This is a genomic window from Methylomonas sp. LL1, assembly GCF_015711015.1.
GTDB lineage: Bacteria > Pseudomonadota > Gammaproteobacteria > Methylococcales > Methylomonadaceae > Methylomonas.
The window spans coordinates 460,710-576,052 of record NZ_CP064653.1; the positions used below are offsets into that span (position 1 = coordinate 460,710).

The window sequence follows — 115,343 nt, forward strand, 5'->3', positions numbered from 1 at the left end:
GCCCAGAATGCCGTTTAACGGCGTGCGAATCTCATGCGACATCGTGGCCAGGAAACTACTTTTGGCCTGGTTGGCGGTTTCGGCAATACGGGTCTTGATTTGATTGTTAAAAATCAAGGCCATATGTGAAAAAAACGGTGACAGGTATTCGCGCATCTGAGCTGTTCCGACCAAGTCGGTCATTTTGATGACGCCGATCAGTTCCTTGCCCACCAGCAGCGGCATGACCCAGGTACAGGCCACCGCCGCTCTATTGTTTCGTAACAAGGTATGGCTTAAATCACTTTGTAGTTCGATGAACTGGTGATGTTGAAAAACCTCCTCAACCAGCGGGTCGTCGATATTCTCGAGAATTTTGCGTTCGCCCAGCAGATTGGCAAAGTGAATCGAGCCTTCGTCCAGATAATAAATTTCGACGTTACTGCCGCCCAGATTGGCGCACAAGGCGTGCATCAGGCTGTCTAAAAAACTGTCGACGCCGGCCACCGGATTGAGTTGTTCCACCAAATGCAACACCAGAAACAGGTTGGCTTTTTCTTCCGATAGTTTACGCACGCGACTTTCCAGGTTGGCAACACGAGTCTCCAATTCCTGATAAGAAGGTGGCTGATTCATTCGTCTTGGCTTAGCCGTTGTTGAATCGCATCCGCCAATACCTGCTCCAGATGGTCGAGCGTGACATCCATCCATTGCAAGGGTAGATCGACAAAGTTGGCGGCAATTTCGGCTGCCTCGGTAAAGTCGCCGTTACATGGGGTGCGCAAGGCTAAAATATACTTGTGGCCGCTATGGAATATCTCGCGGACGACCGCCGGATTGTCGCCAAAACAGGCGGTAATCATCGGTTTCCAGGATAACGCCCAATCTTCCAATAGAAAATAGGCACCCTTTTCCAGTTCCTGCATGAATTTTTCGTAACCCAGCAATTGCACGATGCAATTTTGGCCTTGGGTGCGGCAGGTATGGTGTTCCTCGATAAAATGTTCCATCAACGGGTGGCAACTGCCATACAGCACCACAGTCTTTTCGCCGCGCTTTTCCCGTTCCGTCAGCGCCGTGTTCAATTCGGTCGATAAGCGGTTGAAGTAATTGTGCAGGGCCGAGTCCAGAAATTGAGTGTGTACATTCCAGTGGTTTTTTTCGATTAAGCGGTCGACTTCCTTGCGTAGGATGCCGCAGCCTACCATGGTGAGCGGCGGTTGATTTTCCGGATGCAGGATAAAGTTTTTCATATCAAACTCCCATACTCAAAAGCGGCTTCCAGCATCGCGCGGATGTTGGCCTCCGGTATCGCCAACGGCATTACGCCTGTACCGAACAGAAAATGGCCGCCGGGTTTGCCGATGTCGATGATGCGTTTGACTTCGGCGCGGGTTTGCGCTTCGCTCCAGTGGATCATTTTAATGTCGTCGATCACGCCACAGGTCAGGCCGCGGGTGTTGATCAGGCGTTTGGCTTCGGCCAGATCGGCCAGCGGGCTGATATAGTGAGTCCTGATGTTCAGTTCGGCAAACACCATATCGATGACTTCGTTGAATGGCGCCGTACCACAATAATAGACCAGGTCGGCCGAGGTTCCCGGTTGCAAATCCTGTTTCATCCAGGGCAGCACGGTTTGTTCTATCATTTTTTTGTTGATGAAGTAGGGCGAGCCGAACGGCGTCGAATAAACCAACACATTGGCGCCGGCGGCCCGCAAGGCGGCGATGTGTTGCCGGACGAAATCGGCGCATTTGCGTAATAATTCATCCCGCAAATCGAACGGCCCCAGTAGGAATAATTCCATCCATTTGTCCATCCCCATCAGGATAGCCGGCAAGGTGGTCGATGCGGTGACATAGGCGCAGATAGGATGGGTCTGGCCGATTTCGCTACGCAAGAGTTTCAGGCAGTCGGCAACCGGTTGCCAGGCAGGATGTTGAGTGATGTCGGCCGGAATTTCCAGTTTAGCGATGTCGTCCGGGCTTTTGATTACAAAATCCGCCACGTTCGGCGCGCCGTCGTCGGCAAACAATACCTCGTTGCAGCCCAGCAGTTCGGCTTCCTTGCCGACGTAATGTAAACTCCAGACATTATCGTGGCCGTAGCGCCGCAGTAGTTTCAATTGCGCATCGGCGACATAGGTGCCGTTACTAAAAAAATCCTTGGCGTGCATATTGAGCAGACCCGGCCCCTGATCCAGCAGATTGCAAAAAACCGGAATGCGGGGGGCGGGCGTGCCGTTGACGGCGGCCGCCAAAATTTGCAGGGGCGTCATGCCTTCACCTCGCGAATCAATTGAGTGATGACTTTAGCCGCGGTAACGCCGTCCGGCGCCCAGGCATCGGCGCCGACTTTGGCATATAATTCGGGATCGAATCGGTAAGGCGCGCCACCCACCACCAATTTTATTCTGTGTTCCAGGCCGCGCTCCTTCAATAATGCGCGTACCTTCAAACTGCCGTTTTCGCCGGTGGCGGTATGCACCATCATGGCCGAAATTGCAATCACTTGGGCATCGTTTTCAACCGCGCAATCGACGAATTGTTCCGCCCGAATATTGATGCCCAAATCGATCACATCGATCATCAACGACTTCAGACAACCCATCACGATACGCTTACCGAGCGAATGTAAGTCGCCATAGGCGGCGCCAATCACGACACGGCCGATGATTTCGGGGGGGGCGCTGAATTTTTCCAACATTCTTTCGGTGACATCGGCGGCAATTTGGGCGGTCATGAAGTGTTGGGCCAAATTCGAATCGGGATCCTGTTCGATCCGCACCATCATCGCTTCAACCGCCGGAATGACCAGTTTGAATACTACTTCTTCCGGCGTGTAACCGTCGGTCAATGCTTGGTTGACCACCGCCAACGCAGCATGTTTATCGGTCTCGAAAACCGCTTCGTTGTAGGCTTCGATGTAAGTAGTCAGCATGTTTAGGGCTCCGGGAGCGGTATGGGTTGCAGGCGTAAGTGGTCTATAAAACGGTCTTCGTAGTCGAATAGGCTGCCGAGGTTGATGACTTTAGCATGATCGGCGATGGCAGTTAATAAGGCATCGGCATTGGGGTCTAGCAAAAGTTTTTCGCAACCGGCCAAACTGGCGTTAGCCATGATCCTGACCTTGGCCAAATCCAAGCTAGGCAGTAAGCCGACCCGCATGGCACTGTTCAAGTCAAGATGACGGCCGAAACTGCCGCAAATCCAGACGGTTCTCAGCTCATGCAGGCTCAAACCGACCAATTCCAGCAATTGGGCCATGGCCGCCGCCGTCGATGCCTTGGCCCGTTGAAAAATATCGATATCGCTGGCGAAAATGACCGAGTACGGATTAGCACGGTCCAGCCAATAACCGCCCGTGGCTTGCGCTTCGGCAAAGCGTCCCGAGGCTTTTAGCAGTTTTTGGTCCAACATCAGCGCAATGGCGTCGATAAAGCCGCTGGCGCAATAGCCGCGCGCCGGCGCCTCGGCGATGGTATGCAGGCGCCATCCATCACCGTTTTTGGTCACTTTGCAAATGGCGCCGGCCTCGGCCGTTAACCCGTTGCGCATGCCGACCCCTTCGAATGCCGGCCCGCCCGGTACCGAGGTGGCCCACAAGGCCTGGCCATCCCAAACGGCAATTTCGGTATTGGTGCCGAAATCGGCTAGCAGCATGGGCTGTGTTTGTTCGGTGATGCCGGTGGCCAACAAGTCGGCCAATAAATCCGAGCCGACGAAACCGGCCAAGGGCTGCGTGATGCTGATGTCCGCATGTGGCATGCGCCAGGCATGGCGCCAGGCTTCGATGTCGCGCGGATGGCAACTTATGCTTTGTTGCCAGTTTTCCAGTTGGTATAGCGTGTCGCCGCTGTTGCCGCAAACCAGGGTCAGCATCGCGGTGTTGCCGACGATAATGACCTTGCCGATCCGGTTCAAAATCGAGCTGATTTCCCCTACATCGCGGCTCAATATGTCGCGGACGCCTTCGATGATGGCTTTGCGGGCTTCCTGGCATATCACTTGATTGTCTTGCTCGCTGAGCCGCTCGGCATCCAGCCGGGTCAAAATATCGGCACCGTGAGCGACTTGCGGGTTGATACTGAAGCGGCTGGCGATGCGCCGGCCGGTTTGCCGGTTCCATAGCGATAGGCGAATGTGGGTAGTGCCCAAATCGACCGCAACCCCGTAGACATCGGTATCGATGGCGGAATTTCCGCAAGTCGGATGATAGAGTTGATCGTCTTCCAGGCTTTTCCATTGCGAGTGCGGCGCCGGATTCTCCAGGTACAGCACGGCGTCGGTTTTTGCCCGTAATTGGCAAGCCAGACGCATGCCGTTGGCCAGGTCTTCGGGCAGCAGTTTTTGCCGTTCGGCTAGGGTTGGCGGATTGAAGTCGCCGCTGACAACCTGTATCAGGCAAGCACCGCAGCTGCCCAAGCCGCCGCAGGCCGCGCGGACTCTCAAATCCGTGCTGTCAAGAGCCAGGCGGATCGAGCCGCTGTCGTTCGTCTGATTCAGGGTTACAGTTTGTTCCTTGCTGCTTACCTTGACGATACAGCGCTGGTTATCCGTCGATGCTGGAGGGTTTGACATAACGATCCGATAAGTGGTTAACCGGCCCGCGTAACATAAACGGGGTTTTGTTTGAGAACATGGCCTATTTTAGCCGGCATGGTTCAAAGCGCCGCAAGAGGACAATTACAAGCAAAGTTTGTTGTTGGCTTGCTCTGATAATAAACTATCTTACTAACGCGCTGTAAATTGCAACGGTACCAGTAATCAGGGCAACTCGCGGGCTTAGTCTTTTTAGCAATAAATCAGGAAAGCGCATGGAGTCTGAAACCCCGAAAACCGACAGTAAAGCCACGATACTGTTAGTGGACGACGACAGCATCAACCTCTCGGTTTTTGGGCAATGCCTGATGGTTCATTATGCCGTTTTAGTGGCAACCTCGGGTACTCGAGCCCTGGAAATTGTGCAGGGAGCTCTTAAACCGGATCTGATCCTGCTGGATGTGATGATGCCCGGCATGGATGGTTACGAGGTGATGGCGCAGCTGAAGGCCAATCCCGCAACACGCGACATTCCAGTGATCTTCGTGACGGCTCTGACATCCGATCAGGATGAAGAACGCGGGTTGGCGCTGGGCGCGGTCGATTACATTTACAAGCCCTGTCATTTGTCGATTCTATTGGCGCGGGTGCGCACCCATATCGAACTCAAAAAAGCCCGCGACCGGTTGACGGATCAAAACCTCTATCTCGAGGCCGAGGTGGAGAGACGCCACCTGGAAAACCAGCGTATGCATTTGCAATTGCTGCAATCGGAAAAGTTGGCGGCTATTGGTCAGCTCGCGGCGGGCGTCGCGCATGAAATCAATAATCCGCTCGGCTTCGTCTATTCCAATCTGAGTTCGCTGAATAATTATTTCCAAGATTTATTTGTGCTGCTGGGAGCCTGCGAGCGTTTGCTCGGGCAACATCCGGTTGCCCCGGACGCGTTGCAAAAAATGCGGGAACTGAAACAACAAGTGGACCTCGATTTTCTGCGCCAAGATATCCCGGATTTGATAGCCGAATCCAAGCAGGGGCTCTCGCGGGTCCGCGACATTATCCAAAATCTGAATAAATACGCGCAGGTCGATAGTGCTGATTGGCAATTGGTAGACTTGCACGAATGCCTGGATTCGACCCTTAACATTTTTTACAACGAATCGAATAAACATTGCACCGTTCGTAAGGAGTATGGAACTCTGCCGGAAATCGCCTGTTTGCCGTCCCAGCTGAATCAAGTCTTCATGAGTTTGTTGATGAATGCGGCGCAGGCCATCGAAACCGAAGGCAACATTATCATTCGTACCGGTTGCAATGATAGCCGGGTGTGGGTGGACATTGCCGACAATGGGCAGGGAATCGCGCCCGAGCATTTGACCCGGCTGTTCGAGCCTTTTTTTACTACCCGAGCAGTGGGCCAGGGCATCGGTTTGGGTTTGTCGGCGGCTGAAAGCATCGTCCGTAGCCATCACGGCAATATTGAAGTTAGCAGCAAACTTGGCGAAGGCTCCACCTTCAGGGTATGGCTACCGATTAGCCAGAACTAGGGTTTCGGCAAAAAACCAACAAACTGGTTCAGCCCTTCAAAAATTTGGCCCGGTTGGGGGCATGGATGATCAAGTCCGGAATGGCCGACAAGGACAGTTCAGCATCGGTGCCACCCATTTTTACCGCTTCCTTGGGCATGCCATAGACCACGCAACTGGCTTCGTCCTGGGCCACGGTCAGCGCGCCGGTATCGTGTAATTCGGTCAAGCCGCGCGCGCCGTCATCGCCCATCCCGGTCATGATGATGCCCAGCGCGTTTTTGCCGGCGGCCTGAGCGGTCGAGCGAAACAATACGTCGACCGAGGGCCGGTGCCTACTGACTAACGGGCCTTCCTTGATTTCCACCCGATATTGCGCGCCGCTGCGGCGCAGCAGCATGTGTTTGCCGCCCGGCGCTATCAAAGCCAGGCCGGGGATGACCCTGTCGTTTTGTTCGGCTTCCTTGACCGTGATTTGCGACAGGCTATCAAGGCGTTTGGCAAATGCGGCGGTAAAGGCCTCCGGCATGTGTTGGACGATCACGATACCCGGAACGGTGCGCGGTAAACGGGTAAGCACGTATTCCAGGGCTTGGGTGCCGCCGGTCGATGTGCCGATCGCAATCACGCGGTCGGTGGTTTCCGACATCGGCGCCAAACCGCCCGGTGAAATCACCGAATCGGCGGTTAATTTGGGTTGGACCTCTAATGCCGGTTTGCCGGCCATCAAGGGTACTTTTTTCAAACGGGCATGCGAGGCGGCCTTGATGGCGTCGGCCAACAGGGTTTTGGAATCCTGTAAAAAGCCTTTTAGGTTGACGGTGGGCTTGGTGATGATGTCAACTGCGCCGGCACTCATGGCCTGCATGGTCACTTCGGCGCCCTTGGCGGTGAGTGTCGAGCAGATCACGACCGGGGTAGGGTGTTCATGCATCAGTTTTTTCAGGAAAGTAATGCCGTCCATGCGCGGCATTTCGATGTCCAGCACAATCACGTCCGGCCATTCGATTTCCATGCGCTTTAGCGCAAAAATGGGGTCGGGAGCGGCGCCTATGACCCGGATTCCGGGTAAGTCGTCCAGCAATCCGGTTAAAACCTGTCTGACTACCGCGGAGTCATCGACAATGAATACTTTTGTGTCTGTCATAGGCTGTAAAATCTTGGCTTAGTGCTCTGCTGTTGGTTACCAGAAATCGGTTTTGCTCGTGCTTTGTTCGTGTTCCTCGATATTCTTTTTCCAAAAATGGCGTTCTGTTTTTTCCAACTGCTGTTGCAGAGTATCGCCGATTCTTTTGATAAATACCGAATAATCCGTGCCGACAAAATGCACGCTTCTGCCGTGATTGCCGCCCAGGCAGGAAGCTACCATCGGAATGTTTTCGTTTATCAGAAACTCCCGGATGAACGCGACATTCAGATCGCCCACGGTTTGCTTATTTTCGCGGTCTTCACGCAATTTAAGGACATTTCCGCCGCCAAAGCATTTCGCCTTCAGATTACGCCTGTCCGCGCCTTTTTTCATCATGGCGTTGATTAATAATTCCATTGCATAGATACCGTAGCGGCCTTCATCCGATTGAATAATAGGCACCCCATGCGCCTGGTGGCGATTGGCCAGCAAAAAATGATTCATGCCGAATACTCGATTGACCGGGTCGAACAGGCAGGCGGCCACGCAAGAACCCAATAATGTCGAGATAATTTCCGCTTCGCGACTGGCATAATATTCGCCGGGATCGATGACGATACGCCGGATATTTTTATACGGCAACGTTATCATGCTTTACGATAAATCGAAGGTTCGATTATTTGCAGTTGATCGGTGACGCGATGCAGGCTTTCCGAATGGCTGATAAAAAAATAACCGTCGGGTTTCAAGGCCGTGGCCAGACGTTCCACGACCTGCTTTTTGGTGTCCTGATCGAAATAGATCAATACATTGCGTAGAAATATCACCTCGAATTTGCCTAAATTAGGCGGTAACGGCGATTTCAGATTGACTTGGTCAAACTTGACCCGGTTGCGGATTTTGGCGTCGATCCGAAAAAAACCTTCGTGCGCGCGAACGCCTTTCAGGCAGTATTTTTCCAATAAACGCGGCTCCATATGCTCCAGCCTGTCCAACAAATACACGCCGTTGCGGGCGATATCCAATACCCGCGTGCTTAAATCGGAAGCGAAGACTTCCCAAGCGCGCATGCCGAGATTTTCCGCCGCCACCATCGCCAGGCTATAGGCTTCCTCACCGGTTGAGCTGGCGGCACTCCAAACTCTGAAGTGATCGCCGCGCCAGGGTTTTAGAATCTGTTCCCGGAAAAAATCAAAATGCTTGGGCTCGCGAAAAAAATAGGTTTCATTGGTGGTCAGAATGTTGACCAGAATTTGAAACTCATCCGGATAGTCGGGGTTATTGATCAATTGGAAATATTCTCCGTAGCGGGATAGACCATAATAATCCAATCGTTTTGCCAGGCGGCTGGCAACCATGACTTTCTTTTCCGGGGACAGGGCGATTCCGGCATGGTCGTATATCAAGCGGCGAAAATGTTCAAATTCGTCGGTTGTAATAGGAGAAATGCTCAAAAAGCCCTCACAATGAACCGATGGGCTGAATGTTTTGATCGGCGGCTAAATTGCGAAACGGCGGTTGGAGTGGCATATTTTAAATTCCTAGTGTGTTAGCAGGTTGAATAGCTGGAAAAAACCATCTAGTATCAGGCCAATATTCTTGTAATCTTAATGGAATTTTCATGTCTCGCACAGCTAATTACCCCGCAGCGGAAGCCGGTTCTGGCAAACTCAGTTTTTATATTCTCCCGGCCGGCCTGGGCCTGTTGTCGGGCTTGGTGTTGATGTTGTCGGCCGGCTTTAGTGTGATCAATATCGGCGCGACGGTTTTTTTGATGCTGGTCGGCTGTCTGCTGGGTTATGTGTTGTTGAATAAACAGATCAACCAGATTCAGGCCAATAATCAGTATTGGCAACAGGACGAAACCGGCAAGCTGGACGACGTGCATGGCTATGTCGCCGAATTGGAGCGCCTGTTTATCCAGGTCGTGCCCATCCTGTTGAGACAGGTGCAAACTTCCCGCAATCACACCGAACAGGAAATTACCGTGTTGACTCAGCGCTTCGCCGCGATGGCCGATTCGCTAAGCAACATCATCAAGGGTACCGGGCACGCCGAGGATGGGCGAAACGTCGACGTCTTGTTCGCCGAAAGCCGCGCCGCGCTGACCGCCGTATTGGGCGCGTTATTACAAATCCAGAATGTCGAACACCAGGTGGTCGAAGAAGTACGCAAACTGTCTTCGCATACACATCAACTCGATGCGATGGCGAAAGAAGTGCGTAAAGTGGCCGAGCAAATCAACCTGTTGGCGCTGAACGCGGCGATCGAAGCCGCCCGCGCCGGCGAAAACGGCCGCGGATTTGCCGTGGTGGCCGACGAAGTGCGCAAACTGGCCGGATTCTCGTCTTCCACCGGTGAAAAAATTAGCGCGGCTATCGAAGATATTAACAAGGCAATGGCGACTACTTTAAGGATGTCGGAAGCCTCCGGCAGTAACGACGACAAAACCATACACGATGCCGAGAAAGCCATCCAGACCGCTTTGACCGATTTGCAGGCGGCCTTGAATGTATTCAAAAACGATGCGAGCCAGTTGCGCGATAACAGTTCGCGGATTCGCGATGAGATTTTTTCGGTGCTGACCGCCTTTCAATTTCAGGATAGGGTCAGCCAAATGCTGTCGCATGTCGAAAACAATCTGCGGGGGTTACAAAATGTGGTTGAAAATGCCCGTAAGGACGGCCGTGAACGCCATGCCGATACCCTCAATGTCGGTAAGGCGCTATCCACCATGGAGTTGGAATACACGATGCCGGAAGAGTTGCTGAACCATATGGGAACGCCGATGACTGACCGTCAAGATGCGGTCAAGGACAACGATTTAACCTTTTTCTAAAATCGCTACAGGATAAAACGACATGGCAAAAACTATCATGATTGTTGATGATTCGGCTTCGATTCGTCAGGTTGTCACGATTGCGTTGAAGGGAGCCGGATACGACGTGATTGAAGCTTGCGACGGCAAGGACGCCTTGAGCAAACTGAAGGGTCAAAAAATTAACTTGATCATCACGGATGTCAATATGCCGGTTATGGATGGTATTGCTTTCGTGCAGGAAGCCAAAAAACTGGACGCCTACAAATTCACGCCGATGATGATGTTGACTACCGAATCGGCCGACGACAAAAAGCAGGCCGGCAAAGCCGCCGGCGCCAAAGCCTGGCTGACCAAGCCTTTCCAGGCCCCGACTCTGCTGGATGCGGTGTCTAAGCTGGTTTTGCCCTAAACCTACAAATTAAATTGGGAGTTGACGGTGAGCATCGAAGTGAAACAACAAAAAAAAGGTGTCACCCATCTGGCGATTCAGGGCGAGATGACCATCTACACGGCGAGGGAGCAAAAAGATTCCTTGTTGGGCTTTCTTAAAACCAGCAAGGAACTGCAGCTCGATTTGAGCGGGGTCAGCGAAATCGACAGTGCCGGCTTGCAAATCCTGCTATTCGTCAAACGCGAGACCGTCAATCGCGATATCAAACTCAGTCTAGTTCAGCATAGCCAGGCGGTGGTCGAAGTGCTGGAATTGCTTAATCTCAACAAATATTTCGGTGATCCTATCGTTTTGTCCGCAAACTGGAAAACATCATGAGTGAATTTGACTCAGCCCTGGGTATCTTTGCCCAGGAAGCGGAACAACTCCTGGCCGATATGGAGAATGCGCTGTTGACGCTGGAGTCCAGCCCGGATGACAGTGAAACCATCAATGGCCTATTCCGGGCCATGCATACCATCAAGGGCTCTTCGGGCCTGTTCGGTTTTAACCCCATTGTCACCTTTACCCACGAAGCCGAATCGGTACTCGACAAAGTGCGTAATGGCGAGCGCGCCATTGATCAGAATCTGATTTCGGTTTTGCTCGACAGCAAGGACCACACGGCTCGTTTGGTCGAACATTGTTTGACTAACCCCGATGTACCGCTGCCTAAGGAACTGGCATTAGCCAGCGAAGACTTGATCAGGCGATTGACCGGCAAGCAGGAAACCGGCATGCAGCCGAGTAATAGCGACAACGCCAAAGTGGAAAGCGAAGGCGGCGGTGAAGTCTCGGTGGACGATAGCTGGCTTATTTCGCTGGAGTTCCAACACAACGCCTTGCGCGATGGCATGGACCCATTGTCGTTTATCCGCTATTTGAAAACCCTGGGTGAAATCAAGGAAATCCTGACGCTGACGCCAGCCATGCCCGGCGGCCAACAGATGGACCCGGAAAACTGTTATTTGCATTTCAAAATCGCCTTTCAAAGCGATGCCAGTAAACAAACCATCGAAGGGGTGTTCGAATATGCCGCCGACGATTGCGAAATCAAGATTTTGCCGCCTAACGCCAAGGTTGAAGAATATCTGAAGTTGCTGGATGCCCAGGACGAAAGCCATGTCGAGCGCCTGGGCGACATGCTGGTTCAAGTAGGGGCGCTGACGCAGAACGATGTTCGGCATGCCTTGCAAGCCCAGAAATTGACTCAAACCGCAACCGACGAAACAGTCAAGCCTATCGGTGAAATCTTAATCGAACAGCAGGTGGTGCAAAAGCCGGTTGTCGAGCAGGCCTTGAAAAAGCAGGAACTGACCAAGCAAAAAGTCGCTGCGGAATCCAATTACATCCGGGTCGATGCCACCAAGTTGGGGCATTTGATCAACTTGGTCGGTGAATTGGTCATTTCCAGCGCGGCGATGAATCTGATCGTCGAACGCCACGGCCTGAGCGACGCCGATGACGTGGCCGCGACGATGAATTCGTTGGTAGGCGGCATCCGCGACACGGCATTGGAACTGCGCATGGTGCAGATAGGCGAAACCTTTTCCCGCTTTCGCCGCATAGTCCGCGATGTCAGTAATGAACTGGGCAAGGATATCGAATTAATCATCAGCGGCGGTGAAACCGAGCTGGATAAAACCGTCGTCGAAAAAATCAACGACCCACTGACGCATCTGATCCGCAATTCGCTGGATCACGGCATCGAAAGTCCCGAACTGCGCCTGGCGGCCGGCAAGCCCGCGCAAGGCACCGTCCAGCTAAATGCCTATCATGAATCCGGCCATATCGTGATTCAGATCGCCGACGACGGGGCTGGATTGAATTCGGAAAAAATCGTGGCCAAGGCCATTGCCAATGGCCTGATCAAACCGGATCACGGTTTGTCGCAACAGGAAATCCACAATCTGATTTTCGCCGCCGGCTTGAGCACTAAGGAGCAGGCTACCAATTTGTCCGGCCGGGGCGTGGGCATGGACGTGGTCAAAAAAAATATCGAAGCGTTGCGTGGGTCGGTCTCGATCGATTCCATCGAAGGGCAGGGGACGACCATCACGATACATCTGCCATTGACCCTGGCGATCATCGACGGCTTCATGGTCGGTGCCGAACAGGACCGTTACATCATTCCCCTGAGTTTGGTGGATGAATGCATAGAGATGGATCCGAAAGAATGTGAAGTCAATGAAGTTGAGCATTACATCAATCTGCGCGGCGAAGTGCTGCCCTATTTAAGGTTGGGCGATTATTTTAATTGCCGTAAGGCTGATGCGGTCAAACGCCGAGAGAGCGTCGTGGTGGTCAAATCCGGCCAATCCAAGGCCGGTTTTGTGGTCGATGAATTACACGGTGAACATCAGACCGTCATCAAGCCATTAGGCAAAGTTTTTGAAAAGCTAAAAGGCATTACCGGTGCTACCGTGCTGGGAGACGGTAATGTGGCCTTGATACTGGACGTGCAGGGCTTGATTCAGGCGGCGATCAAAAAAAGATCTAGGCCTGGACAGTTGCCGAACACGCAGCGCGCACAATAATTTCATTTTGATAGATTGCAAATTTCAATACAAGGACAGCACAGATGAACCTTAACGACCTCAAAATAAAAACAAAAATCCTGACGGGGGCGATGTTGTTGGTGGCGATCACCATAGGTTTTGGCTTGTTGGCCAGAATTTATATCGGCGATGTTTCCGGCGCTTTATTCGGGATTACCGATAATAACGGCAAGTCGGTGGAATATGCGACCGGCGTGGAACGGATGGCGCTAAAGACCATCATGGAGCAAAGGTCATATCGGTTAACCGAGAAAGATGAAGAGGCTAAAGATACCGAAGATGCCATGAAGGAGGTATTCGAGTATCTCGACAAAGTCGATAAACTGGCGAAGGAATACAGCAATACCGAACTACTCAATCAGTCCAAAAGTGCCCGGGAAAGCACATTACAGTTTGGCGAAAAATTTCGCGCCGTGGTTGCCGCTACCAAAGCTAATAAGCAAGCTGTCGCGATAATGGTGGAAAAAGGCAATGCCGTGGCCAAGGCAGTCGATGCCGATCTGCAAAGACAGGTGGATAAATATCAGGCCGCCATGGCGAAAGGGGCTACCCAGCAGGAATTGGACCATTACGTGCAGCGCTACATCGGTTCGACTCAGGCTTATATCACGGCGATGGAAATCATGCGGGCCGAGAAGGAAGAGGTCAATTACAAGGATAGGGTGGCTTGGAAAAAAATGCAGGTTTGGTTGCCGGAGTTGATCAGCATATTCGACGGGCAGGAAAAAGCCGCTAACAGCGAAGACAGCAAAAAAATCATTGCCGATGCACGTGGCCTGGTGCGGGAATATCAGCAAGCCGCACAATCCTGGATCGATAACGATGACAAGTTAAATCTGATTCGCAAGGACATGCTGGAAGCTGGCGACAATGTCATCAAACAGGCGCAAACCGCCGAAGAATCCGGTTATGCACAGCTGGACGTCGCTCGCGAGCAGGCCCAACAATTGGTCAGCGATGCCAATAAAATCATCGTCGGCACCATTATCGCGGCGCTAATTTTAGGCATTATTATCGCGATGTTCCTGGCCAACCTGATTACCGCGCCGATTACCCTGGGCGTCAAATTTGCACAATCGTTAGCCGACGGCGACCTGACTGCCAAGCTGGACGTCGACAGCAAGGACGAAATCGGCCAATTGGCCAAGGCCTTGATCAACATGCGTGATCAATTGAGTCAAGTGGTGGCGCAAGTCCGCGCCAACTCCGATACCTTGTCCAGTGCTTCGCAAGAAGTCAGTTCGACCGCTCAAGCCATGAGCCAGATGGCCACCGAGCAAGCCGCCAGCGTCGAGGAAACCACTTCGTCGATCGAACAGTTGAATGCCTCGGTGCAACAAAACACCGAAAACGCTCATGTCACCGAGCAAATGGCGACCAAATCGGCCGGCGAAGCCCGTGAAGGTGGCGATGCGGTCAACGAAACCGTCACCGCGATGAAACATATCGCCAAGAAAATCGGCCAAATCGAGGATATTGCCTACAAAACCAATCTGTTGTCGCTGAATGCGGCGATTGAGGCGGCGTCGGCTGGCGAGCACGGCAAGGGCTTCGCGGTGGTGGCGGCCGAGGTGCGCAAACTGGCGGAAAGCAGCCGCGTGACCGCCGAGGAAATCAACGAACTGGCGACCAATAGCGTGGCGATCGCCGAAAAAGCCGGCAACCTGATTGCCACCGTGGTGCCCAATATCGTCAAAACCGCCGATCTGGTGCAGGAGATCAATGCCGCCTCGATGGAGCAATCCAGCGGCATCAATCAAATCAACGACGCGATGCGGCAACTGGATAAAGCCACCCAGCAGAACGCCGCCAGCGCCGAAGAGTTGGCCGCCACTTCCGAGGAATTAAACGGCCAGGCCGCCCAATTACAACAGGCGGTAGCCTTCTTCAAGCTGGATGCCAACAGCGTTAAAGCTGGAGCCGGCGCCGGTGGCGGGGCGGCGACCGGCGGCTACCGTAAGCCGTCGCGTCCGGCCGCAAAAACCGGCTTCAATAAATCCGTGGTCAAAACCGCTGTCGACAAGTCGCTGGATTTTAATGATTCAGATTTTGAGCGCTTCTAGTCGCCGGAGAACAGGCCATGAGTAATCTGATTCGAAAAGAGGCCGGCGGCAACGCGTTGGCGGTTCAGGAGCAGGTTGGGCAATATCTGACCTTTCTGGTGGGAAGCGAAAGTTTCGCGATCAGCATTTTGGACGTCAAGGAAATCATTGAAATCGCCAACGTAACGCCGGTGCCGTTAACCCCGGATTATATTCATGGCGTCATCAATCTGCGCGGCAATGTGGTGCCGGTGATCGATCTGTCCGCCCGTTTGAAGCATCGTTGCGCCGAAGTCAGTAAACGCAGTTGCATCGTGTTGGTGGAAGTCGATGCGCTGGAGGGGACGCAATTGATCGGCATGCTGGTGGACGAAGTGCGTGAAATTCTGGAAATTCCCCCAGCCAATATCCAGCCGGCGCCGGATTTCGGCAGCGATATTCGCACGGATTTTATCCAGGCGATGGCGCGGGTAAACGATGTGTTTATTATCCTGCTCGCCATCAATCGGGTGTTATCGCTGGAAGAGTTGTCGCAATTGAACCGGATCGCGCAAGATTCGGAATAGGTTAACGGATAAACCATTAGCGTTGTCGTGGCCCGCCCGCAACAAAACGCCTAGAAACTTCAGCGATGCCGGGAGTCGGCTTTGCTTTTTTTCTCGCACAAATGACTATCGCCCCGTTTAGGAGCCGAAAATGAATTGGTTTATGAATCTCAAAATTAGCCGCAAAATCATGCTGTCCACCAGTTTGTTGATGGCCTTGATCGTATTGACCGGCGGTGTTGCCTTGTATGGTTACAATAGCTTGCGCGCATCGTTGCAGACCATTTATGCCGATCGGATGGTGCCGTCAATCGACCTGGCTGAAATCAGAAATCTGATGAACACCAATCTCCGGGAAGTATTGCTCGCCGTGCAACACGACCCCGTATTCCCGATTGCCAAGGTGCACGAGAGCACTCATCAGATCAGCAAGCACACCGATGCAGTCAAAACCAACATCGGTAAAATCGATCAAATCTGGCAAGCGTATATGGCGACTTATCTGACCCCCGAGGAAAAGAGATTGGCGGGTGATTTCGAAACCAAGCGCAAGACCTTCGTGCGGGAGGGTTTGTTGGTTGCCATTAGTCATTTGGAAGCCGGGGACTACGAAAACGCCGCATTGCATACCGTCAAAAATACCTTGCCGTTGTTCCATGCGGCGACGGAAGCTCAGGATAAACTGATCGAATTGCAGAAGGACGTGGCCCAGGCGGAAATGGCCAATGCCGATGCGATGAACCAACAGTTTATCCAGTTGATGATTGTCGTAGCTATTTTGACCGTCTTGGGCTTGCTCAGCGTGATCTGGATCGCGCGCCGCATTACGCTGCCGCTCCAGGAGTTGGTCGAAGTGGTTGGTAGGATTGCCGAGGGTGATTTGAGCGTCGCCGTTGATGCCCAAAGCCAGGATGAGGTTGGCCAGCTCAGCCACTCGCTGCATGATATGTTGGAGCGCCTGAATTACGTTGTACACCAGGTGCGGGCCAATTCCGACAACCTGTCCAGTGCTTCGCAGCAAGTCAGCGCCACCGCGCAATCGATGAGCCAAATGGCTACCGAGCAAGCCGCCAGCGTCGAGGAAACCACCGCGTCGATCGAACAACTGAATGCCTCGGTGCAACAAAACACCGAGAACGCGCATGTCACTGAGAAGATGGCGACCAAATCGGCCGGCGAAGCCCGCGATGGCGGTACCGCGGTTAATGAGACCGTGGTCGCGATGAAACATATCGCCAAGAAAATCGGCCAGATCGAGGATATTGCTTACAAGACCAATCTGTTGTCGCTGAATGCGGCGATCGAGGCGGCGTCGGCCGGCGAGCACGGCAAGGGCTTCGCGGTGGTTGCGGCCGAGGTGCGTAAGTTGGCGGAAAGCAGCCGCGTGACCGCCGAGGAAATCAATGAACTGGCGACCAATAGCGTGGCTATCGCCGAAAAAGCCGGTAGCCTGATTGCTACCGTGGTGCCCAATATCGTCAAAACCGCCGATCTGGTGCAGGAGATCAACGCCGCCTCAATGGAGCAATCCAGCGGCATCAATCAAATCAACGACGCGATGCGGCAACTGGATAAAGCCACCCAGCAAAACGCCGCCAGCGCGGAAGAGTTGGCCGCCACTTCGGAGGAATTAAGCGGCCAGGCCATTCAATTACAACAGGCGGTAGCCTTCTTTAAGTTGGATGCCAATAGCGTTGAAGCACGAACCGGCACGGCTGGCCAACATCGTCAACCACGCAAGGTAGGTACTCAGGCAGGCGCCAAAAAGCCCGCTAGTAAACCGGTTGCGGATCGCTCCAAGGGTTTTAATGATTCGGATTTTGAGCGCTTCTAGTCGCCGGAGAACAGGCCATGAGTAATCTGATTCGAAAAGAGGCCGGCGGCAACGCATTGGCGGTTCAGGAGCAGGTTGGGCAATATCTGACCTTTCTGGTGGGAAGCGAAAGTTTTGCGATCAGTATCCTGGACGTCAAGGAAATCATCGAAATTGCCAACGTAACGCCGGTGCCGTTAACCCCGGACTATATCCATGGCGTCATCAATCTGCGCGGCAATGTGGTGCCGGTGATCGACTTATCCGCTCGCCTGAAGCATCGTTGCGCCGAAGTCAGTAAACGCAGTTGCATCGTGCTGGTGGAAGTCGATGCGCTGGAGGGGGCGCAATTGATCGGCATGCTGGTGGACGAGGTGCGCGAAATTCTGGAAATTCCCCCGGCCAATATCCAGCCGGCGCCGGATTTCGGCAGCGATATTCGCACGGATTTCATCCGGGCGATGGCGCGAGTGGGCGATGTGTTCATCATTCTGTTGGCGATTGACCGGGTATTGTCCTTGGCCGAACTCTCGCAATTGCATAGTCTGGCGCATGAACAGGAATCGTTGACTTCCTAGCCGCCCCGTGTTGCAGGGGAACTGTTGATGCTTGTCTCTGGCATTGGTCAGAAAGGGCATACATTTTTGCCGTTCGTCTGTCGCAGGTGTAGGAGGGGTTCTAGCCGCGACGAGAAGTCTTTGGTTACGCCATAAACCCTTGGGTTAAACGATGATGCTGTCATCAAAACCCTTTGGGCAGTTTTGAAGGACCTCGGCAAACGCCATAATAAAATCGGGAGGAAGGAGAGCCAATGCAAAAAAAAGTTCTTATTTTACTGATCGTTATTCTAGCCTTACCTTCCTGCGTTCAGGCCAAAGCCGCCGATGACGAACATATACGGCAAATCGTTGGCGAGATGTTGCGCGAAAAAGATCAGAAAATTGAACAGCTTGAAGCCAGAATTCGCCAGCTTGAAACGGAACGCCAAATCGCGCCTTCGGCGGTGACGGCGAGTGACGAGACGGGAAAATCAGTTTCCGCGACTGCTTCGCCGCCGCCGGCCATCGCCGCCGGACCCAAAGCCAATGGATCGACTGGCAACGATTCCACGGTTACCAGCAAGCTGCAGGAATTGAGTAAAAAAGTCGACGAATTGAAAGCGTCGGCGGAGGAAAATGGTTTGCTGATCAGCGGTTTTTTTGACATCAACGCTAAAACCAGTAACTCGACCGATCAAACCTTTAATGTGGGTTCGGTGGAACTGGATCTGGATTATGTCTATGGCGATCATTTTGGTGCCAGTACGGCCCTTGTTCTTTGCGGTAACTCATCCCATGCCGATTTTGGCGCTCCGGCGCATATCTTTTGTGGTAACAGCGGTGCCGGAGGACTCAGCGGTGGGGATACCATGGCGGGGATTGCGGTGGCTTTGGTCGACTATCATTTATTCAACGACCGTATCCCCCCGCGTGGACGGATCTTTAACAACCAGGGCCTGCATATTCAAGCAGGACGTTTTGACTTGCCATTCGGTAGCGATTATCAGTATTTTGCCAACAAGGACCGGGTAACCATTACCGCGCCGCTCACCACATCCCGAATTCAGCAGGGTGGTTATAACAGCGATGGCGTGCGCTCCTACGGTTCCTGGGATATGTTCAACTATTCGGCATTCTGGACCAATGCACTCTACGCGGATGATGGCTCTGCCGTTGGTGGCCGGTTGGGGATAGCCTTAGCGCATAATCCCTATACGGTACATCACAACAAGCTGGATGATATTCTGGAAGGCATCGAGTTCGGTATCTCTCATCTGAGCGAATTCGATGGCGGCAACAATATTCGAAATACCGTTTATGGCGCCGACTTTAGCATCGGCTACGGTATGCTGCGCCTGCAGAATGAGTTTATGCTGTTGCAGGCGCATCAAGATGTATTTTTGGATGCCGATGGCAATATCGTGCCTGATTCGGATCAGAATCCTTTCGGCAAGGGGCATCAGCTTGCTTATCATTCGACCTTGATTGCCGATCTGGAAAGTTTCATTAAATATCCGGTTAAAGCCTTTGTCCGCTATAGCCGCTGGCAACCGTCCCAACAACTAGGATTGGATTATGACGGGAGCACGGTTGCCATCAATGATGTTTCGATGCTGAGTCTGGGATTAAATTACCAATTCAGCGACAATCTGCGCTTCAAGCTTGAATACGACGATTCGCTCGGTACCTGGACGGCGGAACATTACTTCGATAAAAGACTGGGTATCGCCCAAATCGTGATGTCATTTTAATATGAACAAGCTATCCGTTAAATCCTTATTGAGCCTTGGTTTATTGCCCATGCTGGTGTTTGTGGCGATGGCGCAAGCAGCCGATAACCCGCATGCCATAACCAAACATGACAATCCATCCACCTGCAGCGGTTGCCACATCAGTACGCCGCTACTCAAGGATGACAACATCTTAGTCAGCAAAAATCTACCGGACGATCTGGCGCAATTCAGACTGGATGGGGTGGCTATGTGCGCGTCCTGCCATAGTCCGGATGCGTTCCATAAGGTGGGATTGAATGTCGATTTTCCGGTGCCGGCTGATTTGCCTTTAAACTCGGACAACCAGATCATCTGCCTGACCTGTCATTACGTTCACGGCCGGCTGGACAGCGATCGACCCCAAGCGAGTTTTAGCTTCATGGACCGCTTATTGAATGCCGAACGTTTGAGTAAAAGTTTTTTACTGCGCCGTAACAACAGCGATGGCGAACTTTGTTTAACTTGCCACAATCCTAGTCAAGGTTTGAACTAATGAATAATTACCAGCCAAAGCGCCGTAGCGTTTTTATCCAAAAGGGTTTTCAGGGCCGTTTTATTCTCACAGCCTTCGCCATTATCTTGTTATCCGGTTTGTTTTCCGCGCTGCTGATCTACTGGATTGCCGGGGACGATCTCAGGGCGCAGTCGCAATCGGTGCATGTCAATATCGTCAATACCTGGGAGCGGTTGGGTATTTCGATCATGATCGGCAATCTGGTTTCGGTCGTGCTGGCCGGCGCCGTTGCCGTGGTTTCGGTGTTATACGCCTCGCATAAAATCGCCGGCCCGCTGTACCGCTTTGAAACCTTATGCCGAGAAGTTGGCGACGGTAATCTCGATGCCGCGACTCACTTACGCGCCAACGACGAATTACAACAACTGGCGAAATCGTTCTCGGACATGGTGGATAAACTGCGCGATAACCGGGAAGGGCAAGCAAGACAATTAGCCGATATTAACCAGAGTCTGAGTGCGTTAGCCGTCAGCGATAACCTGACAACCGAGCAGCGCAATATCCTGGCCGAAGTGAGCGAGCGGCTTGCTGGATTGAATCGAGGCGAGGCGGACACCTCCGCTGGCAATCGCGGAAAGGGAGCTTGATCGATACGACTGGTATGGCCGGCGCCTAGGGCCAATTCAGAAAGGCTGGTATAAAACCCAGTTTCAGATTGCTCCAGGATAAACCGTTTCATGACTCACGCGCTGGGTAAATGGAGAATGGCATTATCCGCCGAACCTTTTCTCCTAACTGGCCCAACAATCTAATTGTCATAAAACCTTCAAATGTGAGCGTTAAGACCGGCGGGGTTTGCTCTTTTACGATTTGATACGCGGCAAAAATTTAACACTCCGATGATACTGCCTTAGTCTGTTTGCGAGTAGTCATTGATTCTAAATCAATATTTAACCCCTATTCTGATTTCGCCGCTTAGGCTAGCAGCTTCAAGCAAAAAATGGCCCATATCTTGAATGTTGCCTTATTCAAACAACGTTTAGGTCTTTAATGCATAATCCACCGGGCAACGCTACGTACCAAACTCGAGGCGTTTCGAAGGCGATTTATGGCAATAAATGTACCCAATCCAAGCAATTTGCCGTTGACTGAGCGGAGTCGAAGTCAACCGTTCGCTTCGGCTCCGCTCAGCGAACGACACTATTTGACATTTGCAATGGGTACAAACTTTTTCAAAAATCACTTAAGGTCCATGCAATCGGCGTGGCTGCCGTTTCCGAATAGGTTCATGCGGCATTGAGAAATCATGATTGGATTATGCCGAAGAGTTATCGCCGACACGGATTGATGCGGAAAAGGTGGTCATGACCCTTGCTTTACGATCAAATCAAGACTAAACCCGGCCTGTTGCCAACCGACGACGAAAGCAACTGAAAGAGGCCGCAAAAAACAAAGTGGTGCCTTGGCATGAGTTAAAAACCTTCGGAAGCGGTTTTTAGGCTTGAATGCGCACCACTTGCGGGATGGATTGCTATACGTCCAAGAATAAATAACGAGGAGATGAAAACCGTGCCAGGATTATTACCCAATGTCGACCCGGATGGCCTGCTGGAATATTCGGTGGTCTATACCGACCGTGCAACCAACCACATGTCGGAAGTTTTTCAGGAAACCATGCGCGACATCTCGCGCATCCTGAAAAACGTGTACAACGCCCACGCCGCCATTGTCGTGCCCGGCTCCGGCACCTTCGGCATGGAAGCCGTGGCGCGCCAATTTGCCACGGGCAAAAAATGTTTGGTCATTCGTAACGGCTGGTTCAGTTACCGCTGGACGCAAATTTTCGAAATGGGCGCCATTCCATCGGAAGCTATCGCCTTGAAAGCGCGCCCAATCGAAGCAGGGCCTCGGCCGGCCTACGCGCCGGCTCCGATCGAAGAAGTGGTGGCCACTATCGGCCGAGAGAAACCGGACCTTGTATTCGCCCCCCACGTTGAAACCTCGGCCGGCATGATTCTGCCCGATGATTACCTGCGTGCCATGGCCGATGCGGTACATGCCGTTGGCGGCATGCTAGTACTCGACTGTATCGCATCCGGCACAGTCTGGGTCGACATGCGGCAGACCGGGGTTGATATTTTGATCAGCGCGCCGCAGAAAGATTGGAGCGCTTCACCTTGTTGCGGGCTGGTGATGTTAAACCCAGTGGCGCGCGAGCGCATCGAAAGTACCACTAGCACCAGTTTTGCCGCGGACCTGAAGAAGTGGCTGCAAATCATGGAAGCCTATGAACAGGGCGGGCACGCCTACCATGCTACCCTGCCGACCGATGCCTTGCGTTCGCTTCGAGACGTGATGCGCGAAACAGAAGCCTATGGGTTTGCCAAGGTACGGGATGAGCAACTGCAGCTCGGCCTCGGTGTTCGCGCGTTGTTGGCTGAACGCGGCATCAAATCGGTTGCCGCCTCCGGCTTTGCCGCGCCTGGCGTGGTGGTGTGCTACACCCATGACGACGACATCAAGACCGGCAAGAAATTCGCGGAACTCGGCTTGCAGATCGCCGCCGGCGTGCCGTTGCAATGCGACGAAGGAACAGACTTCAAGACCTTCCGTCTTGGTTTGTTCGGCCTCGACAAGCTGCGGAACATCGAACGAACGGTTGCTACCCTGGCGCGGGCGCTGGATCGGATTTCAACGTTCTGAGCAATGACCTATACGTCAGGTCGTCGACGAAACACGGGTCGTAAATCCACGCCCGAAATAGTGAGCCGTCTCCAGCCGCCCATCGATTTTCAAATCTCAAAGACCCATTAAAAAGGGCGATGCGTTTGCCGCATCGCCCTTGGTAGTGCGCCGATTTTGACGGCTTAAGCTTGCAAGGCTTTTAACAAGGCTTGCAACCTGTCGTTGGCGTCGCCGAACAGCATGCGGGTGTTTTCCAGCACGAACAGCGGGTTGCCGACGCCGGCGTAACCGGAGGCCATGCTGCGTTTCATGACGATGGTGGTTTCGCCCTTCCAGCATTCCAGTACCGGCATGCCGGCAATCGGGCTGTTGGGGTCGTTCAAGGCCGACGGATTGACGATGTCGTTGGCGCCGATCACGATCGATACGTCGACATTGGGAAAATCCTCGTTGATTTCGTCCATTTCGAACACGATGTCATACGGAACTTTGGCTTCGGCCAGTAACACGTTCATGTGGCCCGGCATGCGGCCGGCGACCGGGTGGATGGCGAAACGGACCTTTTTTCCCTGGGCGGTCAGCAACTTGGTGATCTCGTTGACGGTATGTTGGGCTTGCGCCACGGCCATGCCGTAACCGGGAATGATGACGATGTTTTTGGAATCGCGCAGCAGTTGCGCGGTTTCCTCGGCTTCGATCGGTTGCACTTCGCCCTCGATTTCGGCCGCCTCGCCGCCGCCGGCACTGCCGAAGCCACCGGCGATGACGCTGAGGAAGTGGCGATTCATCGCCCGGCACATGATGTAGCTCAAGATCGCGCCGCTGGAGCCGACCAAGGCGCCGGTGACGATCAACAAGTCATTGCTGAGCATGAAGCCGGTGGCCGCTGCCGCCCATCCCGAATAGCTGTTCAGCATCGATACTACCACCGGCATGTCGGCGCCGCCGATCGCCATCACCATGTGAATGCCGAACACCAGCGCAATGCCGGTCATGATCAGCAATGGAATCAATGCATCCCCGAATTGGGCGCCGCTCAAGAAGCAGTAGCCCAGAAACAGCGTGGCAATCAGCAGGATCAGGTTCAACCAATGGCGGGCCGGCAGCAGCACCGGTTTGCCGGTGATCTTGCCGCACAGTTTGCCAAAGGCGATAACCGAACCGGAGAAGGTCACCGCGCCGATGAAGATGCCGATATAGATCTCCACTTCATGGATGGTTTTTTCGACGCCGGCCAGTGTCGAGCTATGATCCATGAAGCTGGCGTAACCGACCAGTACCGCCGCCATACCGACCAAGCTGTGCATCAGCGCGACCAGTTCCGGCATTTGGGTCATTTCCACCCGCGCGGCGGCGATGGCGCCTATCATGCCGCCGATCAGCAGCGCGCCGGCCAGTATCGGGTATGCCGTGACATGGCCGCCGAGTATGGTGGCGAGAATGGCGATTGCCATCCCCAGCATGCCGTAGTAATTGCCTCGGCGGGAAGTTTCCTGTTGGCTGAGGCCGCTCAGGCTCAAAATGAACAGAATCGATGCCGCGATATACGACATGGTGACTAAACCTTGTGACATGTGAAGTTCTCCTTATTTTCTGAACATTTCAAGCATGCGGCGGGTGACCAGAAAGCCACCGCAGATGTTGATGGCGGCTATCAATATCGCCACCCCGGATAGGATGGTGATGATCAGGTTGTCCGGGGTCGACACTTGCAGCAGGGCGCCGATGACGATGATGCCGCTGATGGCGTTAGTGACGCTCATCAACGGCGTGTGCAACGAGGCCGATACGTTCCAGATCACCTGATAACCGACGAAGCAGGCCAGCACGAATACGGTGAAATGTTCCAGGAACGAATGCGGGGCGACGGCGCCCATGCCGAACAATATGCTGCCGACCAGCAGTATGGGTAGCAGTTGGGACAAGGCGGATTTGGGTTTTTCCGGTTTGGCCGTTACCGCCGGCGCTTCGGTCAGCGGTTTGTGGGAGCCGGTCAGTTTGGGCGGGGGCGGTGGCCAGGTGATGGCGCCTTCCTTGATTACCGTCGCGCCGCGTATTACTTCATCATCGAAGTTGACGTTCAGCGTACCGTCCTTGTTGGGGCATAGGTCAGTCAGCAAATGCCGTAGGTTGGTGGCGTACAGTTGGCTGGATTGGCTGGCCATTCGGCTGGGTAAATTGGTGTAGCCGATGATGGTGACGTCGTGTCTGACCACGACTTGATTCTTTTCGGTCAACGCGCAGTTACCGCCTTGTTCGGCGGCCAGGTCGACGATGACACTACCGGGCTTCATCGATTTCACCATGCCGGCGGTAATCAGTTCCGGGGCGGGTTTGCCCGGAATCAGCGCGGTGGTGATGATGATGTCGACTTCCATGGCTTGCCGGCCGAACAAAGCCATCTCGGCCTCGATGAATTCCTTGGACATGGTCTTGGCATAACCACCGCTGCCGGAACCGTCTTCCTGAAAGTCCAGCATCAGGAATTCGGCGTCCATGCTCTCGATTTGCTCTTTCACTTCCGGGCGGGTATCGAAGGCGCGGACGATGGCGCCCATGCTTTTGGCCGCCCCGATCGCCGCGAGACCGGCGACGCCTGCGCCTATCACCAGTACCTTGGCCGGCGGAACTTTGCCGGCGGCGGTAATTTGGCCGGTGAAAAAACGGCCGAAATGCTGGGCGGCTTCCACCACCGCGCGATAACCGGCGATATTGGCCATGGAACTGAGCGCGTCCATTTTTTGGGCTCGCGACATGCGCGGTACGCTGTCCATTGCCAGTACAGTGACTTTTTTATCGGCCAACTGTTTCATTAATTCTTCGTTTTGCGCCGGCCAGATGAAGCTGATCAAATGTTGGCCTTCTCTTAACATCTCCACTTCGTCGATAGCTAACTCGGGATGGCGTTCCGGGGCTCTGATTTTCATGATGATGTCGCATTCTTGCCAGACCGCCTTGGCATTCGGCAGCACTTTGACGCCAAATTCCCGATAGAAGTCATCGCTGAAATTAGCCGCCAGTCCGGCGCCCGATTCCACGCAAACCTCGAAACCGAGTTTGATGAGTTTTTCGGCGGCTTCCGGCGTGGTGGCGACGCGTTTTTCACCCTCGTGAATTTCTTTGGGTACGCCAATTTTCATAATCTCTCCTTGGGTTGTAAGGGATGGATTGAAGAGTTTTCCGCGCAACACAGGCGCTAAAATGCGAGGTCGAGAATAGGGGATAGTGTGGGTTTAATCAATTGTTTTCTGTGGGTTCAAGAAATTGGGCTAGAATCGGGCGGTAGTTATTTCTAGTTGGGCATAAAGCGGAGTATATGAAGATTCTGGTTGTCGATGATAGTCGGTTGATGAGGCAGATCGTGACCGAATGCCTGAAAGACTTCGGTCACGAAGTGGCCTATGCCGAAAACGGTTTTGAGTGCTTGCAGTACGTCGCGGACCATAATGTCGACTTGATCCTGATGGATGTGGAAATGCCGAATTTGAACGGCATCGAAGCGACCAAGGCCATCCGGGAGCTGAAGAAGGCCGACTGGTTTCCGATCATTTTCCTGACCACCAAGGACGACGACGCGACTTTCTCCAAAGGCATCATGGCCGGTGGAGATGCCTATTTGCTCAAACCGATCAATCCGTTACGGCTGCAACATACGGTTGTGGCGATGGAGCGCATTTATTTGATGCGGCAAAAGCTGAAACAGGCCCAGCAAGAGATGCTGGTGCTGAATCAGGAATTGGAGCGTCTGTCGTTGTATGATCAATTGACCGGCCTGGCGAACCGGCGGAATTTCGATAATACTCTGGAGCGGCAGTTTGCTTGGGCCAGACGGAATAAATCGCCGCTGTCGTTGATTATCTGCGATGTGGATTTTTTTAAAATCTATAACGATAGTTATGGGCATCAGCAAGGCGACGACTGTCTGGCCAAGGTCGGCAAGGTGTTGGCCGAGCAGACCAGGCGGCCGACCGATCTGGCTTGCCGTTATGGCGGCGAGGAGTTCACCGTGATTCTGCCCGAAACCAACTTGCAAGGCGGACGCGAAGTGGCGGAAAATTTGCGCCAGGCTATTTTTTCCCAAGCTATCCCGCATTCCGGCTCCAAGGTGGCCGATCGGATCAGTTTGAGTCTTGGGGTTGCCACCTATAACGGCCAATTTCATCAGGCGCCGGAACTGACCAAGGCAGCCGATGGCGCATTGTATAAAGCCAAGCAACAGGGGCGTAATCGAGTGGAAGTCGCGTAAATGTTATATAGAGCCAAGGAATTTATCGATACCGGGCAGGGCTTGTTGTTTGCCGTAGTGGCGGACGGTGTCGAGCAAGGCAAGGTATTGTGTTTTTTGCGTTATCTGCATTTTGGCGGCCAATGGCAAAAAGTCACGACCGATCATGCCAATGAGTTTTTGGATCGGTATTATCCCGAGTACCTGCATTATTCGCCCGTGCTGGATGCACATTTGCATGCGGTCGATCAAGAACGGGTGGTAGGCCACTACCGGCCGCGAGTCGTTCTACGGGAAATCCTGCAACAAGAAAGCCGGGATCCGGTGGTCAACGATTTGCGGGCTTTATCCGAATTGCTGCGCAGCAATCAGCTCGACCTGGATCAATTCGGCGTCACGGGTTCTATCTTGGTGGGCATGCAAAATCATGGTTCGGATATCGATCTGGTTTGCTACGATCGCGACCAGTTCCATCGGGCCAGAAACGTCATACAAGCCTTGATCGCCAAGGATCATTGCCAAACCCTGAATGATGACGACTGGCTGAGCGCTTATCAACGCCGGGCCTGTGATTTCGCGCTGGACGAATATATCTGGCATGAACAGCGCAAATACAACAAGGCGATTTTTAATCAGCGTAAATTCGATTTGTCCCTGCTGGCGCCGAGGCCGGTCGGCGATCAGCGGTCTTTTCGGAAAGCCGGATTTGTTCGTGTTCAATCGGAGGTGATTGACGATAACCTGGGCTTCGATTATCCGGCCGAATTTGTACTGAATCATCCTGAAATTGAAGCGGTGGTCTGCTTTACCGCGACTTATGTCGGCCAAGCCAAGGTTGGCGAGCGGGTGGAAGTGGCCGGACAGCTGGAAATAGACGATCAAGGCCGGCGCCGGGTCGTGGTCGGCTCCAGTCGCGAAGCCATTGGCGAATATATCAGGGTGTTGCGTTGAGGCCAGGCCTCCGTTTCGCTGCCGTCATCTTCGATATGGATGGGCTGGTGCTGGATAGTGAAGCCGGTTATTTCGCCGCCTGGCAACAGGCAGCGGCGGAAATGGGATACGGCTTAAGCCGCGAGTTTTGCCTGTCGTTATCCGGTTCACACGGATCGGCCATCAGTCAACGATTACTTACCCATTGCGGGACAGAATTCGATCTGGACAATTTTTATCAGTTGAGCAACCGGCTTTGGCGCGAACGTGTCCGGCAACAGGGCATACCGGTCAAGGCTGGTTTTTTTAGATTGTTGCAATTGATACGCCAGTTGCAACTGCCGTTTTGTCTGGCAACCAATAGCCGGCGTAGCGATGCCGAACAATGCCTGGCCTGGGCCGGATTGGATGCTGTGTTTCCTAAACTGATTTCCCGCGAGGATGTGCCGAATCCAAAGCCGGCGGCCGATATTTTTATCAAGGCTTCGGCCGAATTGGGCATGCACCATAGCGATTGCCTGGTGCTGGAAGATTCGCCGATCGGTATCGAAGCCGCGACGGCGGCGGCTTGCCCCTGTATTTTCGTGCCTTCCGTTCAGCCACCCGATGCTCGGGCTTCGATGCAGGCGGATCTGGTTTTGCCGGATCTGGCCGAAGTGGCGGATTTTATCTCGGCGGCTTTTGATCATCCGTTATAATGCCGCCTGGTTATTATTAGGGAATCGAGGTTGTGAAACCGCACTGCGAACAAGTCACAGTTATAGCGCCGGCACGCTTGCACATGGGATTTATCGACTTAAGCGGCGCGCTTGGCCGGCATTTCGGCAGTATCGGCGTGGCGCTGAACGGCATCGATACCCATTTGATCTTGACCGAGGGCGAGGATTTGTCCGTCACCGGCCCATGCGCCGAACGGGCCTTGAAATCCGCCCGTCTGTTATGCCGGTTGCTGAATCTTCCCGAACAGATACAGATCAATATTCTGTCCGCCATCCCGGAACATATCGGCTTGGGTTCCGGTACCCAAATGTCGCTGGCGATTGGGGCGGCGCTGAATGCGTTTTACGGTCTGGGCTTGGATACGCGCGACATCGCCAAGCTGACCGACCGCGGCGCCCGTTCCGGCATCGGTATCGGCGTATTCGAGCAGGGCGGTTTGGTGGTTGATGGCGGACGCGGACCAGATACCGAAACTCCACCGTTGTTGGCGCACATGTCGGTGCCGGACGACTGGCGGTTTATTTTGGCGTTCGACAGGCGAGGGCAGGGCTTACATGGCGAACAGGAAGTCAGCGCTTTTAAACAATTGCCGCCCTTTCCGCGATCCGAGGCCGAGCGCTTATGTTATTTGCTTTTGATGCAGGCCTTGCCGGCCTTGGCCGAACGGAATCTAGCCTTATTCGGCGAGGTGATTACCCAGTTACAAACGGCGGTCGGCCAGCATTTCGCTCCGGTGCAGGGCGGAATCTTCACCAGTCCGGAAGTGGCGGCGGCGATGGATTGGTTGCAACGGCAGGGTGCCGTGGCGATCGGTCAAACATCCTGGGGGCCAACCGGCTTTTGTGCGGTCGGTAGCCCGCAATTGGCGGAGGCTCTGCTGGCCGAGCTGTGCCGTCAATTTACCTCCGAGCATTTGGATTTTAGGGTGGTGGCGGCCCGCAATTGCGCCGCCGAGGTCGTTCGCGGCTAAGCCTCAATCCAGGTTATGTTCCGCGCTATCAGTCTGATCGAGATTATCCACCCAACTGACCCTTAAACTATCGCCGCCACGGCTGTTTTTCAAGCGGAAGCTGAAAAACGGGTTTTTGGACATGCTGCCGCCCAGATCGGCCCTGATGATGCTGGCACCGTTCAGTTGAAGGAGCAGTTCTCGAATGAAATGCGCCGGAATCAATTCATTCGTCAGCGGGTCGCGGTTACGGCCATTTTCCATCGGATGGCTGATCAATAATTTGATCTCGGTGTAATCGTCCAGCCGTTGGCTTCTGATTTTAATGCTCGATGCCATCATCCCGTCCCGCATCCGCCCTGCATGACTTTCACCCATTGTTGATTGCGTAACAAGCGCTGGCCTTGCCGCGCTATCACCACGACATTGCAGCTTTCCGCCATTTTAATTCTGGCCGTCAGGAAAACCGCGATCTCCGGAGAAAGTTCAAACTCGGCGGCCAGTGGCGTCGGGTTCTTTTCCACCCAAATATACAGGCGTTCGATCCGTTCCAGTTCGCTGTCAATGGTAATCGGTACCACGGCGCCGTTTTCGGCAATATCCGGCAGAGTAATATTGATTTCAGGGCTGTCGATGATGGTTTGACCGCCAAACAGCTGTTCAAAACGGGAAGCGAAGTCGCCGCCGGCAAAATGCTCGGACGGCCAAGCCGCATGGGCCAGTCTTGGCTGTAAAAAGGGGGGTATGAGCGTCAGGCTGATGAGGTGTCGAATGAAATTGCGGCGCTGCATGGGCTGTAAAAACCTGATATTTGTTGATGTATATCAAAAATTTTCATTTTTCGTTTGATATTGTAACCACCGTTGAATCATCAACGCCATTTTAAAAACATCAACAGGAAGGTACAAAATGAGTGAAGTACAAGAAAAAGACAATTTCTGGCTCTATATCGTCTTGGCCGTAGTTTTAGCCGCCGGAGCCGTTCTGATGGTTAAGAATGCCGAACACGACAAATATGCCACGGCCGCAAAAAACATTGCGGAAGATTCCAGCAATTCCGCTTACCGCAATGATGTACTTCACAGCGGCGGCAACAAAAAATAATTTGATCTAAGGGTTAGGGAACGGTAGCGATTTTTCCCTGACTTCTGATTTTGGCGATGCCTTACAGGATCGGCAAAGTAGATTAATGACATGATCGATCTTCTCTTCCCTTGCCAAGCCCCAGGCAAGGGAAGTGTCTTTTTCCCTCCCGATTGAGTTAAAAGCTGGTTTTAGTCCGGCAGCAAACTGACCGCTTTCAGCAAGCCTATTGCTTTACTCATACCCACTTCCAGATTTTTCTCGATTTCCGCCATGGTAATCTCGCCGGCCACGATGCCAGCACCCCAGTTGGCGACCACCGAAATATTGGCATAAGCCATTTCCAGTTCCCTGGCCAATGCGGCTTCCGGCATGCCGGTCATGCCCACCAGATCACAGCCGTCTTGTGCCATGCGTTTGATTTCGGCCACGGTTTCCAGGCGAGGGCCTTGGGTGCAGCCGTAAGTAGCGGTCGGACTGATTTCGATACCGGCATTCCGGGCGGCCTGCATGATGCGCTGGCGTAATGCAGGTGAATACGGTTCGGTAAAGTCGATATGAGTCACATGCTCAAGATCGTCGGCGAAAAATGTATGCTCGCGGCCGTAGCTGTAATCGATGATTTGGTCCGGAACGGCAATGTGGCCGGGCGCCATGTCCGATCCGATGCCGCCGACTGCGGCGACGGCGATGATGTCGGTCACGTCCAGCTGTTTCAAGCCCCAGATATTGGCCCGGTAGTTGATTTTGTGCGGTGGAATACGATGCGGATTGCCGTGCCGAGCCAGGAAAATTAGCTGCTTACCGTTGATTTCGCCGAATACATAATCGGCGGATGGCGCGCCAAAGGGTGTGTCCAGGGTTTGTTGGCCGGTGATGGTCAACTCGCTGATTTGGGTTAAGCCGGTGCCGCCTATGATTGCCAGTGTCATAAAATTTCCTTGCAAGCGTATATGCCCGCCGCGTTTCTGAGATAGCCCTTGTAATCCATGCCGTAACCGAACAAATAGTGATTGGCGACCCGCAGACCGATGAAGTCAGCTTCGATCGGTTTGTCGCAGCCTAAATCCTTGTCCAACAAGGCGGCGGTAAAAACTTGTGTTGCCCCTCGTTGTTGGCACCAATCGACGATGGCTTTTAAGGTATGGCCTTCGTCCAGAATGTCGTCCACAATCAATACATTACGATCTTGCAGTGGCGTGGTCGGTTTGAACAGCCAATGAATCTCGCTACCCGAGGTGGTATTTCGGTAGCGGCTGGCGTGGATGCTGTCCAGCGTCAGTGGAAAATCCAGACGGGGCAACAGTTTGCCGGTGGCGATGATGCCGCCGTTGATGACGCATAAAACCAGCGGGTTCTTGTCGGCCAATTCCGCCGTGATGTCGGCGGCCATCTGGTCCAGTGCGGCCTCTACTTGTTGCTGATCGTGCAATAACAGCGCGTGTTGTTTGACCTGGTTGATTTCGTTAAGCATGAGTTTCGGATAGCTGTTTGATTTGGGCGGAAACTTGCCGCCACTTGTCGGATTTGAATAATTGCTTGCGGTCGAATTGCCGGCGGCCGCGCATGGCTTGCAAGCGGCGTTCGCGTTCGCTGCATCGAGTAATAGGTAATTTATCCAGCACCTGCTCGGCGGCCTCGGGATTGTTGCACACCAGCAGCATGTCGCAGCCTGCTTGTTGGGCAAGGCGGGCTCGATCCATGAAATCGCCGGCTCCGGCCGCGCCTTCCATGCTCAAATCGTCGCTGAAAATGGCGCCGTCAAAACCCAGTTCGCCACGTAAAATCCGTTGCAGCCAAATAGTAGAAAATCCCGCCGGTAAATCATCGACTTGCGGATAGACAACATGGGCCGGCATGACGGCCTCCAGGCCTTGTGCTATCAATCGTTGAAACGGCAACAAGTCGCGTGCCCGAATTTCTTCCAGCGAGCGGGAGTCGACCGGCAGGGTCAGATGCGAATCCAAGGCCACGGCGCCGTGGCCCGGAAAGTGCTTGCCGGTTGCGGCCATCCCCGCCTCGCGCATGCCTCGGCGAAAGGCGGCGGCCAGTTGGGCGGCTTGATCGCAGTCCATTGCAAAGGAACGGTTGCCGATGATGGAACTAACCCCGGAATCGACATCCAGCACCGGCGCGAAGCTGAAGTCCACATCCACCGCCAATACTTCGGCCGCCATCAACCAGCCGGCCGCCTCGGCCAGTTCGGGCTGGTGGGCATAACAAGCGGCGGGTGGCAGGCGGGTAAAGCCGTTTTGAAAGCGTTGCACCCGGCCGCCTTCCTGATCGACGGCGATTAAGATGTCGCCGTTGCGGGCGGCGCGTATGGCTTTAATCAATGCCTGGATTTGCTCGGGGTTGTCGTAATTTCTGGCAAACAGAATCAAGGCACCGGTATTGGGATGGTTGATTTTCTCTTGGTCCAGCGAGGATAGTTCGTGGCCCGCCAAATCTATCATGACTGGGCCGATAGGGTGTGGTCTCATGGTGATAATCGGTAAAAATGGAATATACTGCCAGGCAGTCAACTTTTACATTATATGAGGAAACCCTATGCGGAAAGTTATTTTATTGGCCGCCATGTTGCTGATGCCCGCTATCGCTATCAGTTCCGAACAAAAAGCGGATGAGGCGGCCGGACCGGTGGTGGAGTATGTGGAAATGACGCCAAAATTTACCGTGAATCTGGCCGAACCGAAGAAATATCTGCTGGTAAACATTCAATTGCTGGTGGAGGGCGCCGAGCATGTCGAAAAGGTGAAAAAGAATATGCCGATGCTGCGTCATCAAATCATCATGATGTTTAGCGGCATGCAGGTGGCCGACTTGCAAACCATGGAACAACGCGAAGCCTTACGGATAAAAACCAAGGAAATGCTGACCGAATCACTGACCAAGATTCACGGCAACGAAGGTTTCCAGGATGTTTTCTTCTCCGAGTTTCTAGTCAATTAGGCTATAGCGCAAGGTGTCTCGCAGTTGGGTGATCTGCGTTTGGGCTTCTTGCTCGCTGTACGCACAGCTGTCAAACTTTCCCCAAATCGGTGCCGGCCAAGCCTTGTCGGTTTTGTATCGGGCTACATGATGAAGATGCAATTGCGGTACCAGATTACCGATCGCGGCGATATTCAGCTTATCCGGTTGATAGAGCGCCGTCAGGCTTTCCGCCAGCAGGCACGATTCGGTTAATAGTTGGTGGCGGTCGGCTTCCTGTAATTGGTGGATTTCCGTGATCCCTGGGCGACGTGGTACCAAGATGAACCACGGATACTGATTGTCGTTCATCAGTAAAATCTTGGACAAGGCCAAGTCTGCGACGATGAAGCAATCCTGTTGCAGGCGGGGGTGAAGTAGAAAGTTGCTCATGTCATTAAATCGGGGCAAATAATGATAATTTTACTCTGAAAGTAAAAAATTGGGAGAGCGCGGTTGCTTGTTGGGCAGGCGTCGGCGGCAAGGGCCAACATGGATGTATTCACGGCGTCCTATCCGGTAAGCAAATGTGCCCTGGGACGCTACTTTCATGGGTCGGGGGTCATGCCTAGCCTTCTGGGCGTTACTGGAAACATGGGCTGGCCGCCAAGCAATGGCTCGGTGGCTAGAAGAAACCGATAGACCACCCCGCTATGGCCGAAAACTCAGCGGAAACAACTCCAACCCAACTTGCCGGCTAAACATATGCTCCTGCCGGAATGAAGCGCGCTCTTGTTTTATGCTGATCAACAGCTTATTCAAAGCCTCGGCCAGTTTCTCTTGCTCGGATAACCGTTCCAAATAAGCCAGCGCCGCGCTTTGCAGATTGAATCCCTCGCGGTTGGCTAGCGGGCTTTGCAGACAGGTACTCCAAGCCACTTGTTCCGGGCCCAGCCAGTAATTAACGTGGGGCATGGTTAACGCGATTTCCAGGCCCTTGGGGTCCATGTCGCTGAAGACAATGACGGTTTTATCGACGCCGAAACGGTCGACAAAGTCGCGGCAGGCCTGAGCCTTGGCGCCGCTCCTGTGATCGCCGCGATAGACCCACAGGGCTTGCCGGTCGAGACAAGGCATTTGCCAGCCATGACACAGCGGCATGATGGCCAGGTTTTCGACCACCACTATGGTTTGGTGCTGTATCGTCTCGATACTCGAATTCAGGCAAAGCAGGCCGGCCGACCTGATACTTTTCGGATGCAGCTGGATTTGTTCGCCGTTGAGGCGAATGATGCCGTCAACACTATTCAATAACAGCTGGTCGCCGCCGGCCGGCTTGGCCGCCAGTTTTTCGTCGGGGTGATATTGAGCCATCTCCAAGCGGTCACTCGGCAACTGTTCGATGGTGAACGGGTCCCGACCCACTTCAGCCAAAACTTGCCGGCGCAGGTGGCGCTTATCCTCGGCGCTGAAGATCAAGCGATTGTTGCCAATATAGCCGCAGCCATAATGAGTTCGCACTTGCTGGCCCATTTGGCTAAGTGGGCGGCTGCTGGCTTGGTTCGGCTTGTCTCTGACCAGTTGGCTGATCCATTGGAACATTTGCCGGTTCATATCACGCCACCCGCTGCAACTGGATTTCCTCTATGACCTGGTTGCCGTTGTAGCCTTGTAGGTTTTTGCCTTGCATGTCCAGTGTTATGGCTTGACGCATGCGTTGCGGTAGGCAGCAATATTGCGCGAACACTATGTCCAGCCATAGCGCCGCGTGGATTTCCAAACCATGCTCGCCCCAATATGTGAGTGCCGAAACCTTACGGCCTTGTTGTTCCAGGGCTAACGCAAACAGATTTTCGATATGGCTTTGGTACAGGTCTTGAGCATATTTGATCTGGTCCGGAATTCGGGTGTCCAGCGGTGATGTGGCGCTGTCCCTGGCCAGCGGCGCGACGGGTTTAGCCTGGCGCCGCAGTTCCTGGACGATGGTGGCCAGATCGGCCTGCAAAACCGGATTGGCGGTGTTGATGCCGGGTTGCAGCCTCAGGCCGGCGCTACGCCGCAGCAATTCCGGTATGCCGGCATCCGCGCTCCAGTCCAAGGGCTCCCATTCCGGATGCTGCCGCAGAAACTGCGCCATGGCTCGGCAGCGGTTGGCGGTTTGCTCCTGCAGCCGCAATTTAAACAGCAACTCCTTCATCCGGCCGACGATGCCGGTCAGGCGTTCGACGATGTTTTTGTATTGGTCGATGAAGCGGATGATCTTGCGGCTCAGTTCCGGCGGTATAGCGCTCCAGCTCAGCCACTCGTAGCAATCGTCGATTCTGATTTGGTTGAGTTCCCGCACCAGTTGTTGCGCATAGGCCAGCGCGCGCTGGTTTTGCCTGATTTTGCCGTTTAGCGAGCTGACGAAGCCGAATTGGCTGGTGATGGCCGCGAACATCACACTCAAGCTGTTTTCCAGCGCCTCTATCGCTTCGTACAGCGTATCGTCGATTTGTTCCAGATGATATTGGGCCTCGTCCTGATTGTTCTGTCCCAGCGCGCGGCGGTAGTCATCGATGCCTTCCTCGACGCTCAAAATCATCTTGGCCATGTTGATGTTTTGCTGGTAGCGCTGGTTGCGCAGCAGCAGGCGGTCGATCAGGCGCTTGATGTCGTAGGTCAAACGGTATTCGCCCGAGGCATCGGCGGTACGCAAGATGCCGGATTTTTTCAAGCCGTCGATGGCATTGCGGTTTTCTTCGTCGGCAAACACGCTGCCGTTGACGTAGGTTTGCGCCAACAATTGATCGGCGGAGGCCAGCTTGCGTATCAGCCCGGCGATCTGTTCGTGGTCGAAACTCATAAAAACAGTTCCTGCTGTTCGCCATCCTCGCCGCCGGCGGTGTGCCGGTCCAGTTCCAGGCTTTCGGCGTCGTTCAAGAAGGCGATGACCTGATGCAGATAATTGATCTTGCCGGTGGCGATATAAACCGAGGCCTGCGGATTGGGTCGGGCCAGGAACGCGGTTTGTTCCAGTTTTTGCAACACCCAGGATAATTGTTCGTTGAGGCCGGTTTTGTTGGTTTTGAACAGGGTCAACTGGGTTAGCCGATTCAGTTGCTCCGACAGCGACGGTTCGTGTTCGATGGCCTGCAACAGTCGGTGCAGGCGGATTTCGTCGCGAGCCCTGATCGGCATGTCCTGGCCCAGAGCCGTCATGACCATATCCATCCATTCGACCACCGGCCTAAGTTGCGAACGTATCTCCGAAAAGGCTTCCTTGATCGCGCCGCGATTGCTGTCGTCGATCACGGTGTAGGCGGCGTAAAACAATTCGCCGTCCAGACTTAGCAATTCCCGGTCCAAGGGTTTGAGAAACGCGTTGATCTTGTCGGCGTTGGTCGCCCGCGACAAGTACTCGAAGGCATCGGGGTAGGCGGTCGGGCAAATGAAATGACCGCTGAGCAGGCTTTCCGCGACATGTTTAAACATGGGCCGCCTCCTTGGATGATGCATTCAACAACTGTTCCAGCTTGCTTGGCGGCAGCTCGACTTCGTGCAGTTTTTGTTGGGTCAGCAGATAGCGGCGCTCGAACAGGCTCAGCACGTGGCGGTCGGCGGTCGGGGTGGCCGACAGGATCTGGATATTTTGCTTGGCCAGCAGGTTCATCATGGCCTCGATGTTTTCCGGTGCCAAGTCGCCCAGTTCGTCGATGGGCCAACAGACCACGGTGGGGTTGTTCTTGCGCAGCATGGACGTGACGCCGGTGAAGAAGGTGATCAAGGCCAGATAAGACAAACCGGTGGAACTGACATCCTTCAGTTCCCTGGCGTTACGGGCATGTTTGAGCTGGCCGTTTTCGTGGATGCTGAATTCGATATCGAACAGCGACAAGTGCTTGATCTTGACGCCGGTGGCCGGCAGCAGCGCGGTCAGTTCACCCATGGCTTGCACCAAGGTTTCGGGGATGTCGTGATTTCCGTTCAATTCGGCGTTGTCGCGGTATTGACCGTAATGGTCGCCGAATTTCTTCAGGGCTTGCCAGTATTCCAGGTCGCTCATTTTGGATCGGATATTGACCGTGATCTCACCCAGCGCGGCGAAATAGCGTTCCTCGCTGATGTATTTGGATAGCTCGGCGCCCGTGCCTTTGATTGCGCGGTCGAAGTTATGCAAATGCAGATAAAAAGTGTTGACGCTGGAGGCGTGCAGTTCGATCTCTTGGGCCGTGGCCTGTTTGACATGACCGACCATCTGCAGCACATCGATCAGAGGTTGCTCGATCTCCAGCGCTTCGGCCTGAAAAAACTCGCTGCTATTGGCCGCAGCGTTCAGGGCTTGAGACCAGGCTTCGGACAACTGGCTGCTTTTGTGTTTATTCAAGAGCCGCTCCAGGGTTTGCTTGCCGTTTTGAATATCTCGCACCTGGCACTTGCGATCCTTGAGGCTTTCTTGAGTCAGATGTGGCAGCGTGAGCGTCGCGTATTCGGGCAGATCTTCCGCGCAGACAGGCGGGCTGCCCCGCAACAGGTCCATGCATTGCTCGAGCTGCGCCAGCAGGCGATGGTTTTTTTTCAGCTCTTCTTCCTGGGCGGCGATATTTTGATTCAATTGGGCCCGTTGTCTTTGGTAATCCTGCTTGAGCTGCTTGATTTGGTCGTTTAGCTGTTGGATGTCGCGCTGGCAGTCGTCGCGCCGCCGGCACAGTTTGGGGTGCTGTTGCCACAGTTTTTGCAGCCAGTCCTGATAGTTTTGGGCTTTACGCAGGAAGCTCCGAGCTTCTTGTTCCAGGGCTTCGGTTTTCTTAAGCTTTGCGCTCAGCGTGACGATGTGAGTATCGTCGGCGCCGCTTTCCTTCAGGTCGCTTTTCAATTGCTGACCGATGCGCAACTGCTCCCGTTTGAAATGCTCAATGTCGGCTTCGGTTTGCTCGGCTATGGTGGTCAGCAGATTTTTGCAGTCCGATTCTATGATGCCTTTGCGGGCCAAGTGCTCGTTTTGCAGTTCCTGCAATGCTTGCTGATGCTCGGTTTCGATGCTGGTGAGGGCTTTGCTGCTGGCTTCGATGTCGGAGGACAAGCGGTTGATTTCCTGTTCCAACTGTTGCCGGGTTTTTGCCGTTTCCGCCTTGACCTGGTCGGCCAGCCCGTTGGCCTCGTTTCTTAAGTTTTCCTCCAGTCTTTCGGCCTGTTGCACGCGTTGTTGGGCTTTGTCCAGTCCCGTTTTGGCTTGTTCGCGCAGTTTGTTGATAGCCCGCAGGCTGGCTTCCAATTCTTCGCGCTCTTTATCCAGTTTCGTCAATTGATCGAACAGCTCTTTTTCCCGCCGTTCCAAGTCGGCCTTGTCGGCGCTCAGATAACTGCGGTCGGCGAGTGCCTCCAGGTTGATACTTAGGCCGTAAAAGTCCTGGCTGGCCTGGTCGTTCCATTGCGGGACCAGTCCGGTATGGTCCAGGAGTTCTGGAGCGATGACCCGGCCTATGGTTTGCTGCCAGCCTTCAACTTCCTGTTCCAGGAAATATTGCAGCGAACCGGGCTCCGGCCGCAGGCGTTTCTGGAGCTCGGCATGGCGCAGCTTGGTGCGGGCCAGCTCGGTTTTCTTATCCTTGATTGCTTGTTCGGTTAGTTGGTAATGGCTCAGCCTGTCTTGATAGTCGGTTTGGGCTTCGGTCATGGCCTGATAGGCCTGTTTGCTGTCCTTGCCGGCGGCTTCCAGTAACTCGTGGCTTTTGAGCTGATCGGCGAGCAAACTCTCCGAGATCGGAGGATTTTTTAATTGGTTTTGCTTGACCTGGAATGCTATCGAAAATTGTGTACGCTGCTCTTCAACGGGTTGCAGACGGCTTTTTTTTGCCTGCAGCAACTGATCCTTGCGTAGCTGAAATTCGGTATCCGCTTCCCGCAGGCTTTGGCTTTGCCGCAGCTCGGCATCCGAGGCTTGCTGCCGGTAGCTTTGGCTTTGTGTTTCGTGCCTGTGTTGCAATTCGCCTAATTGCTTTTCGTAAAAGCGCTTGATTTCCTGGGTCTTGTGTTCCAGTGTGTCCAACTCGGCCTGAAAATCCTGTTGTTGCTTTTGGTATTGTTCTGCCTTCGCGCCTTTGAATCCAAAGCTTTCGGCGCCTTGCTCTTCGAAGTTGAGTTTCTGCGTTTCCAGCGCTTCGATCTCGTAGATCAACCCTTTCAGCCGGCCATTGGCTTCCATCAAAACATCTTCCTTGGGCTCCAGCTGTTGGGTGTGGTTTTGTTGCAGTTGGTCACGTTGATTAGTCAATTCTTGCAGGCTGTTTTCCAGGGCTTCGCTTTGCTGCTGGTGGGTTCGGTGTTTGCCTCGGGCCAGAAAATGCAGATGGGCCAGTGATTGCAGGGTTTGCTTCAGTTCGGCTATGGTTTGCAATAGTTGATCGAAATCGGCGCGCTTGGCTTCAATTTCGCGGGATGCGCTCAAATCGGCCAGCCAGGCCTCGATGTGTTGCTTGTTGAGCTGAAAGGGTTGTTGCTCGTCTTCGTTTTGCAAAAAGGTCTGGCTGAGTTTGCCGCGGGAGATGTCGATCAACATTTGCTTGATGACGTCGAAATCGCCGATTTTTTCGATCACCGATCCGATGACTTTTTCGATATGCGTCATCGGCGTGGCGGCCATTGCATAACGCTTTTGCAACAGGCGCAAGTCATTCTTGCCACCTGTTAGTTGATGGCACTGGATGACGCTGCAATAGTCGTCAACCGCGACGAATTTGGAGACCTCCACGCTACTGCGATACAGACGCTCTATGCCATGGCTGGCGCGCGGCAGGTAGTAATCCAGAAAGCTCTTTTTGCTGCCGCTGCCGCCGACGATGTTGCTGGGTCGCTCGCCCCAAAACAACTGCATCAAACGCAGGAAGGTGGTCTTGCCGGCGCCGTTGGTGCCGCTAAGGTTGGTATGGCCGTCCAGTTTCAGTAAAACGGTTTTGTTGGGCCAAAAGCTGTCTATCAGGATGATTTTCCGCAGGCTATAGTGGTGGGTCATCTTGCTCCTTAAGGTGTTTTATAGGGGCTTAAGCGAATTCGTAGCGTCGGCATTCGCTCAAGCTAACCATCTATTATCCCGTGTTCGCCTTAAATTTTGCGTTTCGATGTCTCGGGCACGAACTATAAGGGTAAGCAAGCCAAGGCCCCGGTGTTGAGTGTCCGAGGTGTTGCCGATTGCCGCTAACTTTATTTCAGCACTAGATCGGAATATGCGGCCATTTCGGCTTCGAATTGTTCAAATCGAGCTTTCAGGGTGCTTGATAATACTGGCTTTAGTTCTTCGGAAAGGAAAGCGTAGCGAATGCTGTTGAATACATAGTTCTTTATCGTTTGATAGCTGGGCTTATATCTTCTTGCCAATAACACGTATTCGGCGCTCAAATTATTTCGGGAAACACCCGAGTCGTCGGTGGATATGACCATGGGGACGTCGTAAGCCCGATATATCATATAAGGATGTTCCCGCTCTTTTACCCCCAGTATAAATTCATTGCTGGTAAAGTTAATTTCGACCACGGATTTTTCCTTCATGCGCCGCAATAGGGCGGTGGGGTCCTCTTCGTAGGGTAAATCCACGCCATGACCGATTCTCTGTGCTCCGGCAATATCTATCGCCTTGGCAATATGGAAGGTCAGTTCTTTTGGCGGAACCATGCCAAGAGTCAGTTCACCCGCGTGTAATGCTAAGTTTACTCCGGGGAATTTTTGTCTTAGATAGGCGATCATCCGCATATGTAAATTGTAATCACCGATTGCCACGATGCCATTTTCTGGGCCGACAAAATTAATACCTACCAAAAGTTTGTTTTTCCCGACAGCCTTGAATGCGGAATATAAAGCCGAAAACACCACGCTTGGTGTGCCGTTTCTCGATGCGTAGGTTTGATAGCGCATCATAAATAGGTCATCGTCCATGCCTTGGTGAGCCATTTCAATTTTATGGACAAATTCATCAATCTTTTTATTTAGCTCGGGATCTGCCTCTAATATTGATGATAGTTCGTCAAAATTAGAGGCCATAATTACAGGGTTGGAAGTTTTTCTAACGTTTTCATCAAATGCAGTATCTTGAATTGAATAACCTACCGAACTGAGCATTGTTTCGATATAACTGACGTTTTCTTTAATGGCCTGTTGTCTTAATAGTTTTAGTCCGTCACCGTAGTTTTGGGAAATTGGGCCAAAATAGCCGAATGAGTTGAAAAAATTGACGTCCGGCGGAGGTTGTTGATGATAATGGTTTTGGTAGTCTTTATCGGACCAAAGGGTTAATAGTTTTCTGTAGAGCTCCGTATCGGAACGTAATTCCCTAACTGATATACAACACGCTTTATCCTTAGTGTCACTGTCTTTAACTATTTTAAAGGTATTCTTATTTATTAAATAATTGGCGGCCTCAGTCCAATCTAAATAGGTTTCGGCATAGATGCTTCCGGAATAGTGATGGTGTAAATCTCCACCTTTTGGCATTTTGTTGAAGAAAAGATTTAATTGGGCGATGTTTGGTGATTCGCCTTCGATAAACTGGTTATAAAGTAATTCGGTTTTTTGGAAATTATCTGGATTAAAGCTGGGTTGTAAGCCGTTATGTGAACAACCGGTGGTTGTCAGAATTAATACAAATAGTATAGAAAATATCGATGTCATGTTTAACCTCGTCACCCGATGATATGGCTTGGTAGCCAACAAACGATTTTTAGTTTGGTTCTATGATCTGCGCATAGCATGCTTCGGGCAATAAACTTCGAAAATTTTTTGCCATCTCAGGCGATTTATGGCAATAACTGTATCCAATCCAAGCAGTTTGCCGTTGACCGAGCGAACAAATTAATTGTGTGAACGACACATTTGATATTGACAATAGGTACAAACTCTCTCAAAAATCACCTTAATGGGACATTTGTCCGAGTCGCCAGATATGCCGGTCAAAATGCATAGATTAATGGCTTCCGGATGGGGTATTGCGCCGGGGCTTGGTAGCGCAAATAATGCGAGGATGATTGGAAATTGGCCGGTGGTAAATCGTCGGATCAGGCCGATGGCCGTATTTTGGGGGCCGCTTCTTGGTGGAGGATGTCTTTACCCATGCAAGCAACAGCTGACCTTAAGCCTTGACCTATTGTGGGCGGGTACAAATTGTGGGCGGGTACAAAAAAAGCCTCTACCGTGAGCAACGATAGAGGCCATGGAGTGCGCAGTGCAAGGAGAACTGCTTAACAACGAGGAGGTCACGCAAAAAACGTTTAAGCACGAGCCGGTTTAGCCAGATTTAGATTGCTGGTTAACGAGGCCGTGCCGAACAGCAGTGTGGACATCACGAACTGGCCGGACATAAAACTAAAAATTCCGGTTACGAAAAAAAGTCCTGTCATGATGTCTCTATAAAGGTTGTTTGGAGTGTTCATCTTTTCCGCCTTGAATGATTTCAGTCGATTTTTTAAAGTACGGCTTAACTATAAACCTATGTTAAAAATTTACAATTAGGTAATTATTGTATTATTTGTTTCTTAATGGTAAATAATTAGCCGTACTCCCTAGAACTAAAGCGTTACCCGCATAAATCATGAGACCACGCAACCTATCCAATATCTTGATCGTTTATTCAACAGCCGATGGGCAAACCTTAAAAATTTGCCAACGATTACGAATCGTTATTGAGCAACGACAGCATAAGGTCACGCTGGTTTCAATTGAACAGGCCGTTAAATTGGATTTGTCCGACTTCGATAATATCGTGATCGGTGCCAGCATACGCTATGGCCATCACGACCCACGGATAGCCGAGTTTATTGAAAGCAACAGGCAACTGTTAGACAGTAAGCCCAACGCCTTTTTTTCGGTCAACGTTGTAGCGCGCAAACCGGAGAAAAGCAGCCCGGAAACCAATCCCTATCTGCAAAAATTTCTGCGGCGCATCCGCTGGAAACCCAAAGAGTTGGCGGTATTTGCCGGCAAGATTGATTACCCCAGTTACAGACCTGTCGACCGGTTAGTGATTCGTTTAATCATGTGGATGACAAAGGGGCCAACCGATCCGTCCGCCGTTATTGAATTCACCGATTGGGAGCAGGTCGCCGCATTCGGCCAACGGCTCAGTGAGATGTAATCGTGCCTGCATGGGCGATTGATCGGGACTCACGTCGCCGATTCGGTTACAGTAAGCCTTTGAACGATTTAGGAGAACTCGCCATGTCGATTTCCATGTATGCTTCATCCGTTCCGCCCATGATTCGTAGCCTGACCCATTTGCGTAATATTCTGGAAAAAGCGGCCGCTCATGCGGAAGCAAGGAAAATTGATCCGTCCGTTCTGGTCCTGGCGCGTCTTTATCCGGATATGTATCCCTTGTCGCGGCAAGTTCAGATCGCAACCGATGTTGCCAAGGGGGCAGCGTCACGGCTAGCCGGATTGGAGCCGCCAAAGTTCGAAGACTATGAATCGACTTTTCCAGAACTGTTGGCGCGAATCGATAATACGATTGCGCTGCTGGAATCGTTCGCCCCTGAACAAATAGACGATTCCGAGAATAAAACCATCATGCTGCCCATGCACGACAAAACCGTCAGCTTCAAAGGCCAAGCGTATCTGACCGATTTCGTCCTGCCTAATGTCTATTTTCATGTCGCCACCGCCTACGCGATTTTGCGGCATAACGGCGTGGACATCGGCAAGAAGGACTTCTTGGGGGCTTTGCCAATAAGCAGTTGAATCGTAAGACCGATTAGTGATAATAAGCCACTACAACAATAACAATAAAGGTGGCGCTCATGTCAGCCCAAGGCATTATATTTCCGTATCAAACCAGCAATAATAAGCTGTCGGTATCCTTCCGTTTTCTACTGAGCTTGTATGCCATTGTGCCCTTATGCGTGCTAGTGCTATGGCTGGATCGGTTTGGTTTCGACCATGCCTTGCGCGATTGGCTGCCCAGTAGCCCCAGTCATTTTTTGCTGTTCCAGCTTCTGTTCGGCACGCCGCATATCGTGGCCAGTAATCTGTTGCTGTTCAGTCATCGCGATTATCTGAATACCTACAAAAACAAATTGATCGGCATGACGTTGTTCATCATTTTGTTCTTTGGCGTGGGCAGTCTGTTCATACCTTACCGGGTGCTTTACATCATTAGCGCTTGTTGGACGGTTTATCACGTGCTGAAACAGCAGCACGGCATCGCCAAGGCGGTTTGCCGTTTACCCAACTGGGCGTTTTACCTGCAATTGTGGCTCAGCGTTAGCGCCGGTATTTTTATTTATATGGGGGTGTTTTTAAAAAATAGTCTTTCGCCGCAGCAAGCCGAGCTGGTGTTACAAATTGCCAGTCTGTTGACGGCCGGCTTGCTGATTAGCACCGTGATTTGTCAGAAATACGTTCCCAGCCGATTTGGGTTGTGGTTTTTATGGGCGAATAGTTTGCTGGTGCTGGCCAGTTGGTATGTTTATAGTGAACAGTATTATTTTCTGGCGATTTTGATGCCGCGGCTGGTGCATGACATCACTGCTTATAGCTTCTATGTCAGCCATGATGTTAACCGCCATGGCGAGCAACCGCAAAACGGCTTGTTTCGAATGGCTTGGCGTTGCCATTTGCCGGTGGCGCTGGTGTTGCCGTTGTTGTCGTTGTTGTTGACCTATTTGATGCAGGTTTATGGCGACGATTTGGTCAACCTAATCCTACAAACCGTGTTTTCCACCCAAATCTATAAGGCGGTTACGCTGGGGTTGATCGGTTATCTGGCGTTGATGCATTATTACACCGAGGCTTTCGTCTGGTCGGCGGGATCGCCGCTTAGGCGCTATATACGATTCAGTGGTTTGTAGGCTAGCTACTCGCCAGTTTTCAATCGACCAGATCCCGCCAGTGATTGCCACTAATGTAACCGAGCTGAGGAATATGTCGGGGCTGACAGAGTCTAATTAATTACATGGCTATGAACTTACCACAGGTTACCCGATCTGAATTTTAGTGGGATATTCTGGAGAGCGGTCATGCAAGCAAAGATCACGAGTTTTTGGGAGTGGCAACAGCACTTTGCCGATGAAAAAAGTTGTCTTCAAGCCATCATCAACCTCAGGTGGCCTGAAGGGTTTTGCTGTCCACGCTGTGGCCATCAGAAAGGTTGGTTGCTCCAGACACGACATGTCTACGAATGTGCAGTTTGTCATCATCACACATCGGTGACAGCCGGCACCTTGTTTCACAACACCAAATTACCGCTCGTGAAATGGTTTTGGAGTCTTTATTGGGTATCGTCGGACAAGGGTAGTATCTCCGCATTGCGGCTGACCAAACTAATTGGTGTTTCCTGGCTGACGGCGCAACGGCTGTTGAGAAAATTACGCACGGCCATGGGTGATCAGAATAATCTGTACAAACTAAGCGGCATTATCGAATTCGATGATGCCTTTATCGGCGGCAAACGTGCCGGTAAACGCGGGCGAGGCGCCGCCGGTAAAACCACTATTTTAGTGGCTTGCGAACATAATGATGGTAAGCCCGGCTTTGTGGCTATGAAGGTGGTTGAGCAGGTGACGCACGAGAGTGTTAGAGCATTCGCCCAACAAACGCTTGCCCCAGGCCAAACCCTGCATACCGATGCGCTGGCTGCGCTCAATGTGCTGGCCGAGGAACATCACCATATCGCCAAGGTAACCCCTCCTGAAATGGCGAGTGAATGGTTACCTTGGGTTCATGTGGTCATCAGTAACCTTAAAAGCTATTTGCTGGGTACTTACCATGGTGTGTCAGGTAACTATGTACAGGAATATCTCGACGAATTTTGCTATCGGTTGAATCGACGATTTTGGGAAAACCAGATTCCTAACCGATTACTCACGCTATGCGTCACACATGACCCGGTATTTCTTCAACCTGCAACTTGTTCATAGCCATTATTAATTATTCGCACTGTGTGGATAATCCGTACCTACACCGAATAGTGATTCTGATTCAATCGGTCAAGGTATAACCTACCTTGATCGTTACCTGCCAATGCGCTACCTTGCCATTCTCGATATGGCCTCGGGTTTCCACCACCTCGAACCAGCGCATGTTTTTGATGGTTTCACCGGCTTTGGCGATGGCATTTTCGATGGCTTGCTGGATACCGGCGCAAGACGAGCCGGTTAGTTCGATTTTTTGATAGACATGTTCCGACATAACGATTTCCTCGGATTAAGGGTTAAACAAGGCTTGGTAGGCGCGGGCCGAGACTTCCGGCTCGTGGTCGAAGATACCGCCTATCACCGCCAGCAAGTCTGCACCTGCCGCGATTAACTGTCCACCGTTTTCCGGCAGAATACCGCCGATGGCGACAATGGGAAGATTCAATTGCTGTTTGGCCCGAGTCAACGTGGCGGTGTCGGCGGGTAGGGCCAAGGGTTTGGAATCTGACGGGAAGAAGCGGCCAAAGGCGACATAATCAGCACCATGGTTCGCCGCCGCGCGGGCTTTTTGTATATCGTTATAGCACGATACGCCGATGATCGCAGCAGGCCCTAGGCGATGCCTGGCGTCGGCAAGTTCGCCGTCATCCTTGCCCAGATGCACGCCATCGGCACCGACGGTTAACGCCAGTTCCACGCTATCGTTGATCAATAAGGGTACTTGATAGGCATGGCAGGCGGTTAATAAGCAACTGGCCAGCGCTACCGCATCAATAGGATTTTTGTCGCGGTATTGAACCACCACCGCGCCGCCTTTCAAGGCCGCTTCAACCTCGGATAAGACTTGGGCCATGGTTTTGTTTTCGGGCTGGGTGATGGCGTACAAGCCACGTTCGGGAAACCTCATGTATCCATCCAAAACAAACGGTTGGGATTATGCTGGCCTCGTCCTGGCAAATAGGCGGCGGCCAAGGCTTGCCAGGTGTATTCCTGGGCTTCGTTGACGGCGGTAAACATATCCAAGCCTTGAGCGAGCAAGGCGGCGGCGGCGCTGGCGAGGGTGCAGCCGGAACCGTGATAACTGTTTGGCAGACGCTCCCAGGTAAAGGTTTCGTTCAAGTCATCGGGCATGAATAAGCGGTTGTGCACTTGTTCCGAGTCTTCATGGGTGCCGGTGATCAGCACATAGTCGGCGCCTTTAGCTCGCAAGCTTTGGCCGCAGTCGGTTATGTCTTGTGAATCCGCAAGACGGCGGGCTTCCTGGCTATTGGGTGTCAGTAGCGTCGTCAGTGGCAGAAGATGTTCCACGACGGATTCCAGCAAGCGTTGTCCGCCCAGTTCGGTGCCGCCGCCCGCCGCCAGCACCGGGTCCAGCACTACGGGAATGCCGGGGCATTGCCGTAATATTCGGCTAAGTACTTGCGCGGTTTCATGGTGTCCGATTAGACCGATCTTGATCGCGGCGATGCTGAAATCGCCGAGCAGAGTTTCGGTCTGACGCAGGATGTCGTCGGCTTGTTGCGGAATCAACTTTTTGACATTACGGCTATCTTGCTCGGTCAGCGCGGTAATGATGCTGGCGGCATGGCAGCGGTGGCTAACGATAGTTTCGATGTCGGCTTGCACGCCGGCACCGCCGCTGGGATCGTGGCCGGAAAAACATAGCACGATGGGGCGGGTTGGATTCATGCGCTATTCCCATTCAGCAGTTGCAAAAATTCTTGTTCGCTGATGATGTCGACGCCCTTGTCGCGGGCCGCATTCAGCTTATTGGCGCCGACATTGTCGCCCGCCACCAGATAGTCGGTTTTGGCCGACACCGAAGCACCGACTTTCGCGCCCTTGGCTTTGGCTTGTTTGCTGAGTTCGTCGCGGCTGCCGCTGTGCAAGGTGCCGGTAAATACCAGGGACTTGCCGGCCAAGGGATGCGATACATCGCTTAGTGGGTTTTGGCTGGCTTGTAGATTGAACCCCAGTGCCAGCAAAATCTCGAACAGCGGCTTGATGTTGGCGAAACCTTCGGTAATGACGACGGCGGTTTTTTCGGCAAAGCCTTCGATGGCGATGATGTCGGCTTCGGTCAGCGTGAAGATGTCAATCAAGGCGTGATGTTTTAGTAGCCGTTCGCAATTGCCCAAACCCATCCGGAATACGCCAAATGCCGCCAAAAAGCGCCAGTCCTCCACCGCTTCGTTGCGGCTGCGCGCTAACTGATCGACCAGATTTTGCGATTGCTTGGGGCCGAAGCCCATGCTTTCGAATTGCTCGCCGGTCAGCGCATAGATTTCGTCGACCCGGCGTATGCCGTATTCGTACAGTTTCTTGATGGTGGCCGCGCCGAAACCGTCGTTGTTTTTCAACACACGGAAAAAATGTTCCATGCTGTTGCTGATTTGGGCCGGGCAGGCCAGGTTATTCGGGCAAATCAGAAAGTCGTTGTCCCAGACCAATTCGTGATTGCAGCTGGGGCAGTGGCTAGGCACTTGCGGTTCGGCGGGGCGAATCACCGATTCGATTTTGGGAATGACTTCGCCGGAGCGGGCCAATTGGATGATCGCGCCGGGACCTATGCCTTTGTCGACCACCATTTTGTAATGATGAGCCGTGGCTCTGGACAACAAGGCGCCGCTGAGCCGGACCGGTTCCAGTTCGGCCACCGGCGTGATCCGGCCCGAACGCGAGGTCTGCGGCGTTACATTCAATACCCGGACCTCGGCGGTTTGCAGATTTTCCTTGTAGGCCAGCTGCCAGCGGTGATGATGGCGAGTGGCGCCCATCCGGGTTTTCAGTTCGTCATCGACGATTTCCAGGATCACGCCGTCGACATCGTAATCGAGCTGGTGCCAGATGGTTTTGACGATATGTTCGAAGTCGCCGATCAGGTCTTGCCACGGACCTGTCCAGCAAGGCAGCAGGGCAAACGGATAAAATACCGCCGCATGCTCCTTGATGGCCCGTTCGGCGTGTTCGTCCAGTTGTTTTTCCTTGATGACGCTGGCCTGAAAGTTACGGGCGTTGTCGAAAATATCGGCCAGATTTTTGTCGAAATAACTGCGGGATACCACGATTTCACCCGGACCCAGCCCGCGCCGGCCTTGATTGGCTACTTGCAAGCCGCGCTCGAAGACCCGGCTGATGTCCTGGCCCTTGCGGCCATCGCCACGGGTATACAGCATTTCGCCATCGTCGTAGGCGGCATAGCCGTCCAGCTTGGGCGTGACTTTGAATATCAGTTCGGCGAAGTTTTTGCCAAATTCGGTCGCGGCTTTTTCGATGCGGCCGGCCCAGCGTTCGATCTCTTCCAGCGTATAGGCCTTGTCGGTGGACAACATGATGACCGGCAAGTCCACGGTCTTGCCGGCAAAAGCCGGTTCTGGTTCCACCGAGTGCAGCAGTGGGTGGCCGGGATTGCGATTCTTAAGCTCGGCCAGATAGACAAAGTCGTAATCCGCGTCGCTGATGGCGGCTTCGCCGCCGCGATATAAGGCGTTGGCAATTTGTAAAAAACGCACCAACTCAGCATCGTCGGCGGAAACGATCAGGTCGGGATGTTGGCGTAATTGGCAAAAACGCTGTTCGCTAAGCGTGTCAAAGTCGAGACCGGCTTGCGAAACGAGGGTTTTCTGGTGGGCGGTAAGCATAATAGGCCGGACAAAATCAATTAAGCCGGGGATTATAGATAAAAAAAGGGCGGGGGAGAAACCTCACCCGCCCAAAGACCTATCTTTCAAGAGGATCATGTCAACGGTAGGAAAGCAATCGACATGGGTTGTATTCTAGGGGCATTCGCTTGCTTGATATTGATTTAGGTCAATGTTTATAAGGATTTCGTAATGGGCCTTATTCGGCTTGGCAGCTATTGCATAAGCCGTGAATTTCGATGGTTTTGCGTTGCGGGCTGAAAGTGGCGTTGCGCATTTCTTCGGCCAGCGCGACAAACACATTCGGCGCGGCCCGTTCTTCAACGTTGTGGCAGGCGGTGCAGATCAGTAATAATTGATCATGTTGGGTACCGGAACTACGGCAACCGACAAACGCGTTCAAGCTTTCGACCCGGTGAATCAGGCCTTGCTCTAGCAAAAAATCCAGGGCGCGATATACGGTCGACGGTTTGGCGGCATCGTTGATGGGGCGGATTTGGTCGAGCAAATCATAGGCTTTGATGGCTCTATGGCTATTCCAAATCAATTCCAGGATTTTATGGCGTATCGGCGTTAACAGCACGCCACGGCGAGTGCATAGCTGTTCCGCGGCGGAAATCGCATTGTGTATGCATTGGTTGTGATCGTGTTCGATAGGGTGGGGCGTTGTCGGGTTGTCTGTCATTTCAAAAGAGTGATCAAGTTCATCTATTATGCAAGCATACCTGTTTATAGTTGCCGCACAAAAGAATTATGAAGTTCATAAAAGCTGATTGAAGAATATTTCTTGAAATTGCTTGTAATTGTCTGATATTGATTATAATCAGTCAGGCAAGTCTAGAAACTAATTTGTGGCTGTTGTATCGGGACGGCTTCACTGATGTTCATTGTGGGCAGTGTAAATCAACGGCTAATAGCAAGGATCTGAATGAAAACAGGCGGCTTCCTGATCTTTACGGCGTTCTGGCTGATGATGATCGGCGTTTCATTTTATCAGCAGGTTGCTGAAGATAAACAATACGGTCATAAAATCGCCTACAAACAAGCCGAAATGTTTTTTCAGCATATTGTGCTAATGCGGCAATGGAATGGCCAACATGGCGGCGTTTACGTGCCAGTAACCGAGCAGAATCAGCCTAATCCCTATCTGAACGTGCCAAACCGGGACATATTGACCCCGGACGGTATGCAGTTGACCCTGATCAACCCGGCTTATATGACTCGGCAACTGGCTGAAATGGAACGGAATCAATCGGGTATCCGCTTTCACATCACCAGTCTGAAGCCAATTCGGCCCGAAAATAAGGCCGATGCCTGGGAAGTCACGGCGCTGAAGGCTTTTGAAAAAGGCCAGGACCATTTTAACGAACTGAGCGCTATCAATGGCCAGCCTTTTTATCGTTACATGGCGCCGTTGATACTGGAGCAAGATTGTTTGAAATGCCATGGAGGAGACGGCGGCAAGGTTGGCGATCCGCGCGGGGGTATCAGCGTTAGCATACCCGCCGCCAATATCGATAATTTTCTGGCCGAGAGGTTGGAGAATCTGAAAAATTCTCATCTGTTGATCGCGGCCACCGGTTTAGTCGCGTTGCTGTTTGCTTATTGGGCACAGTCGAAACTGAATAAGCGGCTGACCAAGGCCAAAAGCCATCTGCAACTGGCCTATCTTGACGCATTGACCCTGCTCCCTAACCGGCGCTATTACGACGCTTTCTTGCGGCGAGAATGGAAGCGGGCCACGCGCCATCATTATCCACTGTCAATGATCATGATAGACATCGATTTTTTCAAGGCGTACAACGATAATCTGGGGCATGTAGAAGGCGATCAATGCCTGAGACAGGTGGCGCGTACTCTGAGACGTTACTTCAGGCGATCCGGCGATTTGATAGCCCGCTATGGCGGCGAGGAATTTTGCGTGGTGGCGGCTTGCGATTCGGTCCAAATCATGCAGTTGGCCGAGATTCTACGGATGGCGGTGGAAACCATGAAATTACCCCATCCCGATTCCAAGGTTTCTCAATTTGTAACCATTAGCTTGGGCGTAGCTACGGTGATTCCGAAGGGAGCCATGGAGTGCGGCGATTTATTGCTGCACGCCGATCAAGCGTTGTATGCGGCTAAACACTCGGGTAGAAACCGGGTGGCAAAATATCAAGGGTAATATTGGCCGCTGATCGAGCCGGCACAGCCCGAATGCGATGCCCGCTAGGGCTTGAGATTGGCGGGCATCGCGGCCGGATTATTTCGCTTCCAACAGTTTGGCGTGCGCGGCAGCCAAGCGAGCTACCGGAATTCTAGGCGCCGAGCAGGATACATAGTTCAGTCCTAGGCCATGCACGAAGTGAATTGAACGCGGATGGCCGCCGTGTTCGCCGCAAATACCCACTTTCAAATCCGGGCGTTGCTCCCGGCCCAATTCAACAGCCATTTTCATCAATTTGCCCAAACCTTGAACGTCCAGGGTTTCGAACGGATTATCCTGCAGCAGACCGGAATCTTCATACAGCGGTAAAAACTTGTTTTCCGCATCTTCGCGTGAAAACGAGAAGGTGGCCTGAGTCAGGTCGTTGGTGCCGAATGAAAAGAACGCGGCAATTTTGGCCAAATGATCGGCCCGGGTACATGCGCGTACCGTTTCTATCATGGTGCCGAATTTAAAATTGAGGCTGAGTTTGTATTGGGCTTCGACTTCAGCCTGAATCTCATCGACAAACTGTTTGACCTTTTTCAGCTCCTGCGCTGTGATGACCTGCGGCACCATGATTTCAGGCTCGACCGGGATGCGTTGTTTGACGCAACGGGCGGCCGCTTCCAGAATCGAGCGGATTTGCATCTTGTAGATTTCGGGATAGCTCATGCCCAGACGCACGCCGCGATGGCCCAGCATCGGATTGACTTCGTACAGTTCGAGTACCTTGTCCAGCATCATCTCCTTCTTGGCAATGGCTTCCAGAATCACTTCTTCGTTGAGCAAATTGAAGGGAGCGGGCAGTTCCGCGTGACCATGGATGGTTTCCAGGGTGACACGCTGGCCCTTGACGATGGTCAGGTAATGTTTCAACGAATTGATTTCATCCAGTAACTGATGCTCGTTCGGTAAAAACTCGTGCATCGGCGGATCGAGCAAGCGCACGGTTACCGGATGCGGCGACATGGCTTCGAAAAGTTGCTGGAAGTCGTCGCGTTGAATCGGGAACAGTTTCGCCAACGCCGCCTCGCGTTCGTCGGTGTTATGGGCCAGGATCATATCGATCACCAGCGGCAACCGATCTACCGCATTGAACATGCGTTCGGTGCGGCACAAACCTATGCCCTTGGCGCCGTATTCGGCGGCCAGACGGGCCATGGCCGGAGTGTCGGCGTTGGCATGCACGCGGAGGCGGGCGGTGTCGTCGGCCCAACTCAGCAGGGTTTTCAGGTCTTGGGAAAACGAAGGCTTAATGGTCGGGATGCGGCCTAGATAAATGTTGCCAGTGCCGCCGTCGATGGTGATCAGATCGCCTTCCTTGATGTGGATGTCGCCGACGATGGCTTGACGGGCGCGGACATCGACCCAGATGTCTTCGGCACCGGCGACACAGGCTTTGCCCATCCCGCGCGCCACGACCGCCGCATGCGAAGTCTTGCCGCCGCGGCTAGTCAGGATGCCTTGGGCGGCGAAAAAGCCGTGAATGTCTTCCGGTTTGGTTTCCTCGCGCAACAGAATCAGCTCTTCGCCGGTTTTACCCAGACGTACCGCGGTATCGGCATCGAACACGCATTTACCGCAGGCCGCGCCGGGCGAGGCCGGCAAGCCTTGCGCCAAGGGTTTTTGACCATGGTCGGCGGTGAGTTGCGGATGCAGCAATTGTTCCAATAATTCGGGATTGATACGCAGCAAGGCCCTTTCCTTGCTGATCAGGCCTTCCTTAACCATATCGATCGAGGTTTTTACCATCGCCGCCGCGTTCATTTTGCCGTTGCGGGTTTGCAGGCAATACAGCACGCCACGTTCGATGGTGTATTCGTAATCTTGCACTTCCTGGTAATGCGCTTCCAGTTTGTTGCGCAGTTCCACCAATTGCCGGTATTGTTCGGGCATTTCCTTGGCCATTTCATGCACCGGTTTCGGGGTGCGGATGCCGGCTACCACGTCCTCGCCCTGGGCGTTGACCAAGTATTCGCCGTACATTTCATTGTCGCCGGTACCGGGATTGCGGGTAAAGCCGACGCCGGTGGCGCAATCGTCGCCCATGTTGCCGAACACCATGGTGACGATGTTGACGGCGGTACCGTTGGCGACTTCCGGCGTGATATGGAATTCGCGGCGATAATCGACCGCGCGCCGACCCAGCCAGGAGTTGAATACTGCCTTGATGGCAATTTCCAGTTGCTCATAGACATCTTCCGGAAACGGCCGGCCGGTTTCTTCATGGACCACTTGCAGAAATAGCTCACTGATCTCCTGCAGTTGATCGGCGCTCAACGCCACATCGGCCTTGATGCCGGCATTGCGCTTGACTTCATGGAAATGCAGGTCGAATTTTTCATCGTCGATACCCAGCGCCACCTTGCCGAACAATTGAATAAAGCGCCGGTAGGCGTCATAGGCAAAGCGGGCGTCATCGGTCATTTCGATTAATGCCGCCAAGGTTTGCTTATTCAAGCCAAGGTTCAGAATAGTATCCATCATGCCCGGCATCGAAATGGCCGAACCGGAACGCACCGACACCAACAAAGGATCGCTGGCGCCGCCGAAATGTTTACCGGTGGTTTGTTCAATATCGGCGATTTGTTGGCGGACTTCGTCCATCAAATCAGGCGGGAGTTGCTTGTTTTCCAGATATTGCAGACAGGTAGCGGTAGTAATCACAAATCCGGGGGGCACGTTGAGCCCCATTTGCGTCATTTCGCAAAGGTTGGCACCCTTGCCGCCCAATAACGCCTTGTTTTTGCCGTCGCCTTTGTCAAATGAGAAGCTGTATTGTGGGTTCATTGCGTACCTTAAAATGTTGTGGAAAAGGTGGTTTGATTATAAACGCCCTTTAGATAATTGTTTTAGCTAGTTTACTGTGAAAGATGCATTCCACAGCCGGCGTCGGCTTCTTCGGTTGGTTATGTCTGAGGTGCCGCATGTGGGAATATTTCAATTAGTGATTGACCGGGAGACACCGAATCACAATCAACATACTCGTGTGCTGCGTCGTTGAGCATTCCGTCGAGCCCAAAATCGTGGCTTGGCCGATAGCCCGAAATTGTAGGAGACCGACGACCGCCACGCTCTGTGGGCAGGAAAGAGATTTCGGCCTCAATATCGGGAGGGCGGACGGTGATTGGCATGGTGCCTAACGCCGAGCTAAGGGGCGCGTAGCGAAGCGGAGCGTCCCTTTGAGCGACATGTGTACGCCCAGCATGGGCATGAACTTATGGGGTGTAAGTCCCCTGTCGGAGAATTCAACGTTAATCATGTTAGCGATCATAACGACCAGCCGAGGGCAAAGGCAAGACCGCGAGGGATTGTCTGAAGGAAGCCTAAGTGCAAAACGACGAGCCGACGAACAGAAATCGGATATAAGGCTGAGCAGCAGGGTCGAGTTGGCACAGGACAACGAAGGCCATGAATTCGCGCTGTACAGTAAATCCGGCGGTTGTGTCGTGACAGTTCATGTTCTTATCTGGGGAGATCTGAAACGCCAGCGGCTCGTGAAGAGCAGCGCGCCGCACAGCAATGTGAGGCGTGACGTTTCAGAAGTCAGCAGCGGTCATAGTAGCCTTGGCGGCGGGATTGCCGTCAGCGCGAAGGACCAAAGAAACAGGACAGGGCAGCGCCTTGCCAGACTCGGTGTTTACGCAGCCTGCGCCAAGCGGGAAGTGACTACCGGCGTATGACAACCGTGCAGGCCTTGGAACAACCTTTACTGGAAACCATCGTCGCCCGCGACAACCTGCAACGCGCCTGGAAGCGCGTGAAGGCGAACAAGGGCGCGGCTGGGGTTGACGCGATTGCCGTGTCGGATTTTCCTGCCTGGGCGCAACAACACTGGCCGATCATCAAGACCCAATTGATGAGCGGTGAGTATCAACCGCAAGCGGTCCGGCGGGTGTGGATACCCAAACCCAACGGCGATAAACGCCCGCTGGGCATACCCACGATCGCCGATCGCGTCATCCAGCAAGCCATCGCGCAACAACTTGCGCCGCACTTTGAGCGCGAGTTCAGCCGCAACAGCTACGGCTTCCGTCCGGGACGAAATGCCCACCAAGCCATCCGGCAAGTGCGAGACTACATCCGGGCGAAATACCGGATGGTGGTGGACATCGATTTGGCCGCCTTCTTCGACAACGTCAATCACGACGTGTTGATGCGGTTGCTCGGTCAACGCATCCGCGACAAGCGGGTGCTGCAACTGATCGGCCGTTATTTGCGCGCCGGCGTCATCGAAAACGGGCAGCGGCAAGCGACCATTAAGGGCGTTCCTCAAGGTGGTCCGCTATCGCCGTTGCTGGCCAATATCGTGTTGCACGAGCTGGACGTCTATCTGCATCAATGCGGCCACCGGTTTGCGCGTTACGCCGACGACTTTGTCATCTGCGTGCGCAGCCTGCGGGCGGCTCAACGGGTGCAGGCCAACGTCACAGGCTTTCTGGAACAGCGGTTGAAGCTGCACGTCAATCTCAACAAAAGCCGTATCTGTACCAGCAACGAATTGGAGTTTCTCGGGTTTTGCTTCCGAGGCAATAAAATCGTCTGGAGCGACAAGGTGCTACAGCGCTTCAAACATCGCATCAAACAGCTCACGGGGCGCTCGTGGGGCGTCAGTCTGGCTTATCGCTACCGCGAATTGCGCCGCTATATCGTGGGCTGGATGAACTACTTTGCGTTATCGGAATACTACCGGCCAATCCCCGAGCTGGACGAATGGCTACGGCGGCGCATGCGCTGTTGCTACTGGAAACAGTGGCGATGGCCGCGCACCAAGATTAGCCATCTGGTCAGTCTAGGCGTCAGTCTAAAGGAAGCGATCAAAACCGGCGTCAGCTCGAAAGGGCCCTACGCCATGTCGCGAACGCCAATTACGCAGATGGCGATGAACAACGAGTGGCTAAAAGCGCAGGGCTTGGTGTCGATCAAAGACCAGTGGGTACGTTTTCATTACCCTGTTTCAACCGCCTAGTGCGGACCCGCATGCTAGGTGGTGTGGGGAGGGCGGGAGAAAAACTCGCCCTTACCCGATTGGGCAGCAGTGGCGGCCGGCATAGGCGGCCTGCTTTCGTTACCCTTTACGACAGCAACTGCGATGGTTGCGACGATGTTTGCCACACCGACAAAAAAGACCAGCCACATTTGCCAACTTTTTGCGCTGACCTCTTGTGACGCAATCTTTGATTTGCGGATACGGTCAATGTGATCGAGCCCCCAACTCAACACGGCGACCTCTGATTTCGGAGAACCACGATTCGCCCGAAATTGACTGCGAAAGACATCTTTCTGGCTCAAGCCATCAATTACGCTCAAACGATTGGAATCGTCATCGATTTGTTTGATCCACGCAGGGAGGCGACTGCCTTTACGCATTGAAGCTTGCCACTCTTCAAGTTCGCCCGGAGGCGCGCCAAGACGAAACAGCTCTCTGCGCTTTAGGACAAGTCCTCGTACATCGAAGCTTGCATCCAAGCCGAGGCGCTCACGAATTCCTTCATGTGTGATTAAGTGATTTTCGTCGTTGCTGGTGAGAATCCAGACGGCGGAAATAAGATCGAGTTCTTCAAGATCGCATGCCATGAGCGGCTCACCTTTCTGATGCCCAACGTTAAATTAAGGGGCGCGCGTTAGCGCGTCCCGCTTGAATGGCGGGTTGGGCGTCCCTGCTGTGCCATTTTGATTTTTTGATGGAGCCGTTTTAAGTACATTCGTTCACGCCTATAAATCAGGAAAAAATAAAGTAAAAGAACAGCACCACAGCTAAAGAGTGCGGCAGCTATAACAATATGATTTAGAAGTGCAAGTGCAGGTATCCAAAACAACAATGGGCCCACCACCACAATGCCTTCAACATAACCTTTCATCGGTTTTCGGAGCGAGGCTAACGAAGAACTTGGCTTTTCAATAAGCTCCTCGACTCTTTGTACAAAACGCTCAAGTGAATAGTTAGCGTCACGGTCTTTTATTGAGAAGAAAATTGCATACTCATACTGCACCTCATCCCAAAATGCATTAAATCGTCGAAGTCCCTTGAAACTGTTATAAACACTTTTAGTCGCACCATCGGCTAGAAGAAAATCAAGAAAATGACTTTCGTCATACGGGGCGCCGGGTTCCTCCCTATGACTTTCATATAACTGCAAAACTTTCTCGCGGATATTAGGCATTAGTAATTTGTGCCCAACGTGAAGGTAAGGGGCTGCGCGTTAGCGCAGTCCCAGCCCGAAGGGCGAACTTGGCCGCAGGGTTAGGCATTTGCCGCAGGATCAATTTCAAGCTCTTCGGCAAAAAAGTCTGCCAACCACAGACTGGTCCCATCCGACAAACAGTTTTCGACGACGTACTTATCTGGCAAGCCCGTCGCACGCAGAACATCCACAACTGTGCCGTAATCCCCAATTCTTGGCGGACGCTGATTTACTCTCCAACCGTCATAGGCCTTTTCCTCTCCGAGGAGTTGCCTAATACGAACGCAAACGAACGGCTTGAACACAGAATTCATGTGATGCCTAACGCCAAACTAAGGGGCGCGTAGCGAAGCGGAGCGTCCCTTTGAGCGACGTGTTATAAGGGAAGTTTTTTAAATTCATAACTAGACGCCTCAATACTTAATATATCGCCTGTTTGCATTTCAATTTGAAAACGATTTTCTTCAAACCGAACTGCGTTAATACAGGATGACTCCCCCCATGGAGCATAGTGAGGAATTTCGATATTTGTAACGCCGTAAAAAATAAGCTCGCACGGTTCGGCCTTTAATTTCGGATTTAAGAATACATCTAACGCTAACGTAACTTGCTTTGGATACCAACAAACCTGTATCTCTTGCACGATTGCATCGTGCAGCGGAAGTGTATGAATATCCCACGCTACGCAGTTCATTTCATCTTATAACTATTGATTATCAGGCAAATCTGCCCGTATAACCTGATATTGACCTGCTTTTCAGGCACATCGGCATGCGTATTCGGAAAACTGGGCATATTTGCCTCGATAACTTGATATTAACCGGTAAATCAGGCAAGTTTGCCCGCGTATTTTTGCGCATCATCATAAACGCTAACACTGACATTGCAAACCTTGCGCCTTGGAATTACCTGTGTTCCATGCAACCGTAGGAACGAATGACCGTCATGCGTCCGATTACGCCACGCTAATCTACGCTATTTTATGCCAGTGGTATGCCAAACCGCTCAACGCCGCTTGTTTTTTTGTGCCTTAAACTTTTCGCCAGTATGCTTGGTGGCAAACGGTCGGCTTTTCGGCTGCTGTTTATCGTTAGGCTGATCGCCGGTCCTAGGTTGAAAACTGGGTATCAGATGCTGTTTGCCGTTGCCGATCAAATCGGCGCGGCCCATTTCTTTCAATGCCTCGCGCAGCAGCGGCCAGTTTTTCGGGTCGTGATAACGCAGAAACGCCTTGTGTAGTCTTCGTTGTCTGATGCCCTTGGGGATGGCGATGTCCGGACTGTTGCGCGCCACCTTGTGCAGGGTGTCTTTACCGGAATGGTACATCGCGGTGGCGATGGACATCGGCGACGGCAGGAAGGCCTGCACCTGATCGGCGCGGAAGCCGTTACGCTTCAGCCATAAGGCTAGATTTAACATATCCTTGTCTTCCGTGCCGGGATGAGCGGCTATGAAGTACGGGATCAGATACTGCTCCTTACCGGCTTCCTTGGAATACTTGTCGAACATCTGTTTGAATCGGTCGTAAGTACCCATGCCGGGTTTCATCATCTTCGATAGCGGCCCTTGCTCGGTGTGTTCCGGAGCGATCTTTAGATAGCCACCGACATGATGGGTGACCAGTTCCTTGACGTACTCGGGCGTTTCCACCGCGATGTCGTAACGCAGGCCGGAGGCGATGAAGATTTTTTTGATGCCCGGCAGCTTGCGGGCGCGCCGGTAAAGTTTGACCAGCGGCGTCTGATCGGTATTCAGATTGTGGCAGATGCCGGGATAGACGCAGGACGGCTTGCGGCACGATTCCTCTATCTTCGGGTCCTTGCAGGCCAATCGCCACATGTTGGCGGTCGGTCCGCCCAGATCGGAGATATGGCCGGTGAAGTTGGGCGAAGTATCGCGGATGGCTTCGATCTCGCGGATGATCGAATCTTCCGAGCGGTTCTGGATGATGCGGCCTTCGTGCTCGGTAATCGAACAAAAGCTGCAGCCGCCGAAGCAGCCGCGCATGATCAGCACCGAATGCTGGATCATCTCGAAAGCCGGGATATTGGCTTGGCCGTAGGCATGGTGCGGCAGCCGCGAATAAGGCAAATCGAAAACGCCGTCCATTTCCGGGGTCGTCAGCGGCAGCGGCGGCGGATTGATCCATACCTCGCGGTTGCCGTGGCGCTGAATCAAGGCTCGGGCATTGCCGGGGTTGGTTTCGCCGTGCATCACCCTCGAGGCATGGGCATATAGAATCGGATCGTCTTTCACTGCGTCGTAATCCGGCAGGCGGATCACGGTTTGGGTGCGCTGCTTGTTGGCGATGGGTTTGAACTGGATAACCGTTTCGCCAAAGGTTTGGCCGAATGAATTCGGCCCTACATTGATTTTATCTTCGGCGGCACGGGGTTCCGCGCCGTTATCACATGCCGGTTGTTCTTGATACGGATTGAGATGCGAAATCACCGCCCCCGGCTTGTCGATGTCGGTCGAATCCCTTTCCATCCAGCCCAGCGGAACCTGTTTGACGAAATGTGCCGTACCGCGGATGCCTTTCAGTTCGGCTATGGTTTCACCTTTCGCCAGCCGATGAGCAATCTCGACGACCTGGCGTTCACCATTACCGTAAACCAGCAAATCGGCCTTGGAATCCAGCAGAATCGATTTGCGCACCTTGTCCGACCAATAATCGTAATGGGCAATACGCCGCAGGCTGGCTTCGATGCCGCCGATGATAATGGGTACGTTTTTATAGGCTTCGCGGCAGCGGTGCGCGTAGACATTCACCGCCCGGTCCGGGCGTTTGCCGGCCGCGCCGTCGGCGGTATAGGCATCGTTGGAACGGATTTTCTTGTCGGAGGTATAGCGGTTGACCATCGAGTCCATATTGCCGCCGGTGACGCCGAAAAACAGCTTGGGCTGGCCGAGCTGTTTAAAGTCTTCGGCGCTGTGCCAGTCCGGCTGAGAGATGATGCCGACCCGAAACCCCTGGGCTTCCAGTACCCTCCCGACCACCGCCATGCCGAAACTGGGATGATCGACGTAGGCATCGCCGGTCACCAGGATGATGTCGCAGGCGTCCCAGCCCAGTAACTGCATTTCGGCCAGGCTCATCGGCAATTCCGGCGCGGGACCGAAACGGTGAGCCCAGTATTTTTTGTAGCCGAAGATATTCGGGGCGTTGTGGATCATTTAGTGATTACTCGGTTGATGACGCTGGTGTTACTGCGTTTAATGTCTTGCAGGAAGACGGGGAATTCCAATTGATACTGTTGCTCGAGATGTCTGGCTTTATCGATCAGGCTTTTCATGCTGGGTTTGGGGAATTGGTCGCCAAAGGCAAAGCCGATGATGTTGCCACGCCCGCGTACCGGTAAAAACAGGATGCGCCAGCCAAATACGCGTCCCATGTTCCAGGTGACTTGCTTGAACAGGTCTTTCTCCGTGCCCCACAAGTTGATCACCAGCAGACCGTTTTTGGCCAGTAAGGTTCGGCAGTGGTCGAAAAAAGTCAGGCTGCTGACTTCCGGTGCCATGCCGGCGTGATCGTAGGCGTCGATCATGATCAGATCGTGCAGTTCGCTATGTTCTCGGCTGTGCTGCCGGACATGCTGGGCACCGCAGCCTATCTTGATCTTCATGCGCGAATCGAACGGCAGGCCGAAATGGCTGCGGGCTACTTTCAACACGCTGCCGCGAAATTCGATGACCTTCAGCCGGCATTCGGGGAACTGGTGCAGCAGGAATTTGGCAATGGTGCCACCGCCCAGTCCTATCATCAGGACATCCCTGGGCGAGTCATGGAACAACAAGCCGGCCATCATGGCTCGTGCATACAAGGAGTGCAGGCGGTTGGGGTCGGACAACAACATGGTGCTTTGGCGGGAGTGCGAACCGAAATGCAAGGCCCTGACGCCTTCAGTTTCTACGATTTCGATGATGCCTTCATCATCGTGGCTTTGGTGCACAACCAGACCGTCATATTTATACATGCGATACGGCGAATGGTGGAAATGTTGCTATTTTCCTTGAAAATCCGTCGCTTGTCTTGCAATTAGTTGTGTGATGGGCAAGAGGCGCTAGTGGCGGTCAAACAGGACTGATGTGCGGGGTTGCCGATGCGCGGGAAAGGGTAGGGTGTAAAAACAACTGCCCCAATGAGATTTCGGTATCGATCTGCTTAAAGCCAGGGACGTTACTTTGTCGAAATCGTAAGGGCTTGCCAAGGTTATCCTTGGGCATAATCGGCATTGATATTGGTTTTGATAGGTTCAGGCCGGGGAATAAACCCCGGCCCGCGTTTCTTAAGTTAGCTGGCGCGGCCGGCGGCAGTCGCTTCCGGAACTTCGATCAAGCTGCCGGATTTTACGTCGTAAATGTAACCGTAAACGGGGATGTTAGCGGGCACCAATGGATGGGCCTTGATCCGATTGACATCTTCCAGCACGCTTTCGGCCTGATTTTTAATGGTCAGCCAGTTAATGTATTTACCTTCGGTACAGCCTGGGCCTTCGCAGCAGTCATGCCAACCGGAGGCATCGACGCTGGCGGTTTTCAGGCTGCTGGCCAGCAGGTCGCTCATGATTTCGTTATTGAAGGTTTCCATGCCGCAATCGGTATGATGGATCACAAACCATTCCTTGGTGCCGAGTAATTTATAGGAAATCACCAGCGAGCGGATGGCGTCGTCGCTGGCGCGGCCGCCGGCGTTACGAATGACATGGGCATCACCTTCGGACAGACCCGCGTATTTAGCCGGATCCAGGCGGGCGTCCATGCAGGTGAGAATGGCAAACTGGCGGGCGGGTGGCATGGCCAGATCGCCTTTAGTGAAATCGGCAACGTATTCGCGGTTAGCCAGGAGTACTTCGTTTAGTATTTTGCTCATAAGAACCTCGGTGGGTGAAAAAACGTCTGGTTAAGACGGCAGAACCAGACGATGTAACGACTATCTCCACCGCCAATTGTATACAGTCGCTATGCTGGTTTAAAGACTCCATTTGGTTTATAAAATATAAACTTTAAGTTTATATTGGGTCGAGATGGATAAGTTTAACAACATGCATGTCTTTTGCCGGATTGTCGAGCTGGGTACTTTTTCGGCGGTTGCCAAGGAATTAAAGCTGTCGACGATGATGATCAGTAAATACATGGCGCAATTAGAAGCATCGCTGGGGGTGGTTTTGTTGAATCGCACCACCCGCAGCCTCAATCTGACCAGCGCCGGCGAGGCCTATTACAACCGTAGCAAACAATTACTCGAGGATCTGGCGGAGTTGGAGGCTTCGACCGCGCAACTGGGCGAGCGAGTCAAGGGCCAGATCAAAATCAGCGCACCGATCGATTTCGGCGGAATCTATATGGTGCCGGCGATAGAGCAGTATTTGCGCCGCTATCCCGAAGTCAAGGTGTTGATGTCGCTGGATAATAAGCCGCCTAATCTTCGCGACGGCAGTTTTGATGTGTCGTTGCTGGTCACCGATAAGCTCGATCCCGGCGTGGTGGCGCGCAAGATTGCCGAAACCGAACTTTGCACCTACGCCGCGCCGTCCTATCTGGCTGAAAAGGGTTGTCCTCAAACGATAGACGATCTCACCCGGCATCAATGTTTGCATTACGTCGACACGCCGCATGGCGATTATTGGATTTTCAACGTCGATGGCGAGCCGAAAAGAATCAAGTCAGATTGGGTATTGGCTTCCAATAACGGCAGGGCCTTGTGCCAGGCGGCGGCTTTAGGCATGGGAATCGTACAGGCTCCGCGATTATCGGTGATTGCCTATTTGCAACGGGGCGAGTTGGTGGAAATTTTGCGCGATTACCGCCGGCCGGCCGTGGCAATTTATGCGACTTATTTGCAGCGGCGTTTTTATCCGGCCAAGTTGACCAGCTTGATAGATTTTTTATTGGAGTATTTCGAGCGTTGATTCTTGCCGCTGCGGGATCGGGTGATTAGGGCTTCGGCTCCGCTCAGTCAACGACACCCATCAGCCAACGACACCCAGCGGCCGCCAACAACGGAATGACAATTCGTATCGGGCGTATTATTTCGGAAACGCTCGGCAACTGCGGCATCCGGAATTAAACCGGCCAGTTTGCCAATAGCCGGCTATGTTGCTGTTTATCCGGCAAGCCGGGACGTGCGCCCAGTTGTGTGCAACAAAACGCGCCGGCGACACTGGCATAACGCAACAGATCCGGCCATGACATGCCGGTCGCCAGCGCGGCGGCAAAGGCGCCATGAAATGCATCGCCGGCGCCGGTGGTATCGATCGCAACGACGGTCGGTGCCGCCAACTTGCCGGTTTCCAGGCCGCGCCGCCAGATCAAGCCGTGTTCGCCCAGTGTGATGACGACGGCTGGCGACAAAGTAGCCAGAGCGGCGAGGGCGGTTTGTACGTCGCCGGCATATTGCAGTGCGAATTTTTCCGAGCAGACCAGATAATTGACCTTATCCATTAAGGCGCGCGTACCGTCATGCAGGGAACCCGCATCGAGCACCGTCGGCAGCTTGGAGTCGTTGATTTTATTTAATAATGCCAACGAAATATGCGGTTCGTGGCCGTCAAATAGGAGGACTTTGCTGGTGATGCCGGTAAAATCCAGGCTGTCGGCCGCCAAGGCTTGGGTATCGCCCTTGTAATTCAGCAGCGCGCGCTTGCCGTCGGGTTTAACCAAAATAGCCGACAGCGGAGTCGGCGAATTGCCGCGGACAAGCAAGCGGGTATCGACTCCGGACGCGGTCAGTTCGCGCAGGTGGCTGTCGCCATAAACATCCCGACCCAGATATCCGGCAAATCCAGTCTTGAATCCCAGTTTGGCCGCCGTTGCCGCCGCATTGGCGGCCGGTCCGCCGCCGCAGCCCAACAGGTTGTCGGCAAACAGTTTTTCATCCGGTGCAGGGTGATGCGGTACCGAGAAAACCAGATCGTAACTGGCATGGCCGAGGCAAAGCACGTCAAAGCTTGCGTGGTTGGAGGTCATGAATTCCCATCTCGAATTAAAAACGATGCTACCGAAAAGCGGCCAATTCAGGCAGCGGGTATTATGTCTATTTTAGCCGCGATCAGGTCGGTTGCGGCAAATCCTTGGCTCTTCTAGCGAGTTGGGCTGGGGTTGCAAGATTGTTTAATCGGGAGCTTTTGGCGATAATGCGGTTTAACTTGAAATTTTACGGTTGATTACCATGAATGAACTGATGTCGTCCGGAATAGAGCTGATGCTGATCGGCATGGGCATGGTCTTTAGTTTTCTGGCGATGTTGGTGGTCGCAATCAAGACCATGTCGTCGCTGGTTCTGCGGTTTTTCCCGGAGCTACCGAACGGACAGCATCCAGGTACTCACCACGGTGACGATCTCGGCACCATTGCCGCCATCAGCGCGGCGGTGCATCAATATCGGATCAAACATCGAAACAACGATTAAGCAAGTGTCGTGATCGATTATTAGGCATACTGGCAACACTACCCACAAGGTAAGCGTAAACCGACCCAAAAGGCATCATTAGGAGAATTAAGAGTGGCAAAGGTAAACAAACCTTTAGGAATAACGGAAGTCGTGTTACGCGACGCGCATCAATCGATTCTGGCAACCCGCTTGCGTATCGAAGACATGCTGCCGATTTGCGAGCAGCTGGACCAAATTGGCTATTGGTCCATCGAATCCTGGGGCGGTGCCACCTTTGATGCTTGCATCCGTTATCTGGGCGAGGATCCATGGGAGCGTTTGCGTCTGCTGAAAAAAGCCATGCCCAATACCCGCCAGCAAATGCTGTTCCGTGGTCAAAACATATTGGGTTATCGCCACTATGCCGACGATGTGGTGGACAAGTTTGTCGAGCGTTGCGTAATCAACGGTATCGATGTCTTTCGTATCTTCGATGCAATGAACGACATGCGCAATATCGAGCGCGCGGTCAAGGCCGTATTGAACACCGATGCCCACGCCCAGGGTACTATTTCCTACACCACCAGTCCGGTGCATACCATCGCCAAATGGGTCGAGCAGGGCCGCATCATCGAAGACATGGGCGCGCACTCGATCTGCATCAAGGACATGGCGGGACTATTGACGCCCTACCATGCATACGAACTGATCAGCAAACTGAAAAAAGCCGTTTCGATTCCGATTCATATGCAATGCCACGCCACAACCGGTTTGAGCGTCGGTACTTACATCAAGGCCGTGGAAGCCGGGCTGGATAACGCCGATACCGCGATTTCATCCCTGAGCATGACTTACGGACACAATCCGACCGAAACCATAGTCGCCAGTTTACAGGGTCAGCCTAGGGACACCGGTCTGGATTTGGTCAAGCTGGAAAAAATCGCGGCTTATTTCCGGGAAGTCCGCAAAAAATACGCTCAGTTCGAAGGTAGCCTGAAAGGCGTCGACGGACGGATTCTGGTTTCGCAAGTGCCCGGCGGTATGCTGACCAATATGGAAAGCCAGCTGAAAGAGCAGGGCGCCGCCGACAAATTCGACGAAGTATTGTCGGAAATTCCTCGCGTTCGCGAAGACCTGGGCTTCATCCCGCTGGTAACGCCTACCTCGCAAATCGTCGGTACCCAGGCGGTTTTAAATGTATTGGCCGGTGAACGCTATAAAACCATCAGCAAGGAAACCGCCGGTATTTTGAAAGGCGAATACGGCGCGGCGCCGGCTCCGGTTAACAAGGAATTGCAGGCGCGGGTACTCGATGGCGCGCAACCGATTACCTGCCGTCCGGCCGATTTATTACAACCGGAAATGGATAAGCTGATCGCCGAGGTCAAACGCAAAGCCGCCGCCGATGGGGTGAAATTGTCGGAGTTTGTCGAAGAAGATGCTTTGATTGACGGCATGTTTGCTCAAGTGGGTTGGAAGTTTCTGCAAAATCGCGGCAATCCGGCCGCGTTCGAACCGGCACCGAATCCGGAAGCCGCCAGTGCGGTGGCCGCCGCGGCAAGCCAGGCTCAAGCCGCGAAAGGTCCGGTGGAGATGTATTCCGTCAATGTCGACGGCCATACCTATAACGTCGCGGTTGGCCCGTCCGGCTCCAATCTGACGATCCAAGCCGCCCCCACTACTCAGGTAGGTCCGGATCTGGTGGTAACACCGCCCATCGTCAGCGGCCATGGCGTTGTCGTTTCGCCCTTGGCCGGCGTGGTGCTGAAAGTCAAGGTCAATATCGGCGCGCACATAGCCGAAGGTGATGTGGTGATGGTGATGGAAGCGATGAAAATGGAAACCGAAATCCGTTCCAAAGTGGCCGGTATCGTCAGCGCGGTCAACGTCAAGCAGGGTGATAGTGTGTCGGTTGGCGATGTGCTGGTCATTCTGTAATTTTGCCCGCGCGAGCTTAATTCCCCCTTTAAGTTTGAAATAACCAAAGATAATTCATGGAAAATCTAATACTGTTGTGGGAAAGCACCGGTCTTTACAACATCAGCGGGCAGCAAGTCATTATGATGGCGGTGGGGTTTTTACTGCTGTTTCTGGCGATTAAAAAAGGCTTCGAACCGTTGCTGTTGTTGCCGATCGGTTTCGGCGCCATTCTCAGCAACATCCCGGTCGCGGGCATGACGGAAGAGGGCGGCATTCTGTATTACCTGTATGGCGGGATCAAGTCCGGTATGTTTCCGCTGTTGATTTTCATGGGGGTTGGGGCGATGACTGACTTTGGTCCCATGCTGGCCAATCCCAAAACTTTGTTCTTAGGAGCGGCCGCGCAGTTCGGGATTTTTGCAACCTTGTTCGGCGCCCTGGCGCTGAATCTGGTGCCGGGCATGGAATTCAGCTTGAAACAAGCGGCGGCGATTGCGATTATCGGCGGCGCCGACGGCCCTACCGCAATTTACGTCGCTTCCAAGCTGGCGCCGGAATTACTGGGGGCCATCGCGGTAGCCGCGTATTCGTACATGGCTTTGGTGCCCTTGATTCAGCCGCCCATCATGCGGGCCTTGACCACCGAAGACGAGCGCAAAATCGAAATGCAGCAACTTCGCAATGTCAGCAAGACCGAAAAAATCGTGTTCCCATTGATGTTGGTGGTATTAACGGCACTTCTGCTGCCATCCGCCGCGCCATTGGTGGGTATGTTTTGTCTGGGGAATTTAATGAATGCCTCGGGCGTGGTCGACCGCCTCAGTAAAACCGCTCAAAACGAATTGATCAACATCGTCACCATATTTTTGGGCTTATCGGTGGGTTCTAAATTGAGTGCCGAAGCCTTTCTGAAAATCGAAACCCTGGGTATTTTGGGCCTGGGCGCCATTGCATTTGCGATTGGTACCGCCAGCGGCGTGGTGATGGCGAAGATCATGAACCGTTTCAGTAGCACCCCGATCAATCCGCTGATCGGCGCGGCCGGCGTTTCCGCCGTGCCGATGGCGGCGCGGGTAGCCAATAAAGTCGGCCAGGAAAGCAACCCCTATAATTTTTTATTGATGCACGCGATGGGACCCAACGTGGCCGGCGTGATAGGGTCGGCCGTGGCGGCCGGGGTGCTGTTGAGTTTGATTCATTAGACAGTCTGTCTTTTTAGTAGGGCAGATTTGTGAAGATTTTGTAGGGCATACCCGCGGGTAAACAAACCTGCTTGGGTGATTTATGGCAATCAATTGACCCAATCCAAACACTGTCGTTGACTGAGCGCCAAATAAATATGTCGCTGACTGAGCGGAGTCGAAATCAAATAATCGCTTCAACTACTTCGGCTTCGCTCAACCAACGACCCCGCTCGGTGAACGATATAGTTGGCATCGGCGATGGCTACAAGCTTCAAAAATAGCCTTAACACCGGAAAATTAACCGTGGCGGGTTTTTAAACCGATTGCCGAGCATTCCATCATGTGGTTCCGTCTGGCGGCCGATGCCGTTCTCATTGCGCATTTGGCATTCATACTGTTTGTGGTTGTGGGTGCGATACTAACGGTCCGCTGGCATTGGCTGCCTGTTCTTCATTTGCCGGCCGCAGCCTGGGGCTTCTTGGTTGAAATAACCGGCCGGATATGTCCCCTGACTTACCTTGAAAACCATCTTCGGCGGATGGCGGGGCAGGCCGGGTATCACGACAGCTTCATCGAACATTACCTGCTGAACATCATTTATCCCGCCGGTCTCACGCCACAGATGCAATACATTCTTGCCGGCCTGGTTCTGCTGGTCAATATGGGCATTTATGGTTGGCTGATTCGCCGCCGCTCTAATCGGTTGTCCTGAAACCTGATTAGTCGGGCGATGATTTTAGCGAGTTAACCCAGGTGAATGGTGCCGGAAAATCCATGTTGAGCTCGATCTATATTTAATCTGTCCGTTTATCCCCTATATCAGGTCAATGCCATGAAGCACCCGGAATTTGCGCTTACCGACGACTTAATTTATCTCAACCACGCCGCCGTCGCGCCTTGGCCCAAACGAACCCGTGACGCGGTCGTCCGGTTTGCCGAACAAAATACTGTTTACGGCTCTCACTATTACCTGGATTGGTTGAAGCAGGAAGCCGATATTCGGCGCCAATTACAAGCCTTGATCAACGCGCCCTCGGCCGATGACATTGCGTTGGTGAAAAACACCTCGGAAGCCCTATCCTTCGTAGCCTACGGATTGCCGTGGCAAACCGGCGACAACATCGTTTCGAGTAATGAGGAATTTCCGTCCAACCGCTTGCCCTGGCAATCATTGGCCGATCAAGGCGTGGAGTTCCGTCAGGCCGATCTGGCCAGTGCCGAGTCGCCCGAGGACGCGCTATTTGCGCTGGTGGACGGCAATACCCGTTTACTGACGATCAGTTCGATCCAGTTTACTTCCGGCTTGCGGATGGACTTGCAACGCATAGGTCATTTTTGCAAGCAGCGCGACATCCTGTTTTGTATCGATGCAATTCAGAGTTTGGGCGCGGTGCAATTTGATGTGCAAGCCTACAAGGCCGATTTTGTGATGGCCGACGGGCATAAATGGATGTTTGGCCCGGAAGGTCTGGGCGTTTTTTACACCTCGGCCGAGGCTAGGAACAAGCTCAAACTGACCCAGTTCGGCTGGCACATGATGAAAGATACGCATAATTACGAAAACCTGCCTTGGGAGATACATCCGACAGCCCGCCGTTTTGAATGCGGTAGTCCGAATATGCTCGGCATCCATGCGTTTTCCGCCAGTTTGTCTTTGCTATTGGAAACCGGCATGGAGGCAGTCGAATCGCGGGTGATCGAAAGAACAGATTATTTGAAACACGCCATCGCCGCAAACGATCAATTGGTTTTGCTTTCCCGGTGGGACAGTCCGCTGAAATCCGGCATCGTCACCTTCAAACACAACATGCTTGCAAACGAAGCGCTGTATCAACATTTACAGCAAAATGGCGTTGTTTGCGCCATGCGCGGCGGCGGCATTCGATTTTCACCGCATTTTTATAATACGTTTGAAGAAATGGATAGAGCCTTGGAATTGGCTGCCGGGTTATGATGTAGGTGCGATTAGCGTAGCATAATCGCACGAATGCGACGGCCTTACATTCTTCTGATTAAATCGGAGGCAAGAAGGTTGGTTTGCCGTTTCCCGGCGTTCCGGCGAACGAAATGGTGGTTTAGTTCAGCGCGCGTTGTTCCACGGTGTTGATTGAGTCGACCAAAGCCAAATGTCCCGCCGTGTCAAACAGTATGCGTTGTTCGTTAAAGAATTCGCCGGCCGCATCAATCGCATCCTGCATGATGGCGATGACGAAGCGTTCGGCATGAATCGATGTCACCATTTTTTCCGGTACCGCGGACTCGATCCTGAGAATCTGTCCGGCAGAGTCGAATGAGTGCAAGCGTAATCCGGTAAAGTCTGCTTGTTCTTGCCGGCTTGGTAATAAAAACACGATGTCCAGCAGCGGCGTTTTCTTCTGGATGACTTGATTGCGTAATCCCGCTAAATCCATGGCGATTTTTGTAATGGCTTTGATTAGCGCGCTCTCATCGAGTGAGCGATCCGGCATCATTGATCCAATGTGTAATGTCATATTAACCTCTCTTTATAATAGGTTTAAGCAAAACACTTGCCAATTAAATGTTTCAGATCGGCGGAAGACAAACCGGTGGTTAACAATAAAGGCCGCTTAGCTTAGCGCATGAATTGACGGCCCTTTTTCGATGAAGTGGGTTGCGCTAAGGAGTGAGAGAAGCCGGCTAAAGCATGCTGTAGGGTTGTCAAGCTTGCAACATATTGAAACCCAGCCGTGGCACAAGCAACAAAAAGCCGGAGTCTTTACTTCGGCTTTTTGTTGGGCGATGACTTGGTCGTAAGGCTTAGAACAAACCGCTGATGACGCCGTCGTCGCTGATGTCGATGCGCTCGGCGGCCGGTACTTTCGGCAGACCGGGCATGGTCATCATGTCGCCGGCGATGGCGACGATGAAGCCCGCACCGTTGGCCAAGCGTAATTCACTGATTTCCACGTTATGCCCGCTCGGCGCGCCCTTGCTGTTGGGATTGGTCGAGAACGACATCTGGGTCTTGGCCATGCAGATCGGAAAGTGGCCGTAGTTAGCTTGCAAGGCCTTGATCTCGCTCACTACCTTCGGGCTGGCGCTGACGCTGCCGGCTCCGTAAAGTTTGGTGGCGATGGCTTCGATCTTGCTCCACAGCGGCAGGTCGCTGTCGTAGACATAGCTGAAGCCGGGTTCGCGCTGATCGACGATGTTCAACACCTCGCGGGCCAGATTTTCCGCGCCGGCGCCGCCTTGAGCCCAATGCTTGGCGATCACGCATTTCGCGCCCAGGGCTTCGCACTTGCTTTTCAACAAGTCGATTTCGGCATCGGTATCGAAAGTGAAGTGGTTGATACTAACCACGCAAGGCAGGCCGTAATGGTTGGTGATGTTGCTGAAGTGTCGCTCCAGATTGGCGAAACCTTTTTCCAATGCTTCCAGGTTTTCCTTATTTAAATCGTCCTTGGCGACGCCGCCGTGGAATTTCAGCGCCCGCACCGTCGCCACCAATACCACCGCCGACGGTTTCAGTCCGGCCATCCGGCATTTGATGTCGATGAACTTTTCCGCGCCCAGATCGGCGCCGAAACCGGCTTCGGTGACCGCGTAGTCTGCCAGTTTCAGCGCGGTCTTGGTGGCGGTGACGGTGTTACAGCCATGGGCGATATTGGCGAACGGGCCGCCGTGGATGATGGCCAGATTGTTTTCCAGGGTTTGCACCAGATTGGGTTTGATGGCGTCTTTCAACACCGCCGCCATCGCGCCGTGGGCGTTCAAGTCACGCGCATAGACCGGCGTGACCTTGTCGGATTTGTAGCCGATGACGATGCGGCCCAGGCGTTCCTTCAAGTCAGCGCGGCTGGTCGCCAGACAAAGGATGGCCATCACTTCCGAAGCGACGACGATGTCGAAACCGTCTTCGCGCAGGTAGCCGTTGGCCGCGCCGCCCATGCCGACCACGATCTTGCGCAGCGCGCGGTCGTTCATGTCGACGACGCGTTTCCACTGGATGCGGCGTGGGTCGATGTCGAGCGCGTTGCCGTGGTTGATGTGGTTGTCGATCAAGGCCGACAGCAAGTTATGGGCGACGCCGATGGCGTGGAAATCGCCGGTGAAATGCAGGTTGATGTCTTCCATCGGCACCACCTGCGCATAACCGCCGCCGGCAGCGCCGCCCTTGACGCCGAAGCAAGGACCCAACGAAGGCTCGCGTAGGCAGATGATGGTTTTTTTGCCGATTCGATTCAGCGCATCGCCCAAGCCGACCGTGGTGGTGGTCTTACCTTCGCCGGCCGGGGTGGGGCTGATGGCGGTGACCAGAATCAGCTTGCCGTCGGCCTTGTCTTTCAGGCTGTTGACGTATTCCAGCGAAATTTTGGCTTTGTAATGACCGTAAGGGTCCAGATGCTCGGCGGGGATGCCGAATTTTTCACCGGCCAGGCCTATGATGGGTTGCATTTTAGCCTGTTGGGCGATTTCGATGTCTGACATGGTGGTTTTCGTATAGATTGAATTGGGTTGGATCGTGTTCCGCCGTTGGCTCGCGCTTAAGTCCGGTAAACCGGGAAGCGTGCGCACAGTATGCTGACCGACTCTTTAACCGAATCAATCACGCTTTCGTCTTCGATGTTATCCATCACATCGCACATCAGATTGGCGACTTCGCGTACTTCCGCTTCCTTGAAACCACGAGTGGTGGGCGCCGGGGTGCCGACACGGATGCCGCTGGTGACGAAAGGTGATTGCGGGTCGTTGGGTACGGCGTTTTTGTTGACGGTGATGTGGGCGCGGCCCAAGGCGGCATCGGCGGCCTTGCCGGTAATGCCCTTGGCGATCAGCGAAACCAGCATCAAATGGTTGTCGGTGCCGCCGGAAACGACGTCATAGCCGCGTTCGATGAAGACTTCGGCCATGGCCCTGGCGTTGTTGATCACTTGTTGTTGATAGGCTTTGAATTCGGGTTCCAAGGCTTCCTTGAAGGCCACGGCCTTGGCGGCGATCACGTGCATCAGCGGTCCGCCCTGGATGCCGGGGAAAATATTGGAATTGATTTTTTTCTCCAGCTCCGGATTGCTCTTGCACAGAATCAGGCCGCCGCGCGGGCCGCGCAAGGATTTGTGGGTGGTGCTGGTGACCACGTCGGCGATAGGCACCGGATTCGGATACAGGCCTGCGGCGACCAGGCCGGCGACATGGGCCATGTCGACTACCAGATAAGCGCCAACCTTGTCGGCGATGTCGCGGAAGCGCTGCCAGTCCCAGATTCGGGAATAGGCCGAGAAGCCGGCGATGATCATTTTCGGCTTGTGTTCCAGCGCCAGGGCTTCGACTTGTTCGTAGTCGATTTCGCCTGTGTCTGGTTTCAGGCCGTACTGGACGGCGTTGTAGATTTTGCCGGAAAAATTGGGTTTGGCGCCGTGGGTCAAGTGGCCGCCGTCGGCCAGGCTCAAGCCCAGGATAGTATCGCCGGGTTGCACTAGCGACATGAACACCGCCATATTGGCTTGCGAGCCCGAATGCGGCTGGACGTTGGCGTAATCGGCGCCGAATAAAGCCTTGGCCCGGTCGATGGCCAGTTGTTCGACGATGTCGACATATTCGCAGCCGCCGTAATAGCGTTTGTCCGGATAACCTTCGGCGTATTTGTTGGTCAGCAAGGTGCCTTGGGCCTCCAGCACGCGGGGGCTGGCGTAGTTTTCCGAGGCGATCAGCTCGATATGGTCTTCCTGGCGTTGACGTTCCTGCTCGATGGCTTTAAATAATTCGTTATCAAAGCCTTCGATAGTCATCGATGTTTTAAACATGGGGTTCTCCTGATGGGTTTCTATTCGGTAAGAGGATGCAGTAGTGCTATTTGCAAATCGGCGACATTGGTGCCGGTAGCGCCGGTGATCACCAAGGCATTGGCGGCTTGCAGCGCCGTATAAGAATCGTTGTTAGCCAGCGCCGCTTGCGGGTCGATACCGGCGGCACGGATGGCGGTTAAGGTTTGACTGTCGACCATGCCGCCGGCGGCGTCGGTCGGGCCGTCACGGCCATCGGTGCCGGCGCTTAAAAATGTCCATTGACCGTTGAGTGCCAGTCGTTCGGCACTGAGGGCAAACGCCAGCGCCATTTCCTGATTGCGGCCGCCTTTACCGTTGCCGGTCAGCGTGACGGTGGTTTCGCCGCCGGCAATCAGCGCCGTGACTTGAGTCAGTCCATTATTCATCAGTTGTTTACAATATAGCGCCAATTGTTCCGCCGCCTGCCGTGCTTCGCCACGCAACTGTTTGCTGTAAATATGGGCGCGATAAGCCATCTCTTGCGCGGCAGCGAATGCGGCGTCGACGCTAAGGGCATTGCCGCCGATTAAGGTGTGCGCCGATGAGGCAAGGACAGGGTCGTCCGGTTTTAAGGTTTCCGGTTTTAAACCCTGGGCACCTTGTGCCAGATAGTCTTTTATGCTGGATGGCGTTTGATCCCAAAGCTGTCGGTTTTTAAGCACGGCCATGGCATCGGCAAAAGTGGTCCGATCGGCCACGGTCGGGCCGCTAGCGATAGCGCTAGGGTCGTCGCCGAGCACGTCGGATAAAATCAGTGCGTGCAGATCGGCCGGAGCCGCCAGACGGGCCAGTCCGCCGCCTTTCAGTTTGGATAAATGCTTGCGTACACAGTTGATTTGATTGATGCCGGCGCCGCAGGCCAACAGCAATTCGGTGACGGCGATTTTATCGGCCAAACTGACGCCGTCGACCGGGTAGGGCAGTAATGCCGAACCGCCGCCCGAGACCAAGAGCAAAACCAATTCGGTTGGGCCGGCGCTTTGAATGCGGGCCGCTATTGTTTTGGCGGCTTCCAGGCCGTTGCTATCCGGTAGCGGGTGCCCGGCTCCCATTACCTCGCAGCCGTCAACAGGCGCAAGGTTATCGTAAGTGGTCACGACCAGGCCCGGTTTGGCTAGTTTTTCGGCGGGAATTGCCCGGAGGGCCGCGCTTGCCATGGCACGGGCAGCTTTGCCGAAAGCGATTAAATGTATCTTGGTCCAGTTGCCGAGGCGCACCTGGCTATCGTTTGGGGCGAGCCGAATTCGCAAACGCTGGTCAGCGTACGACAGGCAATGTTCAACCGCGGCTTGCGGATCGGCGGCGGCCAGGCCAGCCTGAAAAATCCCAAGACATTGTTCGCGCAAGAGTGCCTGTTGCTGGGCCATTGATTAGGCTAGCGGATTAAGCCATTTTCTTGGCTAAATTGAAGATAATTTCGGCATCGAGTACCTGTTTATTATCTTCAAACAATTTGGCAATGCAGGCTCGGTGCAGCATCAGTTTCAGCGAGCCAAAGCCGATGGCGCCCCAAATAATCTTAGCGTTACGGAGTTCGCCTTTATCCATTACATCCGTGCCGCCAATGCCGACCGGCGGAGTGGCATTGGCGTCGGCCAATACTTCCAGATTCGGGTTGTTTTGCCAATGTTCCGGCTTAAGCAGTTCGACCCCGGCGGCACCGGTGGCCAAAACGATGTTGGCGTCTTTTATGGCGGCGGCACGAGCATCCAGGTCAGCCGCTTCGATCGGGGTTAAATTGATGTTAAAGCGTTCCTTCATCGCGAAACAGGCTTTTTCGGCATTAAAAATGTGGCGGGAAGTGATGCTGACTTCCGCTCCTTCCAGTGCCATCATTGCCGCCGCGCGTTGACCGACCGGACCGGTGCCGGCCAATACCACGGCTTTTTTGCCGGCCAAGCTGCAACTGCCGGCAATTCTGGCTACCGCGGCGGCGGCCGTGGTATTGCTGCCGTTGCTGTCCAACATCACGGAAACTTGAAAACCCGGGAAGAAATGTTTTTGGATGGCCTCCAGCAGATTCTGGCCGGCTTTCATATTGCTGCCGCCGATGAAAATCGCGGTGTTTTTTTTGTCTTTGGGCGCGCGAGTAAAAATACAGCCGTCGACCAATGCACCGACATTCTCCGGTGTTAATCCGCCATGGCCGATGACATGGTCGGCGCCACCGTCGTAAGCTACAACCGTGTCAAAAACCGAGGGATGAGTGTCGGTGTCGAACTGAAACAGCAGTTTTTTCATTAACTTACCTGATATTTATACTATTTATTTTGAGGCGCGCCATTATACAGGGATATTAAACGGGTCGCTTTATAATCCAATGAAACCCGTCAAACACGGAATGTGGTATTGTTTAGGACAAAAAAGAGTGTGTAACAGTGTCGTACCTTTATTGCGGCGCCGTTCGTAAATCAACACCCAACATTATATATAAAGGAAGTTATGAAAACACCCGTTGACATTGCAGTAACCGGCGCCGCAGGTCAAATCAGTTACTCATTGTTATTTCGCTTGGCGGCCGGTGATTTGCTGGGTCCCGATCAACCGATTGTACTGCGATTGCTGGAAATACCGTCGGCAATGGAGGCGTTGAAAGCGATAGTGATGGAGTTGAACGATTGCGCCTTTCACCTGCTGCACAAAATCATCATCACCGACAATCCGAAAGTGGCGTTCGATAATGTCGATTACGCCTTCCTGGTGGGCGCCAGGCCGCGTACTCACGGCATGCTCAGAAGCGATTTATTGTCGCAAAATGCCGAGATTTTCATCGTGCAAGGCCAGGCCTTGAATGAAGTGGCCAGTCGCGACGTTAAGGTGCTGGTTACCGGCAACCCCGCCAACACTAATGCCTACTTGGCTCTGAACAAGGCGCCGGATTTGGCGCCGGAATGCTTTGCCGCGATGACCATGCTGGATCATACCCGCGCGATCAGTCAGCTGGCCGAAAAATGCGGAGTGCCAAGCAGGGATGTTAAAAATGTCATGGTGTGGGGTAATCACTCCTGCATGCAATATCCCGACTTGCATCATGCCAGGGTTAAGGGTCAAGCCGCCTTGTCATTGGTTGATGATCAGTGGTTTGTTAACGAGTACATACCGACCATTCAGCACCGCGGTACCGAAGTGATCAAGGCGCGCGGCCAATCCAGCGCCGCGTCCGCCGCCAATGCCATCATCAGGCATATGACGACTTGGATACAAGGAACGGAAGAGGGCGATTGGGTCAGCATGGCGGTACCTTCCGACGGCAGCTACGGCATTGAGCCCGGTTTGATCTATTCGTTCCCGGTAACAGTCAGCAACGGCCAATACCACATCGTCAAGGGTCTCGATCTGAATGCGTTTAGCCTGGAAAGGTTAAAACAGAACGAGGTGGAATTAATCGAGGAAAGGCAGGCGGTCAGGCATTTGCTGTAGCCTCTTTTATCGCATGGCCAAATTGAGTTATTTGCTGTGGTAAGAGTGGATCAATCGCTTGCGAATAGGTAAAAGAAGCGTATTATTTATGCGTAAATAATGCTTTTTTAACGCAAAAGGAGAATCGCATGGCAACCGATAAAGAAGTAGTTCGCCTAAGCTTGTCCCTATCCCCCGAGTTAAACGAACGTTTGGAACAACTGGCCGTTTCGGGCCACACTACCAAGACTGAAATCCTGCGCAAGGCCATCGCCTTATACGATGTGGTAGCCGAGGCCAAGACGGAAAAAAAACGGTTGGGTATTCTTGATCAAAACAAGCATTTGCTGACAGAGATCGTCGGTATCTAAGCGTGGGGGAAATGGACACGGGAATCGGTCCGGAAATTAACCTTGGTCAAATCGTCGGCAAGGATCACAAATACGAACTGTCTGTTAGCAACGAAACAGCGGAAGACGCCGCCGCTAGGCGTTCAAAGGAATCAGCGGATGCCGAACTGAAACGGAATATGACATACATGCTTTTTTTCTTCGCCCTCATGATAATCGGCGTGGTGTTTGCCGGATGTGTTTACATCTTCGCTACCGGGGCGGCGGATGACAAAAAATGGGCGGCGGGCATTGTCAGTGCGATTTCATCGGGGGTGGTTGGTTTTCTTGTCGGGCAAGGGATCGGGGAGTCGCTATTTTTGCGAAAGCTTGTTTAGGGGCATCCCAGCCCCAACAAGCGGCAAAAATTACGCGACCGCTTATGCCTCCGGCGGCCCCGATTCGTCCGCGTCACCTCGTTTCGACCCAACAAGGGGTCGAAACATCGGCTCTCGCATGACTTGACGCCGTTTCGCGAGGCCTTGCAGGTTTTCTCCGCTTCGCTACGAAAACCCGCCCGGCGCTACGGCTATCGCGGACTAAAAATCTTCACTTCGCTATCGCTCCGTTTCCAAGATTTTCAGCGAAAGATAAACTGATTATTTGCAGTGATTAGGGCTCTATTCCGTGCCATTCATTGGTAACCATAAGCCTGAATAAACGGCTGGAGTAAATCCGCTATGGAAGCGTATTCCGCTTCATATCGCCGCCAACGGCCCACCGATGAAGAATACAAGGGTTGCGCTACCTGGCTGAAGCTGGGGCTGGCGATGAATTTGCCGGCGGCGTGTTTATGGAAGTCGGCCACTTCCGGGTTCCACTCCAGTCCGATAAAGTCAAAAACGCGGCGAAAAGCAGGTTCGAATTCAAATACCGCATCCTCGTAACGAAACTCGATAAAGTCCATCGTCAACTTGGGTTTTAGCGTATCCCACCACTCCATCACTTGTGCATAAAACCTGGCCGTGCTTTCCCAAGTCAATAAATGCACCGTTGAAGGGGTGGGGATCATGGTTTGCATGAAACAGCTCAAGCAGACGTCGCGCGGATCGCGCAGCAAAAACACCAGTTTGGCATCGGGAAACAGGCAATTGATCAGACCCAGATCGATGCTGTTCATCGTGGTTTTGTCCAGGAACAGACGGCCCTGGACCTTGTCGCCGAATAAGGCTCTAGCTCGCTGCCAATAAAATGCGCGTAGATGCAGCGCGCCATCCAAATCAAGTTGCCGCAACATTTGCGGAATGCTGCCCTGATTGTTGAACATGCGTTGTAGTTCGCGTACCACCGAGATAATCAAGTCAGTTTCGTCGGCCACGAATACTTCCGGGTGCGCGCCCAACACTTCCTGGGTCAAGGTGGTGCCGGTACGCATAAAGCCCAACAAAAACACCGGCGCCGGCTGGTCGTCCGGAAACACGGTATCGGACCAACGGCCGAGTAAGTCGCGGTCGAATTCGGCTTTGTTGGTTTCCAGCATGTTGGGCACCAGTTGCTGGTCTTGGCGTTGAACTTCCGGCAAGCGAGGCGAAACTTCACCGGCCGCATGCAGATGGGGGAAAACTTGATCGTAAACGCCCAGTTTATCCAATACCCTAGCCAGTTCCTTGTGCGCGCGGAATTTTTCTTCCGGTTTGAGTAAGGGGTTTTGCAAGACTTTTTCTAAACGCTGACGGGCGCTTTCTGATTGTCCGTCGGTAATTTCCAAGGTCGCCACCAGAATGTTCAGCATGGCGTTATCCGGGGCCAACTTTAGCGCTTGCTTACCAGCCGCCAATGCCGGTTTTTTCTGATTAAGGCGGGAGTGGGATAGGGCCAACAATTGAAAGCCGCGAGTATAGCTGGGGTTAATTTGTACGGCCAGTTTGCATAATTCAGCGGAACCTTTGTAATCATTCCAATGTTGCAACTGATCAGCTAAATCGATCACTAATTTAACATCACGGTTCTTGCGGGCTTTTTTGGCTAACAATTGCCCGGACTGGCGTAAATGCGTAAGCCCTTCATCGCGCTTGCCTTGCCAGCACAAGGCTTGACCCAGGCAGGCTAACACTTGGGGATCCTTGGGAGCTTCTTTTGCGGCTTGGCTAAACCAATGAACGGCTTCGGGGAGATTTTTATTCTGAATAGCTGCCTGGCCCAGGCGCATGGATTCGCTCATGGTGTTTTGCTGAGTAATTAAATGAAAACGATCTATTGTAGCAATTCAATAACAGACAATAACAATTCCGGTTTGCCGGAAAGCTGTTTGAAAAAGAAAACCCGCAACTACGGTAGGAGGTAGCGCGGGTTTGGGTGGCCGCCAATCCCTGGCGGCGTGCAAAGCTGATTATGCTGCTTGCTGTTTGCGGCGTTGCACGCCAACCAAGCCGACCAATGCGCTGCCGAACAGCCAAAGCGCGCCAGGAACAGGAACCGCCGCAACCGAGCTGACATTTAATTTGTAGCCGTCAATAGTGTCACCCCATTCACCATTCCGATATCCGCCTAGTACAACGGTATAAACTTGACCCGCTTCCGCGTCGAATGAAATGGTATCCAAGTTGCTGGGGCTTGCGCCGCCAACGCTATAGGCGACGATGTCGGCTAGGGTAAAAGTCGTTCCACCACCTGGTAACGAAGCCGATGTCAGCCCTGTAGCATTGTTGTTGGAGTTCCAGGCGCCATGATGTCCGTAATTGGCATTGGTACTCATCCCTTTGAAGATTGTGAAGCCAAAAGCAGTGCCGCTTTGGTTGACGCCTGCTGCTGACAGCGTGATAGTCGCATTAATGTCGGATTTGAATAAACCAAACTCCAAATCATGCCTCCATCCACTGGCAATCTGACTGGTACCGTTGTTGGTATTTACCGAGACAGCGTCGCTCCAGGCTCCTTTGGCGGTGTCAACATCCGCGGCAACACCATAACGGGAAAGCGAATCGGCGCTTGAAATTTCAGCGGAGCCGTTCGAGGTCATGTGTAAACCCCAGTTCAAGTGCGCGCCTGTATAACCGAATGGAGTTTTATTGGTGCCGCTGGTTCCCGCCCATGCGGCAACCGATGTGTCGCTACCACTGGAGGAACCGCCGGGACCGTAAAGCCAGCCATCAGTTCCACCGCCGAACGAAGGGGTGCATGCATTGGTATCGCATGCGTCGCCATTGGCTGTCGTTAAGTTGTACATGGTGGTTGCGGCAGCGGATGCAGTGGAAATCGAACCAGCGGTCAGTGCTACGCCGGCAACCACATAGGCAATGGCTTTAGCCAGTTTTGTTTGTTTCATCATTGTGAAGCCTCATTAATAAAATAAAATCGACTTTATTCAGGTGATTAGCCCCCCAACGGATCGGTCCTGATCAAGTCTGTTATGTTTATCCAAAACAGGCGGCGCGGCGGTCTTGAGGCAAGACTCGCGCTTTCCGAACCCGCCTCGCGACGGGTGTGGCTTTAGCTGTTTGGTTATATCCTTATAGAGCTGAGCCTAGATTCTTTAGCTCGGGCACGTAACTCAAAAAAACGGTTACAATTTATATGAAGCATAAATTGAGCCATATTTATAGTTTTATAAAACAATGAGATAAATATATGGGGGGGATTAATTGTGGGAAATGCCATATCGGGTCGGTGATTTGCCTTTACTTGAGGAGTGGGCCGCCTTGATTACCCATCGCGTCGGTCCATAAATGAGGCAACCCCATTTTTTCCAGCCAGGAGCTTCCAGCCTGTTCTTTAAGCATGGCGATGGTTGAAGCACTTCCCGCCACTACGCAAAAATCTCCCACAACGCTCACCGCCGCCATATGTCGAACAGGCCAGCCGGTTTTGGGATTGAGAATATGGCTGTAACGGATTCCATTTATGGTCATGCAGCGTTCGTAATCGCCGCTACTTGCGACCGCTCCCTGGTGCATCATTAATATGGGTTGGTTGGGATTTGCTTGATTGGGGCCGCCAAGGCCGATACGCCAGGGTCGACCGTCGGAGCGTGGACCGATGATTTTGATGTCGCCGCCAAGATTGATAACGCCACTGTTTGCGCCTGCATTCTGGCAAAGGTTGGCGGCTCTGTCGGCTGCATATTCCTTGACGATGCCACCAAAATCCAGCTCCAGGCCTGGTAGTGGAAGCTCCAGCTTTTGGTCGGCCCAGCGCAACTTATCCCATCCTACTTTGTTTAGTAGCATGTCAATCAGGGATTGCTTTGGCAGTTCGTTTTGTTCAAAGCGCCAAGCGCGCCGCAAAATTCCGGAAGTAATGTCGAATAAGCCCTCGCTCTGTTGGTAACAAGTGTCGGCATAGTCCAGTAGTGCGGCGGTTTCCTGGTCGACTACGATACTGCCGCCCTTCGCCGCAACTCGGTTGATTTCGGAAAGCAAGCTGTCATCACGATAGCGTGAATACCTCGCTTCCAGGCGACGAATGTCGGTGATGGCAAGCTTGGCAGTGCTGTTTGCCTGGGTTTCGGATGCGGCAAATAACTGAATTTCGCACGGGCAACCCATGGCTTTAAAAGCAAATTTAAAAAGCTTGAGGTTTTTGAGCTTCAAAACGGAGTAAAAAATTTAGAAAGAGATATTGCTTAAAATGTATAACTCCAAGTAGCGCTCAAGGCACCATCGCGATCAAGCTGATATCCATTAAAATTGGAACTGACCGGCTGCAGCCATTCGACACTGATGTTATGTCCGGCAAATTGGCCTTCCGGAACGGAGGCATTTAGGCCAAGGCCCACATCCCAGAAGCGGCCGCCGTAGTTTCCCGGAAAGTCGACAGGAGACAGGGTGTCGTGGTTTTGGTTGGATTCACCGCGAATCTTATCCTGCCAAGTGTACACGCCGCGAATGGTGGCGGATAACCAATTAACGATATTGTAACTGCCCCAACCGGTGGTCTGGAAAATATCGCCATAAGCATAACCATATTTGTTTTTTTCCAAACGCTTGGTGCCGCTAAATTGCGCGCCCCAGCCCCAATCGTCCATATGGCCGGTATAGGTCAAGCTGGGCTTTAAGTCCCAGGTGCCGCTCCCCAGTTGCATGCCGTAATCTTGCAGCGTTGCGCTGTCAGGGTTGGTATCGGTGCCGCTGGCGGATTTTAATGATGGCGGACTAAGCTCGGCGTCTATGCTGCCGGTTGGGGCACTGATGCCGATGCCGGCATGAAGGTGATGAGTGCCGGCATCCATGATTTTGACCAAGGCCGTTGTTACGGTATCGCCAATATCGTTGCTGTTATGCTTAGTGCCGGCATGATGGCCGTAATCAGCTTCCTCGCCATCGATAAAGTCTCGAATCGGTTGGCTCATAGTCATATCCATGCTCATTAGCTGCGGCATAACCATGATATTGAGCCAGTCGGTTGGTGCGTACATCAAATCCAGCATATGCATTTGCATGTGCATTTTGGTGGGTTGGTACAAGCAGCCATAATCGTAACCAGCGCATGCGTTATCGGCTACCAAAGCCTTATCAACGGGATTGCCGCCATGCATCATCGAACCGCTCTGTACGCCATACATGAATCGGTATCCCACCATGATTTCATCAGCCTGATTCATCATGTGGCCGAACATCACGCCGGCGGGAACCGGAGCTCCATGATGGTGATGCATTGTGTGGCCCGAGTGCTCAAGTCCTGCAAATGTTCGAGCGGAAAAGCTGACGTTAAGATTGGCGTGAGCCATGTAATAATCAAAGTCGGCATAATCGCCAACACCGCCGCCACCTAGCTTTAACGCACCGGAATGGGTGATATATTCAAAGCCGGCTTCCAATTTAATACCTCGGGCGAACTGCTTGCTTATCGTTACTCCCCGGCTAAGATCGCCAAAGGCTGACAGGCGAAAATCGCTGGAATAGAAGCCGTCCGCGCGCGGGGCTAAAAAATAAGGCGCAAAAAAATCGGACTCCGATTGCGAATAATACCGGATGCCTGGGGTTATGGTTAACCCCCACGGCAGGGATTGATACCACTTCAATTCAAACGTGTGCGAATTTATGCCCCAATCATCGCTATAGAAGCGGTAGTCAAAATGCAGTGACGCATCCAGTGCGGGTATATATTGGTTCAGACGATTTGATATGGAAAAGATGTTGCGCTGATCTGGACGGTTTTCCCGAAATAAATCAATCCCGACCATTTCCAGATTGGTGATGCCTTTCCAATTTACCGCGCCGGGTAAGGCTTGCGACATTTCGTAATATTCTTCCGGGGTGACCTCGCCGCGCACGTAAACATATTTATACGGGTTGCTAAGATAGCCATTTTGGTGGGTGTAGTTAAGGCTGGTTTGAAACAGGGTGTTTTTGGTTAATATTTGCGAAATACCACTATTAAAGCTGTGAAAAGTGCTTTCGTCGTTAAGTGCCTCGTAATCGGTCGGATTATGATTGGGGTCATTGGCGTGATGAGATGAGCTGTGAGCGCTGTCGGTGCTGCGGGTGATGGTGTTACGGGTCATGCCGTAACCGGCCGAAACTGTTGTTAATTTATCATTAAACTCATGACTGACATTGACCGAACCGAAATTGGAAAGGAAGTCCGGTTCATCCGATAACCCGCCGGAAAATGCCAAGGTAGTGTCGTCGAAATAATATTTTGCGTTAAATTGCGGCATGCTGCGCGTTTCCAAGGGCTGCATTTGAAAGCGCTGAACCGTGGGGGTGCCTTTCGGAACCAGGCTATCGAGTATGGCGCGATACAAGCCAATAGTGACTTGTTTGGAGATCTCCGCTTCCCAGGCCAGTTGGTCGGCTGTTTTTGCCGGCACGTAGACAACTCCGGAAAGATTGACGTTGTCAATCGACATTGAAAACTCAAGGCTAAGATCGGTCGGGGTTTTCGGATTACCTGCGTAATGAATCCAAAAAGCGTTGATATTGCTGAATCCGCTATTTAAAGTTAGGAGACCGTCGAAACCATTTGCAACTGTTTGATAAGCCACTCTTGTTGCATAGTTAGTGCCGTCGCCTGAAGCTAGATTGGGGTCGATAGCTTTGTTAAAGCCCAGGATTTCCCAGTAGTCGTTTGCGGCGCCAGTAACATTATTGCCGGGAGCGGTGGTGCCGGCGTGAAATATCATTGAATTTAGCGCAAAAGCTTGGCCGTTCAGGGCCCTGATGTAGATGCCGGCCGAGTCATTATGGTATTGGACTTGCCGGCTGCCATAGGCAACCAGACGATGGAGATGAGCGCCAGGATTGGTGGCATCGTACGGGGTGCCAACCACCATGCCATCCTCGTAATAACAGCCATCCGCCCCGGTGCCGGGGCAAGAGCCGGCGCTGTCAATAGGTTGTACATTGGACTGTCCGCCATAGAATGAACTTGTAAAACTGGTGAAATCGAGAATTACATTACCAGCGAGTGTTGCCGGCGCAGCGGGGGATGCTGGTTCGGGATTGGCGGCGATAAGCTGCGCTTCTAGAGCCGAGTAACCGTCATAATAGGTGGCGAAGGTGTTTAAGCCCCCAAGAACGGTCAATCCCTGAGCGGTGACACCGCCGGAGGCGGCGGATACGACATCCGCGGTTCCAAAAATACCCTGACTATTCTTGGTTTGGTTGGTCATGGTTGCCGGCAGACTGTAGGCCGGTGTGGCGCCTGAATACGTGTCACGGTCAAGGCTAAAGGAAAGCTCCAGTCTATCGGATAACGGGAGTACCGCGTCGGCATGATAGACATCGATCTGCATACGGTTATCACTTTCCTGATAATGACCATATTGCACGTTGCTTTCAATTTGCGAGGCCGGTACCGCGGCAATGGCATTCAGGCCGGGCAAGCTCAGTGCGGCAGTTGTCAAAGCCGCCAGTGCGGCGGATTTTTCAGTTTTAGTTACAACCACAACCGCCTCCGGCACCGCTGTGGCCGCCTTGCGAGGCTTCCTTGCTGGAATAAATATGGTCGCGGAATTTGTTTAGATTTGGGGTGGGATTAATGCCCATCGTTTCCTTGGCCATATTACCTCTTTCCCAGGGCGAGATACTGCTACAACCTTGGAGTCCAACAAAGCCAAATAGTAAACAAATTTTGAGCGCCAAACTTAAATGTCGCATATCCCTGTCCTTGATGAATGCGGGGGATCGGTTATTCGGCCAACAGAGCTGTGACGCGTTCGCTAATCGCGGATTGATCTTCGTCTCTGTAGCCAAGATGGATGAGTCTGACTTTGCCGGTTCTGTCGATGAGATAAGATGAAGGCATGGCCTTGACGTCAAAAACACCTGGGCAATTTCCGCTTGCATCGAACGCTATTTTGTAATCGACTGGATAACTTTGCAGGAATTGCCGGGCATCCTCGCTGTTTTCGTCGACATTGATGGCAACAATTTCAAAACCCTCTTTAAGGTGCTGGTTGCGCAAAGCGTTTAAAAAGGGCATGGATTTTTTGCAGGGCGGACACCAGGTTGCCCAAAAATCGACCAATATGACCTTGCCTTTGTAATTATCAAAATTGAGTGTGTCGGAGCTGTCGGCCATGGAGGCGGAACAGTTCGGTACTGGCTGGTTTTCTTCAACAGCGAAGCTGGAAGTGCCGTAAAGCAGCAGGAAGAAGGCAAGAGCCAGATATTTATTCATAAAAGTCATGACAAGTTTTTGGGAAAATACGATCAAAAAATTAATCAGAAAGTGAAAGCACAAATTATGCCTATATGGCTTTGGCTCAAATTTGATGCTTGGATTATAGATCGCCACAACACGGCATAAGCTTTTGCAAGGCAATTGCCGGATTATGTTGGCCGAAATAGCGCTATTTCACCAAGGATCGAAAAAACCTTTAAGAGTTTTAATATTCCATGGTCAAGGGGTGGGTAGCAAAAAAATGCTTTGACAGCCATTAGGTTCGCTAACGTTAAAAAATCAGTGTGGCATATGACGCAAATAGCGGGTTAAATGACAAAGTTTAATTTTCCGGCTTTGTCTTACCCTTGTTTAACAAAAAATTACCGCTCTTACTAAGAAAAAGGATAAGAAAACGCACCCCTCAAGTGAATGAGGGGTGCGTTGATGGTGCGGGTTTCTAACCGGCTAGGGTTTGGTTTTTACGTCCAAAGCCTATCAAGCCAATCAGGGCCGAGCCGAACAAATAGAGGGCGCCTGGCACGGGAACGGGAGCTGTGGCTGCAATGGAAATGTTGGCGTTGTCAATAGCTGCAAAGAAGCCGTCTTCTGCGGAGAGAGGGGTGGGCACGATGCCTTTGAGACCCTCGAAATAGACCAAAAATGCATCAATACCTTGGAATTGGCTGCCAAAATTTATGGTTGATCCCCAGGCAGTAGATTGTGAGATATGGAATTGATAACCCGAAGAAGCGCCGCCCACTGCTTCAACGATCAGGTCGCCAAAATAATCCTTAGGGGCTTCTCCGGTTTCGTCATTCACGTCAGTATCACCAATAGTCGCCTGAATCCAGCTGGTCAGGTTGATTTTTGATGTTCCGTTTGCCGCTTGCGCGCGCCAGCCACCGGCGTCGGCATGATAATTGAGTTCTTTATCAGCGTCTGAATCGGCGTTTTCACCGTGAATATGTTCTAGTGACGTATTAGGAACCGATATTGCGCCGAAAGCAATCTCTTCACCGGCTAGACCACCGGTTCCGGCTGTCACGTAGCAGACGCCGCCATTTGTGCAATCGTTGCCTGCGGTGCCTATGGTTTCAGGGTGTCCGTTTACTCCGCCCGGCATGGTTTGAAAGGTAAATACCGCCGCGCTTGCGGGAATGCTGGCAGAGGCGAGTGCAAGACCGGCTAATAATGGTTTAAGTCCGATTTTTATCATTGATAACTCCTTAAATTGAAATGGTCAAAAAATTTAGTGCCTTAAGACATACTCTATAAGCATGCGGCTGAGTATTTTGCTAGATAACGCTTGTAGTTCTCAAGCCGCATGGTGTTTAAGCGTTGTCTGTGTGCTGGCATATTACTATCAGCACTAAATATGCCATGTTGTTTGGGTGATGCTTGTTGGGGTAATTCGTGCCATCGTATCTAACAGATTAAGCTGTCTGCCTCGGTGATATAAGGGGTAGTCGGCAAGGGCATATCAGGAGGTAGACTGAGGCTCGGGTGATGACAAAATCAATGGCTTGCGCATGTGGAGTTCCAGTTCTTCAATGCTAGAAAGGGCTTTTACAATAGTTTCCCGTGAGGGAGGTTTTTACATGATTATTTTGTTTTATCGCATCATGATCAAGGTGGTGCTGGAAATACAAGCGGGTTTGGATAGGCGTTTTCGGGCGAGATTGATTGCCGAGTAGGTCAAAACCCTGATTTATGTTGAGTGAAGTGTGGGATACGACTTATTGGTTGCCAAATCGATGTCGGCAATTTTGCCGTTTTCATAAAACCTTTATTAAGTTTCTGTAATTGTTCGTAAATAGGGGGGTATGAGAGGCGTCAAATGATGACAAGATCCAGCGTTAAGGTAGCTTGATGTCGATCATGGTCCGATGAACTGGTCACGAACGGCATCAAATGCTTATCGTAGTTCTTGAGCTTGTCGAAGGATTTCATCAGGGTTTTTTGATGCATACTGATCCACTATCAATGAGTCATTGGAAGTGGCATGAAAATCGCTTAAATGTCGTGTGTAATTATCTATGCGGAATTTTACCGAGCTTATGCGGTAACTTAAAAACTAATAGACTTTAATGAGGTTAACATGCGGCTAACTAATGCTTTTGTTTTATGGGGGGGGATGATCGCCTCTCAAGTTTCTTGGGCTCACGGCCCTTTGCCGGTTTCATTGCAGCGGGTTCCAGTTCCACCTGTTCCAGGGCTTACGGATGCTGGAACTAACTCCATTGTTGTGAACAAGGATATGGCGATTGCATTAGGAAAAGCCTTATTTTGGGATGTGAATGTGGGTAGTGACGGCATGGCCTGTGGTTCATGCCATTTTCATGCTGGCGCGGACAGCCGAGTTAAAAATCAGGTGAATCCCGGCCTGAAAAGTAGTTTGCCCAGTGGGGAAACATTTGATCAGTTACCCTCTGGCGTAGGGGCGGGAGGTCCGAACTATACAATGAATGCAGATGATTTTCCGTTGTACAAATATGCCGATCCGCTGAATCAGTCCAGCGCGGTAGTGTTCAAAACCGATGACGTTGTATCCTCGGCGGGCACCTTTAGCGGCACCTATGCGGGTACCTCAAGATTAACCGGAGAGGCTGATCAATGTGAGCGTAGCGTCGATCCAATTTTTCATGTAAATGGCGTGGGTACTCGGCGTGTAGAGCCTCGAAATGCGCCCACGGTCATTAATACTATATTCAATCATCGTAATTTCTGGGATGGCCGGGCCAATAATATTTATAACGGCAGTAGTCCGTGGGGGAATCGCGATCCCAACGCGGGGGTTTGGGTGAAGGTCAATGCCCGTTCGGTGCAAAAGCAGCGGCTCAATTTAATTAACTCTTCTTTGGCCTCTTTGGCAATGGGACCGCCGTTAAACGATGCGGAAATGTCTTGCCGGCAACGTACTTGGCAAGAAATAGGTAGAAAGTTATTGCTTCGTCAACCCTTGCAAAACCAGAAAGTGCATAACGAGGATAGTGTCTTTGCTCCCATGAACTTGAGTTTGAGCTCGGCGGGTGACTTAAAGCCCGGATTGAGTACGACTTACAAAAACATGATCAAGGCGGCATTTAATCAAAAATACTGGTCCTATTCAGGCCTAGGGCAATTTGGTGGGCCGGTAACCCAGCCTTATGACCAAATGGAAGCCAATTTCTCGATGTTTTTTGGTATTGCGTTGCAATTATATCAATCGACTTTAGTGTCCGATCAGGCGCCCATCGATTTGACTCCACGGACAGCGGGTTTAGAGCCGACCTGGGAAGGTATGGGTTATACGCCCGAACAAATAGCCAGTTTGCAAAACGGTTTCGGTCAATTTGTATCCAATCACTGTAACCTTTGCCATGGTGGGCCATTGGCGACAACGGCCGCTATCGTGCCTAACTCTACATTGGTAACAACAACACCTGGAGCAACCTATGGTCCCATCACCAGTCCAATTGCCTATGGTCCGAATGCTTTAGGGCCGTTAAAGGGAGGATATGCCGTAGGCATCGATAGCAATGCCAATGTTCTTACCCGCGATGGTATGACGGGTGGGGTTAAATTCTACGATTTTGGTTTTGCCAATACCGGCGTGGGAGATCCCGACGCCGATCCAGGCATTGGTGGAGTGGATGATTTCGGTAATCCGTTGTCGTTCAGCAGTCAATACGTTGAATATCTGCTGAATAACACCGCTGGCGTGCTTGATCCGAAGGTTAATCAAGTTAAAGCCTGCGATTTTATTAGGCCACTTAGCTGGAATGTGGCGGGTGTAGTCTCAACCGAGCAATTTACTCCTGTGGATGGCGTTTTACTTCAGGATGGTTCTAAAGAGGGTGTGTTGCGTAATACCGGCTGTATTTATCCGAGCTTTCCCGCCTCAAAAACTGCTTATATCCCATCGCCCGCCATGGCTGCCGCGGCAATCGATCCTTCGAGTCCAAATTACAATCCAGGTAAGATGGATGTTGCAACAAAAGCCGTTTTCAAGATTCCTACCTTGCGAAATGTGGAGTTAACGGGGCCTTATATGCATAACGGCAGCATGGCGACTTTAGAGCAGGTGGTAGAGTTTTATTCAAGATTCGGTAACGTTAATAACGAGAATAAGCATCTGTTATTGGATTCGATTACGCTGGCGTCGAATGCGCAAAATCGCGCGGATCTGGTTGCGTTCCTGAAAACCTTTACCGATGATAGGGTTAAAAAACAGAAAGCGCCATTCGATCATCCCGAAGTGATCGTTCCACATGGCCATGCTGGCGACAATCATACGGCTACTCCAGGCGATCCATTGCAAGCTGACTGGGCTATACAAGAAACGCTGACTATTCCAGCTGTTGGGGCGAATGGTTCGGATGATCTACAGCCATTTGATAGTTTCTTGGCGCCATAATTATTAGGCCCAAGGATAAGGAAAAAATCTTGCAGGCTGGCCTTTGCTTATGTCCAGCCTGCAATCGAGCAATTTATAATTCTGGTGTGTATTTATGAAACATCTCTTTAATAAACAAATCAGCCTCGGCTTGGTTTTGGGCGGCATATCGATGCTGAATGTGCAAGCCGTACAGGCGGCAAGTAGTTTCAACAGTTTTGCTGAACTAACGTATACCATTACCGGTATCACTAATCTTAGTAGTCCTGGTGTTTCGGAAGAGGTTTTGGGTTCGTCATTATTTGCCGGACCTACATTTGAACTGGCTGTGTTCCCCGATTCCTATGTTGATGTTACCGGTGATGGTTTGGCTTCGGTTGGCTCCCCTGGGAATGCGGGGCTGCAATTGGGTAGTGCCTTTAGATTTTCAACCAGTGGTAGTGTCGGCAATGGACAGGTTGACTCCTCGCATTTGGGTTGGTTTAGTTTGGATTTCGCCAATAATACCGCCGATACCTACGAGATTAATGTAAAGCTTGACTATCTGCTCGACGCAGGTGTTGGTGGGGACTTTGCGCATAGCAGTGTTAGCATCGATTATTTTAATAACGATTATACTTTTAGCGGCTACTCTTCAATCGAGGCAGGTACATTGCCATTGGCGCTAACTGCAACTCAATCCGGAAGCTCCGGCATATTTAGTTTCACGCTGGCCCCAAATGCTACCGAGTTACTTTATGCCGATGTAAGAATTACCGGAAATTTGGCGGCCTCGCCGGTGCCATTACCCGCCGCTGTTTGGATGTTCTTGGCTGGTTTGATGGGGGTATTAGGCTTAAATAAGAGAAAGGCAGTAACTCAACTTTAGAGTTGGGAGCAATACATCTCGGGCCATGCGACCCGAGATGTTTGTAATTTTGATTCGAACAGTGCGGATGCCGTGGCAAGGTTTGTAGATCTTGATATACATCTTTACAGGAATTCCCTTCCTGTCGCTTTTCCGGACTAAGTTTGTTTGGCGCCGGCTGGCGTGAGGTTTTGCTACTACCGGCAGTCCCTTATCGTTGCGTGTTTGGTAATAACTGCGGGCCAGTACGACTCTCAAACATAGTCAATAAAAAAGCCCGCTTGAGCTAATCTAGCTACAAGCGGGCTTACATTATTTATCTTGCTTATTGCTTCAATTTACGGCGTCCAGCCGCGCCCAAGCCGACTAGTGCACTGCCGAATAACCAAACGGCGCCCGGAAGCGGAACTGCGGAGGTGGTTATTTCCAGTGTATATTGGGCATGTTGCTGATTCCAGCCCGTTCCTTGGCTGCCCCCCAAATAAATGGAATAGACTTGGCCGGCGGTAGCCATGAAGGTAAATCCTTCGCCGATATTGCTGGTCCACATGACGTTACCTAGTGCATCGGGCGCGTAATTAACCCCTGTGGTGCCGAATGGATCGGAATTATCATAATTCGAAAGTTTGGCTATGTTCCAGTTTGTATGGTGGGTGTAACTGCTACCTGGAATATCCGCATCCATCCCGGTAAAAACCGTCACCCCGAATTGGGCGTTGGCAAAGGTCAGATTGGTTGCCTTTAGAGTAACCATTGCGTTGACATCCGATTTGAATAAGCCAATATCAGTATTATGTGCCCAACCGTGGTGGTTGGAAGATGCATCCTGCCATGCGCCCCCCGCGCTGTCGATATCTGCTTCCACCCCATAACGAGCGACTGCGTCGGCGCGTGAAATTTCCAGTGAATCCCCGGCTGCGGTGATGTGCGCGGCCCAGTTGGTGGCGGACACTGCAGTGGCGCCACCGTTTTCCGCTGTGTCGGTATTGACGTCGGGCATTCCAAACGGGCGAACTAGCGAGGGTGATGAGCCGGATGTGCCAACCCAGGGTACAAGTGATGAGCCAGCGCCGCATTGGCTGTCCCCGCCGTCGCTGCATTGCCAGCCATCAGTCGTTCCGCCGGGAGTGGCTGTTCCTGCGCCGAATGTATTGTACATGGTGGTAGACGCCGAGGCGCTACCTGCTGCCGCGAATGTAAGTGCCGTGCCGGCAATTGCCATGGTAATGGCTTGGGATAGTTTGCGTTGTCTCATTATGGTTAAACCTCATTAGTTGTGAATAACGGGAGGGTTGTGCAACAAAAATAGGGGATAGATTCACAAAGACATTCCGGCAGAAATATAAAGACTATATTTTGTGAAATTCTATGAATACCCTGGTGTTTAATCTAGCAAACATTAGGCCAGTTAGAGTTGTTGTGAAGGTGGTGATGCCCGCCTTAACTGGTTTTCTAAAGCAGATAGGATGGACGGCGTTAAATTATGGTGACTGGAAGTCTGCGCTAAAAGCGATTGTCCAAATTTTCGTCATAAAAACATTGTGTTATTTATCGCGATTGAACACATTAATGACGCTGGAGTAGGGTTAATACATTATTCTTGAATCGGTCTATGAATAAGGCGGGCTTGTTTAGCCTGGTTGCAAAATATCTTGATTGGTAGATTGCCATTTGTAGACTTGCTGGCGAGTATGTTTAATGGCATATGCCTATGTGTCATATGCCTTATTTTTGAAATTTGACCCCCTCATAATCAGTAAGATACGGTCTGTGGAATTTAGGCGATTGCCAAGAATAAATATACCCGAATGGCGCCGGATTTTTGTTCTGCTACAAGGATTGGAAAATGGCGCATGGTTGCGCTATGTAATTTTTTGGGCGGCGGCCGACAAAAGACCGGCTAGTCGGGTATGTTTTTCGCGGGAAATTACCATAGTTACGGTCGGAGTCGTTTGTGGCTAAAGGCTGAAGTTTGTTTGCTCAAACCACCCTATCCGGCAAACTTTCCTCGGCAAAAAACGCCGCCAAATTCGCCAAAACCTTCTCTCCCATCGCCGTGCGCGTGGCAATGGTCGCGCTGCCTAGATGCGGCAGTAACGATACGTTCTCCAACGTCAAAAAGCCCGGATCGATATGGGGTTCGTTTTCATATACATCCAGTCCGGCGCCGGCGATGCGTTTTTGTTGTAAGGCCTTGATCAAGGCTTTGCTGTCAACTACATCGCCGCGCGCGGTGTTGATTAGATGCGCGCTGGGTTTCATTAGGTTCAGCCGGGTTTCGTTGATCAAATGCCGGGTATCGCTGCCTCCGGGGCAATGCAGGGAGACATAGTCGCATTGCGGCAATAAGTTTTCGATGCTTGGGCAGTGTACGGCTTGTAAGTCATCGACCAAGGCTTGATCGGCGGGAGAGGGTTTGACATAGAGTATTTTCATGCCGAAACCGTGATGGGCCTTGCGTGCCATGGCCTGGGCGATGCGGCCGAAGCCGATCAAACCTAATGTGGTGCCGGTGACGTCGCTGCTCATCATGTGGGTCGGGCACCAGCCTGTCCATTGCCCGGCGCGCACCAGACGATCACCTTCCGCGCCGCGCCGCGCCGACATCAGTAATAAAGTCATCGCTATGTCGGCGGTGCTTTCGGTTAAAACACCGGGGGTGTTGGTGACGATCAATCCCTGTTGCGTGGCTGCGGCAATGTCAATGTGGTTATAACCGACGCCAAAGTTACCCAAAATTTTGCAGCGTTTGTTCGCTACGCTCAATACATCGGCCGGTAGGCTGTCGCAGACGGTTGGACAGACGGCGTCGTAATGTTGCAAGGCCTGTTTAAATTCCTCGGCAGAGAGAGGATGGTCATCGTGGTTCAGTGTCACGTCGTAAAGTTGTTGTAACTTGGCTTCCACCGAAGCCGGCCAGCGGCGGGTGACGAGGACTTTGGGTTTAGGCATGACACTTCCCTTTTTAAATTGATCGGCGGCGGTTAGTATAAAACAGCGGCCGCTTGGCCATAAAGCCGCGTGCCGTGACCTTTGCGCGATGGCTTGTTATAGTTTCACTTTTTTCGACTTATTGGCCCCCGCGCTTTCACGGAGTTATTTTTTCATGACGGAGTTTTTTTCCAAATCACGCATCACCGCCCAGCCCGGTTACAGCCGCTGGATGGTGCCACCCGCGGCATTATCGGTCCATCTGTGCATCGGTCAAGCGTATGCGTTTAGCGTTTTTAACGATCCGTTGGCACGGGTAATCGGTATTTCAGCACCTGCGGCCGATGATTGGAAGTTGACGACCTTGGGTTGGATTTTTAGCCTGGCGATCGTGTTTTTGGGCTTGTCGGCGGCGTTTGGCGGCAAATGGCTGGAAAAAGTCGGGCCGCGTTTGACTATGTTCGTGGCGGCTTGTTGTTTCGGCGGCGGCTTCTGGATTGCCGCGCTGGGTGTCTATCTGCATCAAATCTGGCTGATTTATCTGGGCTACGGCGTGATCGGCGGTATCGGTTTGGGCTTGGGCTATGTATCGCCGGTATCGACCTTGATCAAGTGGTTTCCGGACCGGCGCGGCATGGCCACCGGCATGGCGATCATGGGTTTTGGCGGCGGGGCGATGATAGGCGCGCCGCTGGCGGTGTGGCTGATGGATGTGTTCAAGTCGGCAAGTTCGGTCGGCGTGATGGAGTCTTTTCTAGTGATGGGGGTGCTGTATTTCGGGTCGATGATGATAGGCGCAATGACCATCCGCATACCGCCCCACGATTGGCGGCCGCAAGGTTGGGCCCCGCCTCTGGTCGAAAATAAGATGATTACCAGCAGCCATGTGCATATCGATCAGGCTCTGAAAACCCCGCAGTTTTATTTGCTGTGGCTGGTGTTGTGTCTGAATGTGACTGCGGGAATCGGCGTGTTGGGGCAGGCATCGGTGATGATACAGGAGATGTTCAAGGGTAGCGTGACGCCCGCGGCGGCGGCGGGCTTTGTCGGTTTGTTGAGTTTGTTCAATATGGGCGGGCGGTTTTTCTGGTCATCGGCGTCGGATTATTTGGGGCGTAAAAACACCTATTTTGTATTTTTCGTGGTGGGGGCAAGTTTGTATGCGCTGGTACCCAGTATGGGAATGCTGGGCAATATGGCGCTTTTCGTGCTGTTGTATGCGTTGATCATGAGTATGTACGGCGGCGGTTTTTCCACCATACCGGCCTATTTGGCGGATATTTTCGGTACTCGCTATGTCGGCGGTATTCATGGCCGCTTACTGACAGCCTGGTCGACGGCTGGCGTGCTGGGTCCGGTTTTGGTCAATTACATTCGTGAATACCAGATAACTCAAGGTGTTGCCAAGGCCGAGGCTTACAATGTGACGATGTACATCATGGCCGGAATATTGGCGTTGGGTTTTGTCTGTAACTTATTGATCAAGCCGGTGCATGAAAAACACCATATGAAACACGATGAATTTGACGAGTTGGATGGGATTTATCCGGCGGACGAGCATTAACAGGGGGCGATATGAATCATCAACAAAAAACCAGCGTGGTGACGCTAATGCTGTTTTGGCTGTATGTGGCGATGCCGTTGTTGTGGGGTGTGGCATCGACCATCAAGAAGGCGATGGCGTTGTTTGGTTAGGAAGCTTTGATGATGCAGGAATAAGGCAGTTGGCGTTTCCGGCATGAATGGATGTGCCGGAAACGCCACTATCATTGCGGCGCATGTTGTTTAACAAACTTGCCGTTGCCGTAGCCTACTGTTTTGCGTTACGAGCTTTACGAATCAAGCCGCTGCAAATCATCCCGAGGCCGGCAATCATTGACCATGCCGCGCCGGGCAATGGAACCGATGCAATGCTGAGATTAATGTTGTCAACCTGAGCATAGACCGAACTGAACAGAATTTTGTTCAGGTTTTTGAATGAATCATTGAAGTGTAGCGTTTCCAAGGTGTTGGTCGTGTCGTCCAGTAGGAACGACTGGTTGACGTAACCGCCCGCTTGGGGATAGCCGTATACGTTGAATTGCCTGCCGCTGGTAATCGTCCAGAATGAAGCGGCATCCATGCTTATCAGATCAAAAATGCCTCCATCCTCTCTTTCCAGCAGAAAAGCGCTGCCCTGATTCGTGATTACACCGGAATATAATCCAACGCTGCCGGTCCAATAGGTGCTTGAGGGCATGATGGCGTATAGGGTTCCACCGGCCAGTTGGAAAGAGGCGCCGGCCAGTGTGGTCAATTTGAAGCCGTCTTCGATATAAGGCTTTCCGACGGAAATAATGTCGTTGGTGGGGTGCTGCGGTATGGCATTGAAATCGATCGTTGTTATTCGTGATGCGTTTGCTGAATTTGTAAGGCAGCAAAACAATAACGGCGTAATGCTAACAAGCTTTTTTTTCATTCGATATCCTCTAATTAACGTCAAACTGGCATTAAACGCAGTCTAACGAAGCTAACTAGGTGTTGAAATGGCACTAAAGGGTAATTTATAGCGCAATGCATAAGAAAAAGGCGCCTTGCGACGCCTTGTATTCCAAGCTATCAGCTTATTATTTTGCGGTAGAGCGATAATATTCGACCGCGGCACCGACGCCACTGCCCGGTTTGATGTCTATGCCGCTGTCCAGCAGGGCCATTTCCACGCCGGCAATCGCGCCCAGCAGGGATACGTCGTTCATGTCGCCCATGTGGCCAATGCGGAATACCTTGCCGGCCACTTCGCTTAAGCCGCCGCCCAAGGAGATTTGGTATTTGTTGTAAGCATTGCTGATTACGTCGCGGGCGTCCTTGTCGGCCGGTACCACGACAGCAGTCACGGTGTCGGACTCGAAACCGGGTTGGGCGCAGATGGTCAGGCCCCAAGCGGCAACGGCGCGGCGCACGCCTTCGCCCAAGCGGTGGTGGCGCGCATAGACGTTTTCGATGCCTTCGTCCAACAGAATTTCCAGGGATTTGCGCAGGCCGTGCAGCATCGGTGTGGAAGGCGTGTAGGGGGTATAACCGTCCTTGTTGGAAGCCGCCATGTCTTTCAGCGAGAAGAACGAGCGCGGGAAGTTGCTGCTGTCGATCGCGGCCAGGGCTTTTTGGCTGAAGCCCAGAATCGCGGCGCCGGCCGGCAGCATGAAGCCTTTTTGCGAACCGCTGATCGCGCCGTCCACGCCCCATTCGTCCATTTTGAATTCGAGGCTGGCAATCGAACTGACGCCGTCGACGAACAACAGGGCAGGGTGGCCGGCCGCATCCATGGCTTTGCGAACGCCGTGAATGTCGCTGGTAACGCCGGTCGAAGTTTCGTTATGGGTCGCCAGTACGGCTTTGATTTCGTGGTTTTTATCTTGTTTCAGGCGCGCTTCCAGATGATCCAAGGGAATGCCCTTGCCCCATTCGACTTGGTGAATTTCGACGTCGAAACCCAATTTTTTAGAAGCTTCCGCCCACAGGTGGCCGAATTGGCCGAAACGGTAAATCAAAACCTTGTCGCCCATATTCAGGCAGTTGGTCATCGCCACTTCCCAGCCGGCGGTGCCGGTAGCGGGGAAAACGAAGCATTGGCCGGCTTCGGTGCGAAACACTTTTTTCAGGTCTTCCAAAATGGGTTTGAGCAGATTAGGGAAAATCGGTGAACGGTGATCTTCCATGGGTACGTGCATCGCACTCAGAATTTCATGTGGGGTATTGGTTGGACCTGGAACAAAAAGGTGATTGCGACCCGCCATCTGGTTTCTCCTTGGATTGTATAAAGCTGCTAAAAATCGCCGGATGGTGTCATATTTGCCGAATTTGGGCAAGTCGTTTGCATCGAATCGGCTTCAATATCAGCGGTTTCAGTGGCTTGCATCATTGACATTACCTGCTCTGAAAGTAAAATGGCGGGTTATCCGTTTTAGCCTGGGCCGGGGAATGTCTCCGGTCGATTACCAACAATAGGAATATATTCATGAGTCACACCCTTTACGAAGCTAACGCTCAACGCGTGCAACGTTGCGAATTGGCGGTGCCGGGTTCCAGTCCGGAAATGTTCGAGAAAGCCCTGAAAAGCGGTGTGGACTTCGTGTTTCTGGACTTGGAAGACGCGGTGGCGCCCGACGACAAATTGCAGGCGCGGAAAAATGTGATTCAAGCCATTAACGATCTGGACTGGAAAGGTCACGGCATTACCTTGTCCGTGCGTATCAACGGCCTGGACACCCAGTACATGGTGCGCGACGTGGTCGATTTGGTCGAACAAGCAGGCGCTAAAATCGATACGCTGTTAATTCCAAAAGTCGGCGTCTACGGCGACGTCTACATGGTCGATGCGATGTTGACCCAGCTGGAAATGCAGCAAGGCCTGAAAAACAAAATCGGCATCGAATGCCTGATCGAAACCGCGCTGGGCATGGCTAATGTCGAAGACATCGCCAAACAAGGCGCCATCGGCGGCCGGGTGGAAGCGCTGCATTTTGGCGTTGCCGATTATGCCGCCAGCAACCGGGCCCGTACCGTCAACATCGGTGGTCTGAATCCCGATTATCCCGGCGACCAATGGCATGCGGCGATCAGCCGGATGACCGTGGCCTGCCGTGCTTACGGCCTGCGTCCCATCGACGGCCCATTCGGCGACATCAAGGATCCGGAAGGCTATAAAGCCGGCGCGCGCCGTGCCGCTGCTTTGGGCTGCGAAGGCAAATGGGCGATTCATCCCTCGCAAATCGCATTGGCCAACGAAGTGTTCACCCCGCCGGCCGCCGAAGTCGAAAAAGCCAAACGCATATTGGCCGCGTTGCAGGAAGCCGCCGCCCAAGGTAAAGGCGCCGCCGCGCTGGACGGCCGCTTGATCGATGCCGCTTCCGAACGGATGGCGAACAACATTGTTCGCGCCGCCGAAGCGATTGCCGCGAAAACGAAATAATTCAAATCATGTAGGTTGGGTTAGCCCTGAGCGGTTGCAGCGGGGAGTAACCCAACACGAAGGCTTTAAATGTTGGGTTACGCTTCACTAACCCAACCTACATTTTCTAATATCACGAGAGATACCATGGACATTCATGAGTACCAAGCAAAGCAGTTGCTGGCCGAATATGGCGTCAAAATAGCCGAAGGTGGTCTGGCTTATAGTCCGGAAGATGCCGTACAACGCTCGCGCGAAATCGGCGGCCACGTCTGGGTGGTCAAGGCCCAGATTCATTCCGGCGCCCGCGGCAAGGCCGGCGGCATCAAAATCTGCAAAACCCACGATGAAGTCAGTGCCGCCGCCGATGCGCTGCTTGGAAAGCGCCTGGTCACTCATCAGACCGGTCCCTCCGGTAAACAATGCCTGCGACTGTATGTCGAGGCCGGTACCGATATTGCCAAGGAGCTATATTTCAGCTTGTTGGTCGATCGTGCGCGCGAATGTATCGTCATGGTCGGTTCGGCCCAAGGCGGCATGGAAATCGAGGAACTGGCGGATACCAATCCCGATGCGATCAAAAAAATCTACATCGAACCCGCCGTCGGCTTGCAAGACTTCCAGGCTCGGGAAATGGCATTTGCGTTGGGAATCGAGCCGGATCAAATTCAGCACGCGGTAAAACTGATCCAAGGTTGCTACCGCGCCATGCGCGACCTGGACGCCAACATGATCGAGATCAACCCATTGGTGATTACCGGTCATGGCGAATTGATTGCATTGGACGCCAAAATGGGCTTCGACGACAACGCCTTGTTCCGCCGCCAAAAAATTTCCGAACTGCGCGACAAAACCCAGGAAGACCCACGCGAAATGGCTGCGGCCGATAGAGGCTTGAGCTACGTCGGCCTGGACGGCGATATCGGCTGCATGATCAACGGCGCCGGTCTGGCAATGGCGACCATGGACATGATCAAACTGGCGGGCGGCGAGCCGGCCAACTTTTTGGACGTTGGCGGCGGGGCTTCGGCGGAACGCACCGAAAAAGCCTTCCGCATGGTATTGCAGGACAAAAACGTCAAGGCCATGCTGGTCAACATCTTTGCCGGTATCAACCGCTGCGACTGGATCGCCGAGGGCGTCGTGCAAGCGGTCAAGAACATCGACATGAAAGTGCCGCTGGTGGTGCGCCTGTCCGGCACCAATGTCGAGCAGGGCCGTAAAATCATCGAAGACAGCGGTCTGCCCATCATCACCGCCGACACCTTGGCGGAAGCCGCCGAGAAAGCGGTACAGGCCCGTAACGAAGTCGTCGCTAGACAAGGTTAATCAACATGTCAATTTTCATCGATAAATCCACTCGCATCATCGTTCAAGGCTTTACCGGCAAGATCGGCACCTTTCATGCCCAGGACATGATTAACTACGGTTCCAATGTGGTCGGCGGCATCACGCCGGGCAAGGGCGGCCAGAAACATCTGGACCGGCCGGTGTTCAACACCGTCAAGGAAGCCGTCGAACAAGCCGGCGCCGAAGCCAGCATCGTCTTTGTGCCGCCCGCTTACGCGGCCGACTCGATCATGGAAGCCGCCGAAGCGGGCATCAAATACTGTGTCTGCATCACAGACGGCATCCCGACCCAGGACATGATGAAGGTCAAAATCTTCCTGAGCCGTTTCCCGAAAGAAAAACGCATGGTGCTGACCGGCCCCAACTGTGCCGGCACCATCAGTCCCGGCAAAGCCATGCTGGGCATCATGCCGGGCCACATTTACATTCCGGGTAACGTTGGCATCGTCGGCCGTTCCGGCACCTTGGGCTATGAAGCCGCCGACCAGATGAAAAGACTAGGTATCGGCGTCTCGACTTCGGTCGGCATCGGCGGCGACCCGATCAACGGCAGTTCGCACCGCGACATTCTGGAAAAATTCGAACAAGATCCTGAAACCAAGGTGGTAGTGATGATAGGCGAGATCGGCGGCCCGCAAGAAGTGGAAGCCGGCATCTTCGCCAATCAACACATGAGCAAACCGTTGGTAGCCTACATCGCCGGCCTCACCGCACCGAAAGGCCGCCGCATGGGCCATGCCGGCGCGATTATTTCCTCGGTCGGCGAGTCGGCGGCGGAAAAAGTCGAAATGCTGAAAGACTTGGGTGTCACCATCGCGCCAACCCCGGCGGCGATGGGCGAAACCGTGGCCAAGGTGTTGGCCAAGCTGTAATCCGGCTTTATCGCTAGTGTAAAGCCCGCTTCATGCGGGCTTTTTTATTGGAGCGATCAATCCGCTCAACTGTTTCAATTTGAGTTCTCACTTTATGCACGCACCGCAACGAACCAAACTGTTGAATGCCTATCGGGCATTGCCGGCGGATTTGCAAACCATTGTCAATCTGCTGGCGGTTTATTACGGTTATTGTTCATTGACCAATATCGCTAAGTGTCTGGCTGGTTTGGGCATCAAGGAAGGCAACCGGGTGTTGAAGTCCGAGACGGTCAAGGCCCGGCTGAGACCCTTGATTGCACAAGGTTTGTTGGAAGATAACACCCGGCCTGGCGGCACCCGTTGCGCGCGGGCCTTGGTCGAGACCATTACCCGCCAATTGATTACGGATCAGGAATTCGAGCTCTACGTGGCCGAGGTTTTGGCTTTGAATCCGCCGGGAAGAAGCTATTACCGTTATAACACCGCGGATGACTGTATTCGCGAGGCCCGCATTTATTTTCTCAGAGGCGATTACCCGCAAATGCAGACCTGTCTGGATATGGGGCAGCGCTATCCGGGCAATCTACCCAGCCATTTGGATTTGTATTTATCCTGGTTTTTAAATCCGTTGGATATCGATTGGTTCCGGAAAAGGCATCCGTTGATTTTGCGCGAAATGGCCGGCTATGCTTGTTTGCATCAGTTGATTTATCTCTACCGGCAGCCTGAGCTGGATGCCTTTTTTGAACAACAGTTGGAAGACAGCGAGGGCCGGGACGATCCGGTTTTCAGCCGCTTGTTCCTGGAATTGAAATTGTTGCGTGGCGAATGGGACGCAGTGTCGGCCTTGGTTGCCGGAACGGATGAGCCCGAATTGCTGGCCATCGCCGCCATGCTGATATTTTTGCGCGGCGGTTATGCCGAAGCGGTCAGCCATTATGACAAGGCGTTGACCTTGCTCAGAAAACACGGCAACCAACGCAATGCCTATTTTTATGGTCTGGCCGGCGTGTTTTACCCGTTGGCTATCATCAAATCCAACGATGCCAAATCGCGCGCAAAGCTGAACACACTGTTGACGCAGGCGGCCAAGGGCAACAGCTACTGGAGCAGTGTTTATCAGCATTTGGCACTGTTTCAGCAATTTCTGCAAGGCGATTTGTCGGTGCGCGAGCAATTGTTATTCAAATCGGCGGCCTCGAGTTTCCGGGTTTGTAGCGGATTCAGAGAGAGCGGCGCCCCGGATAGCGCCGTTCACATGCCGTTGTTGCAACCGGTTTTGTTGCTGTTGATCAAGTTTTGGGTCAAGGCCGATTTTGCCACCAGCGTCGAAGCGGTCGATCAGCAGCTCTATACCCATTTGAACAATAACGGTTACCGCTGGCCGGCGGCCGAGTTGGCAAAAATATTCAGCAGCCTGCAGTTCGTCAAGTCGAACCAATGGGATCGCGGCTTTTTTGATGAAGGCCATACGGCGTTGGCGGACCTGTTCGTCAGTCGCGCCGATTGGGAAGTGGCGCTGGATGCCTTGTTGAATCTGCCGGCCGGCGAAAAAAAAACCGAAAGCACCGCCCAAGCCGAAAAACCGACCAGACTGGCCTGGCTGTTGAGTTTTAAGGATACTCACGATGGCATCAAGGTCGAACCGCGCGAACAAAAACAGCAAGCCAAGGGCGGCTGGAGCAAGGGCAGGGCGATAGCTTTAAAACGGTTGGCCCAGGAACGGGACAGCTTCGATTACCTGAGCGTTCAGGATTTGAAACTGTGCTCCCACATCAAGGAATACCGCGATAGCGGCTGGTACGGCAGCGGAACCTTTTTCGAATTCGACGTCGGCACGCCGCAGGCTCTGATCGGCCATCCTTTATTGTTCTGGGCCGATGCGCCTGAGGTGCGGGTCGAGGTGGTCAAGGGCGAAGCCGAGTTGCGGGTCAAAAAACAGGACAATGGCGCCAACATCAAAATCAGCTTGGAGCCGGCGCCTACCTACGAACAAAAATTTCACATCGTCAAGGAAACTCCGACCCGATTGCGGATAGTGGAGTTTAACGCCGACCATCACAAGATTTACGCCGTACTCGGCCCGAAAGGCTTGGAGGTGCCCGCCTCGGCCCAGGAACGGGTCCTACAGACCTTGACCAGCATCTCCGGACTGTTGACCGTGCATTCGGATATCGGCGGCAGTTCCAGCACGGCGGAACAGGTTGAAGCCGATGCCACGCCGCGCATCCATCTGCTGCCGCACGGCGAAGGCTTGCGGGTGGCGCTGTTGGTGCGGCCCTTTTCCGATGGCGGGGCTTATTTTCAGCCCGGCCAGGGCGGCGAGAGCGTGCTGGCCGAGATCGACGCTAAGCGCCTGCAAACTCAACGCGATTTGAATCGGGAGAAGATACTGTCGGCGGCCGTGATTGAGGCCTGTCCGGCTCTGGGAGAGGCGGAGCGCGACGGCGCCGGAGACTGGCTGCTGGAGCATCCCGAAGCTTGCCTGGAGTTTTTACTGCAGGCCCAATCCCTGCCCGAAGGGCAGGCTTTGCTGGAATGGCCGGAGGGCGTGCGTTTTAAACTGTTGGGGCAAACTAACGGCAGTGGTTTTAGCGTGCAAGTCAAACGCGACAATGATTGGTTTGCCTTGCAGGGCGAGTTGAAAGTCAACGACGATACCGTGATCGACATGCAGCAACTGCTGGGCTTGTTGGATAGCCGCCAGGGCCGTTTTTTGCAAATGAAGGACGGCCAGTTCATCGCCTTGACCGACGAATTCCGCCGCCGGCTGGATGAGTTAAAAGCCTATGCCGACCTCAGCGGCAAGAAGGTTCGTCTGAATCCGTTGGCGGCATTGACCCTGGAAGACTGGCAGGACGAAGCCGGCTTCAAGGCCGACAAATATTGGCGGATGCATATGCAGCGCCTGAAGGCCGCCCGCGATTATCAGCCGCAACTGCCGTCGACCTTTCAGGCCGAATTGCGCGATTATCAGCTGGATGGCTACAACTGGCTGGCGCGGTTGGCGCAGTGGGGCGTCGGCGCCTGCCTGGCCGACGACATGGGCCTTGGCAAAACCGTGCAAGGCTTGGCCTTGTTGGTCGAACGGGCGCCCGGCGGCCCTAGCCTGATCGTGGCGCCGACCTCGGTTTGCGCCAATTGGGAAAACGAAGCCAACCGTTTTGCTCCGACCTTGAATCCCATCGTGCTCGGTAGCGGCGATCGCCAGCGTTTGTTGGATAATCTCGGGGCTTACGACTTGCTGATCTGCAGCTACGGCTTGCTGCAGCAGGAACAACTGGCCGAGATGTTGGCCAACATCAACTTTCAGACCGTGATTCTGGACGAGGCGCAATGGATCAAAAACATCGCTACTCGCCGTTCGCAAGGAGCGATGAATTTGCAAGCCGGTTTCAAGGTGATCATGACCGGCACGCCGCTGGAAAATCATCTAGGCGAATTGTGGAACCTGTTCCGCTTTATCAATCCCGGATTGCTGGGGTCGTTGGAGCAATTCAATCGCCGTTTCGCAGGTCCCATCGAACGCGATCGCAGTGCGGAGGCCCGTTTTCAGCTGAAAAAATTGATTCAGCCTTTTATTTTGCGCCGGACCAAGACCCAGGTATTGCGGGAATTGCCGCCGCGTACCGAGATTCCGATTTACGTCGAACTCAGTCAGGAAGAAACCGCGTTTTACGAAGCCTTGCGCCGCGAAAGCTTGGCGATGTTGACTTCCAGCGACGGTCCGCCCGGACAAAAGCATCTGCAAATCCTGGCGGCCATCACCAAACTGCGCCGTAGCTGTTGTAACACTCGGCTGGCGAACGCCGACATTGCGCTGCCCAGCAGCAAGCTGGCCGCCTTCGGCGAAATCGTCGATGAGTTGCTGGATAACAAGCACAAGGCACTGGTGTTCAGCCAGTTCGTCGATCATTTGCAATTGATCAAGGACTATATCGAGCAGCGCGGGATTGCTTATCAATACCTGGACGGCTCTACGCCGGCCAAGGAAAGACAGTTGCGGGTCGATGCCTTTCAGCGCGGCGAGGGCGAGTTGTTTCTGATCAGCCTGAAAGCCGGCGGCGTCGGCTTGAATCTGACGGCGGCCGATTACGTGATACACATGGACCCGTGGTGGAATCCGGCGGTGGAGGATCAAGCCTCCGACCGAGCCCATCGCATGGGCCAACAGCGGCCAGTGACCATCTACCGGATGATCGCCAAGCAGACTATCGAGGAAAAGATTGTCGCCCTGCACGGCCATAAACGCGATCTGGCCGACAGCTTGCTCGACGGCGCCGACCTCAGCGGCAAAATGTCGGCGGACGATTTGTTGGGACTGATGAAAGGGGATTCGTAACACCTCTCTATTTGAAATAACTTCCCCTCTTTGAGAAATCTCCCCCGACCCCTCTTTGTCAAAGAGGGGTGAATAATTCCGTGATGCCGTATCGGCAAAATTTCGGCAAGTTATTGATGGCCATTTCCTAAATCATAGGCATCTAAGGTGTAAGTCAGGCGGAGACGGAGTGCTTCCGGATGATCGGTTATCTTGGTTGGTATCGGGCTCAAATTAAAATCTAGCGCTAACTCATTGAACTACAAAAACAACCCTCCCGTTAGTTTTTTTAGTGCAAAAAATACCGATAAAAACACAATATGTTGTGTTAATATTTATCCATAGGCACTATATGCGGTATTTAAAGCCGCCTGAGTGTTTTCCGCTTCAAATCGATTGCACATCAATGTCTTAGGCGATTTTTGCCCGTCAGCGCCGCAATCGAACCGTACAACCATCCAGACAAGGAACCGACGAATGACTGCAAAACTCCATGTTGTGACGCCAAACAATGCCGACATCCCGCTGCAAAGCGCCTCGCTGGACATCTGGGACAGCAAGTACCGTTTAAAAACCAAGGACGGCAAAGCCATAGACGCCAACATCGACGAAACCTACAAGCGTGTCGCCAAGGCGTTATCCAGCGTCGAAAAGACCAAGGCCCTGCAGGACCAGCAATACAAGGATTTCCTCTGGGCGCTACGCAAGGGCGCGATACCGGCTGGCCGCATCGTTTCCAATGCCGGCGCACTGGAGCATAAGCCCGCCACCTCCACCATCAACTGCACCGTGTCCGGCATCATCGAAGATTCGATGGACGATATTCTGGCCAAGGTGCACGAAGCGGGGCTGACTTTGAAGGCCGGCTGCGGCATCGGCTACGAATTCTCTACTTTGCGGCCGCGCGATGCTTATGTGTCCGGGGCCGGCGCCTATACCTCCGGGCCGCTGTCGTTCATGGATATTTACGACAAGATGTGTTTCACGGTGTCGTCGGCCGGCGGCCGACGTGGCGCGCAGATGGCGACTTTCGACGTGGCGCATCCGGACGTGGTGGACTTCATCCGCGCCAAGCGCGAAGACGGCCGTTTGCGCCAGTTCAATCTGTCGTTGCTGATTACCAGCGAATTCGTCGAAGCCGTTAAAAACGACAGTCAATGGTATCTGTCCTTCCCGGTCACCGAGCGCGAAGCCACTGTCGACAAACTGGATCTGACCGACACCGGCAAAATCGTCTGGCGGGATCTGCCCAACAAGAAAGGCTATGTGGTCAACGAGGCCGGCCTGGTCGCCTGCCGCATCACCAAGGAAATGCGGGCTCGGCGTTTGTGGGACATCATCATGTCCTCGACCTACGATTACGCCGAGCCAGGCTTCATCCTGATCGACAAGGTCAACGAGATGAACAACAACTGGTTCTGCGAGCACATCCGCGCCACCAACCCTTGCGGCGAACAGCCGCTGCCGCCCTACGGCAGTTGCTTGCTGGGCTCTATCAACCTGACCCGCTTCGTCGAAAAACCCTTCGGCGAGGAAGCCACTTTCGATTGGGAAGCCTACCGCAAAACCATCCGCATCTTTACCCGCATGCTGGATAACGTCGTCGAGATCAACGGCCTGCCGCTGGAAAAACAACGCGATGAAATCACCGGTAAACGCCGCCACGGCATGGGTTATCTGGGCCTGGGCTCGACCATCACCATGCTGGGCATGAAATATGGCAATGAAGAATCGCTGGCGTTCACCGAACAAGTCACCAAGGAACTGGCGTTGGAAGGCTGGAAAGCCGGCCTGGAACTGGCCAAGGAAAAAGGCCCGGCGCCGATCATGGAACAGCTGTTTACCGTGACCGGCGAAATGCTGCACAAGCGTCCGGAAATGAAAGCCGACGGCTACAAACTCGGCGACCAAGTGCCGGGCAGGGTGTTGCACGCCAAATACAGCCGTTACATGCAGAAAGTCGCACAAGAATTGCCGGAACTGGTGGACGAGTTGGCCGAAGTCGGTTGCCGTTTTACCCACCATAGCTCGATCGCGCCGACCGGCACCATCTCGCTGTCCCTGGCCAACAACGCCAGCAACGGCATCGAGCCCAGCTTTGCCCACCACTATTCGCGCAACGTGATCCGCGAAGGTAAAAAGTCCAAGGAAAAAATCGACGTGTTCTCGTTCGAACTGTTGGCCTATCGCCATCTGGTCAATCCGGAAGCGATGCCGTACAGCGAGAATCCCGACCAGCAATTGCCGGAGTACTTCATCTCCGCCGACGAAGTCACGCCCAAGCAGCACGTCGACATCCAGGCCGCCGCGCAAAGATGGATAGATTCCTCCATCTCCAAGACCGCCAACGTGCCGACCGACTATCCCTACGAAGACTTCAAGTCCATCTACGAATACGCCTACGACCAGGGCCTGAAAGGCTGCACCACCTTCCGCTTCAACCCGGAAGTGTTCCAGGGCGTATTGGTCAAGGAATCCGATCTGGAAAACACCACCTACCAATTCACGCTGGAGGACGGCCATGTGGTGGAATTCAAGGGTAACGAGGAAGTGGAATACGACGGCGAAACCCACACCGCCGCCAATTTGTTCGACGCCTTGAAGGAAGGCTATTACGGCAAGTTTTGATGCTCGAAAACGTAGGTTGGGTTAGGCGCTAGCCGTAACCCGACATTTGGCCTTGATGAGTGTTGGGTTACGCTATCGCTAACCCAACCTACACAGAATATGAGATACCCCATGACCCTACACAAAATCAACAAAAAAATCGTCGGCTACAAAGTGCTAGCCAAAGAAAACGCCGAAACCGCGCAACCGGAAGCGGAACAACCATCGCTGGAATCGATGAATGAAAATCTGGCCCGCCCGGAAGTCCTGCTGGGTTCGACTTACAAGATCAAGACGCCCCAGTCCGAGCATGCCTTGTACATCACCATCAACGACATCATCCTCAACCAGGATACGCCTCACGAAGAGCGCCGGCCCTACGAAATCTTCATCAATTCCAAGAATATGGAACACTTCCAGTGGGTGCTGGCGCTGACCCGGCTGATTTCGGCGGTATTCCGCAAGGGCGGCGACGCCACCTTTTTGGTGGAAGAAATGAAGGCGGTGTTCGACCCTCACGGCGGTTATTTCAAGAAAGGCGGGGTGTTCATGCCGTCCCTGGTGGCCGAGATCGGCCATGCCATCGAATCGCACATGAAACACATCGGCATGATCAAGCCGGAAAAGCTCAGCGACCATCACCAGCAGTTATTGGACGAAAAACGCCGAGAATTCGAAGCCCTGCATGGCGAGTCGGAAGGACAGGCGTTTCCGGAGCAAGCGGTGTTGTGCAACAAGTGTTCGACCAAGGCGATGGTGTTGATGGATGGGTGCATGACTTGTTTGAATTGTGGGGAATCCAAATGTGGGTGATGTAGGGCGGAAAAGCGTAGCGCCTTCCGCCGGATGGCATTTAAACAATTGGAGCATGACGCTATCGCTTATGTGCCCTTCGGGCCTAATCAATAATCTGAAATCATATGGAAGAAATAATAAATTCTTTGACTAATGTCGGGGTTGGGACGGGGCTTGCGGTATTAGGATCTAAAGAAATACTTGAAAAATTGCTAGGACCTTCTGCCGATTACATTGGCAATGAAACTAAAAATCTCATCGCCAAATGTAATATCAACTTAGACAATATTTTCAGCATGGCAAAGAAAAAGACTGGATCTCAACTGGACGACGGGAGTTCTGTTAATCCCAGAGTTCTTAAACACATAATTGATGAAGGGCGGTTTTGTGAAGATGAATTAACTGCCGAATACTATGGCGGCATTCTTGCATCTTCTCGATCAAACAACAAACGTGATGACCGTGCTGTTGCTATGTTGGCGATGGTAAAAGACCTTTCTGTTTATCAACTTCGCTTTCACTACATTTTTTACTCTATTATAAATAAAAAATTTCGAGGTCAAGACTTGAATCTTGGCCTCAGCAATGATTGCAATGTGACGATGAAAGTATTTATTCCGTGGGAAGTATTTTACGGGGCTATGGCATTCGACGAAACCGAAGACTTTGACTCAATTCTTTCGCATACCTTAAATGGATTGGATAAACATGGTTTAATTGCTCTAAAGGCATATGGGAGCGCTGAATTTCTTCATAAACAACATGGCCCAAGGTTACAGGCACATAATGGAGGAATGCTACTCTCACCAACTCTAGTAGGTGCTGAACTTTTCCTTTGGGCGGTCGGTCTTTCAGGAGCTTCGGGAAGAGAACTATTGCGGGTAGATGTTACTGATGAAATTGAAGGATTGGTGATTCCTGATGGAGCTAAGACTATTGCTGAAGCCTGTGCTTTACCTTCTGTAAAGCCGTAGGTTCGATTAGCGTCAGCGTAATCGGACGCATGTTTTCCCACTCGCTACGTGGGAACGTCGGACTTGCCCGCGCTGCGGGCTTAATCGCCACAACGCGGCTTACTCTGGGTGCCCTTATTCCCTATGCCGTAAATCGGAGCGGCAATATTGGTGGCATTAAGTTTATTTCATCGTTCCCACGTTCCAACGAGGGAATGCCGTCCCAGACGCTCTGCGTCGTCTTGAAACAATGATTCGCTATCGCGAGGCTTGATTTAATACCGGTTCGCGGACCGGCAACCGCGATACTTTTCTTTGCTTGTCCAAAGAAAAGTATCCAAAAGAAAAGACACCCGAACGCCGCTTGTTTCCTGCGCTCCTCGCTTTTGCCGAGGGTTTTCGGAAGGGCTGTCCTAGCCCTCCGAAAACGAGCGGCATCCCTGCCGCTCCCCTTCGGGCTGATCTCGCCAAAAGCTCCGGTGCTCGGCGCGGCATACGGGACTAACCCCGTTTGACTGGTAACCAAGCTGGAGCTTTCAAGACGTGGTTCCCAAACTGGAGTTTGGGAACCAGTTATGTAGGCCGGAGTAAGCATAAGCGTTTCCGGCAAGCATGAACTCGCCAGAAACGCCTACCCACATGCCAATGCCCATGCCCATAGAATGCCTATCTCCCAGGCTAACAAGATGTGTCTTAAAACAATAGCCTTGGATTTTTTCAAGGCAAGCTGTCTTCAATTTTGCTTAAAAACCATTGGCTAGAGTTAGTAACTTGCCGCCACAACTGACTCCACTTCTCCAGGTTTGATCAAGGGGCTGGAAGTGCATTCGATACTTTATCAATCGATGATAGCGACTTCATTTTATTATCGCTGTAGATAAGCGCTGTTGATACCTCACTGTTTAGCGCGTAGCATTGTATTTTTAGCGAGTTTATAACATCCATTTCTTAGGAGTGCATATGGACATATTGTATTATGTAATATCGATTATTGCTTCACTAGCTTTAGGGCTGTTGGGTTTTATTTTGAGCTACAAAATTTTTGATCGTGTTATCTATCGGATGAACTTTGGAGAAGAATTAAAGTCTGGTAATTTGGCCGTAGGTATTTTTCTTGCCGGCTTATTTATCGGATTAGGGCTTGTAGTGGGTAACGCTATTCAATAATAGTAATAGTCATGTCTCTTAAAGCAAGTTTGGTAACGATCCTTTTCATAGGATGTTTCTATCTTAATCTTACCGGTAATGCAACGGCTGCTTCCAAAGATATTTATCAAAAAATTGAAGAAACGATTCCTCTCTATTTGAATAAACCATATAAGCTATACAGAGAGGGGCCGAAAAGATTCGATTGCTCTGGCTTTGTGTGGCGGGTGCTATATGAAAGCGGAGTTCCCGTTCAAAGGACAAGTTGTAGAAAGTTATATCTCATGTTGAGTCCTACAACTGAAACTGAAAGGTTTCATTTTGCCAATATAATTTTTTTTAGGAATTTAAAGCATTGTGGAATTATCAGGGACAGTGATTCGTTCTATCATGCTTCTAGGCTCCTTGGAACAGCGGTCTCGACTTTGAATGGTTATTGGAGAACTAAGGTTTTTGGAATCAAACAGCCTTTTTTAAAAGCGAAAAAATACTATTTCAGTAAAGAATAAAGATGACGGCCTTCAGTTTAGGGTGCTACTGAGCAGGTCGAATACATGTATGCATTGCCACTCCTCAACCAATCAAGAATCTTCTATAGCATAAACAAACAGGCGGCTATCAACTCAACTGCTGTCGCTGAAGCATATAACGTGGCGGTCCGCTTCTGGCCGTCACTTGCTCATGATCGCGTTAAAGTTTTACAAATCTGAATGGCCCGTATGGAGATTGACTTTTTGAAAATGAGGGGAAATAGGTTTCGGACAAAAATATCAAGTGTCCAGCATAAGTTGTTTCATGAGAAATGACAGCTATTTCATGATGAGAATTAGTGAGTCTCAACGTAGTTTCATAGCCAGAATTGCTAACCAGGGTTGCTCGTTTAGAGGTTTACCTTCAGGACGGAAATAAAAATCGAGTATTTCAAAGCCCGCTCTCGCTAGAAATAGTTCGCTGGTGTCGATTTGCATGTAATGGCCATATCTTTGTCCAGACCAGCCTTCGCCTTCGCCGCGCGGGTTAGATATAAATAAAATACCACCCTCTCTCAAGGTCGAGTGCAAGTCATCCAGTACGCTCGGCAGTGCCTGGCTGGGAACATGAAACAAAGACGCGTTCGCAAAGATGCCATCGAACGCATTGCGGGGCAAATCCAAATTAAGAAAGGTTTGATGCAGAATCTGACACCCCGTATAGGCCCGAGCCATACCGCAAAATACTTCGCTGCCATCCAGACCTATAGGCCGGTGACCCAATGCCTTGAAATAACTGACATCTCTCCCTGGTCCACAACCCAGATCTAAAATATCCAGTTTTTTATCCTTTGGAAACGGCCGTAGAAAAGCCGCATAGTTTTGCGTGACATCGTGATCTTTTGTGCCAGCCCAATAGGATTCAGCATTCAGATTGTAATGCTTCAGAGTAACCGTTTCGATCTCTTGCAATTGTTCAGTGCGATTTTCCATATAGGCCCAGTTTTGTTTGAAATGTGGATGCCTGTATACAAACAGCGCTAAAATCCAACGTCAACTATTTTGATCGGTCGGGGTAATTGGCACCGAACTTATTGAGGCTACATGCTCTCAGTTGGCACAGTTACGACTTCGGCTTTGTCCGCCGCCCATCTTTCAATTTCCTTGCCCGATCCGCATCAGCTTTCGTCACCTGGCCCGCTGTGTTTCCGTTCAGATCAACCCTGACGGTATCTTCTACAAGGCATTCCCAGTAACGATTACCCCAGCACCAAGCTTTAATCGCCGCGCGTAAGTCATTTTTATTGATCTCCAGCCGGTCGGCTTGCTCAAGTATATCGTTGTGGATACCAATTTTAAGAGGTACTTTGGAGTCAGGTTTTTTAGGGAAAGCCAGGGGAAAGGTTTTCTGAAGCAACCCGATAATAGGTAATAGCGGATCGACTTTAGCGGTCTTCTTTGCAGGTGTTCCATCAACTGGTTTCTTTTGGTTTTTTAATAACTTCTCAGCTGCCGCTTGTTGTGCAAGTTTATCTCTGAGGGATGCAAGTTGTTCAAAGCCCATTAATTATTTGTAAATGTAATCAGCGTAAAAAGAGATTGTACACCGAGAAACATTAGGGTCATCCAGCCCAACTGAATTGGCAATTGCCGATTACTGCATATTTCACCTCAAATCAGTCTCCCATTCCGATTGAAACCTGTTGCGGATTTCAATACTGAAATAAGTTTGTGCCAATAACCTTATAATCCTGACTGTTTTTGTCGGGAATTCGATAAGTTGTCGGACTCTTGTTAAACATTCCGGCGAATGGGCTTTTTTTGCAGGTTTTGGGTTTGCCAGGGAAGCACTATCGTTTTATATTTAATGATTTAAAAACAAATAGTTACTGCCTATTTCCGGTTTATTATTTCCAGATTTTGAAGCCGGTTGGAATTGGTCATGATTTTGCTTGGCTCTTAATGTCTTTACAAATCAAATCGACTAAGGGGAATGAAATGTTTGAACACAAAAATCTTGATGGCGCTTGGAACCGCGTCGTTTCTTCAGCAGATGCATTTCTGAGCGGCGATATTCTTGAATGTCAGGATATGGTTGGCTCCGAACCCGAGAAAATCAGCCGTCAGCAATATGCTGTGATCGGCCAACGGCTGGTAGAGCGCTGCCTGCCGCCGAAAGCCCTGGGCGAAACCTGGGCGCACGACGCCGGCAAACTGCCTTGGTGGGAATCAGTTAAAAACCCGCCGCATATGGGGATTATCGCCGACTTCAACAGCCACAACGGCGGCCTGCATCGTATACCATTCGACGCCAATCATAATGTTGTTGGCTTTGCTAACGAGGGCGAGGAAATCGTTCTTGTCAAAGGTATGTACACGGTCAGCCGCAAAAGCGATGGCAAAGAGTTAAGTGCTGCATCGAAGCTTCAATTGCGAGAGCTGTATTTCACGTAACCGCCGGTGTGATTGGCACAGGACTGGGTTGAGCAAGGCGAAACCTACCCTGGATGGCGCTTCTAGGAATCCAGCCTGCAAACTTCAGGCTGGATTCCCGTTTTCGCTGCGCATTCGCATCGCTAATATGGCCATGCACACAGGTGATGGCCTACTTTAGCCAAGTGCTAATT

General features: G+C 52.5%; 105 protein-coding genes (2 of these 105 cut by a window edge). 49 read left to right on the top strand and 56 right to left on the bottom strand.

Annotated features, from left to right (window positions below; all coding sequences use genetic code 11):
* The 5 genes in view from IVG45_RS02645 to IVG45_RS02665 are tightly spaced (at most 2 nt apart) and all read right to left on the bottom strand, a layout consistent with a single transcriptional unit that may run on beyond the window.
* Positions 1–615, bottom strand: the 5' portion of a protein-coding gene (locus IVG45_RS02645; protein ID WP_196436350.1) for a sensor histidine kinase. The gene continues 990 nt to the left of window position 1, outside the view; only the first 615 of its 1,605 coding nucleotides appear in the window; it begins with the start codon at positions 613–615; its stop codon lies off the left edge, out of view.
* Positions 612–1,232 (bottom strand): DUF1638 domain-containing protein, encoded by a 621-nt coding sequence (locus IVG45_RS02650; protein WP_196436351.1) that lies wholly within the window; start codon positions 1,230–1,232, stop codon positions 612–614. Before IVG45_RS02650 ends, IVG45_RS02645 begins: the two co-directional genes overlap by 4 nt.
* Complete coding sequence (locus tag IVG45_RS02655; protein ID WP_196436352.1) at positions 1,229–2,257, bottom strand: uroporphyrinogen decarboxylase family protein; 1,029 nt, start codon at positions 2,255–2,257, stop codon at positions 1,229–1,231. The genes IVG45_RS02650 and IVG45_RS02655 overlap by 4 nt, the downstream gene beginning before the upstream one ends.
* Entirely contained in the window at positions 2,254–2,919 is a 666-nt protein-coding gene (locus tag IVG45_RS02660) for a cobalamin B12-binding domain-containing protein (RefSeq protein ID WP_196436353.1), read from the bottom strand. The genes IVG45_RS02655 and IVG45_RS02660 overlap by 4 nt, the downstream gene beginning before the upstream one ends.
* 2 nt (positions 2,920–2,921) lie before the next feature.
* Positions 2,922–4,559 (bottom strand): ASKHA domain-containing protein, encoded by a 1,638-nt coding sequence (locus IVG45_RS02665; protein ID WP_196436354.1) that lies wholly within the window; start codon positions 4,557–4,559, stop codon positions 2,922–2,924.
* Between the two features lie 236 nt (positions 4,560–4,795).
* Between IVG45_RS02665 and IVG45_RS02670 the strand changes: the two genes are divergently transcribed.
* The gene (locus IVG45_RS02670; RefSeq protein WP_196436355.1) at positions 4,796–6,067 is read left to right on the top strand and encodes a response regulator; all 1,272 of its coding nucleotides are present in this window, start codon (positions 4,796–4,798) and stop codon (positions 6,065–6,067) included.
* A gap of 28 nt (positions 6,068–6,095) precedes the next feature.
* Here the strand turns inward: IVG45_RS02670 and IVG45_RS02675 are convergent, their stop codons facing one another.
* From IVG45_RS02675 to IVG45_RS02685, 3 genes are read right to left on the bottom strand one after another with little or no spacing between them, the layout of a single operon-like run.
* Positions 6,096–7,193: a protein-glutamate methylesterase/protein-glutamine glutaminase gene (locus IVG45_RS02675; protein WP_196436356.1), complete on the bottom strand. Its 1,098-nt coding sequence runs from the start codon at positions 7,191–7,193 to the stop codon at positions 6,096–6,098.
* Between the two features lie 36 nt (positions 7,194–7,229).
* Positions 7,230–7,826, bottom strand: coding sequence for a chemotaxis protein CheD (locus IVG45_RS02680; RefSeq protein ID WP_196436357.1), 597 nt, complete (start codon positions 7,824–7,826; stop codon positions 7,230–7,232).
* Complete coding sequence (locus tag IVG45_RS02685; protein ID WP_196436358.1) at positions 7,823–8,629, bottom strand: CheR family methyltransferase; 807 nt, start codon at positions 8,627–8,629, stop codon at positions 7,823–7,825. The genes IVG45_RS02680 and IVG45_RS02685 overlap by 4 nt, the downstream gene beginning before the upstream one ends.
* 557 nt (positions 8,630–9,186) lie before the next feature.
* Here IVG45_RS02685 and IVG45_RS22865 point away from each other — a divergent pair.
* From IVG45_RS22865 to IVG45_RS02745, 12 genes are all read left to right on the top strand, one after another.
* The gene (locus IVG45_RS22865; protein WP_442923363.1) at positions 9,187–10,014 is read left to right on the top strand and encodes a methyl-accepting chemotaxis protein; all 828 of its coding nucleotides are present in this window, start codon (positions 9,187–9,189) and stop codon (positions 10,012–10,014) included.
* A 22-nt stretch (positions 10,015–10,036) separates the two neighbouring features.
* A complete protein-coding gene (locus tag IVG45_RS02695; protein WP_196436360.1) occupies positions 10,037–10,405 on the top strand; it encodes a response regulator in 369 nt (122 codons plus the stop codon).
* Between the two features lie 27 nt (positions 10,406–10,432).
* Positions 10,433–10,765, top strand: a complete 333-nt coding sequence (locus IVG45_RS02700) for an STAS domain-containing protein (protein ID WP_196436361.1) — start codon at positions 10,433–10,435, stop codon at positions 10,763–10,765.
* Positions 10,762–12,963: a chemotaxis protein CheA gene (locus IVG45_RS02705; RefSeq protein WP_196436362.1), complete on the top strand. Its 2,202-nt coding sequence runs from the start codon at positions 10,762–10,764 to the stop codon at positions 12,961–12,963. The genes IVG45_RS02700 and IVG45_RS02705 overlap by 4 nt, the downstream gene beginning before the upstream one ends.
* A gap of 44 nt (positions 12,964–13,007) precedes the next feature.
* Positions 13,008–15,047 (top strand): methyl-accepting chemotaxis protein, encoded by a 2,040-nt coding sequence (locus tag IVG45_RS02710; protein ID WP_196436363.1) that lies wholly within the window; start codon positions 13,008–13,010, stop codon positions 15,045–15,047.
* A 17-nt stretch (positions 15,048–15,064) separates the two neighbouring features.
* Positions 15,065–15,592 (top strand): chemotaxis protein CheW, encoded by a 528-nt coding sequence (locus IVG45_RS02715; RefSeq protein ID WP_196436364.1) that lies wholly within the window; start codon positions 15,065–15,067, stop codon positions 15,590–15,592.
* Positions 15,593–15,734: 142 nt separating this feature from the next.
* Positions 15,735–17,405 carry a methyl-accepting chemotaxis protein gene (locus IVG45_RS02720; protein WP_230874727.1) on the top strand — a complete coding sequence of 557 codons (1,671 nt, stop codon included), beginning with the start codon at positions 15,735–15,737 and terminating at the stop codon, positions 17,403–17,405.
* Positions 17,406–17,422: 17 nt separating this feature from the next.
* Positions 17,423–17,962 (top strand): chemotaxis protein CheW, encoded by a 540-nt coding sequence (locus IVG45_RS02725; RefSeq protein ID WP_196436366.1) that lies wholly within the window; start codon positions 17,423–17,425, stop codon positions 17,960–17,962.
* 233 nt (positions 17,963–18,195) lie between these two features.
* On the top strand, positions 18,196–19,674 hold the full coding sequence (locus IVG45_RS02730) for a hypothetical protein (RefSeq protein WP_196436367.1): 1,479 nt from the start codon (positions 18,196–18,198) through the stop codon (positions 19,672–19,674).
* Between the two features lies 1 nt (position 19,675).
* A complete protein-coding gene (locus IVG45_RS02735) occupies positions 19,676–20,188 on the top strand; it encodes a hypothetical protein (protein WP_196436368.1) in 513 nt (170 codons plus the stop codon).
* On the top strand, positions 20,188–20,796 hold the full coding sequence (locus IVG45_RS02740) for a HAMP domain-containing protein (protein ID WP_196436369.1): 609 nt from the start codon (positions 20,188–20,190) through the stop codon (positions 20,794–20,796). Before IVG45_RS02735 ends, IVG45_RS02740 begins: the two co-directional genes overlap by 1 nt.
* 922 nt (positions 20,797–21,718) lie before the next feature.
* Positions 21,719–22,852 (top strand): aminotransferase class V-fold PLP-dependent enzyme, encoded by a 1,134-nt coding sequence (locus IVG45_RS02745; protein WP_196436370.1) that lies wholly within the window; start codon positions 21,719–21,721, stop codon positions 22,850–22,852.
* A gap of 164 nt (positions 22,853–23,016) precedes the next feature.
* Here IVG45_RS02745 and pntB read toward each other — a convergent pair whose 3' ends face one another.
* Together pntB and IVG45_RS02755 are read right to left on the bottom strand one after the other, a co-directional pair.
* Positions 23,017–24,408 (bottom strand): Re/Si-specific NAD(P)(+) transhydrogenase subunit beta, encoded by a 1,392-nt coding sequence (pntB, locus tag IVG45_RS02750; protein ID WP_196436371.1) that lies wholly within the window; start codon positions 24,406–24,408, stop codon positions 23,017–23,019.
* Positions 24,409–24,420: 12 nt separating this feature from the next.
* Complete coding sequence (locus tag IVG45_RS02755; protein ID WP_196436372.1) at positions 24,421–25,974, bottom strand: Re/Si-specific NAD(P)(+) transhydrogenase subunit alpha; 1,554 nt, start codon at positions 25,972–25,974, stop codon at positions 24,421–24,423.
* 176 nt (positions 25,975–26,150) lie between these two features.
* Here IVG45_RS02755 and IVG45_RS02760 point away from each other — a divergent pair, with 176 nt between their 5' ends.
* Genes IVG45_RS02760 through IVG45_RS02775 form a run of 4 tightly spaced genes read left to right on the top strand, consistent with a single transcriptional unit; the run spans position 26,151 to position 29,679 of the window.
* Positions 26,151–27,080 (top strand): GGDEF domain-containing response regulator, encoded by a 930-nt coding sequence (locus IVG45_RS02760; protein WP_196436373.1) that lies wholly within the window; start codon positions 26,151–26,153, stop codon positions 27,078–27,080.
* On the top strand, positions 27,081–28,010 hold the full coding sequence (locus tag IVG45_RS02765; RefSeq protein WP_196436374.1) for a hypothetical protein: 930 nt from the start codon (positions 27,081–27,083) through the stop codon (positions 28,008–28,010). It abuts the gene before it with no gap.
* Entirely contained in the window at positions 28,007–28,687 is a 681-nt protein-coding gene (locus IVG45_RS02770) for an HAD family hydrolase (RefSeq protein WP_196436375.1), read from the top strand. Before IVG45_RS02765 ends, IVG45_RS02770 begins: the two co-directional genes overlap by 4 nt.
* A 32-nt stretch (positions 28,688–28,719) precedes the next feature.
* Entirely contained in the window at positions 28,720–29,679 is a 960-nt protein-coding gene (locus IVG45_RS02775) for a beta-ribofuranosylaminobenzene 5'-phosphate synthase family protein (RefSeq protein WP_196436376.1), read from the top strand.
* Positions 29,680–29,682: 3 nt separating this feature from the next.
* On the opposite strand, the gene soxZ is transcribed toward IVG45_RS02775, so the two are convergent.
* Both soxZ and soxY read right to left on the bottom strand, forming a co-directional pair.
* Positions 29,683–30,000 carry a thiosulfate oxidation carrier complex protein SoxZ gene (soxZ, locus tag IVG45_RS02780; protein WP_330165378.1) on the bottom strand — a complete coding sequence of 106 codons (318 nt, stop codon included), beginning with the start codon at positions 29,998–30,000 and terminating at the stop codon, positions 29,683–29,685.
* Positions 29,997–30,449 carry a thiosulfate oxidation carrier protein SoxY gene (gene soxY / locus IVG45_RS02785; protein WP_196436377.1) on the bottom strand — a complete coding sequence of 151 codons (453 nt, stop codon included), beginning with the start codon at positions 30,447–30,449 and terminating at the stop codon, positions 29,997–29,999. Before soxY ends, soxZ begins: the two co-directional genes overlap by 4 nt.
* 118 nt (positions 30,450–30,567) lie before the next feature.
* Between soxY and IVG45_RS02790 the strand changes: the two genes are divergently transcribed.
* The gene (locus IVG45_RS02790) at positions 30,568–30,762 is read left to right on the top strand and encodes a hypothetical protein (RefSeq protein WP_196436378.1); all 195 of its coding nucleotides are present in this window, start codon (positions 30,568–30,570) and stop codon (positions 30,760–30,762) included.
* Between the two features lie 170 nt (positions 30,763–30,932).
* On the opposite strand, the gene IVG45_RS02795 is transcribed toward IVG45_RS02790, so the two are convergent.
* From IVG45_RS02795 to nagZ, 3 genes are read right to left on the bottom strand one after another with little or no spacing between them, the layout of a single operon-like run.
* Complete coding sequence (locus IVG45_RS02795) at positions 30,933–31,673, bottom strand: S-methyl-5'-thioinosine phosphorylase (protein WP_196436379.1); 741 nt, start codon at positions 31,671–31,673, stop codon at positions 30,933–30,935.
* Positions 31,670–32,215, bottom strand: a complete 546-nt coding sequence (locus IVG45_RS02800) for a hypoxanthine-guanine phosphoribosyltransferase (RefSeq protein WP_196436380.1) — start codon at positions 32,213–32,215, stop codon at positions 31,670–31,672. Before IVG45_RS02800 ends, IVG45_RS02795 begins: the two co-directional genes overlap by 4 nt.
* Entirely contained in the window at positions 32,208–33,224 is a 1,017-nt protein-coding gene (nagZ, locus tag IVG45_RS02805; RefSeq protein WP_230874728.1) for a beta-N-acetylhexosaminidase, read from the bottom strand. Before nagZ ends, IVG45_RS02800 begins: the two co-directional genes overlap by 8 nt.
* Before the next feature lie 67 nt (positions 33,225–33,291).
* Here nagZ and IVG45_RS02810 point away from each other — a divergent pair, with 67 nt between their 5' ends.
* A complete protein-coding gene (locus IVG45_RS02810; protein WP_196436381.1) occupies positions 33,292–33,693 on the top strand; it encodes a flagellar basal body-associated FliL family protein in 402 nt (133 codons plus the stop codon).
* On the opposite strand, the gene IVG45_RS02815 is transcribed toward IVG45_RS02810, so the two are convergent.
* From IVG45_RS02815 to IVG45_RS22780, 7 genes are all read right to left on the bottom strand, one after another.
* Positions 33,682–34,104, bottom strand: a complete 423-nt coding sequence (locus IVG45_RS02815; RefSeq protein ID WP_196436382.1) for an HIT domain-containing protein — start codon at positions 34,102–34,104, stop codon at positions 33,682–33,684. The genes IVG45_RS02810 and IVG45_RS02815 overlap by 12 nt on opposite strands.
* A 258-nt stretch (positions 34,105–34,362) precedes the next feature.
* On the bottom strand, positions 34,363–35,265 hold the full coding sequence (locus IVG45_RS02820) for a DUF7281 domain-containing protein (protein ID WP_196436383.1): 903 nt from the start codon (positions 35,263–35,265) through the stop codon (positions 34,363–34,365).
* Between the two features lies 1 nt (position 35,266).
* Positions 35,267–36,496 (bottom strand): hypothetical protein, encoded by a 1,230-nt coding sequence (locus IVG45_RS02825; RefSeq protein ID WP_196436384.1) that lies wholly within the window; start codon positions 36,494–36,496, stop codon positions 35,267–35,269.
* On the bottom strand, positions 36,493–37,125 hold the full coding sequence (locus IVG45_RS02830) for a condensin complex protein MksE (RefSeq protein ID WP_196436385.1): 633 nt from the start codon (positions 37,123–37,125) through the stop codon (positions 36,493–36,495). The genes IVG45_RS02825 and IVG45_RS02830 overlap by 4 nt, the downstream gene beginning before the upstream one ends.
* Complete coding sequence (locus IVG45_RS02835) at positions 37,118–40,642, bottom strand: ATP-binding protein (protein ID WP_196436386.1); 3,525 nt, start codon at positions 40,640–40,642, stop codon at positions 37,118–37,120. Before IVG45_RS02835 ends, IVG45_RS02830 begins: the two co-directional genes overlap by 8 nt.
* A 188-nt stretch (positions 40,643–40,830) precedes the next feature.
* Positions 40,831–42,291 carry a hypothetical protein gene (locus IVG45_RS02840; RefSeq protein WP_196436387.1) on the bottom strand — a complete coding sequence of 487 codons (1,461 nt, stop codon included), beginning with the start codon at positions 42,289–42,291 and terminating at the stop codon, positions 40,831–40,833.
* A gap of 596 nt (positions 42,292–42,887) precedes the next feature.
* Entirely contained in the window at positions 42,888–43,016 is a 129-nt protein-coding gene (locus tag IVG45_RS22780) for a hypothetical protein (protein ID WP_269059633.1), read from the bottom strand.
* Positions 43,017–43,207: 191 nt separating this feature from the next.
* Between IVG45_RS22780 and hemG the strand changes: the two genes are divergently transcribed.
* The 4 genes from hemG to IVG45_RS02860 all read left to right on the top strand — a co-directional run bounded on the left by hemG (position 43,208) and on the right by IVG45_RS02860 (position 46,529).
* Complete coding sequence (gene hemG, locus IVG45_RS02845) at positions 43,208–43,750, top strand: menaquinone-dependent protoporphyrinogen IX dehydrogenase (protein ID WP_196436388.1); 543 nt, start codon at positions 43,208–43,210, stop codon at positions 43,748–43,750.
* Positions 43,751–43,833: 83 nt separating this feature from the next.
* On the top strand, positions 43,834–44,352 hold the full coding sequence (locus tag IVG45_RS02850) for a DUF1993 domain-containing protein (RefSeq protein ID WP_196436389.1): 519 nt from the start codon (positions 43,834–43,836) through the stop codon (positions 44,350–44,352).
* 59 nt (positions 44,353–44,411) lie between these two features.
* Positions 44,412–45,461, top strand: coding sequence for a hypothetical protein (locus tag IVG45_RS02855; RefSeq protein ID WP_196436390.1), 1,050 nt, complete (start codon positions 44,412–44,414; stop codon positions 45,459–45,461).
* Positions 45,462–45,629: 168 nt separating this feature from the next.
* Positions 45,630–46,529, top strand: a complete 900-nt coding sequence (locus IVG45_RS02860) for an IS1595 family transposase (protein WP_196434642.1) — start codon at positions 45,630–45,632, stop codon at positions 46,527–46,529.
* A gap of 61 nt (positions 46,530–46,590) precedes the next feature.
* On the opposite strand, the gene IVG45_RS02865 is transcribed toward IVG45_RS02860, so the two are convergent.
* From IVG45_RS02865 to IVG45_RS02885, 5 genes are all read right to left on the bottom strand, one after another.
* Positions 46,591–46,800 carry a dodecin gene (locus tag IVG45_RS02865; protein WP_196436391.1) on the bottom strand — a complete coding sequence of 70 codons (210 nt, stop codon included), beginning with the start codon at positions 46,798–46,800 and terminating at the stop codon, positions 46,591–46,593.
* 15 nt (positions 46,801–46,815) lie between these two features.
* On the bottom strand, positions 46,816–47,433 hold the full coding sequence (gene thiE, locus IVG45_RS02870) for a thiamine phosphate synthase (RefSeq protein ID WP_196436392.1): 618 nt from the start codon (positions 47,431–47,433) through the stop codon (positions 46,816–46,818).
* Positions 47,430–48,215: a bifunctional hydroxymethylpyrimidine kinase/phosphomethylpyrimidine kinase gene (gene thiD / locus IVG45_RS02875; RefSeq protein WP_196436393.1), complete on the bottom strand. Its 786-nt coding sequence runs from the start codon at positions 48,213–48,215 to the stop codon at positions 47,430–47,432. Before thiD ends, thiE begins: the two co-directional genes overlap by 4 nt.
* On the bottom strand, positions 48,212–50,167 hold the full coding sequence (locus IVG45_RS02880; RefSeq protein ID WP_196436394.1) for a BRCT domain-containing protein: 1,956 nt from the start codon (positions 50,165–50,167) through the stop codon (positions 48,212–48,214). Before IVG45_RS02880 ends, thiD begins: the two co-directional genes overlap by 4 nt.
* A gap of 199 nt (positions 50,168–50,366) precedes the next feature.
* Positions 50,367–50,852, bottom strand: coding sequence for a transcriptional repressor (locus IVG45_RS02885; protein ID WP_196436395.1), 486 nt, complete (start codon positions 50,850–50,852; stop codon positions 50,367–50,369).
* A gap of 243 nt (positions 50,853–51,095) precedes the next feature.
* Between IVG45_RS02885 and IVG45_RS02890 the strand changes: the two genes are divergently transcribed.
* Entirely contained in the window at positions 51,096–52,334 is a 1,239-nt protein-coding gene (locus IVG45_RS02890; protein WP_196436396.1) for a diguanylate cyclase domain-containing protein, read from the top strand.
* Between the two features lie 78 nt (positions 52,335–52,412).
* Here the strand turns inward: IVG45_RS02890 and ppdK are convergent, their stop codons facing one another.
* Positions 52,413–55,148 carry a pyruvate, phosphate dikinase gene (gene ppdK, locus IVG45_RS02895; protein WP_196436397.1) on the bottom strand — a complete coding sequence of 912 codons (2,736 nt, stop codon included), beginning with the start codon at positions 55,146–55,148 and terminating at the stop codon, positions 52,413–52,415.
* Positions 55,149–55,618: 470 nt separating this feature from the next.
* On the opposite strand from ppdK, the gene IVG45_RS02900 reads away from it, so the two are divergent.
* Both IVG45_RS02900 and ltrA read left to right on the top strand, forming a co-directional pair.
* Positions 55,619–56,041: a hypothetical protein gene (locus IVG45_RS02900; RefSeq protein WP_196436398.1), complete on the top strand. Its 423-nt coding sequence runs from the start codon at positions 55,619–55,621 to the stop codon at positions 56,039–56,041.
* Positions 56,038–57,327, top strand: a complete 1,290-nt coding sequence (gene ltrA, locus IVG45_RS02905) for a group II intron reverse transcriptase/maturase (protein WP_196436399.1) — start codon at positions 56,038–56,040, stop codon at positions 57,325–57,327. Before IVG45_RS02900 ends, ltrA begins: the two co-directional genes overlap by 4 nt.
* Before the next feature lie 14 nt (positions 57,328–57,341).
* Here ltrA and IVG45_RS02910 read toward each other — a convergent pair whose 3' ends face one another.
* The 7 genes from IVG45_RS02910 to IVG45_RS02940 form a co-directional block, all read right to left on the bottom strand.
* Positions 57,342–57,935 carry a hypothetical protein gene (locus tag IVG45_RS02910; RefSeq protein ID WP_196436400.1) on the bottom strand — a complete coding sequence of 198 codons (594 nt, stop codon included), beginning with the start codon at positions 57,933–57,935 and terminating at the stop codon, positions 57,342–57,344.
* 47 nt (positions 57,936–57,982) lie between these two features.
* Positions 57,983–58,522: a hypothetical protein gene (locus IVG45_RS02915; protein WP_196436401.1), complete on the bottom strand. Its 540-nt coding sequence runs from the start codon at positions 58,520–58,522 to the stop codon at positions 57,983–57,985.
* Between the two features lie 80 nt (positions 58,523–58,602).
* On the bottom strand, positions 58,603–58,857 hold the full coding sequence (locus IVG45_RS02920; RefSeq protein ID WP_196436402.1) for a hypothetical protein: 255 nt from the start codon (positions 58,855–58,857) through the stop codon (positions 58,603–58,605).
* Between the two features lie 62 nt (positions 58,858–58,919).
* On the bottom strand, positions 58,920–59,237 hold the full coding sequence (locus IVG45_RS02925; protein ID WP_196436403.1) for a hypothetical protein: 318 nt from the start codon (positions 59,235–59,237) through the stop codon (positions 58,920–58,922).
* 311 nt (positions 59,238–59,548) lie between these two features.
* Positions 59,549–61,720, bottom strand: a complete 2,172-nt coding sequence (locus tag IVG45_RS02930) for a YgiQ family radical SAM protein (protein ID WP_196436404.1) — start codon at positions 61,718–61,720, stop codon at positions 59,549–59,551.
* On the bottom strand, positions 61,717–62,520 hold the full coding sequence (locus tag IVG45_RS02935) for a spermine synthase (protein ID WP_196436405.1): 804 nt from the start codon (positions 62,518–62,520) through the stop codon (positions 61,717–61,719). The genes IVG45_RS02930 and IVG45_RS02935 overlap by 4 nt, the downstream gene beginning before the upstream one ends.
* Positions 62,521–62,837: 317 nt before the next feature.
* Positions 62,838–63,416 (bottom strand): beta-class carbonic anhydrase, encoded by a 579-nt coding sequence (locus IVG45_RS02940; protein ID WP_196436406.1) that lies wholly within the window; start codon positions 63,414–63,416, stop codon positions 62,838–62,840.
* Between the two features lie 154 nt (positions 63,417–63,570).
* On the opposite strand from IVG45_RS02940, the gene IVG45_RS02945 reads away from it, so the two are divergent.
* Positions 63,571–64,455, top strand: coding sequence for a LysR family transcriptional regulator (locus IVG45_RS02945; protein WP_196436407.1), 885 nt, complete (start codon positions 63,571–63,573; stop codon positions 64,453–64,455).
* 154 nt (positions 64,456–64,609) lie between these two features.
* Here IVG45_RS02945 and IVG45_RS02950 read toward each other — a convergent pair whose 3' ends face one another.
* Positions 64,610–65,512 carry a carbohydrate kinase family protein gene (locus tag IVG45_RS02950; protein ID WP_196436408.1) on the bottom strand — a complete coding sequence of 301 codons (903 nt, stop codon included), beginning with the start codon at positions 65,510–65,512 and terminating at the stop codon, positions 64,610–64,612.
* Positions 65,513–65,714: 202 nt separating this feature from the next.
* Between IVG45_RS02950 and IVG45_RS02955 the strand changes: the two genes are divergently transcribed.
* From IVG45_RS02955 to IVG45_RS02975, 5 genes are all read left to right on the top strand, one after another.
* Positions 65,715–65,954 (top strand): OadG family protein, encoded by a 240-nt coding sequence (locus tag IVG45_RS02955; RefSeq protein WP_196436409.1) that lies wholly within the window; start codon positions 65,715–65,717, stop codon positions 65,952–65,954.
* Positions 65,955–66,047: 93 nt separating this feature from the next.
* Positions 66,048–67,853, top strand: coding sequence for a sodium-extruding oxaloacetate decarboxylase subunit alpha (oadA, locus tag IVG45_RS02960; protein ID WP_196436410.1), 1,806 nt, complete (start codon positions 66,048–66,050; stop codon positions 67,851–67,853).
* 56 nt (positions 67,854–67,909) lie between these two features.
* Positions 67,910–69,037 carry a sodium ion-translocating decarboxylase subunit beta gene (locus tag IVG45_RS02965; protein ID WP_196436411.1) on the top strand — a complete coding sequence of 376 codons (1,128 nt, stop codon included), beginning with the start codon at positions 67,910–67,912 and terminating at the stop codon, positions 69,035–69,037.
* A gap of 322 nt (positions 69,038–69,359) precedes the next feature.
* Positions 69,360–69,731, top strand: coding sequence for a DUF2784 domain-containing protein (locus IVG45_RS02970; protein WP_196436412.1), 372 nt, complete (start codon positions 69,360–69,362; stop codon positions 69,729–69,731).
* Positions 69,732–69,851: 120 nt separating this feature from the next.
* Positions 69,852–70,973 carry an aminotransferase class V-fold PLP-dependent enzyme gene (locus IVG45_RS02975; RefSeq protein ID WP_196436413.1) on the top strand — a complete coding sequence of 374 codons (1,122 nt, stop codon included), beginning with the start codon at positions 69,852–69,854 and terminating at the stop codon, positions 70,971–70,973.
* Between the two features lie 121 nt (positions 70,974–71,094).
* Here IVG45_RS02975 and IVG45_RS02980 read toward each other — a convergent pair whose 3' ends face one another.
* The 5 genes from IVG45_RS02980 to IVG45_RS03000 all read right to left on the bottom strand — a co-directional run bounded on the left by IVG45_RS02980 (position 71,095) and on the right by IVG45_RS03000 (position 77,046).
* Positions 71,095–71,511 (bottom strand): hypothetical protein, encoded by a 417-nt coding sequence (locus IVG45_RS02980; protein WP_196436414.1) that lies wholly within the window; start codon positions 71,509–71,511, stop codon positions 71,095–71,097.
* Positions 71,512–71,797: 286 nt separating this feature from the next.
* Positions 71,798–73,471 carry a formate--tetrahydrofolate ligase gene (locus IVG45_RS02985; protein WP_196436415.1) on the bottom strand — a complete coding sequence of 558 codons (1,674 nt, stop codon included), beginning with the start codon at positions 73,469–73,471 and terminating at the stop codon, positions 71,798–71,800.
* A gap of 56 nt (positions 73,472–73,527) precedes the next feature.
* A complete protein-coding gene (glyA, locus tag IVG45_RS02990; protein WP_196436416.1) occupies positions 73,528–74,784 on the bottom strand; it encodes a serine hydroxymethyltransferase in 1,257 nt (418 codons plus the stop codon).
* A gap of 20 nt (positions 74,785–74,804) precedes the next feature.
* Positions 74,805–76,172 carry a glycerate kinase type-2 family protein gene (locus tag IVG45_RS02995; protein ID WP_196436417.1) on the bottom strand — a complete coding sequence of 456 codons (1,368 nt, stop codon included), beginning with the start codon at positions 76,170–76,172 and terminating at the stop codon, positions 74,805–74,807.
* Positions 76,173–76,188: 16 nt separating this feature from the next.
* Positions 76,189–77,046, bottom strand: a complete 858-nt coding sequence (locus IVG45_RS03000; RefSeq protein ID WP_196436418.1) for an NADP-dependent methylenetetrahydromethanopterin/methylenetetrahydrofolate dehydrogenase — start codon at positions 77,044–77,046, stop codon at positions 76,189–76,191.
* Positions 77,047–77,247: 201 nt separating this feature from the next.
* On the opposite strand from IVG45_RS03000, the gene IVG45_RS03005 reads away from it, so the two are divergent.
* The 3 genes from IVG45_RS03005 to IVG45_RS03015 all read left to right on the top strand — a co-directional run bounded on the left by IVG45_RS03005 (position 77,248) and on the right by IVG45_RS03015 (position 78,931).
* Positions 77,248–78,225 (top strand): malate dehydrogenase, encoded by a 978-nt coding sequence (locus tag IVG45_RS03005; protein WP_196436419.1) that lies wholly within the window; start codon positions 77,248–77,250, stop codon positions 78,223–78,225.
* A gap of 128 nt (positions 78,226–78,353) precedes the next feature.
* Positions 78,354–78,575: a ribbon-helix-helix protein, CopG family gene (locus tag IVG45_RS03010; protein WP_196436420.1), complete on the top strand. Its 222-nt coding sequence runs from the start codon at positions 78,354–78,356 to the stop codon at positions 78,573–78,575.
* A gap of 11 nt (positions 78,576–78,586) precedes the next feature.
* Positions 78,587–78,931, top strand: a complete 345-nt coding sequence (locus tag IVG45_RS03015) for a hypothetical protein (RefSeq protein WP_196436421.1) — start codon at positions 78,587–78,589, stop codon at positions 78,929–78,931.
* Positions 78,932–79,227: 296 nt separating this feature from the next.
* Here IVG45_RS03015 and IVG45_RS03020 read toward each other — a convergent pair whose 3' ends face one another.
* The 8 genes from IVG45_RS03020 to IVG45_RS22785 form a co-directional block, all read right to left on the bottom strand.
* Positions 79,228–80,754, bottom strand: coding sequence for a tetratricopeptide repeat-containing sulfotransferase family protein (locus IVG45_RS03020; protein ID WP_230874729.1), 1,527 nt, complete (start codon positions 80,752–80,754; stop codon positions 79,228–79,230).
* Between the two features lie 168 nt (positions 80,755–80,922).
* Positions 80,923–81,861, bottom strand: coding sequence for a hypothetical protein (locus tag IVG45_RS03025; RefSeq protein ID WP_196436422.1), 939 nt, complete (start codon positions 81,859–81,861; stop codon positions 80,923–80,925).
* Between the two features lie 349 nt (positions 81,862–82,210).
* A complete protein-coding gene (locus IVG45_RS03030) occupies positions 82,211–83,077 on the bottom strand; it encodes an FAD:protein FMN transferase (protein WP_196436423.1) in 867 nt (288 codons plus the stop codon).
* A gap of 77 nt (positions 83,078–83,154) precedes the next feature.
* On the bottom strand, positions 83,155–86,421 hold the full coding sequence (locus IVG45_RS03035) for a DUF3570 domain-containing protein (protein ID WP_196436424.1): 3,267 nt from the start codon (positions 86,419–86,421) through the stop codon (positions 83,155–83,157).
* Positions 86,408–86,536 carry a DUF4266 domain-containing protein gene (locus tag IVG45_RS22525; protein ID WP_230874730.1) on the bottom strand — a complete coding sequence of 43 codons (129 nt, stop codon included), beginning with the start codon at positions 86,534–86,536 and terminating at the stop codon, positions 86,408–86,410. Before IVG45_RS22525 ends, IVG45_RS03035 begins: the two co-directional genes overlap by 14 nt.
* Before the next feature lie 127 nt (positions 86,537–86,663).
* Complete coding sequence (locus tag IVG45_RS03045) at positions 86,664–87,155, bottom strand: TlpA family protein disulfide reductase (protein ID WP_196436426.1); 492 nt, start codon at positions 87,153–87,155, stop codon at positions 86,664–86,666.
* Positions 87,156–87,597: 442 nt separating this feature from the next.
* A complete protein-coding gene (locus IVG45_RS03050; protein ID WP_196436427.1) occupies positions 87,598–88,356 on the bottom strand; it encodes a hypothetical protein in 759 nt (252 codons plus the stop codon).
* A 617-nt stretch (positions 88,357–88,973) separates the two neighbouring features.
* Positions 88,974–89,108, bottom strand: coding sequence for a hypothetical protein (locus tag IVG45_RS22785; protein WP_269059623.1), 135 nt, complete (start codon positions 89,106–89,108; stop codon positions 88,974–88,976).
* A gap of 130 nt (positions 89,109–89,238) precedes the next feature.
* On the opposite strand from IVG45_RS22785, the gene IVG45_RS22870 reads away from it, so the two are divergent.
* Positions 89,239–91,536: a cytochrome c peroxidase gene (locus tag IVG45_RS22870; RefSeq protein ID WP_196436428.1), complete on the top strand. Its 2,298-nt coding sequence runs from the start codon at positions 89,239–89,241 to the stop codon at positions 91,534–91,536.
* 94 nt (positions 91,537–91,630) lie between these two features.
* The gene (locus IVG45_RS03060) at positions 91,631–92,383 is read left to right on the top strand and encodes a VPLPA-CTERM sorting domain-containing protein (RefSeq protein ID WP_196436429.1); all 753 of its coding nucleotides are present in this window, start codon (positions 91,631–91,633) and stop codon (positions 92,381–92,383) included.
* A gap of 304 nt (positions 92,384–92,687) precedes the next feature.
* On the opposite strand, the gene IVG45_RS03065 is transcribed toward IVG45_RS03060, so the two are convergent.
* Both IVG45_RS03065 and IVG45_RS03070 read right to left on the bottom strand, forming a co-directional pair.
* A complete protein-coding gene (locus tag IVG45_RS03065) occupies positions 92,688–93,617 on the bottom strand; it encodes a VPLPA-CTERM sorting domain-containing protein (protein WP_196436430.1) in 930 nt (309 codons plus the stop codon).
* A gap of 725 nt (positions 93,618–94,342) precedes the next feature.
* Positions 94,343–95,314: a 2-hydroxyacid dehydrogenase gene (locus IVG45_RS03070; protein ID WP_196436431.1), complete on the bottom strand. Its 972-nt coding sequence runs from the start codon at positions 95,312–95,314 to the stop codon at positions 94,343–94,345.
* Between the two features lie 154 nt (positions 95,315–95,468).
* Between IVG45_RS03070 and IVG45_RS03075 the strand changes: the two genes are divergently transcribed.
* Together IVG45_RS03075 and IVG45_RS22945 are read left to right on the top strand one after the other, a co-directional pair.
* Positions 95,469–96,857: an L-lactate MFS transporter gene (locus IVG45_RS03075; RefSeq protein WP_196436432.1), complete on the top strand. Its 1,389-nt coding sequence runs from the start codon at positions 95,469–95,471 to the stop codon at positions 96,855–96,857.
* Positions 96,858–96,868: 11 nt separating this feature from the next.
* Entirely contained in the window at positions 96,869–96,988 is a 120-nt protein-coding gene (locus IVG45_RS22945; RefSeq protein WP_442923353.1) for an MFS transporter small subunit, read from the top strand.
* 115 nt (positions 96,989–97,103) lie between these two features.
* Here the strand turns inward: IVG45_RS22945 and IVG45_RS03080 are convergent, their stop codons facing one another.
* Together IVG45_RS03080 and IVG45_RS03085 are read right to left on the bottom strand one after the other, a co-directional pair.
* Positions 97,104–97,751, bottom strand: coding sequence for a hypothetical protein (locus IVG45_RS03080; protein WP_196436433.1), 648 nt, complete (start codon positions 97,749–97,751; stop codon positions 97,104–97,106).
* Positions 97,752–97,899: 148 nt separating this feature from the next.
* Positions 97,900–99,066 (bottom strand): aminotransferase class V-fold PLP-dependent enzyme, encoded by a 1,167-nt coding sequence (locus tag IVG45_RS03085; RefSeq protein ID WP_196436434.1) that lies wholly within the window; start codon positions 99,064–99,066, stop codon positions 97,900–97,902.
* Between the two features lie 221 nt (positions 99,067–99,287).
* On the opposite strand from IVG45_RS03085, the gene IVG45_RS03090 reads away from it, so the two are divergent.
* From IVG45_RS03090 to IVG45_RS03130, 9 genes are all read left to right on the top strand, one after another.
* Positions 99,288–100,241 (top strand): HpcH/HpaI aldolase/citrate lyase family protein, encoded by a 954-nt coding sequence (locus IVG45_RS03090; RefSeq protein ID WP_196436435.1) that lies wholly within the window; start codon positions 99,288–99,290, stop codon positions 100,239–100,241.
* Positions 100,242–100,367: 126 nt separating this feature from the next.
* Positions 100,368–101,549, top strand: coding sequence for a malate--CoA ligase subunit beta (locus IVG45_RS03095; protein WP_196436436.1), 1,182 nt, complete (start codon positions 100,368–100,370; stop codon positions 101,547–101,549).
* 5 nt (positions 101,550–101,554) lie between these two features.
* Entirely contained in the window at positions 101,555–102,442 is an 888-nt protein-coding gene (gene sucD / locus IVG45_RS03100) for a succinate--CoA ligase subunit alpha (protein ID WP_196436437.1), read from the top strand.
* Between the two features lie 94 nt (positions 102,443–102,536).
* The gene (locus tag IVG45_RS03105) at positions 102,537–106,766 is read left to right on the top strand and encodes a DEAD/DEAH box helicase (RefSeq protein ID WP_196436438.1); all 4,230 of its coding nucleotides are present in this window, start codon (positions 102,537–102,539) and stop codon (positions 106,764–106,766) included.
* 456 nt (positions 106,767–107,222) lie between these two features.
* A complete protein-coding gene (locus IVG45_RS03110) occupies positions 107,223–109,373 on the top strand; it encodes an adenosylcobalamin-dependent ribonucleoside-diphosphate reductase (RefSeq protein ID WP_196436439.1) in 2,151 nt (716 codons plus the stop codon).
* A 111-nt stretch (positions 109,374–109,484) separates the two neighbouring features.
* A complete protein-coding gene (locus IVG45_RS03115) occupies positions 109,485–110,165 on the top strand; it encodes a TSCPD domain-containing protein (RefSeq protein ID WP_196436440.1) in 681 nt (226 codons plus the stop codon).
* Between the two features lie 107 nt (positions 110,166–110,272).
* Positions 110,273–111,121: a hypothetical protein gene (locus tag IVG45_RS03120; RefSeq protein ID WP_196436441.1), complete on the top strand. Its 849-nt coding sequence runs from the start codon at positions 110,273–110,275 to the stop codon at positions 111,119–111,121.
* 939 nt (positions 111,122–112,060) lie between these two features.
* Positions 112,061–112,267, top strand: coding sequence for a DUF350 domain-containing protein (locus IVG45_RS03125; protein ID WP_196436442.1), 207 nt, complete (start codon positions 112,061–112,063; stop codon positions 112,265–112,267).
* A gap of 11 nt (positions 112,268–112,278) precedes the next feature.
* The gene (locus tag IVG45_RS03130) at positions 112,279–112,755 is read left to right on the top strand and encodes an NlpC/P60 family protein (protein ID WP_196436443.1); all 477 of its coding nucleotides are present in this window, start codon (positions 112,279–112,281) and stop codon (positions 112,753–112,755) included.
* Positions 112,756–113,082: 327 nt separating this feature from the next.
* Here IVG45_RS03130 and IVG45_RS03135 read toward each other — a convergent pair whose 3' ends face one another.
* Both IVG45_RS03135 and IVG45_RS03140 read right to left on the bottom strand, forming a co-directional pair.
* On the bottom strand, positions 113,083–113,709 hold the full coding sequence (locus tag IVG45_RS03135; protein WP_196436444.1) for a class I SAM-dependent methyltransferase: 627 nt from the start codon (positions 113,707–113,709) through the stop codon (positions 113,083–113,085).
* Positions 113,710–113,839: 130 nt separating this feature from the next.
* Positions 113,840–114,280, bottom strand: a complete 441-nt coding sequence (locus IVG45_RS03140; RefSeq protein ID WP_196436445.1) for a ProQ/FinO family protein — start codon at positions 114,278–114,280, stop codon at positions 113,840–113,842.
* Between the two features lie 227 nt (positions 114,281–114,507).
* Here IVG45_RS03140 and IVG45_RS03145 point away from each other — a divergent pair, with 227 nt between their 5' ends.
* Positions 114,508–115,170, top strand: coding sequence for a hypothetical protein (locus IVG45_RS03145; protein ID WP_230874731.1), 663 nt, complete (start codon positions 114,508–114,510; stop codon positions 115,168–115,170).
* 156 nt (positions 115,171–115,326) lie between these two features.
* On the opposite strand, the gene IVG45_RS03150 is transcribed toward IVG45_RS03145, so the two are convergent.
* Positions 115,327–115,343, bottom strand: partial view of a hypothetical protein gene (locus tag IVG45_RS03150; protein WP_196436446.1) — the final stretch only. Its footprint extends 193 nt past the window's final position; the window shows 17 of its 210 coding nt (coding positions 194–210); its start codon lies off the right edge, out of view; its stop codon occupies positions 115,327–115,329.

Bases quoted from the DNA above. Each gene is read 5' to 3' on its own strand.
- ltrA (WP_196436399.1), top strand. From the start codon at position 56,038: ATGACAACCGTGCAGGCCTTGGAACAACCTTTACTGGAAACCATCGTC.
- IVG45_RS03140 (WP_196436445.1), bottom strand. From the start codon at position 114,280: ATGGGCTTTGAACAACTTGCATCCCTCAGAGATAAACTTGCACAACAA.
- IVG45_RS22945 (WP_442923353.1), top strand. From the start codon at position 96,869: ATGAATCATCAACAAAAAACCAGCGTGGTGACGCTAATGCTGTTTTGG.
- IVG45_RS22865 (WP_442923363.1), top strand. From the start codon at position 9,187: ATGGCCGATTCGCTAAGCAACATCATCAAGGGTACCGGGCACGCCGAG.
- sucD (WP_196436437.1), top strand. From the start codon at position 101,555: ATGTCAATTTTCATCGATAAATCCACTCGCATCATCGTTCAAGGCTTT.
- IVG45_RS02865 (WP_196436391.1), bottom strand. From the start codon at position 46,800: ATGTCGGAACATGTCTATCAAAAAATCGAACTAACCGGCTCGTCTTGC.
- IVG45_RS22525 (WP_230874730.1), bottom strand. From the start codon at position 86,536: ATGGCCAAGGAAACGATGGGCATTAATCCCACCCCAAATCTAAACAAA.
- IVG45_RS02730 (WP_196436367.1), top strand. From the start codon at position 18,196: ATGCAAAAAAAAGTTCTTATTTTACTGATCGTTATTCTAGCCTTACCT.
- IVG45_RS02995 (WP_196436417.1), bottom strand. From the start codon at position 76,172: ATGGCCCAGCAACAGGCACTCTTGCGCGAACAATGTCTTGGGATTTTT.
- IVG45_RS03005 (WP_196436419.1), top strand. From the start codon at position 77,248: ATGAAAACACCCGTTGACATTGCAGTAACCGGCGCCGCAGGTCAAATC.
- IVG45_RS02760 (WP_196436373.1), top strand. From the start codon at position 26,151: ATGAAGATTCTGGTTGTCGATGATAGTCGGTTGATGAGGCAGATCGTG.
- IVG45_RS02965 (WP_196436411.1), top strand. From the start codon at position 67,910: ATGGAAAATCTAATACTGTTGTGGGAAAGCACCGGTCTTTACAACATC.
- IVG45_RS02985 (WP_196436415.1), bottom strand. From the start codon at position 73,471: ATGTCAGACATCGAAATCGCCCAACAGGCTAAAATGCAACCCATCATA.
- IVG45_RS02860 (WP_196434642.1), top strand. From the start codon at position 45,630: ATGCAAGCAAAGATCACGAGTTTTTGGGAGTGGCAACAGCACTTTGCC.
- IVG45_RS02900 (WP_196436398.1), top strand. From the start codon at position 55,619: ATGTTAGCGATCATAACGACCAGCCGAGGGCAAAGGCAAGACCGCGAG.
- IVG45_RS02810 (WP_196436381.1), top strand. From the start codon at position 33,292: ATGCGGAAAGTTATTTTATTGGCCGCCATGTTGCTGATGCCCGCTATC.
- IVG45_RS02830 (WP_196436385.1), bottom strand. From the start codon at position 37,125: ATGTTTAAACATGTCGCGGAAAGCCTGCTCAGCGGTCATTTCATTTGC.
- IVG45_RS03130 (WP_196436443.1), top strand. From the start codon at position 112,279: ATGTCTCTTAAAGCAAGTTTGGTAACGATCCTTTTCATAGGATGTTTC.
- IVG45_RS03135 (WP_196436444.1), bottom strand. From the start codon at position 113,709: ATGGAAAATCGCACTGAACAATTGCAAGAGATCGAAACGGTTACTCTG.
- IVG45_RS02980 (WP_196436414.1), bottom strand. From the start codon at position 71,511: ATGACATTACACATTGGATCAATGATGCCGGATCGCTCACTCGATGAG.
- IVG45_RS03030 (WP_196436423.1), bottom strand. From the start codon at position 83,077: ATGGGTTGCCCGTGCGAAATTCAGTTATTTGCCGCATCCGAAACCCAG.
- IVG45_RS02840 (WP_196436387.1), bottom strand. From the start codon at position 42,291: ATGACATCGATATTTTCTATACTATTTGTATTAATTCTGACAACCACC.
- IVG45_RS02670 (WP_196436355.1), top strand. From the start codon at position 4,796: ATGGAGTCTGAAACCCCGAAAACCGACAGTAAAGCCACGATACTGTTA.
- IVG45_RS02925 (WP_196436403.1), bottom strand. From the start codon at position 59,237: ATGAACTGCGTAGCGTGGGATATTCATACACTTCCGCTGCACGATGCA.
- thiE (WP_196436392.1), bottom strand. From the start codon at position 47,433: ATGAGGTTTCCCGAACGTGGCTTGTACGCCATCACCCAGCCCGAAAAC.
- IVG45_RS03110 (WP_196436439.1), top strand. From the start codon at position 107,223: ATGACTGCAAAACTCCATGTTGTGACGCCAAACAATGCCGACATCCCG.
- glyA (WP_196436416.1), bottom strand. From the start codon at position 74,784: ATGTTTAAAACATCGATGACTATCGAAGGCTTTGATAACGAATTATTT.
- IVG45_RS02975 (WP_196436413.1), top strand. From the start codon at position 69,852: ATGAAGCACCCGGAATTTGCGCTTACCGACGACTTAATTTATCTCAAC.
- IVG45_RS02940 (WP_196436406.1), bottom strand. From the start codon at position 63,416: ATGAGCAAAATACTAAACGAAGTACTCCTGGCTAACCGCGAATACGTT.
- IVG45_RS03010 (WP_196436420.1), top strand. From the start codon at position 78,354: ATGGCAACCGATAAAGAAGTAGTTCGCCTAAGCTTGTCCCTATCCCCC.
- hemG (WP_196436388.1), top strand. From the start codon at position 43,208: ATGAGACCACGCAACCTATCCAATATCTTGATCGTTTATTCAACAGCC.
- IVG45_RS03060 (WP_196436429.1), top strand. From the start codon at position 91,631: ATGAAACATCTCTTTAATAAACAAATCAGCCTCGGCTTGGTTTTGGGC.
- IVG45_RS02880 (WP_196436394.1), bottom strand. From the start codon at position 50,167: ATGCTTACCGCCCACCAGAAAACCCTCGTTTCGCAAGCCGGTCTCGAC.
- IVG45_RS02800 (WP_196436380.1), bottom strand. From the start codon at position 32,215: ATGCTTAACGAAATCAACCAGGTCAAACAACACGCGCTGTTATTGCAC.
- IVG45_RS02910 (WP_196436400.1), bottom strand. From the start codon at position 57,935: ATGGCATGCGATCTTGAAGAACTCGATCTTATTTCCGCCGTCTGGATT.
- IVG45_RS03125 (WP_196436442.1), top strand. From the start codon at position 112,061: ATGGACATATTGTATTATGTAATATCGATTATTGCTTCACTAGCTTTA.
- IVG45_RS02935 (WP_196436405.1), bottom strand. From the start codon at position 62,520: ATGTATAAATATGACGGTCTGGTTGTGCACCAAAGCCACGATGATGAA.
- soxY (WP_196436377.1), bottom strand. From the start codon at position 30,449: ATGCAGCGCCGCAATTTCATTCGACACCTCATCAGCCTGACGCTCATA.
- IVG45_RS02675 (WP_196436356.1), bottom strand. From the start codon at position 7,193: ATGACAGACACAAAAGTATTCATTGTCGATGACTCCGCGGTAGTCAGA.
- IVG45_RS02885 (WP_196436395.1), bottom strand. From the start codon at position 50,852: ATGACAGACAACCCGACAACGCCCCACCCTATCGAACACGATCACAAC.
- IVG45_RS03065 (WP_196436430.1), bottom strand. From the start codon at position 93,617: ATGAGACAACGCAAACTATCCCAAGCCATTACCATGGCAATTGCCGGC.
- IVG45_RS02695 (WP_196436360.1), top strand. From the start codon at position 10,037: ATGGCAAAAACTATCATGATTGTTGATGATTCGGCTTCGATTCGTCAG.
- IVG45_RS02835 (WP_196436386.1), bottom strand. From the start codon at position 40,642: ATGACCCACCACTATAGCCTGCGGAAAATCATCCTGATAGACAGCTTT.
- IVG45_RS02825 (WP_196436384.1), bottom strand. From the start codon at position 36,496: ATGAGTTTCGACCACGAACAGATCGCCGGGCTGATACGCAAGCTGGCC.
- ppdK (WP_196436397.1), bottom strand. From the start codon at position 55,148: ATGAACCCACAATACAGCTTCTCATTTGACAAAGGCGACGGCAAAAAC.
- IVG45_RS03025 (WP_196436422.1), bottom strand. From the start codon at position 81,861: ATGATGAAACAAACAAAACTGGCTAAAGCCATTGCCTATGTGGTTGCC.
- IVG45_RS02950 (WP_196436408.1), bottom strand. From the start codon at position 65,512: ATGACCTCCAACCACGCAAGCTTTGACGTGCTTTGCCTCGGCCATGCC.
- thiD (WP_196436393.1), bottom strand. From the start codon at position 48,215: ATGAATCCAACCCGCCCCATCGTGCTATGTTTTTCCGGCCACGATCCC.
- IVG45_RS03000 (WP_196436418.1), bottom strand. From the start codon at position 77,046: ATGAAAAAACTGCTGTTTCAGTTCGACACCGACACTCATCCCTCGGTT.
- IVG45_RS02815 (WP_196436382.1), bottom strand. From the start codon at position 34,104: ATGAGCAACTTTCTACTTCACCCCCGCCTGCAACAGGATTGCTTCATC.
- IVG45_RS02855 (WP_196436390.1), top strand. From the start codon at position 44,412: ATGTCAGCCCAAGGCATTATATTTCCGTATCAAACCAGCAATAATAAG.
- IVG45_RS02715 (WP_196436364.1), top strand. From the start codon at position 15,065: ATGAGTAATCTGATTCGAAAAGAGGCCGGCGGCAACGCGTTGGCGGTT.
- IVG45_RS02710 (WP_196436363.1), top strand. From the start codon at position 13,008: ATGAACCTTAACGACCTCAAAATAAAAACAAAAATCCTGACGGGGGCG.
- IVG45_RS02725 (WP_196436366.1), top strand. From the start codon at position 17,423: ATGAGTAATCTGATTCGAAAAGAGGCCGGCGGCAACGCATTGGCGGTT.
- IVG45_RS03085 (WP_196436434.1), bottom strand. From the start codon at position 99,066: ATGGCGGGTCGCAATCACCTTTTTGTTCCAGGTCCAACCAATACCCCA.
- IVG45_RS02945 (WP_196436407.1), top strand. From the start codon at position 63,571: ATGGATAAGTTTAACAACATGCATGTCTTTTGCCGGATTGTCGAGCTG.
- IVG45_RS02655 (WP_196436352.1), bottom strand. From the start codon at position 2,257: ATGACGCCCCTGCAAATTTTGGCGGCCGCCGTCAACGGCACGCCCGCC.
- IVG45_RS03095 (WP_196436436.1), top strand. From the start codon at position 100,368: ATGGACATTCATGAGTACCAAGCAAAGCAGTTGCTGGCCGAATATGGC.
- IVG45_RS03075 (WP_196436432.1), top strand. From the start codon at position 95,469: ATGACGGAGTTTTTTTCCAAATCACGCATCACCGCCCAGCCCGGTTAC.
- IVG45_RS03120 (WP_196436441.1), top strand. From the start codon at position 110,273: ATGGAAGAAATAATAAATTCTTTGACTAATGTCGGGGTTGGGACGGGG.
- nagZ (WP_230874728.1), bottom strand. From the start codon at position 33,224: ATGAGACCACACCCTATCGGCCCAGTCATGATAGATTTGGCGGGCCAC.
- IVG45_RS02915 (WP_196436401.1), bottom strand. From the start codon at position 58,522: ATGCCTAATATCCGCGAGAAAGTTTTGCAGTTATATGAAAGTCATAGG.
- IVG45_RS02660 (WP_196436353.1), bottom strand. From the start codon at position 2,919: ATGCTGACTACTTACATCGAAGCCTACAACGAAGCGGTTTTCGAGACC.
- IVG45_RS02790 (WP_196436378.1), top strand. From the start codon at position 30,568: ATGAGTGAAGTACAAGAAAAAGACAATTTCTGGCTCTATATCGTCTTG.
- IVG45_RS22780 (WP_269059633.1), bottom strand. From the start codon at position 43,016: ATGACAGGACTTTTTTTCGTAACCGGAATTTTTAGTTTTATGTCCGGC.
- pntB (WP_196436371.1), bottom strand. From the start codon at position 24,408: ATGTCACAAGGTTTAGTCACCATGTCGTATATCGCGGCATCGATTCTG.
- IVG45_RS03105 (WP_196436438.1), top strand. From the start codon at position 102,537: ATGCACGCACCGCAACGAACCAAACTGTTGAATGCCTATCGGGCATTG.
- IVG45_RS03015 (WP_196436421.1), top strand. From the start codon at position 78,587: ATGGACACGGGAATCGGTCCGGAAATTAACCTTGGTCAAATCGTCGGC.
- IVG45_RS02735 (WP_196436368.1), top strand. From the start codon at position 19,676: ATGAACAAGCTATCCGTTAAATCCTTATTGAGCCTTGGTTTATTGCCC.
- IVG45_RS02930 (WP_196436404.1), bottom strand. From the start codon at position 61,720: ATGATCCACAACGCCCCGAATATCTTCGGCTACAAAAAATACTGGGCT.
- IVG45_RS03070 (WP_196436431.1), bottom strand. From the start codon at position 95,314: ATGCCTAAACCCAAAGTCCTCGTCACCCGCCGCTGGCCGGCTTCGGTG.
- IVG45_RS03045 (WP_196436426.1), bottom strand. From the start codon at position 87,155: ATGAATAAATATCTGGCTCTTGCCTTCTTCCTGCTGCTTTACGGCACT.
- IVG45_RS02740 (WP_196436369.1), top strand. From the start codon at position 20,188: ATGAATAATTACCAGCCAAAGCGCCGTAGCGTTTTTATCCAAAAGGGT.
- IVG45_RS03080 (WP_196436433.1), bottom strand. From the start codon at position 97,751: ATGAAAAAAAAGCTTGTTAGCATTACGCCGTTATTGTTTTGCTGCCTT.
- IVG45_RS03050 (WP_196436427.1), bottom strand. From the start codon at position 88,356: ATGATAAAAATCGGACTTAAACCATTATTAGCCGGTCTTGCACTCGCC.
- IVG45_RS02650 (WP_196436351.1), bottom strand. From the start codon at position 1,232: ATGAAAAACTTTATCCTGCATCCGGAAAATCAACCGCCGCTCACCATG.
- IVG45_RS02665 (WP_196436354.1), bottom strand. From the start codon at position 4,559: ATGTCAAACCCTCCAGCATCGACGGATAACCAGCGCTGTATCGTCAAG.
- IVG45_RS02890 (WP_196436396.1), top strand. From the start codon at position 51,096: ATGAAAACAGGCGGCTTCCTGATCTTTACGGCGTTCTGGCTGATGATG.
- soxZ (WP_330165378.1), bottom strand. From the start codon at position 30,000: ATGATGGCATCGAGCATTAAAATCAGAAGCCAACGGCTGGACGATTAC.
- IVG45_RS02755 (WP_196436372.1), bottom strand. From the start codon at position 25,974: ATGAAAATTGGCGTACCCAAAGAAATTCACGAGGGTGAAAAACGCGTC.
- IVG45_RS02970 (WP_196436412.1), top strand. From the start codon at position 69,360: ATGTGGTTCCGTCTGGCGGCCGATGCCGTTCTCATTGCGCATTTGGCA.
- IVG45_RS02720 (WP_230874727.1), top strand. From the start codon at position 15,735: ATGAATCTCAAAATTAGCCGCAAAATCATGCTGTCCACCAGTTTGTTG.
- IVG45_RS02820 (WP_196436383.1), bottom strand. From the start codon at position 35,265: ATGAACCGGCAAATGTTCCAATGGATCAGCCAACTGGTCAGAGACAAG.
- IVG45_RS03020 (WP_230874729.1), bottom strand. From the start codon at position 80,754: ATGAGCGAATCCATGCGCCTGGGCCAGGCAGCTATTCAGAATAAAAAT.
- IVG45_RS22870 (WP_196436428.1), top strand. From the start codon at position 89,239: ATGCGGCTAACTAATGCTTTTGTTTTATGGGGGGGGATGATCGCCTCT.
- IVG45_RS02955 (WP_196436409.1), top strand. From the start codon at position 65,715: ATGAATGAACTGATGTCGTCCGGAATAGAGCTGATGCTGATCGGCATG.
- IVG45_RS02850 (WP_196436389.1), top strand. From the start codon at position 43,834: ATGTCGATTTCCATGTATGCTTCATCCGTTCCGCCCATGATTCGTAGC.
- IVG45_RS03115 (WP_196436440.1), top strand. From the start codon at position 109,485: ATGACCCTACACAAAATCAACAAAAAAATCGTCGGCTACAAAGTGCTA.
- IVG45_RS02795 (WP_196436379.1), bottom strand. From the start codon at position 31,673: ATGACACTGGCAATCATAGGCGGCACCGGCTTAACCCAAATCAGCGAG.
- IVG45_RS03090 (WP_196436435.1), top strand. From the start codon at position 99,288: ATGAGTCACACCCTTTACGAAGCTAACGCTCAACGCGTGCAACGTTGC.
- IVG45_RS02705 (WP_196436362.1), top strand. From the start codon at position 10,762: ATGAGTGAATTTGACTCAGCCCTGGGTATCTTTGCCCAGGAAGCGGAA.
- IVG45_RS02680 (WP_196436357.1), bottom strand. From the start codon at position 7,826: ATGATAACGTTGCCGTATAAAAATATCCGGCGTATCGTCATCGATCCC.
- IVG45_RS02765 (WP_196436374.1), top strand. From the start codon at position 27,081: ATGTTATATAGAGCCAAGGAATTTATCGATACCGGGCAGGGCTTGTTG.
- IVG45_RS02920 (WP_196436402.1), bottom strand. From the start codon at position 58,857: ATGAATTCTGTGTTCAAGCCGTTCGTTTGCGTTCGTATTAGGCAACTC.
- IVG45_RS22785 (WP_269059623.1), bottom strand. From the start codon at position 89,108: ATGCATCAAAAAACCCTGATGAAATCCTTCGACAAGCTCAAGAACTAC.